95 protein-coding genes and 2 tRNA genes (2 of these 97 cut by a window edge) are annotated in these 115,343 nt (G+C 44.3%); 33 read left to right on the top strand and 64 right to left on the bottom strand.

Annotated elements, in window-relative coordinates:
- A protein-coding gene (locus tag EO132_RS03155) for a PorP/SprF family type IX secretion system membrane protein (protein ID WP_127136560.1) crosses the window boundary here: on the bottom strand, window positions 1–913 show its 5' portion. The gene continues 83 nt to the left of window position 1, outside the view; 913 of the gene's 996 nt are visible here — the first part of the coding sequence; the start codon lies at window positions 911–913; the stop codon falls past the left edge of the window.
- Between the two features lie 124 nt (window positions 914–1,037).
- Between EO132_RS03155 and EO132_RS03150 the strand changes: the two genes are divergently transcribed.
- From EO132_RS03150 to EO132_RS03135, 4 genes are all read left to right on the top strand, one after another.
- The gene (locus EO132_RS03150) at window positions 1,038–1,934 is read left to right on the top strand and encodes a NifU family protein (RefSeq protein ID WP_127136559.1); all 897 of its coding nucleotides are present in this window, start codon (window positions 1,038–1,040) and stop codon (window positions 1,932–1,934) included.
- 72 nt (window positions 1,935–2,006) lie between these two features.
- The gene (locus tag EO132_RS03145; protein WP_127136558.1) at window positions 2,007–2,207 is read left to right on the top strand and encodes a dodecin family protein; all 201 of its coding nucleotides are present in this window, start codon (window positions 2,007–2,009) and stop codon (window positions 2,205–2,207) included.
- A 69-nt stretch (window positions 2,208–2,276) separates the two neighbouring features.
- Window positions 2,277–4,376: a thioredoxin domain-containing protein gene (locus tag EO132_RS03140; RefSeq protein WP_127136557.1), complete on the top strand. Its 2,100-nt coding sequence runs from the start codon at window positions 2,277–2,279 to the stop codon at window positions 4,374–4,376.
- An 89-nt stretch (window positions 4,377–4,465) separates the two neighbouring features.
- Window positions 4,466–5,293 (top strand): mechanosensitive ion channel family protein, encoded by an 828-nt coding sequence (locus EO132_RS03135; RefSeq protein WP_127136556.1) that lies wholly within the window; start codon window positions 4,466–4,468, stop codon window positions 5,291–5,293.
- On the opposite strand, the gene tsaB is transcribed toward EO132_RS03135, so the two are convergent.
- The 27 genes from tsaB to ruvB form a co-directional block, all read right to left on the bottom strand.
- The gene (tsaB, locus tag EO132_RS03130; RefSeq protein ID WP_127136555.1) at window positions 5,290–5,970 is read right to left on the bottom strand and encodes a tRNA (adenosine(37)-N6)-threonylcarbamoyltransferase complex dimerization subunit type 1 TsaB; all 681 of its coding nucleotides are present in this window, start codon (window positions 5,968–5,970) and stop codon (window positions 5,290–5,292) included. The two genes, EO132_RS03135 and tsaB, sit on opposite strands and share 4 nt — an antisense overlap.
- Window positions 5,971–5,986: 16 nt before the next feature.
- On the bottom strand, window positions 5,987–7,336 hold the full coding sequence (locus EO132_RS03125) for a TolC family protein (protein ID WP_127136554.1): 1,350 nt from the start codon (window positions 7,334–7,336) through the stop codon (window positions 5,987–5,989).
- Window positions 7,337–7,359: 23 nt separating this feature from the next.
- On the bottom strand, window positions 7,360–8,496 hold the full coding sequence (locus EO132_RS03120; RefSeq protein ID WP_127136553.1) for an efflux RND transporter periplasmic adaptor subunit: 1,137 nt from the start codon (window positions 8,494–8,496) through the stop codon (window positions 7,360–7,362).
- Between the two features lie 23 nt (window positions 8,497–8,519).
- Window positions 8,520–9,782, bottom strand: a complete 1,263-nt coding sequence (locus tag EO132_RS03115) for an ABC transporter permease (protein ID WP_127136552.1) — start codon at window positions 9,780–9,782, stop codon at window positions 8,520–8,522.
- A gap of 1 nt (window position 9,783) precedes the next feature.
- On the bottom strand, window positions 9,784–11,013 hold the full coding sequence (locus tag EO132_RS03110) for an ABC transporter permease (protein ID WP_127136551.1): 1,230 nt from the start codon (window positions 11,011–11,013) through the stop codon (window positions 9,784–9,786).
- Window positions 11,006–11,707, bottom strand: coding sequence for an ABC transporter ATP-binding protein (locus tag EO132_RS03105; protein WP_127136550.1), 702 nt, complete (start codon window positions 11,705–11,707; stop codon window positions 11,006–11,008). The genes EO132_RS03110 and EO132_RS03105 overlap by 8 nt, the downstream gene beginning before the upstream one ends.
- Window positions 11,708–11,815: 108 nt before the next feature.
- Window positions 11,816–12,916 carry an efflux RND transporter periplasmic adaptor subunit gene (locus tag EO132_RS03100; protein ID WP_127136549.1) on the bottom strand — a complete coding sequence of 367 codons (1,101 nt, stop codon included), beginning with the start codon at window positions 12,914–12,916 and terminating at the stop codon, window positions 11,816–11,818.
- A 33-nt stretch (window positions 12,917–12,949) separates the two neighbouring features.
- Entirely contained in the window at window positions 12,950–14,206 is a 1,257-nt protein-coding gene (locus EO132_RS03095) for an ABC transporter permease (RefSeq protein ID WP_127136548.1), read from the bottom strand.
- Window positions 14,207–14,217: 11 nt separating this feature from the next.
- The gene (locus EO132_RS03090) at window positions 14,218–15,462 is read right to left on the bottom strand and encodes an ABC transporter permease (RefSeq protein ID WP_127136547.1); all 1,245 of its coding nucleotides are present in this window, start codon (window positions 15,460–15,462) and stop codon (window positions 14,218–14,220) included.
- Between the two features lie 96 nt (window positions 15,463–15,558).
- A complete protein-coding gene (locus EO132_RS03085) occupies window positions 15,559–15,771 on the bottom strand; it encodes a hypothetical protein (RefSeq protein WP_127136546.1) in 213 nt (70 codons plus the stop codon).
- Between the two features lie 6 nt (window positions 15,772–15,777).
- Window positions 15,778–16,314, bottom strand: a complete 537-nt coding sequence (locus tag EO132_RS03080; protein WP_127136545.1) for a DUF420 domain-containing protein — start codon at window positions 16,312–16,314, stop codon at window positions 15,778–15,780.
- Window positions 16,311–17,054, bottom strand: a complete 744-nt coding sequence (locus EO132_RS03075; RefSeq protein WP_127136544.1) for an SCO family protein — start codon at window positions 17,052–17,054, stop codon at window positions 16,311–16,313. Before EO132_RS03075 ends, EO132_RS03080 begins: the two co-directional genes overlap by 4 nt.
- Window positions 17,035–17,667, bottom strand: a complete 633-nt coding sequence (locus EO132_RS03070; protein ID WP_127136543.1) for a hypothetical protein — start codon at window positions 17,665–17,667, stop codon at window positions 17,035–17,037. The genes EO132_RS03075 and EO132_RS03070 overlap by 20 nt, the downstream gene beginning before the upstream one ends.
- 70 nt (window positions 17,668–17,737) lie before the next feature.
- A complete protein-coding gene (locus EO132_RS03065) occupies window positions 17,738–18,121 on the bottom strand; it encodes a cytochrome C oxidase subunit IV family protein (RefSeq protein ID WP_127136542.1) in 384 nt (127 codons plus the stop codon).
- A 15-nt stretch (window positions 18,122–18,136) separates the two neighbouring features.
- Window positions 18,137–19,111 (bottom strand): cytochrome c oxidase subunit 3, encoded by a 975-nt coding sequence (locus EO132_RS03060; protein ID WP_127136541.1) that lies wholly within the window; start codon window positions 19,109–19,111, stop codon window positions 18,137–18,139.
- Between the two features lie 92 nt (window positions 19,112–19,203).
- Window positions 19,204–19,785 (bottom strand): cytochrome c oxidase subunit 3, encoded by a 582-nt coding sequence (locus EO132_RS03055; protein ID WP_127136540.1) that lies wholly within the window; start codon window positions 19,783–19,785, stop codon window positions 19,204–19,206.
- A 2-nt stretch (window positions 19,786–19,787) separates the two neighbouring features.
- Window positions 19,788–20,690, bottom strand: coding sequence for a heme o synthase (gene cyoE / locus EO132_RS03050; protein ID WP_127136539.1), 903 nt, complete (start codon window positions 20,688–20,690; stop codon window positions 19,788–19,790).
- Between the two features lie 157 nt (window positions 20,691–20,847).
- Window positions 20,848–21,552: an energy transducer TonB gene (locus EO132_RS03045; protein WP_127136538.1), complete on the bottom strand. Its 705-nt coding sequence runs from the start codon at window positions 21,550–21,552 to the stop codon at window positions 20,848–20,850.
- Window positions 21,553–21,615: 63 nt separating this feature from the next.
- The gene (locus EO132_RS03040; protein WP_127136537.1) at window positions 21,616–22,023 is read right to left on the bottom strand and encodes a VanZ family protein; all 408 of its coding nucleotides are present in this window, start codon (window positions 22,021–22,023) and stop codon (window positions 21,616–21,618) included.
- Complete coding sequence (gene gcvH / locus EO132_RS03035; RefSeq protein ID WP_127136536.1) at window positions 22,016–22,396, bottom strand: glycine cleavage system protein GcvH; 381 nt, start codon at window positions 22,394–22,396, stop codon at window positions 22,016–22,018. Before gcvH ends, EO132_RS03040 begins: the two co-directional genes overlap by 8 nt.
- 103 nt (window positions 22,397–22,499) lie before the next feature.
- Window positions 22,500–29,603 (bottom strand): T9SS outer membrane translocon Sov/SprA, encoded by a 7,104-nt coding sequence (gene sov / locus EO132_RS03030; RefSeq protein WP_127136535.1) that lies wholly within the window; start codon window positions 29,601–29,603, stop codon window positions 22,500–22,502.
- A 5-nt stretch (window positions 29,604–29,608) separates the two neighbouring features.
- Entirely contained in the window at window positions 29,609–30,190 is a 582-nt protein-coding gene (gene ruvA / locus EO132_RS03025) for a Holliday junction branch migration protein RuvA (RefSeq protein WP_127136534.1), read from the bottom strand.
- Window positions 30,191–30,211: 21 nt separating this feature from the next.
- Window positions 30,212–32,509 carry an NADP-dependent malic enzyme gene (locus tag EO132_RS03020; RefSeq protein WP_127136533.1) on the bottom strand — a complete coding sequence of 766 codons (2,298 nt, stop codon included), beginning with the start codon at window positions 32,507–32,509 and terminating at the stop codon, window positions 30,212–30,214.
- A gap of 118 nt (window positions 32,510–32,627) precedes the next feature.
- Window positions 32,628–33,953 (bottom strand): MFS transporter, encoded by a 1,326-nt coding sequence (locus EO132_RS03015; protein ID WP_417935835.1) that lies wholly within the window; start codon window positions 33,951–33,953, stop codon window positions 32,628–32,630.
- Window positions 33,954–34,028: 75 nt separating this feature from the next.
- Window positions 34,029–34,949: a tRNA epoxyqueuosine(34) reductase QueG gene (gene queG, locus EO132_RS03010; protein ID WP_127136532.1), complete on the bottom strand. Its 921-nt coding sequence runs from the start codon at window positions 34,947–34,949 to the stop codon at window positions 34,029–34,031.
- Between the two features lie 50 nt (window positions 34,950–34,999).
- A complete protein-coding gene (locus tag EO132_RS03005; protein ID WP_235856364.1) occupies window positions 35,000–36,067 on the bottom strand; it encodes a c-type cytochrome in 1,068 nt (355 codons plus the stop codon).
- 136 nt (window positions 36,068–36,203) lie between these two features.
- Entirely contained in the window at window positions 36,204–37,226 is a 1,023-nt protein-coding gene (gene ruvB / locus EO132_RS03000) for a Holliday junction branch migration DNA helicase RuvB (protein WP_127136531.1), read from the bottom strand.
- 127 nt (window positions 37,227–37,353) lie between these two features.
- On the opposite strand from ruvB, the gene EO132_RS02995 reads away from it, so the two are divergent.
- Window positions 37,354–39,606: an acyl-CoA dehydrogenase family protein gene (locus EO132_RS02995; protein ID WP_127136530.1), complete on the top strand. Its 2,253-nt coding sequence runs from the start codon at window positions 37,354–37,356 to the stop codon at window positions 39,604–39,606.
- A gap of 3 nt (window positions 39,607–39,609) precedes the next feature.
- On the opposite strand, the gene EO132_RS02990 is transcribed toward EO132_RS02995, so the two are convergent.
- From EO132_RS02990 to EO132_RS02950, 9 genes are all read right to left on the bottom strand, one after another.
- Complete coding sequence (locus tag EO132_RS02990; protein WP_127136529.1) at window positions 39,610–40,434, bottom strand: GIN domain-containing protein; 825 nt, start codon at window positions 40,432–40,434, stop codon at window positions 39,610–39,612.
- Window positions 40,435–40,555: 121 nt separating this feature from the next.
- A complete protein-coding gene (locus EO132_RS02985) occupies window positions 40,556–42,379 on the bottom strand; it encodes a cytochrome c oxidase subunit I (RefSeq protein ID WP_127136528.1) in 1,824 nt (607 codons plus the stop codon).
- Window positions 42,380–42,416: 37 nt separating this feature from the next.
- Entirely contained in the window at window positions 42,417–43,523 is a 1,107-nt protein-coding gene (locus tag EO132_RS02980) for a cytochrome c oxidase subunit II (protein ID WP_127136527.1), read from the bottom strand.
- Between the two features lie 33 nt (window positions 43,524–43,556).
- The gene (locus EO132_RS02975) at window positions 43,557–44,894 is read right to left on the bottom strand and encodes a quinol:cytochrome C oxidoreductase (RefSeq protein ID WP_127136526.1); all 1,338 of its coding nucleotides are present in this window, start codon (window positions 44,892–44,894) and stop codon (window positions 43,557–43,559) included.
- Window positions 44,895–44,911: 17 nt separating this feature from the next.
- Window positions 44,912–45,481, bottom strand: a complete 570-nt coding sequence (locus tag EO132_RS02970) for a c-type cytochrome (protein ID WP_127136525.1) — start codon at window positions 45,479–45,481, stop codon at window positions 44,912–44,914.
- A 4-nt stretch (window positions 45,482–45,485) separates the two neighbouring features.
- Window positions 45,486–46,013, bottom strand: a complete 528-nt coding sequence (locus EO132_RS02965; protein WP_127136524.1) for a DUF3341 domain-containing protein — start codon at window positions 46,011–46,013, stop codon at window positions 45,486–45,488.
- Window positions 46,014–46,015: 2 nt separating this feature from the next.
- Window positions 46,016–47,767 (bottom strand): NrfD/PsrC family molybdoenzyme membrane anchor subunit, encoded by a 1,752-nt coding sequence (gene nrfD, locus EO132_RS02960; protein ID WP_127136523.1) that lies wholly within the window; start codon window positions 47,765–47,767, stop codon window positions 46,016–46,018.
- A gap of 33 nt (window positions 47,768–47,800) precedes the next feature.
- Entirely contained in the window at window positions 47,801–50,923 is a 3,123-nt protein-coding gene (locus EO132_RS02955) for a TAT-variant-translocated molybdopterin oxidoreductase (protein ID WP_127136522.1), read from the bottom strand.
- Window positions 50,924–50,955: 32 nt separating this feature from the next.
- On the bottom strand, window positions 50,956–52,326 hold the full coding sequence (locus EO132_RS02950; RefSeq protein ID WP_127136521.1) for a cytochrome c3 family protein: 1,371 nt from the start codon (window positions 52,324–52,326) through the stop codon (window positions 50,956–50,958).
- Window positions 52,327–52,561: 235 nt separating this feature from the next.
- On the opposite strand from EO132_RS02950, the gene EO132_RS02945 reads away from it, so the two are divergent.
- On the top strand, window positions 52,562–52,939 hold the full coding sequence (locus EO132_RS02945) for an SPOR domain-containing protein (protein ID WP_127136520.1): 378 nt from the start codon (window positions 52,562–52,564) through the stop codon (window positions 52,937–52,939).
- 49 nt (window positions 52,940–52,988) lie between these two features.
- Here EO132_RS02945 and infB read toward each other — a convergent pair whose 3' ends face one another.
- The 3 genes from infB to rimP are packed head-to-tail and all read right to left on the bottom strand — an operon-like array spanning window position 52,989 to window position 57,452.
- Window positions 52,989–55,703 carry a translation initiation factor IF-2 gene (gene infB, locus EO132_RS02940; RefSeq protein ID WP_127136519.1) on the bottom strand — a complete coding sequence of 905 codons (2,715 nt, stop codon included), beginning with the start codon at window positions 55,701–55,703 and terminating at the stop codon, window positions 52,989–52,991.
- Window positions 55,704–55,745: 42 nt separating this feature from the next.
- On the bottom strand, window positions 55,746–56,978 hold the full coding sequence (gene nusA, locus EO132_RS02935; RefSeq protein WP_127136518.1) for a transcription termination factor NusA: 1,233 nt from the start codon (window positions 56,976–56,978) through the stop codon (window positions 55,746–55,748).
- 12 nt (window positions 56,979–56,990) lie between these two features.
- Window positions 56,991–57,452, bottom strand: coding sequence for a ribosome assembly cofactor RimP (gene rimP / locus EO132_RS02930; RefSeq protein ID WP_127136517.1), 462 nt, complete (start codon window positions 57,450–57,452; stop codon window positions 56,991–56,993).
- Window positions 57,453–57,797: 345 nt separating this feature from the next.
- On the opposite strand from rimP, the gene EO132_RS02925 reads away from it, so the two are divergent.
- Entirely contained in the window at window positions 57,798–61,226 is a 3,429-nt protein-coding gene (locus tag EO132_RS02925) for a PA14 domain-containing protein (protein ID WP_127136516.1), read from the top strand.
- 6 nt (window positions 61,227–61,232) lie between these two features.
- Here EO132_RS02925 and EO132_RS02920 read toward each other — a convergent pair whose 3' ends face one another.
- Complete coding sequence (locus EO132_RS02920) at window positions 61,233–63,170, bottom strand: propionyl-CoA synthetase (protein ID WP_127136515.1); 1,938 nt, start codon at window positions 63,168–63,170, stop codon at window positions 61,233–61,235.
- A 244-nt stretch (window positions 63,171–63,414) separates the two neighbouring features.
- On the opposite strand from EO132_RS02920, the gene EO132_RS02915 reads away from it, so the two are divergent.
- The gene (locus EO132_RS02915) at window positions 63,415–64,512 is read left to right on the top strand and encodes an adenylate/guanylate cyclase domain-containing protein (protein ID WP_235856363.1); all 1,098 of its coding nucleotides are present in this window, start codon (window positions 63,415–63,417) and stop codon (window positions 64,510–64,512) included.
- 9 nt (window positions 64,513–64,521) lie between these two features.
- Here the strand turns inward: EO132_RS02915 and EO132_RS02910 are convergent, their stop codons facing one another.
- Window positions 64,522–66,033 carry a carboxylesterase/lipase family protein gene (locus tag EO132_RS02910; protein WP_127136514.1) on the bottom strand — a complete coding sequence of 504 codons (1,512 nt, stop codon included), beginning with the start codon at window positions 66,031–66,033 and terminating at the stop codon, window positions 64,522–64,524.
- 133 nt (window positions 66,034–66,166) lie between these two features.
- Between EO132_RS02910 and EO132_RS02905 the strand changes: the two genes are divergently transcribed.
- The gene (locus EO132_RS02905; protein WP_127136513.1) at window positions 66,167–66,769 is read left to right on the top strand and encodes a YkgJ family cysteine cluster protein; all 603 of its coding nucleotides are present in this window, start codon (window positions 66,167–66,169) and stop codon (window positions 66,767–66,769) included.
- A gap of 41 nt (window positions 66,770–66,810) precedes the next feature.
- Here EO132_RS02905 and EO132_RS02900 read toward each other — a convergent pair.
- A tRNA-Gln gene (locus tag EO132_RS02900) sits at window positions 66,811–66,882 on the bottom strand.
- Window positions 66,883–67,053: 171 nt separating this feature from the next.
- Here EO132_RS02900 and EO132_RS02895 point away from each other — a divergent pair.
- Window positions 67,054–70,389, top strand: coding sequence for a glycosyltransferase family 117 protein (locus tag EO132_RS02895; RefSeq protein WP_127136512.1), 3,336 nt, complete (start codon window positions 67,054–67,056; stop codon window positions 70,387–70,389).
- A 35-nt stretch (window positions 70,390–70,424) separates the two neighbouring features.
- Here EO132_RS02895 and EO132_RS02890 read toward each other — a convergent pair whose 3' ends face one another.
- The 3 genes from EO132_RS02890 to EO132_RS02880 form a co-directional block, all read right to left on the bottom strand.
- The gene (locus tag EO132_RS02890) at window positions 70,425–70,724 is read right to left on the bottom strand and encodes a thioredoxin family protein (RefSeq protein ID WP_100817192.1); all 300 of its coding nucleotides are present in this window, start codon (window positions 70,722–70,724) and stop codon (window positions 70,425–70,427) included.
- 84 nt (window positions 70,725–70,808) lie between these two features.
- Entirely contained in the window at window positions 70,809–72,041 is a 1,233-nt protein-coding gene (locus tag EO132_RS02885) for a metallophosphoesterase (RefSeq protein WP_127136511.1), read from the bottom strand.
- Between the two features lie 54 nt (window positions 72,042–72,095).
- Entirely contained in the window at window positions 72,096–72,815 is a 720-nt protein-coding gene (locus tag EO132_RS02880) for a copper homeostasis protein CutC (protein WP_127136510.1), read from the bottom strand.
- 40 nt (window positions 72,816–72,855) lie between these two features.
- On the opposite strand from EO132_RS02880, the gene EO132_RS02875 reads away from it, so the two are divergent.
- The 5 genes from EO132_RS02875 to EO132_RS02855 all read left to right on the top strand — a co-directional run bounded on the left by EO132_RS02875 (window position 72,856) and on the right by EO132_RS02855 (window position 78,760).
- Window positions 72,856–73,857, top strand: coding sequence for an isoaspartyl peptidase/L-asparaginase family protein (locus EO132_RS02875; protein WP_127136509.1), 1,002 nt, complete (start codon window positions 72,856–72,858; stop codon window positions 73,855–73,857).
- A 250-nt stretch (window positions 73,858–74,107) separates the two neighbouring features.
- On the top strand, window positions 74,108–76,942 hold the full coding sequence (gene polA / locus EO132_RS02870; protein ID WP_127136508.1) for a DNA polymerase I: 2,835 nt from the start codon (window positions 74,108–74,110) through the stop codon (window positions 76,940–76,942).
- A 29-nt stretch (window positions 76,943–76,971) separates the two neighbouring features.
- Window positions 76,972–77,508 (top strand): hypothetical protein, encoded by a 537-nt coding sequence (locus tag EO132_RS02865; protein WP_127136507.1) that lies wholly within the window; start codon window positions 76,972–76,974, stop codon window positions 77,506–77,508.
- 137 nt (window positions 77,509–77,645) lie between these two features.
- The gene (locus EO132_RS02860; protein WP_127136506.1) at window positions 77,646–78,464 is read left to right on the top strand and encodes an NIPSNAP family protein; all 819 of its coding nucleotides are present in this window, start codon (window positions 77,646–77,648) and stop codon (window positions 78,462–78,464) included.
- Window positions 78,465–78,472: 8 nt separating this feature from the next.
- Window positions 78,473–78,760, top strand: coding sequence for a thioredoxin domain-containing protein (locus tag EO132_RS02855; protein WP_127136505.1), 288 nt, complete (start codon window positions 78,473–78,475; stop codon window positions 78,758–78,760).
- Window positions 78,761–78,809: 49 nt separating this feature from the next.
- On the opposite strand, the gene EO132_RS02850 is transcribed toward EO132_RS02855, so the two are convergent.
- The gene (locus tag EO132_RS02850; RefSeq protein WP_127136504.1) at window positions 78,810–79,373 is read right to left on the bottom strand and encodes a hypothetical protein; all 564 of its coding nucleotides are present in this window, start codon (window positions 79,371–79,373) and stop codon (window positions 78,810–78,812) included.
- A 180-nt stretch (window positions 79,374–79,553) separates the two neighbouring features.
- Between EO132_RS02850 and EO132_RS02845 the strand changes: the two genes are divergently transcribed.
- Window positions 79,554–80,291: a sulfite exporter TauE/SafE family protein gene (locus EO132_RS02845; protein ID WP_127136503.1), complete on the top strand. Its 738-nt coding sequence runs from the start codon at window positions 79,554–79,556 to the stop codon at window positions 80,289–80,291.
- On the opposite strand, the gene EO132_RS02840 is transcribed toward EO132_RS02845, so the two are convergent.
- On the bottom strand, window positions 80,288–80,734 hold the full coding sequence (locus tag EO132_RS02840) for a MarR family winged helix-turn-helix transcriptional regulator (RefSeq protein ID WP_127136502.1): 447 nt from the start codon (window positions 80,732–80,734) through the stop codon (window positions 80,288–80,290). The genes EO132_RS02845 and EO132_RS02840 overlap by 4 nt on opposite strands.
- A gap of 172 nt (window positions 80,735–80,906) precedes the next feature.
- Between EO132_RS02840 and hppD the strand changes: the two genes are divergently transcribed.
- The 5 genes from hppD to EO132_RS02815 all read left to right on the top strand — a co-directional run bounded on the left by hppD (window position 80,907) and on the right by EO132_RS02815 (window position 86,654).
- Entirely contained in the window at window positions 80,907–82,040 is a 1,134-nt protein-coding gene (gene hppD, locus EO132_RS02835) for a 4-hydroxyphenylpyruvate dioxygenase (protein WP_127136501.1), read from the top strand.
- Window positions 82,041–82,122: 82 nt separating this feature from the next.
- Complete coding sequence (locus EO132_RS02830; RefSeq protein WP_127136500.1) at window positions 82,123–83,280, top strand: homogentisate 1,2-dioxygenase; 1,158 nt, start codon at window positions 82,123–82,125, stop codon at window positions 83,278–83,280.
- Window positions 83,281–83,358: 78 nt separating this feature from the next.
- Complete coding sequence (fahA, locus tag EO132_RS02825; protein ID WP_127136499.1) at window positions 83,359–84,582, top strand: fumarylacetoacetase; 1,224 nt, start codon at window positions 83,359–83,361, stop codon at window positions 84,580–84,582.
- Between the two features lie 98 nt (window positions 84,583–84,680).
- Window positions 84,681–85,550: a flavin reductase family protein gene (locus EO132_RS02820; protein ID WP_127136498.1), complete on the top strand. Its 870-nt coding sequence runs from the start codon at window positions 84,681–84,683 to the stop codon at window positions 85,548–85,550.
- A 6-nt stretch (window positions 85,551–85,556) separates the two neighbouring features.
- Window positions 85,557–86,654: a pyridoxal phosphate-dependent aminotransferase gene (locus tag EO132_RS02815; RefSeq protein WP_127136497.1), complete on the top strand. Its 1,098-nt coding sequence runs from the start codon at window positions 85,557–85,559 to the stop codon at window positions 86,652–86,654.
- An 18-nt stretch (window positions 86,655–86,672) separates the two neighbouring features.
- Here EO132_RS02815 and EO132_RS02810 read toward each other — a convergent pair whose 3' ends face one another.
- A complete protein-coding gene (locus EO132_RS02810) occupies window positions 86,673–87,158 on the bottom strand; it encodes a lipocalin family protein (protein WP_127136496.1) in 486 nt (161 codons plus the stop codon).
- Window positions 87,159–87,230: 72 nt separating this feature from the next.
- A complete protein-coding gene (locus EO132_RS02805) occupies window positions 87,231–89,882 on the bottom strand; it encodes a DUF5916 domain-containing protein (RefSeq protein ID WP_127136495.1) in 2,652 nt (883 codons plus the stop codon).
- Between the two features lie 247 nt (window positions 89,883–90,129).
- On the opposite strand from EO132_RS02805, the gene rplM reads away from it, so the two are divergent.
- The 10 genes from rplM to EO132_RS02755 all read left to right on the top strand — a co-directional run bounded on the left by rplM (window position 90,130) and on the right by EO132_RS02755 (window position 100,763).
- Window positions 90,130–90,585, top strand: a complete 456-nt coding sequence (gene rplM, locus EO132_RS02800; protein ID WP_127136494.1) for a 50S ribosomal protein L13 — start codon at window positions 90,130–90,132, stop codon at window positions 90,583–90,585.
- Window positions 90,585–90,971, top strand: a complete 387-nt coding sequence (gene rpsI / locus EO132_RS02795) for a 30S ribosomal protein S9 (protein ID WP_127136493.1) — start codon at window positions 90,585–90,587, stop codon at window positions 90,969–90,971. The genes rplM and rpsI overlap by 1 nt, the downstream gene beginning before the upstream one ends.
- 230 nt (window positions 90,972–91,201) lie before the next feature.
- Window positions 91,202–92,317, top strand: a complete 1,116-nt coding sequence (gene rpsB / locus EO132_RS02790; protein ID WP_127136492.1) for a 30S ribosomal protein S2 — start codon at window positions 91,202–91,204, stop codon at window positions 92,315–92,317.
- 81 nt (window positions 92,318–92,398) lie between these two features.
- Window positions 92,399–93,223, top strand: a complete 825-nt coding sequence (gene tsf, locus EO132_RS02785; RefSeq protein ID WP_127136491.1) for a translation elongation factor Ts — start codon at window positions 92,399–92,401, stop codon at window positions 93,221–93,223.
- Between the two features lie 131 nt (window positions 93,224–93,354).
- Window positions 93,355–94,062, top strand: coding sequence for a UMP kinase (pyrH, locus tag EO132_RS02780; RefSeq protein ID WP_127136490.1), 708 nt, complete (start codon window positions 93,355–93,357; stop codon window positions 94,060–94,062).
- Between the two features lie 43 nt (window positions 94,063–94,105).
- Complete coding sequence (frr, locus tag EO132_RS02775; protein ID WP_127136489.1) at window positions 94,106–94,660, top strand: ribosome recycling factor; 555 nt, start codon at window positions 94,106–94,108, stop codon at window positions 94,658–94,660.
- 75 nt (window positions 94,661–94,735) lie between these two features.
- Window positions 94,736–97,138 carry an efflux RND transporter permease subunit gene (locus EO132_RS02770; RefSeq protein ID WP_127136488.1) on the top strand — a complete coding sequence of 801 codons (2,403 nt, stop codon included), beginning with the start codon at window positions 94,736–94,738 and terminating at the stop codon, window positions 97,136–97,138.
- A 90-nt stretch (window positions 97,139–97,228) separates the two neighbouring features.
- Window positions 97,229–98,662 (top strand): asparagine--tRNA ligase, encoded by a 1,434-nt coding sequence (asnS, locus tag EO132_RS02765; RefSeq protein ID WP_127136487.1) that lies wholly within the window; start codon window positions 97,229–97,231, stop codon window positions 98,660–98,662.
- Window positions 98,663–98,703: 41 nt separating this feature from the next.
- On the top strand, window positions 98,704–100,161 hold the full coding sequence (gene rpoN / locus EO132_RS02760; RefSeq protein WP_127136486.1) for an RNA polymerase factor sigma-54: 1,458 nt from the start codon (window positions 98,704–98,706) through the stop codon (window positions 100,159–100,161).
- Window positions 100,161–100,763, top strand: a complete 603-nt coding sequence (locus EO132_RS02755; protein WP_127136485.1) for a hypothetical protein — start codon at window positions 100,161–100,163, stop codon at window positions 100,761–100,763. The genes rpoN and EO132_RS02755 overlap by 1 nt, the downstream gene beginning before the upstream one ends.
- Here EO132_RS02755 and EO132_RS02750 read toward each other — a convergent pair.
- The 8 genes from EO132_RS02750 to EO132_RS02715 form a co-directional block, all read right to left on the bottom strand.
- Window positions 100,758–101,456 (bottom strand): porin family protein, encoded by a 699-nt coding sequence (locus EO132_RS02750; RefSeq protein ID WP_127136484.1) that lies wholly within the window; start codon window positions 101,454–101,456, stop codon window positions 100,758–100,760. The genes EO132_RS02755 and EO132_RS02750 overlap by 6 nt on opposite strands.
- A gap of 71 nt (window positions 101,457–101,527) precedes the next feature.
- Entirely contained in the window at window positions 101,528–102,010 is a 483-nt protein-coding gene (locus EO132_RS02745) for an ExbD/TolR family protein (RefSeq protein WP_127136483.1), read from the bottom strand.
- Window positions 102,011–102,021: 11 nt separating this feature from the next.
- Window positions 102,022–102,630, bottom strand: a complete 609-nt coding sequence (locus EO132_RS02740; RefSeq protein ID WP_127136482.1) for an ExbD/TolR family protein — start codon at window positions 102,628–102,630, stop codon at window positions 102,022–102,024.
- 12 nt (window positions 102,631–102,642) lie between these two features.
- On the bottom strand, window positions 102,643–103,080 hold the full coding sequence (locus EO132_RS02735) for a hypothetical protein (RefSeq protein WP_127136481.1): 438 nt from the start codon (window positions 103,078–103,080) through the stop codon (window positions 102,643–102,645).
- 26 nt (window positions 103,081–103,106) lie between these two features.
- The gene (locus tag EO132_RS02730) at window positions 103,107–103,835 is read right to left on the bottom strand and encodes a MotA/TolQ/ExbB proton channel family protein (protein WP_119607592.1); all 729 of its coding nucleotides are present in this window, start codon (window positions 103,833–103,835) and stop codon (window positions 103,107–103,109) included.
- Window positions 103,836–103,912: 77 nt separating this feature from the next.
- Window positions 103,913–104,000, bottom strand: a tRNA-Ser gene (locus EO132_RS02725).
- A 66-nt stretch (window positions 104,001–104,066) separates the two neighbouring features.
- Window positions 104,067–105,098, bottom strand: coding sequence for an asparaginase (locus EO132_RS02720; RefSeq protein WP_127136480.1), 1,032 nt, complete (start codon window positions 105,096–105,098; stop codon window positions 104,067–104,069).
- Between the two features lie 3 nt (window positions 105,099–105,101).
- A complete protein-coding gene (locus tag EO132_RS02715) occupies window positions 105,102–105,869 on the bottom strand; it encodes a TatD family hydrolase (RefSeq protein WP_127136479.1) in 768 nt (255 codons plus the stop codon).
- 88 nt (window positions 105,870–105,957) lie between these two features.
- Here EO132_RS02715 and EO132_RS02710 point away from each other — a divergent pair, with 88 nt between their 5' ends.
- Window positions 105,958–106,398, top strand: coding sequence for a retropepsin-like aspartic protease family protein (locus tag EO132_RS02710; RefSeq protein ID WP_127136478.1), 441 nt, complete (start codon window positions 105,958–105,960; stop codon window positions 106,396–106,398).
- A gap of 53 nt (window positions 106,399–106,451) precedes the next feature.
- On the opposite strand, the gene odhB is transcribed toward EO132_RS02710, so the two are convergent.
- Window positions 106,452–107,672, bottom strand: coding sequence for a 2-oxoglutarate dehydrogenase complex dihydrolipoyllysine-residue succinyltransferase (gene odhB / locus EO132_RS02705; protein WP_127136477.1), 1,221 nt, complete (start codon window positions 107,670–107,672; stop codon window positions 106,452–106,454).
- 23 nt (window positions 107,673–107,695) lie between these two features.
- On the bottom strand, window positions 107,696–110,494 hold the full coding sequence (locus tag EO132_RS02700) for a 2-oxoglutarate dehydrogenase E1 component (protein ID WP_127136476.1): 2,799 nt from the start codon (window positions 110,492–110,494) through the stop codon (window positions 107,696–107,698).
- A 209-nt stretch (window positions 110,495–110,703) separates the two neighbouring features.
- On the opposite strand from EO132_RS02700, the gene EO132_RS02695 reads away from it, so the two are divergent.
- Window positions 110,704–111,804: an acyltransferase family protein gene (locus EO132_RS02695; RefSeq protein ID WP_127136475.1), complete on the top strand. Its 1,101-nt coding sequence runs from the start codon at window positions 110,704–110,706 to the stop codon at window positions 111,802–111,804.
- Between the two features lie 7 nt (window positions 111,805–111,811).
- Here the strand turns inward: EO132_RS02695 and EO132_RS02690 are convergent, their stop codons facing one another.
- The 4 genes from EO132_RS02690 to EO132_RS02675 all read right to left on the bottom strand — a co-directional run.
- Window positions 111,812–112,168, bottom strand: coding sequence for a hypothetical protein (locus EO132_RS02690; protein WP_127136474.1), 357 nt, complete (start codon window positions 112,166–112,168; stop codon window positions 111,812–111,814).
- A gap of 31 nt (window positions 112,169–112,199) precedes the next feature.
- The gene (locus tag EO132_RS02685; RefSeq protein ID WP_127136473.1) at window positions 112,200–113,474 is read right to left on the bottom strand and encodes a metal-dependent hydrolase family protein; all 1,275 of its coding nucleotides are present in this window, start codon (window positions 113,472–113,474) and stop codon (window positions 112,200–112,202) included.
- A gap of 136 nt (window positions 113,475–113,610) precedes the next feature.
- Window positions 113,611–114,627, bottom strand: coding sequence for a UDP-glucose 4-epimerase GalE (gene galE, locus EO132_RS02680; protein WP_127136472.1), 1,017 nt, complete (start codon window positions 114,625–114,627; stop codon window positions 113,611–113,613).
- A gap of 2 nt (window positions 114,628–114,629) precedes the next feature.
- A protein-coding gene (locus tag EO132_RS02675; RefSeq protein ID WP_127136471.1) for a DegT/DnrJ/EryC1/StrS family aminotransferase crosses the window boundary here: on the bottom strand, window positions 114,630–115,343 show its 3' portion. It continues 441 nt past the right edge of the window; the window shows 714 of its 1,155 coding nt (coding positions 442–1,155); its start codon lies beyond the right edge, outside the window; the stop codon is at window positions 114,630–114,632.

Below are 115,343 nucleotides of genomic sequence, written 5' to 3'. Positions count from 1 at the left end.
GGAACCCACCGTTATCAAAACGGATATCCCCGGATTGATAGGAATAGTTGTAGGAGAACATGAACCGGTTCACATTGACCCCGATAATCGGTGTAAACAGTTGTAAGCGCTGTTCGCCAAATGTTCCATTGGTCTGAAACTGTGCCCCATCAAAACTACGACGGTAGGACAGTCCGGCCCACACGGTACCAAAACTCACATCCCGATACACCTTGGCATTCAAATCGACGGTCTTTTCTTTGGTAAAATCGGTCATCTGGAACAAAATGGATGGTTCAATCCGCGTAGTTCTTCCAAAAACATAACCAACAGAGAACAAATAACGTCGCAGATTATCAAATTCCGCTGCGGTGTATAAATCGCGACCGCTTCCCAAAACGTTCAAAACCGCGGCATGGGCATAAAACTCGAATAGATTATAGGAAACCCCCAGATCCATATTAAAATAGCTGGCCGTGTTCTTTACACCCGTTACTACCGGGTCGGGGATTACCGACACAAACTCGCTTTCGTCCAAACTACTCAGTATAACACCTGCACTCAAACCAAAAGAAAGCTGGTTCAAAGTCCTGAAATCGCCCCCCATCTGCAGATGATGGGCATAGGTGGCCTTAAATCCGGTTTGTGAATGGTAACCATTGGAATCGTTGAAAAGGATGCCTCCGATACCACTGCGCTCGCCCACCCTGGAATTGATGTTCAATGTCTGCAAACTCGGTGCTTCATCCACGTTGAACCATTGTTTTCTTGCCGTCAGACGAATCTTGGTCCCATCTGCAATACCTGCCATGGATGGATAGACCAAATAATAATTGTCCGCCAAGTAATCAAAATACACGGGAATTCCTTCCTGTGCCTTGGCCATGGACCCAAAAAACAGGGCTATGAAAATCGAGGTTAAAATTCGTCTCATGTGACGGTCGGGGCTAATGGTTGTTCAATACAATAAAACACTAACATAACGGAATGCACCACACATTATTATAATATTTTGCTGCACATCTTAACTATTGGTATTTTTGCATCAAAGATTCAAGATGAAAGAGTACAATATTACGGTTGTTGCCACCAACAACCCCAAGATAATCAAAATGGAGGCCAACCATTTTTTGGTAAAGGGCAACTACGAGTACAAAAACATAGACGAGGCCAAAAATTCTCCCTTGGCACAACAGCTTTTCCACCTTCCATTTGTCAAGACCGTTTACATATCCAGTAATTTTGTGGCTTTGGAACGTTATGACATCGTGGAATGGGATGATGTTAAGGACGAGGTGGCACAACAACTGGTGGAATACCTCAACGCGGGCGAGCCCGTAGTGAACGAGGAAGATGTGAAAAAGAAACAGCCCATTACCGTTTACGCGGAGGTTACCCCCAACCCAGCGGTAATGAAATTTGTTTCCAACAAAAAAATTGTTCCCAGCACCTACGAGTTCAAGAACATTGATGAGGCAAAAGAGTCTCCATTGGCCATGGAACTCTTCCATCTTCCATTTGTGAAAGAGGTATTTATGGATGAAAACTATGTTTCCGTCACTAAATACGACGTCTCGGATTGGGAAGAAATCAACATGCAATTGCGTGAATTCATCAGGGATTATCTGGCCGATGGTAAAGATGTTGTGACCGCGGAGGCCATCCAAAAAAGCAAGGAAACCGTAGAGCAAAAGAAAGTAGGCACCGATTACGATGACACATCGCTTCAGATCATCGACATTTTGGAAGAATATGTGAAACCAGCCGTTGCAGGTGATGGGGGAAACATTCTTTTCCAATCGTATGAAGAGGAGAGCGGTACGGTGAGCGTGATCTTGCAAGGAGCCTGTAGCGGTTGCCCGTCATCCACTTTTACCCTGAAAAATGGTATCGAGACCATGCTGAAGAACATGATGGGTGAAAAAATCAAGGAAGTAGTGGCCTTGAACGGGTAATTAACTCCATTTTACTGCCATATTCCCATCAAAATTTGTTACATTGAAGGGAATCAAAAAAATACATTGACCATGGCAGTTTTAAAAGTTATTGAAGTATTGGCGAATTCCAGCAAAAGCTGGGAAGATGCAACCAACAAAGCGTTGGAGCAAGCCTCAAAATCCGTTAAAAACATTCGTTCCATCTATATCAACGAGCAAAGTGCTACGGTAAAAGATGGAAAAATTGACGATTACAGGGTAAATGTGAAGATTACCTTTGAGGTTCAATAATACAAAGTCAAGAATAGAAAATGCGTCCGCAAACGGACGCATTTTTTTATGCGCAAGAATGCTCAATTGATGAAAAAAACAGTTTTCTTCATATTAATCACGATCGCAGCCCTCAGTTGCAAACAAAAATCAGACGAAGTGACCCATAAACACACCAATGCCCTTATCCATGAGACCAGTCCCTACCTATTGCAACATGCCCACAACCCCGTAAATTGGGAGGCTTGGAGCCCTGAAGTGTTGGAAAAGGCCCAAAAAGAGGACAAACTTTTGCTCATCAGTATTGGTTACGCGGCCTGCCACTGGTGCCATGTGATGGAAAAGGAATGTTTCGAGGATGAGCAAGTGGCCGAAATAATGAACGAACACTTCATCAATATTAAAATAGACCGAGAAGAACGCCCCGATGTGGACCAAATCTATATGGATGCCATTCAAATGATCTCAGGTCAGGGCGGTTGGCCCTTGAACATAGTAGCCTTGCCCGACGGAAGACCGTTTTGGGGAGCTACCTACGTACCCAAGGACAATTGGATAAAGTCACTGGAACAACTGGCCGAACTATATCAAAAGGACAAACCGAGAATTACCCAATATGCCAGCGATTTGGCCAATGGGCTCCAAGCCATCAATCTTGTGGAAAACGACAAGGACAGCGAGCTCTATTCTCTGGAGCAATTGGACTCGGCCGTGCAACATTGGACCCAATACTTTGATACTTATTTGGGCGGACATAAACGTGCCCCTAAGTTCATGATGCCCAACAATTGGGGTTTTCTATTGCATTACGCCACCGCTGTGGATAAGCCTGAAATCATGGAGTTTGTGGACACCACGCTCACTCGAATGGCGTACGGAGGTGTGTATGACCATGTGGGCGGTGGTTTTTCCCGATATGCCGTGGATGTGAAATGGCACGTGCCCCACTTTGAAAAAATGTTGTACGACAATGGTCAGTTGACCAGTTTATATGCCAAAGCCTATGCGGTGACCAAAAATAATCTATATAAAGATGTGGTTACCGAAACCATCGCCTTTGTGCAAGAAGAGCTTTTGGATGAAAGTGGTGGATTCCATTCCTCTTTGGATGCGGACAGTCTGGATGAAAACGAAAAACTCGAGGAGGGCGCATATTACGTTTGGACCAAAGAAGAACTTACCCGATTATTGAAAGATGATTTTGGGTTGTTCCAAGCATATTTCAACATTGACTCCTACGGACATTGGGAAGAGGAAAACTATGTGCTCATCCGGGATAAATCAGATGAAGAAATAGCGGAAAAGTTCCAAATGACGGTTCCCGAGCTGAGAGCCAAAATCAACGAAAACCTTGTCTTGCTCAAAAAGGAACGGAACAAACGCTCAAGACCGCGTTTGGATGATAAAATCCTGACATCATGGAACGGGTTGATGCTCAAGGGACTCGTGGATGCCTATCGATATGTGGGCAACGAAGATTATCTGGACCTTGCTTTGAAAAATGCCGCTTTCATTGAACGTGAAATGATCAAAGAGGATGGTTCGCTTTATCGTAACCACAAGGAGGGCAAAAGCAGTATCAATGCCTTTTTGGATGACTATGCCACGGTTATCGACGCTTACTTTTCACTCTACGAGGTCACTTTTGATGAAAAATGGCTTGATTTGGCCAAAAGTCTCTTGGATTATTCCAAAGCTCATTTTTTTGATGGGGCATCCGAAATGTTCTTTTACACTTCAGATGAAGACCAATCCCTGATTCGAAGAACCATAGAGGTCGATGACAATGTGATCTCCTCTTCCAATTCCATGATGGCCATCAATCTGTATAAATTTCATAAGCTTTACCCCGATGAGATTTATGGAACCCTATCCACTCAAATGCTCAAAAACGTTCAAAAGGATTTTGACCGAAGGGCACAGGGTTTTTCCAATTGGCTGCACTTGGTATTGTTCCAAAACCAAAACTTTTATGAAATAGCCGTACTTGGAGAAGATTACCAACTCATGGGACAACAAATCAGCAAGGAATATGTGCCAAACAGTGTTTTGGTCGGCTCCCCAAAGGACAGCTCTCTTGAACTACTGAAAAACAGAACGGTACCTGAAAAAACCTTGGCCTATGTCTGTATCGAGGGTGCTTGCAAACTCCCTGTGACCAGTACAGAAAAGGCTTTGGAGCAATTGTGAAGGGCGTTAACATTAACATTTGTTTAAAAACCTTTTCTTTTATTTAACCCGAATATTAACTACGTTGCTATTTAAACTAAAAAACCATTATGGAAGAACTAGAAAATTATCAAGATTACATAGACCAAGCTGTTGAATGGGCCATTAGCATAGTGCCAGGTCTCATCACAGCCATTGTTATATTTTTTGTCGGTCTTTGGGTCATTACCTTCATCAATAAAATGGTACGTCGCTTTTTCAAGAAAAAGGACTACGACGAGACCCTGGAATCCTTTCTGCAAAGTTTTATCAGCATTACCCTAAAGGCGTTATTGTTTGTTTTGGTAATCACACAGTTGGGGGTCAAGACCTCATCTTTGGTGGCCATCGTGGGTGCCGCAGGTCTTGCCATTGGTCTTGCATTGCAGGGATCGTTGGCGAATTTCGCCGGAGGGGTCCTCATTTTGATATTCAAGCCTTTTAAGGTCGGGGACTGGATTTCTGCCCAAGGGGTAGACGGATCGGTAAAGGAAATCTCCATTTTCAACACCAAGCTGAGCACTTTCGGCAACCAGATTGCCATTATTCCCAATGGACAATTATCCAACGGTAACATTGTCAACTATAACATGGAAAACACCCGTAGGGATAAAATCGACGTAGGCATCGGATATGGCTCGAACATTAAGGAGGCCAAGGAAATTCTTTTGCAGATATGTGCGGACAATCCGAACATCAATACCGAGCCTGCCCCCGAGGTATACGTAGGTGCCTTGGCGGATAGTTCTGTAAACTTGACATTGCGTTTCTGGGCCAATAACGATGTCTTCTGGCCAGCACACTTCTACGTACTTGAACAGACCAAATTACGCTTTGATGCTGCGGGAATCGAGATTCCTTTCCCACAAAGGGTTATGCACAAGGCTTTGGAAGATTAGTTTTTCTTCTTTTTCTGCTGAAGGACAAAATCCTTGAGGTAATAAGGCTCAAAGTAAGCCACATCCTCAAATTGACCGGTTTCGTATTTCTGCAATGCGATTGAGGCCATGTCCTTTGCAGAAGGGACCACAGATTCATTGAAAACAAAATTGGGGTGTTGCAAGACACCCCTACATTTTTCTGCTCCACTCCCCACCAGATATACGGTATTGCCGGAAACATATTCCGTAAAAGAATCCTCATCGATGACCTCGGCACGGGTCTCACGAGCTTCTTTATATGCAGCATCGTATACACAGGAATACACCTCCATCCGTCTGGCATCCAGCACGGGGATCACCAATTCATCGGCCTTTACTTCTACCTGATGTGCCATACTTTGTAAAGTGGGCACTGAAATCAAAGGAATGTCCAAAGAAAAGCAGAGTCCCTTGGCGGCAGACACCCCTATTCGCAGTCCCGTGTACGAACCTGGTCCCTTGCTTATAGCAATGGCATCAAGGTCCGGAAATGACAAAGAAGCCTCTTTCAAGGCTTCTTTTATGAATACGTGCAATTGCTCTGAGTGCGAATAGCTCGCTGCATTGTTCTCTTTCAGGGCAACGATTTCGCCATCCTTTGAAATGCTCACGGAGCAATTGGTGGTCGCGGTTTCTAAATGTAGTATTATGGCCATAGCGGCCACAAAGATACTAGTTTAATGAAATGGGTATACCAAAGTAGAACTCCAATATTTTCAATCGGAAGATATAATCGTACTTGGTACGGATCACATCAGCTTGGGCATTCTCTACCCTGGCCTGTGCCTGACTATATTCGAAGGCGTTCATTAAACCAACATCGTAACGTTCTTTGGCGTAATCATAGGCCAATGTTCTTGCTTCCAACGTTTTTTCTGCGGCCGCGTAGGCCTTCTCAAACGTGTTCACGTTTACATAGGCTTGCTGTATGGTGCTTTCAAGATCCAATTTATCCTGTTCCAATTGCAATTTTGCCTTATCCAAACTGATTTTGGACCGCATCACGTTGTTACGGGTGCTCCATCCGTTGAAAATCGGAATGTTCAACTGTGCACCGTAACTGATACCATCAAAAATCCACAACTGATCGGTAAGCCCGGGAGTGTAAACACCCCCGTTCCCATCAGGAATCTGGGTTACATCGGAATACCTTGTCCCATATTGGAAAAAGGCGGACAATGTGGGCAAGTAAGCCCCTTTTGCAATTTTAAGGTCCTGTTCTGCCAATTCCACATTGGATTCAGAGAATTTGATATCGTTCCTAAAGCCCAAAGCCTTATCAAAAATCACTTTGGGAGAGTTGCTAAGAATATCCGAAGGTGGAATATCGAATTCCTCTTCCGCTATATCAAAGTTCTCATAATCGGTAATCTGAAGCAATTGGGCAAGACTCACTTTGGATATCAACACATTGCTTTCCCCATTGATGATCTGTTGCTCCTGATTGGCGGCCGTGGCCTCAATCTCCAAAAGGTCTCCCCTCGGAACCACCCCGGATTCCACCAATTCCTTGGTTCTTTTCAAATCTTGTTCGGTAACGGCATATTGCGCCCTGAAAGTCTTTAGCTGTTCTTTATTGGAAACCACTTGCAAATAGGCGTTGGCCACGTTCAAACGGATATCATCCTTTAGATTTTCCAGTCGGTATTGATTCGCTATCGCGTTCATTTTGGCCCGGTGTACCTGGTTGATGTTTCGTAATCCATCAAAAAGGGTAATGCTGGACGTAGCACTGATATTCACGTTGTTTGCCGTACTGTTGGTGGGCAAGTTGTTTGTTGGGTTAATGGAGAAACCGGTGTTACTCGATGCCGAAGTATTTCCGTTCAAGCTTGGAAGCAAGTTGCCGATTGCGTCGGATTTATCGATTTTGGCATTCTCCAGATCCAGTTCAAATTGTTCTACGGTCAAGTTGTTTTCCACTGCGTATTCCACACATTCCCTTAGCGTCCATTTTTTATTCTGCGCCAAGGAAGTGCCCACTGCCAGGAGCAGTAGCATTATGGTTATCTTATACTTCATTTTTCTATTTTGATTGATGATGATTACTCTGTCTCGGTTTCTTCCTCACCTTTCTTAACAGGTTCGGTTTTATTCCAATGTTTTACTTTATCCTCCTTGGTAAGCCCGGATAGGACTTCCACATTTACCCCATCGGAAATACCTGTTTCAATATCCCTTCTTTCAAACTTTTGTTCTTCAACCGAACCTACGGCAACTTCCACATAGGGTTCGTCGGTCTCCCTGTCAAACTGCAATACAGCTTCTGGAATCACAAGGATACTATCCTTTTTTTCCAAAACAATGGAAGCATTGGCACTATAACCTGCACGTATAAACACATCATCCTTTTCCTCTACATCACCTTCAATCTTGAATTGCACCGCACCTGTTTCCTCAATACCCTTTGGGGCAATGAACTTAAGTTTAGCGTCCAATTCCACATCCTCCACTGCACCTAAGCTTATTTTCAATGGAGTTCCCACTTTGAGTTTTCCAACCTCTCCTTCATCTACCTTTCCTTCGAAAATCATTTTGCCCAAATCTGCAATTGAAGCAATGGTGGTACCATCATTGAAATTATTACTTTGAATGACCTGGTCTCCTTCCTCAACAGGGATCTCAAGTACAGTTCCATCCACTGTGGCCCTGATATTGGTGTTGGCACTTGAAGAACCACCGGCTGAACCTTTTCTAATGATTTGGTAATCGGCCTGAGCATTTTTCAATTCCTGTAATGCTTGCTCATAGGTCAACTTCAAATTGTTGAAATCTTGATTGGAAATCACTCCTTTGTCGAACAAGGTCTTGTTTCTATCATATTCCAATTTGGCATTGTTCAACGCTAACTCGGCGTTTCTCACCCTACCACTAGCTTGATTCAAAGACTGCTCGTTTGGAACCACCTTAATTACGGCAATAAGGTCGCCGGCCTTGACCTTGGCTCCTTCCTCCAAATAAATCTTTTCAATAATTCCTGAAATTTGAGGTTTTATTTCAATTTCATCTTCCGGAACAACCTTACCTGTGGCCACCGTTTTCTTTTCAATACTGGAAATGAACGGTTGACTGGTATCGTATGTAATAGCGGATTTGCTATTCGATTTCATAAAGAAAATAGCGGCCCAAAGTGCACCTAGCACTAATACTCCTATTAAAATATATTTTACGATTTTGTTCATTTTGGTGTTTGTTATAATGATTGTTATTCTTCTCTTAATGCATCTATTGGTTTTATACTAACGGCGCGTTGCGCTGGAATCAATCCGATCAGTGTTCCAAGGACCACCATGATCAACAGTGCTCCTAACACATAGGGAATAGGAACTGTGGGATTGGTATACGGAAAATCCAAATCCTTGGTAAGGCTATTTATGATGGATAACACACCTGCTCCTAAAATTATTCCCATAATGCCTGCAATCATGGTAAGGAAAACCGATTCCAAGATGATTTGGGAACGTACCTCCCTTGGAGTTGCCCCAAGTGCCCTTCTCACACCTAATTCCTTGGTTCGTTCTTTTACGGATATCAACAAGATATTTCCAATACCGATTACTCCTGCCAATATGGTTGCAATACCTACGACCAAACTTAAAAAGGTCATTCCCTTGGCAAAGCCTGAAACCCTTGTGAACATCTCTCCCAAATTAAAGGAACCAAACGCTCTTTCATCCTCTGGATTTACCCTATGGATATTTTTCAAAAGTGCCTTAACATCTTTCTCTACCTGAACCACATCCACATCGTCGTAAGCTGCAATACAGAAATAATCTACGTTGTCCCCTGTATTGTATAGTTTTCTAAAGGTTGTAAAGGGTATGAAAATAGCCGCATCGCTGTCAAAACTTACGCCTTGGGAAAGCTTGTGCACCCCAACCACTTGAAAATAGACGTCCCCTATCCTGATATATTGCCCTATAGGGTCTTCATCCTTGTCAAACAACTCTTGAACGTTTCTTTCTCCAATGACGCAAACCTTTCTGGCTTTGGCGATATCCTCGTCATTAATGAACCGACCACCGTCAAATATTTTCTTTGTTGCGATTTTAGTATACACGGGATAATCCCCATTTACTGGATATGACCCGGATTTTTGCCCTCTTACCGTAAAAACAGGGTCCGTTCCAAAATTCCCCAAAGTGATTCTAGGAGCAATATTATTGATTTCTGGTATTCTGTTCTCCAATTTGGCAACGTCTCCCAATTTCAACTGCATCGGACGACCTGTCTTAAACCCTTCATACGGCATACTTGTACTCTGGCCCCAGACGAACATACTGTTCATGGAAACGCTTTCAAAAACCTTTTCAAAACCATTGTCCATTCCCTTGGCGGCTCCAGATAAGGCTATATAAATGAAGATTCCCCACAACACCCCCACAATGGTAATAATGGTACGTGTCTTATTCTTTCCGATTGAACCGAATATTTCCTGCCAAGTATTTCTATCGAAAATAAATCTCATATCATTCGTCTCTTAATGCTACAATTGGTTTAATTCTAGCTGCTCTTCTAGCAGGTATGTATCCGGCTAATCCACCAAAGAAGATTAAAACTAAAGTTGCGAATACTGCGGTTCCCGTATTAATGAAAGGATTGGTAATGAAATAATCCTCGAGTGTATCCCCCAGGGAACTTAACATGGCCACACCTATGACCATCCCAACCACACCTGAAACCGTAGTGATAAACACAGATTCCAAAAGAATGGTTCCTATAACAGACCTAGGGGTAGCTCCCAATGCTTTTCGGATTCCGATTTCCTTGGTACGCTCTTTTACAACAAACACCATGATATTACTGATTCCAATAATACCCGCTATGATGGTTCCAAAAGCCACAAATCCGACAATAATCTGTAAAACGCCTGCAAATTGTTGATTTTGCTTTAACTGATCCGCTACATTTCGAATAAAGAAGCCACGCTGATCATCTGGGGCAATAAACTTCTTGTCCCTTAGAAAATCTCCAAGTTTTTTCTCGAAAGCCATGGCCCCACTGTATCCTATCTCGGGCTTAAACCCGATTACGATTTGGTTTATCTTATCCGTATTCTTTTCAATTAACTGTCTAGTAGTGTAGGGAATATAAATCCTTCTTTCTTCATCATCACCGGCATCATCCTGAAATACCCCGATAACCTTAAAGGCACTCCCCGTAACATCAATGTACTTACCTATGGCATTCTCATTTTTGAACAAATCTTTTTCCACCAACCTACCTATTACTGCATATTTCACCTTGTTCTCGATATCTTCCTGATTGAGATACCTTCCCTTCATAATAATGGTCTTTTCGGCAAACTGGTAGGATTCGCTTACACCCCTGGTTGTATAATTGTTGGATTCATTTTTGTACTTGACCATTCCACTGCGATCGACCCTGGGAGAGATGTATTCCACAAATAATGGAAAAGATTCCTCGATATCGGCCAAATCGGAATTATCGAATTCTATTTGCCTGTTGGATTTATACCCTTTGTATGGCTTGGAAGTCCTGCCTGGAAACACAAAGAATGTATTGGTGGCATCATCCTCAAAAAACTCATTAAAAGTGTTTATGAGTCCATTTCCAAAACCATACAGGACAACAAATATCAAGATACCCAAAGCTACAGTAAAACCAGAAAGGAAAGTCCTTAGCTTGTTCTTCTGAATGGTCTCGAATATCTCTTTCCAGCTGTCCCTATTAAACATATTGAGCGGCTCTAACTTGTTCTACTTTCTTGTCTTCTACGATAATACCATCCTTTAGATGCACAATTCGCTTGCACATGTGTGCAATATCCTCCTCATGCGTTACCACTAAGATGGTATTCCCATCATCGTTGATTTTCTGGATAAGGTCCATTACCTCATAGGAAGTTTTACTGTCCAAGGCCCCTGTCGGCTCATCCGCCAAAAGCACTTTGGGCTCTGCAGCCATGGCTCGGGCTATGGCCACCCTTTGCTTCTGTCCACCGGAAAGTTCACTGGGCAAGTGATCGGCCCATGGTTTCAATCCCACCCGCTCCAAATATTTCAATGCCTTCTCTTGGCGTTCTTTTCTGGGTACTTTTTGGTAATATAAGGGCAGCGCTACATTTTCTGCGGCACTCTTGTAATTGATAAGGTTAAAGGACTGAAAGATGAACCCCAAGAACTTGTTCCTATATTGGGCAGCTTTGGTTTCGCTCAAATTCTTGATTGGCACACCATCAAGTGTATAAGTCCCCTGATCAAGTTCATCCAACATTCCCAAAATGTTCAATAAAGTGGATTTTCCCGATCCTGAAGACCCCATAATGGCCACAAGCTCTCCTTCTTCTACTTTAAAATTTATACCCTTTAAAACATGAAGGGAGTTGCTCCCCATTTTATAGGATTTATGAAGATCTTTGATTTCTATCATGATTGATGATGTTAGCTATCTTACTTTTACTTCTGCTAGTAAGACATATATGTTGTTAAAATGTTACAAGATTTTTTACTTTTTTTTCAGAAGAGTGGTTTTTGCACACTATTCCTCAGCCAGTGCATTCCACACCTTGACTTTGTCAGTGGCCGCTATGCCTGACTTTACCTCAACAAAAATGCCATCACTCACTCCAAGTACCACTGGCTTTCTTTCAAACTGCTGATCAGCGGTTTCCACCTCGACAAATGGGTTTTTCGTATCATCATCAAACTGCACCAATGCCTCCTTAACTGCCAAAACGCTATCGGCCCTTGCCAAGATAATGGACGCATTGGCACTAAGCCCAGCCCTTATAAAAACAGTATCCTTCTTTTTTAAAGTTCCTTTGATCTCAAATTGGATGGCACCGTTTTCTTCTTTTCCCTTAGGTGCAATATAATCCAAAACAGCATCAAAAACATGGTTTTCTATGGCACCAACGGTAATCTCCAATGGCAAATCTTCTTTGATCTTTCCAACTTCGGACTCATCCACCTTTCCCTCAAAGATCATTTTATCGACATCGGCAATGGCAGCAATGGTGGTTCCTTCATTAAAGGTGTTGCTCTCAATAACCTGATTGCCCACCTCTACGGGTACCTCGAGAACCATTCCGCTGACCGTGGCCTTGATCATGGTATTGGCCGAACTGCTCAATCCGCTCGTGGTTCCTGTTTTCACGATATCGTATCGTTTATTGGCAGCCGCATAGGCTTGCTTTGCTTGATCGTACGATACCTGTGCCCGTTCCAAATCTGTTTTTGGGATGACTCCTTTACCATAAAGGGTAGACTGGCGCTCGTAGTTTCTTTTTTGATCGTCCAGCGTGATCTTAGCTTCATCGATGGCATTGCGCGCATCGTTAAGTGCAGATAAATTTGGAACGACTTTGATCTTGGCCAAAAGGTCGCCTGATTTTACGTAATCGCCTCCTTCCACATAAATCTCTTCGATGACACCCGAAATATTGGGCTTGATCAAGACTTCTTCCAAAGGAAGAATACTCCCCGTGGCCACAGCTTTTTTTACAATGGTCTGTTTGGAAGGTGTCTCCGTTTGATACACTACGGGATCCTCAGCATTTTTTTGATACAAGTAATACATGGAGCCACCGAACACTATTACGATGAGCAACAAGATGACAATGGTTACCGATTTTTTCATTTTAATTTCTGTTAATTGATTGATTCTATTCTATTATTCTGTTCGCAATGCTTCGATGGGCCTTACCCGTATGGCACTCTGGGCCGGAATAAAACCTGCCAATAGTCCCGAGACCATCAAAATGACCAAGGCGCCTGTAACCACGCCAACGCTTACACTTGGACTCATGAACATATCCACGGGCCCAACACTATCCAGCAAGGAGTTAATGCCAAAAATGACCAAAGACCCAAATATGATACCGACCATACCCGATATCAAGGTCAGGAAAATGGACTCCATCAAAATTTGCTTTTTTATGGACCATGGCTGTTCCCCCAGTGCCCTTCGTATACCGATTTCCTTTGTGCGCTCCTTTACCACAATGAGCATAATATTGCTCACTCCGATTATACCGGAAAGCAATACCATTATTCCCACGATATAGGCGACCGCCTTTAACGCCCCGAAAAGACTCTCGACACGATTGTATTGTTCGTAGAGATCAAAATAACCAACCGCACGGGTGTCTTCCGGATGTACTTTATGGCGCTTTTTCATTACATCCACGATCTTATCCTTGAGTTGGGAAATAGAACTTCCGTCGTTGGCGGTAATGGCCATCCACCCCACATCCTCGCCTCGGTTAAAGGCCTGGGAGAAAGAGGTAAAGGGAACGAATATTTCTTTTTGACCTTCTTCCCCACCTCCGCTATTGTTCTTTTTATACGTTCCGATGACCATAAAGTTCACTCCTTGAATTTTGATATAGGTTCCCAAGGCGTCTTCGCCTTTATCGTATAGGTCGTTTTTTACCCCTTGACCGATAATGGCCACTTTTCTTTTTTCCTTGATGTCGTTATAGTTCAGGAACCGTCCGGCCGTGACAGCCATGGGATCTTGGTTGATGATTTCGGGATAATCGCCATATACATTGTACGCCCCGGTACGGATTCCGCGTACTACGTTATTGTTACCACCAAAACCGCCCAGTTGGTTCCGAGGGGAAATAAACCTTAGGTTGGGCACATTATCACGCAAAGCCGCTACATCATCTATCTTGAATTCAAAACTTCTTCCCTTTGGCAGACCTTGATAACCTTTGGTGGTTGATCTTGTCCACATGAACATCGTATTGGTCGCTATATTCCCAAAATCCTGTTTGATGCCATTCTCCAATCCTTTCCCGGCAGCCAGTAGAACGATCAAGATAAAGATGCCCCAACATACCCCGAAGGCCGTAAAGACGGTACGCCACACATTGGTAGTGAGTACCTCGATAATTTCCCGCCATCTATCCTTATTGAACATATCAGCTTTGTTTATTCGTCCCTCAGGGATTCAATTACTTTAACTTTTGCTGCTCGATAGGCAGGCACAAAACCTGCCAAGGTTCCTGCCACGATCAAAACAATTACCGTGGAAAAGGCCACGTTGAAGTTCACGGATGGATTCATAATATAATCCACCTCAATATTGGGACCTACAATCTCCAAAAGGGCCATACTGAAGATCAGCCCTCCGAAACCTGAAATTGCCGTAACGAAAATGGCCTCGTGAAGAATCATGGCTATAATGGACCATGGTTTTGCCCCAAGGGCCTTTCGTATCCCTATCTCGCGGGTTCGCTCCTTGACGACGATCATCATAATATTGCTTACGCCAACCACTCCTGCGATAATGGTACATACGCCTACAAACCAGAAAAACAGTTTAATGTTATTGGTCAGGCCGTAGTAGCGTTTGGCTTCTTCCATGGCACTCCAAACCTCGATGGCCCCGGTATCATCTGGAGCAATGGTATGGGTCTGTTGCAAAAACTGTCGTACCCCATCTTTAAAGTCAACAGCTTGAGCAACGGCTTCATCAAAATTGTCAACCGGAGGTAAGGTAAAGGACATATTATTGACCCTGTTCCCGCCATTGAAGGTTCGTTGGGCCGTGGTTATCGGGATATAGATACGCTCTTCCTCGCGGTCCTCCATTTCTTTGTACACCCCTATTATCTTGAAAGGTATGCCAGAAATATCTATGAACTCCCCAATCGGGGTTTCCACGTTACCGAAAACATCTTTTTTTATTTTGTTACCGATAATGGCCACCTTGCCATTGGACACCTCATCATTGTAATTGATGAACCTTCCCTCTACCATATCGGCATTTTCTATAAACTGAAAATCGGATGCTACGCCCTGCACCCCATAGATAAGCGCTTCCTTTCCATAGTTCACACTGATACCGCGCACGAAGATTCGGGATGAGCCATATTCAATATCTTCCTTGAACATTGCACTGGCCTTATCGTAGTTTTCGTTTACCAGCTGAATACGTCTTCCTGGATTGAGCCCTTTATATTCTTTTGAAGTAATCCCTGGCCAAACCCAAACACTTGTGGATGCGTCTTGCTTGAACTCGTTTTCGATACCATTGCGCATCCCTTGGCCAAAACCTAGCAGGATGACCAAAATAAAGATACCCGAGGCCACGGATAGCCCGGTCAGAAATGTCCGGAGTTTGTTCTTTCGTATGGTGTCAAATATTTCCTGCCACCGTTCCAAGTCGAACATAGGTTAGCGATTTTGATTGATGAATGACGCAAAAGCGTACATCAATAAGACTATGAAAAACGCTAAATGTTACAGTTTCAAGAACAAAAAGAAGAGTTAACCTCTCATTTTCCTATAAATGAAGTAAAATAGGCCCGCCACCAAGACGTAGGGCACGGCCATAAGGTAAACGATTCCGTTATTGATCGCCTCAGCGGTTTTGCCGTCCGATTCGCTTTCCACTACCGCACGGCACATGGCACATTGGGCTTCCAAGATGTTGGGAAAAACCAATACGATGAGCAAAATGATGAGCAGTCTTGTTTTCATGGAACATTAATATTGATAATAAGGGGAAATCATGATATACACCAAAACTCCTGTTATGGCCACGTACAACCATATAGGGAAAGTATACTTGGCCCAGTGCCTATGGCTTTCAAAATCATCGAGATAGACCTTTGAATAGGTAATCAATACCAAGGGTATCACGGAAATGGACAACACAATGTGCGTCATCAAAATAAAATAATAGACATATTTCATCGCTCCCTCACCGCCATAAACCGTGGTTTCGGAAGTCATGTGATAGGCCACGTACATTACCAGGAACAAAGCTGAAAGCACGATATTGGTGGTCATCAATCTTTGATGGGTCCGTTGCCTTCCATTTTTGATGGCGACCACTGCGGCAACCAACAAAATGGCCGTGACCGCATTTATCGTGGCATAAATAGGCGGTAGGAATGACAATGGTTCTACATTCGGAATTTTAATCCCAAACAAAAGGGCCACCACTATGGGTATTGCAAAGGAAATTATCCTTATCAATTTATTGAGCCGCTTTTCCTTTAAAGTAACTTCCTCGGTCATTCTGCCAAAAGTTTTTTAATGTCCTCTTTTAAAATGGTAATCTGTTGGGTCTCCCCATCCGAGTTTACCCCTTGTTCTTCGGTAATGGTCCCACGATAATAAATCAAGGGGTTACCAAATTCATCCTCACGTGAGCGAATATACCCATTTTTATCAACCAATGCGAACATGCCCGAATGTTCAAAGCCGCCAGGGGCATCATCTTCTTCACTCGCAAAAATGTAAAATCCTTGCTGTGCCAGTTCATAGATTTTCGCTTGGTCGCCTGTCATCAAATGCCAATCTATATCCGTAATTCCGTACTTATCCGCATACTCGGTCAATACCGAGGGGGTATCATATCTCGGGTTGATGGTAAATGATGCCACTCCAAAATCCGCATCGTTCTTAAAGGTTTCCTGAAGCTCCACTAGGTTTTTTGTCATTACCGGACAGATGGTGGGGCAAGTGGTAAAGAAAAAATCAACCACGTACACTTTTCCCAAGTAATCCTCATTGGTAACCAAGACACTGTCTTGATTATAGAATGAAAAGTCGGGCACTTTTCGCTTTTCCCCCTGATTGACCACAAAACCGACTTTTGCATCTTTGGAGCCATTGCTCATCCGGTCGTTTTCCACTACCGTGCCTCCTTTGACCCGTTTGGTAATTTCGTATACGGCAAAAATCCCAAAAATCAGGATGATTGCGGACACCCATATATAGGTGTGTTTCCTTTTGTTATTTGCTCCTGTCGGCATTGTTCTTTTTTAAGGCCAAACGATATTCTGCCAAGATAATCTTGACATCGTCCACCATTTTATTGTTCAATTCTGCTACGGAAGAGGTATCGAATCCATACTTGATGCCCTCATCCTCATCGTCGGTCCGGCCACGAAGGGCCAAGTCCTTATCGATTATGAAAACATTGGGCGTGGCCAGGTTTTCATCCAAGTCGACATTGGTTCTCAATGATTGAAAAAATGCTTTGATCTCCTTTTCGGAACCGAAAGCAAAGCGCCATTTGTCCACATCGGACAATTTCCCCAATTCAGTCTTCAGCTCCTCTACCTGCCCTTTGTTACCTTTGGGCACCACCATGATCATTTGAAAGTCGTTGAACTCGCCAAACCTTTTGTAGATCTTTTGATTCAGGTTAAAGGCATTCCCTTGCATCCGTTCCACATTGTTGCCTAAAAACCCCAAAACGGTAATCTTGTTTTGGAGCTGAACACTGGAATCCATTTCTGAGATATCAGCTACTTTTTCGGTAAGAATGGGCAATCGCCCAAAATTATTTACCCCGGAAGCGAAAAATAGATATACCACCACGGGAAGTATAAAAAGGGTTGCTAATACGATTTTCTTTTTCATAGTGTCTAAACCGTACAAAAATAAAAAAAGACGGTTGGAAAACCGTCTTTAAAATGTGTTAAATGCTTTCTTAGAAGTTCCAGGTTATGAACCCATCCTTGTAGACATTGTAAATGTAGTCCGCTTCGAAAAGCAAAATGAATATCAAATAGCAGATCAGGAATATCGGCGTCCATACGATCACCCTTCTCAAAGGGGTCTTTTCATCCCTAAGGTGCATAAAGTCCCATGCAATGTAATAGGCTTTTACCAAGGTTAGGATGATGAATATCCAGTTCAGCAATTTCATTCCCAAGAAGTGACTATGGGTAAGCGCTCTTGGCTTGACAATACCCAATGCAACTTCGATGGTTGTAACTATGGAAAGGAAAATAAGGACACCCCATATTTTCTGGGTATTTGATTTAAATTTTACCAGTCCTCTGAAAATCTCAAGTTTATGTTCGTGTGCCATTTATAATCAATGTTTTTATACCAAATAAAAGAATGTAAATACGAATACCCATACCAAGTCAACAAAGTGCCAGTACAGTCCAACTTTTTCTACCATTTCGTAATGGCCTCTACGCTGATAGGTTCCCAAAATCACATTAAAGAAAATGATGATATTGATGACCACACCCGAGAATACGTGGAATCCGTGGAATCCTGTGATGAAGAAAAAGAAGTCGGCAAACAATCTGTGCCCGTATTCGTTGTGGACAAGGTTGGCCCCTTCCACCACTTGATTGGCCTCTAAAATTTTGGCCAATGATTCTTTTCTATCCAAAAGGGTCTTTTCACCCTCTTCGTTCAACTGTTCGGTACGGATAAGGATATTCGGTGTTGCCTTGAAACCTTCAACGACTTCATTCAAGGAGTACGAGGTTTTGTAACCTTCTCCCTCAAACCAGATTCCTTCGCTCGCGACATGCTTCACTCTTTCTTCCGGTAGGGTTTCGGCAAAATCGGCCAATGCGGCCCTTTCGCCGGTCTCTGCATCCACAAACTGAAGGATTCTACCTGAATTGGTCTCCACCGCTCCGTAATCACCTTTTATAAACGTTGCCCACTCCCAAGCCTGTGAGCCAACGAAGATGGCACCACCGATAATGGTAAGGAACATATACAGGATAACCTTGCTTTGCTTCAATTTATGACCTGCGTCCACGGCCAATACCATGGTCACGGAAGACATAATCAAAATAAAGGTCATGAAGGCCACATAATACATGGGGTAATTCCCATGGAAAAAGGGCACGTGGGTAAATACCTCATCGGCAATGGGCCATAGTTCGATAAACTTAAATCTTGAGAAACCATAGGCTACCAAGAACCCGGAAAAGGTCAAGGCATCCGACATGATAAAAAACCACATCATCATTTTTCCATAGCTAGCGCCGAGGGGTCTGTTCCCGCCTCCCCAAACGCTGTCTTCTGTACCGGTACTTACCGTTGTATCCATATAAAAGGTCGTTTTATTAAAACTTTCACAAATTTACATTTTTTGACGTATTGTAAAAGACAAACTTGAGTGAAAACTGCTTCAAACAAATTTTATTTCACGAAATACATAAATAGAATGAGGTATACCCAAATAAAATCCAGAAAATGCCAGAAAGTGGCACCCAATTCCATCCCCAACATGTTCTCGGGGGTATATTTATTCCTGATTTGCCGCACCAACACCACTAAAAGTGATATCAATCCTGCCACTACGTGGGCAATATGCACGGCAGCAATCAAAAATACATAGGACATTTTTATATTGCTGGTGGGGCCCGTAAAATAATAGCCATTCTCCAACATTTGCGAGAATCCCACAAATTGCAATGATATAAATGTGATACCGAGCGCCAATGTGACAAGCAAAAATATGGTCCCGTTCTTTTGATTGTTCTTGGCCACGGCCTTTTTGGCGATAAGATAGGTTATACTGCTCAGGATAATCATTGCCGTACTGATGAAAAAAGCACTTGGCAGCTCTAAATCACTTACCCAATCCTCCCGTTTACTACTTACAATATAGGCACTGGTCCAACCGGCGAAGCCCATGATCAAACTCACAATACCGAACCAGAGCATCATTTTTTTTGCCCTTCTGTTCTTTTCCTCTGCTGTTCCTTGGGTTAAATCCATTTTTAGCTTATAAACTTATCTATTACGTACACTATTTGAATCAATGATATATAGGTAACACTGGCCAACATCAACTTACGTGCTGATGGGTTGTCCCTGTTTTCATATAATTTGAAGGCGAAAAACAACATGACCAATCCAGACAGCAATACAATCGCGGCCGCTGGAATGGAAAGGTGCAATCTCCCCGTGAAACCGAATACGGGAATTATGGAGATGACGATCATCCAGATGGTATAAAGGATAATCTGCAATGCAGTACCCTTGTCCTTTTTGCCCGTAGGCAGCATTTTGAATCCCGCTTGTTTATAATCTTCATCAAGCATCCAGCCCAGTGCCCAAAAGTGTGGGAACTGCCAAAAGAACTGAATCATGAACAATGTTCCGGGCTCGATGCCAAAATCATCCGTAGCAGCGACCCACCCCAGCATAAAGGGAATGGCCCCTGGAAACGCCCCCACAAAAACCGAAAGTGGCGATTTTGTTTTCAAAGGGGTATACACGCTGGTGTACAAAAAGATGGAAATAGCTCCGAACATCGCTGTTTTGGGGCTTAGGGCAAATAGTGCCAACACCCCCAAGACCGTCAAGACCACGGCAATGATCAAAGCGGTTCTCACGGACATTCTCCCTGATGGGATAGGCCTGTTTCGGGTACGCTTCATCAAAGCATCCAAATCCTTTTCTATGATCTGATTATATGCATTTGAGGCCCCGACCATACAATAGCCACCGAACATCAATAACAAAAGGGAAACAATATCGATCTGGTATGCGCCTAGAAAATACCCCGCGATGGAAGAGAAAACCACACTAACGGCCAGTTTGGCCTTGGTAATCTCCTTAAAATCGGAAAGTAGTAAGGAAAGGGTGTTATTTTTTACGGAACCTACGGCAGATTTCATCCACATCTTTATTGGCTGGCAAAGATAACGCCAGTGCATATCTTTTGCAACCAAAGCTAAAGTTTTATGATTCTTTGGGTTAAATCCACAAAAAAAGCCCTGACGTTTCCATCAGGGCTTTTTCCATTCCTGCCTCGACAGGAAACTATATTTGTTTTTACTGAAGCTTAAATGTAATTGGAATACTGAAAGGAACCTTTACTGGTCTTCCTCTTTGTTTTCCAGGAGTCATTTTAGGCAGTTTTTCTATAATACGCAGTGCCTCAGCTTCTAAATTTTTATCCGGTCCTCGCATTCTGATGTTTCCGATGCTACCATCTTTTTGGATAACGAAAATCACACTCACCCTACCTTGAACACCCATTTCCTGAGCGATTTCTGGGTAACGGAAGTTCTTACGGATGTGTTTCTGCATCATTTCCTGGAAACAAGCCTTCTTATCGCTAGCTCCTTCACAACCTGGGAATACTGGCACGTCCTCGATTACGGCGAAAGGCACTGAAATATCTTCTTCCACTTCTTCCACTACAACTTCCTCGATTTCGACTACCTCTTCCTCTTGGCTGGTTTCAGTAGACTCGATTACGGTCTCTTCCACTTCTTCTTCATCTTCTACAACCTCGATAACTTCGGGGGCAGCAGGTGGCGGTGGTGGCGGTGGAGTCTTGATTTGCTCGGTCATTGGCACTTCTTCGTCCAACTGATCTTCAACATTCATGGAAATGTCGTAATCATTGGCCTTATCATATTTTTTCCACTCCATGGCTCCGTAGACCAATGCCAAAACAGCAGCCAATCCTATAACGAAATATAGTGCGCTGTTTCTTCCTACATCTGCTTTCGGGTTCTTTTTTGGTTCCATCCTTTTTCTCCTTTTCTAAATTTAGTGTTTGCTAATTTAATTATTAATTGGTTAAATAAACAATTAAAATTTCCATTTTAACGGGTTTTTCTTAGAAAAAACCCACCGAATCAGTCCAATTCCTGCAAATGCTCCCAAGGTATTTGCCAAAACATCTCCAAACTCGGCCATTCTATCGGTTGTGATCGTGTATTGCAATACCTCAATAAGTATTCCATATAATATAGCGAAAAACAAGACAATAATCAAGGTTTTGCGTAATCCAAGGCTTCCCAAGGTCCTTTCCCGTAAGCTTAGACATCCTACAAAGGCGAACACCAAATAAAATATGAAATGGGTAATTTTATCGGCATACGGGATATTCAGCGTCCCCGTATCCAAATCCATGCTCGAGAAAGAAAATAAGCTGAGCATGGTAATGACCACTACCCAGCTTAGGAACAATAAGGTATATATGTTTTTCTTAAGCACCTATCAATGCCTTGTAGTCGTCGGCACTCATCAACTCCTCCACTTCGGAAGGTTCGCTTAGTTTTATTTTTACCATCCAGCCTTCTCCATAAGGGTCAGAATTCACTTTTTCGGGCTCATCCTCCAAAGCTTCATTGAATTCAATGATCTCACCGCTCAACGGCAAAAACAAATCAGAAACGGTCTTTACGGCTTCAACTGTTCCAAAAACCTCTTCTTTATCCAATGTTTCGTCCAAGGTTTCCACTTCAACGTAAACGATATCCCCTAGTTCGCTTTGGGCGAAATCCGTGATTCCCACAGTTGCGATATCTCCATCTATCTTGACCCACTCATGGTCCTTTGTGTACTTTAATTCTGATGGTATGTTCATTACTTTATGTTTGAATTAGTCGATGGGCAAATGTAACGGATTGCGGAAAGTTTTTCAAAGAAACTTTGCCCCAAAATGAAGGAAAAGCAAATTATGTTATTCATTAGTTCCCAAAGTTGTACCGCAATGTAAAGCCCGTATTGATGGTTGTCTGCGGAAAAGCAGTGGAAACAGCAAATTCAGAGAAGGAGTGATCATAGAAGAACATGGCGTTCAAACTCTTGCTCAACGCATAGTCCGCAGTGAACTTTATGGACATCAATCGTTGGCCCGATGTGATCTGATTGTTATCGATATCCAAATTTCGGATGATCGTGATGTTATCACGGAGTGATAGGTCTGCCTTCAAGTTCAGGTCCCCTTTCAAACGGGTTTTTTCGCCCCCGATATTGGTCACGAACTTCACATCCTTGAATCGATAACCCAGTCCCAAGGTATATTCGTTACCATTGATCTCAGTCAACAAATTATTGTCAAAACTCAGGGACAAGGTTCTACTGGTCCGTACCTCGGCCAAAAAACTAAAGGAGTTCTGCATTTCAAAGTCCACTCGCATCAACGGGCTGAACTCATCGGTCAAAACCACATTATTAATGAGGGTCTTGGGCAACAAATCCCCATTTTCCGGGTCATAGGTGGTATTCTGACGCTCCAAATTGGTCTGGAACGAGTTCACGCTATAAGCTGCGCGATACCCATGACTCAAGGAAAAACGCTTGAATTTCTTCTTGAACCACCTGTTTTTCATCAAACCCGTGTACTTCATGTTCCAGTTCGGGATGGGAATATCTCGGAAAGCATCCATGTTCACCCGATCCACATCCTGTCCCGTATAGGCAGCAAAGAATGCTGGAAGCAATACATCCTGCTGTGTTTTACCGTAACGTTCCGGAAAACCATCCTCATCCAATGTACCGGGACTCTCCCCCCTATCGGATACCAACCTGTTGGCAATGGTGATCCTGTTCTGTTTGAATTGCTCAAAGGTTTCGGAGTCGAACTCATCGCTCTTCTTGAACACCGTTCCTATCATCACCGTGGAGATGCTGAAGTTCCCCATCTCGTTGATCAATCCATCAAGACCATTGGCCCAATTCTCAGGGCTATAGCTTTCCTGCAACGAACTCATGTAATTTCTATCCGCACTCAAGTCAATGGTCAAATCCTGGGTAGGCTGAGCCGTGGCGGTAATGGTCAACTGCTTGTTCGTATTTTGCATGAACTGCCTACTGTACTCGGGATAATTCGTCAACCATCCATTACGCGCGGCCTCGAACCGCACATCCGCCTGACTTCCGAAGACAAAACCCAAAGTGGGACGTGTAGTTCCGATAAACCCTATGGATTGTGTGTACCCTGGCAGTACCGTTCCCCGGTTTTCACTGTAATTGACATTGACCCGTTTTACCATGGTCAAGATATCCACCATGGTATTGAAGCCCTTGCTGGTTTTTCGAGGTCCATTGGCATCTTCACCATCAGCAGGGTTGCCCGCTTTGTCCCTTCGTACAGCAGCTTGGTTTGCGGTCACTTTTCCATCACGCCTCTTAAGACCCAAAAAGTCATAAAAGCGCTGCATGCTCATGTTCGCCGTCAACGTATGGGTACTGGCATTTTGAACCGTGTTGATATCCACACCGGCCACCTGCCTCAATGCATCGCCACCCCGTTGCCAATCAAAATTACTGGTGTAGGAATATTGTGCATTTATAAAATTGAGGAAAGGTATTTTGCTGAACGGCAGTTCATAGTTCAACTGCATTTGCTGGGCATGCCTGTTTGGTTCTCCTATATCGAAAAAGCCATCCCAAAGGTCCAGGGCCTGGTTGATACCTGAATCCCGATCATCATCGACATTGAAATAGTTACGGACAATATTATTGTTGGAGGCGGTCAGGTTCAATCGCAACGATTTCGTGATGCTGTAATTGAGTGCATACTGCCAGTTGAACAAATAGTTTCGTTGTTGCAACAAGGGCAATTCCAAAGCATCCACCCCTGGTTCCAATACATCCCTGTACCGCTGTTGATTAAAGGAACGATTGTAATTGGCATTTACCGAAAAGCTTGTGGGAAGGGCATTGAAATTCAAATCCTTCAGCCACTGCCAATATTTGCTTGTGAGCATGGAGTCCTTTTTGGCAAAGGGTGCTACGGGTGCCGGCCTAAAATTGTGATTGTACACAAATCCAGTGGAAACATTCTGATCACGAAGTTCGGCCACCTCAAAATCCCTATGGTCGGTTTCGTTGTAGGAATAATTGAAGGTAAAGTTTTCCACATCGAAGAAATTCTCTTCAGCTTCCTCCCCCCTATTTTTCCTTACTCCTATCAAGTTGATACTGGTTCGCTTGGTGTAATCCTCCGCCTGTTCCTTTATGGTTTCTGCCTCCTCAGGAGTTGCAGCAGCGGCAATCCTATCATCCAACCGTAGGTCATCGTACACGGGGTCGAACTCCGGAGTGATCAGGGTTTCGGAAATCCCATAGTTGAACGGTAATTGCAGGTTCCATTTTTTGGGGAACAACTGCCCTACGTTCACATTGGTCACCACATCGTATGAGATGGCATCTTCCAAAGCGCGCTCTGTGGGTTTTTGGTCAATGGAACCAAAACCAGATGTGCTTCTACTTCCCGTTGCCGTAACATTGGCGAAGTCGGCCACATTGGCATCCAAGGCTGCAGTCGCGGCCCAACCACCGTTGTTTTCAAGGCCCGCCAATCGAAGTTCATTGAACCACACTTCGCCTCGGGCTGGAATATCATCAATGTTTTTGATACCCACCATCATACCGCGAATACTTCCCAAAGACGGGTTACCCCTGATTCCTATACGGACCCTGCCCAAGGTTCGGGGAGCAAACTCATCCACAAGTACGGCTTCGCCATCCACAATTTCATAGTAGTTGATCTCATCCAAGGTCTGATTGGATATCCCTTTGGATTTTACCTTGTTCAAGTCACTCAATGCAACATCTATTTCGTTGACACTGGGCCAAATTTCTTCTGCGGATGAAGCTCCAAATGAAGTGAATTGAAGTGGTAGTTCTATCTGGTAGAAATTTTCGGAGAAATCGGTACCGATTCTCAAGAAACCGACCAAAGGCGTATCACTGTCCGAGTAATCGGTATTGAATATTTTCTCGGCATGCATGAACATTTTCAAACGTTTATACTGACGCACATCGATATTTACATTTTTGAACACCCCTCGGGCATCCTGGGACTCCAAGTTCTCCACCACAAAAGAGAGGGACTGCTCATTTTGACGAATGATCGTATTGTTGTTGTTGAGCTGTTCACGGACCACTCCGGGAGGCAACACATAGGGTATCGGCTGTCTTCCGTAGTTTTCCTCGATGTTCACAGTGTTCACATCGGTAACAGTGGCATCATCCGAAGGATCGTTGTCAAATCCAGGCTGCAGGGTATTGGTGTATGTCCTCCAATCACCACGTACCAAGTCGAGGGTCGCAAAACGAAGCACCACATCATCCGAGAACCCGGTAAGGTACATTCGCATAAAGCTGATGGACCTGAAATCCGAGATTCCCCCTACGGCATCGGTAAAATCGCTCAATGGAATCTTATACTGGATCCATCTACGGTTCAATTGCGTACCATTGGGCAAGGTCGGGGTCTGTCCTTCGCGGATATCGGTCACATATTGGTCATCAATAGTGGTGTTTGGTTTTATCTGAATACGGTACTCGTAGTAGCTGTTTACCGTGTTCATGGTCAAATCCCTGTCGATATCCTCCACATCGGGCAGCGTGGTCGAACCCCTATTGGTGTTCGTCACCGCCACTGGCGAGTTGCCCTGTGTATTGTTGAAATCAAAATAGCGTTCCAAAATACCGCCCTCGCGGTTCAGGTAATATTGATAGTTATCCAAAGCAGGGTCTTCTGCGGGACCATTATATATGGAAGCTTCCTGGGCATCATCGTAGCCATCCAAACCAACATCCTGGGCCGTCCTATTGGCCTCATCCGCATCAAAGGCATACACCAAAGATTGTGTGGAGGGCACTTGCCCCCAAACGGTTTCCCTTGGCACCTCGTTATTGGTACTTGCGGGCAATCCATTTTCGTATTGTTTCCTACCATCCTTTAGGATGTCCTCGGAAATATTACCCAGGTTGAATACAAGCTCACCTGCATTGCCATCGGCAGTTTCCCCATCAATATAGGGATCCAACACCCAAAACTGGACAAATTCCACATTGGACTGCTCAAAGTTGGTGCTGCTCAATGGTCGCATGATCCCACCCCATTTGGCAGCCGGTGTCTCGGATTCAAAACTTGGATTGGCATTGTACGGTCCCTTATCGTTCGGGTAGTACACAACATCGAGCGTGCTCTGCACCTGGGTCTGTCCCTGGGCAATATCCGTTTCGGTGAACACCTCGTCAATGAAGACCCTACGGGTCGAGTTGAGGGAAATATCGTTGTCCGACATCCCCGATGGTCTCTGATTGGTATAAAAAATAGGGTCGATGGTGTACCACGCCATTTTTGCACGCTCGTGGCCCACATCAATCCCTGTTCTATCATTTATGAATTCCACTGGCGGACTGGCCAAGGTCCATCCCAAGGAGGAACGAATATCGATCAACGCCTGTGCTCCTTCAAAATCATCCAAATAAGTAGTGGTTTCACCCCTAAAGTCCGCGTTTTTGGGCGAATTGGGTCGCAAGAACGCCACCTCGCCGCGCAAAGACAGGTTGGAAGGCACATCCGTATCAATGTTCGGCAACTTATTGGCCAGTCTTGTCAAGAATGGCATTTCGGTACTGAAATTTCCATTCAGTCCGAAAATGGTATTGTTGACGGGTTCAATCCCGTAATTCGATTTCTGTGTTAGGGGACGCTCGTTCAAATTGAGGAACGTACCGCCCAAAACAAACTTATCATTGAACTTGTGCTCTACATTGACTCCTGCAAAACGCCTGGTCTGTTGACCAAATACCGCATTGTTCTCCACTGAAATGTTGATGGGGGTATTCGATGCCTCCAGACTGGGGTCGAGCAATTGTACCGTACCCGCCTGATAGTTCACCGTATAGTCAATGCCTTCCTGCAACTGTCTTCCGCCCGCGGTCACGGTAACCGAACCCTGCGGCACATTGAAGGCCCCGATCGGAATACCGTTGTTGGATTGCGAAGTATACCGCCCTTTGATCTGGAATCGGTTCTTTTCCGCATTTTGCAATGATGCCGCCTTGGTCTTGGCGTACATGTTACGGAACACATATTTCCTCTGGTTCGGGTTATACCCTTGGTCATTTTCCACATCATAAGTACCGCCGCCCAACTTCTCAAAGAGATACTCCCCGAAGGGTTCCACCTTGGTAAAGATAATTCGCCCTGATTGCGAATCCACCGTTATTCCTTCAACGTAATCAAAAAATCCATCCCCGCCCGGCTGTACATCATTGTACATGTTGAGCTGATCCAGATTGAAGACACTCAGCAATATTTGATCTTGCAATCCTTCGGGCCATCCGGCATTGGGGTCAACCGGGGTAATATAGTTTCTTGGTGTGGGGTCGGAATAGAGAATGTTCAGTTTGAAATCCTCTTGACTCAATTGATAGGCCCCTGTGGAATAAATGTTCTTCATCATCAAATCCCAAATAGGGTCTACCACGTTGGTAATGTTGCTCTTAAGCAATTTCAAGACCAATGCATTGTTCTCTATCAAATTGGAATTCGGGGGTATCGTGGTGGCATCCACACCTCCATTGGCAAACTCCCCTACCTGATAAACTTCCCCATCATAGGTATACTGAAAAGCCACACCCAGCACCTCATCGTTGCTCAAACTCTGACTCAAGGAGATGTACCCCAATTGGGAATCGAACTCATAATCCCTTCCTTGAACCAACTTTCTGGCATTTTCCAAAATCGCATAATCAAATCCTTGATTCACGGTATATCCGGGCACATTGAACCCGGATTCCACCGTGGCGATGTCACGAATGGCCGGTGTCAGTGCCCCACTCCCGATTTGATTGGGGTCGTAGGCATTGGCGCCGTTCTGTGGAAGTCCGCTGGCAACGGCTTGGTTATTGAAAAATCCTGCTGGATCTCCATTGTTGACACCGATACGGGTATTATCGGAAATGGCCTCACCCAAATCCTGAATGGCCACAACATTTCTAACATTCGTTGTTTGCTGGTTTCTATTGGTCACCCAAACCTCCAAACGGGTAATCTGCACCCTACTTTGAATGAATGGGTAGAATTCCAATGCACGATCATAATTGTCACGGAAATAATGCGCTAGGAAAAAGTGCCTGTCCTCATCATAATCCAATGCCGTCAATGCAAATTCGTTGACCGTGCCGCCCCCTTGGGCGACCACTGTGTTGTTTTGTGACCGTTGTTCTGAAAAAACAGCCGTTACGGTAGTCCTACCAAACTGAAGTTGTGTTTTGACACCGAACAAACTCTGTGCGCCCGTAATCAAGGAACTATTGAGCGGCATGCTCACGTTACCCACTTCAATTTTCTGTATGATATCGTCCTCTGTCGGGGTATAATCCAATTTGACAAGGTTCTGGAAATCAAATGTGGCTTCCGTATCATATTGTGCGGATACCTGAAGCCGCTCTCCCACTTTTCCCAACAAGCTCAAACTGATTCGTTGATCGAAATCAAAGGAAAGGTTCGTTCTGTTCCTAGGGGATAGGGCCGGGTTGTCATTTTTCTGCCACAGCACACCCAAGTCCATGGCCACTGACCCTTGTGGAATCACTTCAATGGTGTTTCCCCCAAAAATGGTCTCAAAAAAGTTGCTGTTCACATAAAAATTGGGCAAAAGATTTCGCCGCGCTTCCTCACTACCCTCTTTTTTTCCTGCGTAGGCATCCCCTTTTTGTTTGAAATAGAGCTTCATCTGCTCCTTTTCCACCAAGTCGTAGTATTGTTCGGGAGTAAGGATGATAGGGTAGTTGACATCGAAGTCCCCTATGCTCTCCGTATAAACGTATGTATTGGTCTTGGGGTCGTAAGTGTATTTTGCAACAATGCTATCCGGATTCCCCATGATAAGGCGACCAAGATCCACTCCTGTTTTCACGGAATCCTGAGCCTGCTCATTGGTCTCCTGTGCCATTAGGTTGGATATGGACAGTAGACAAAAAACAAAGAAAATGTACTTAAAACGTATTGGTTTAAGTATTGGTTTTGCCCCTTTTTTCAAACTAGTTACAAATTTTTCAGCGCCTGTTTAATAATGTTCTCTACGCTTAACGAAGTGTCTTGGGAAAGTACCTTGTCGACCACCTTTTCAGATTGCTTTCTGGTAAAACCAAGAACCTCTAATGCAGATAACGCTTCTTCTTTATTTGTATTGTTTGATTTTTGTGAAACTTCGCCCATGTCGTGGACTTTTAAAATCTTGTCCTTTAAATCCAAGATTACACGCTGGGCCGTTTTGGCCCCAATCCCTTTCACAGACTGGATTGTGGGCACATCGCCATTGGCTATGGCATCCCTGACATCGGATGGGGACAATGAGGACAACATGGTTCGTGCAGTACTCGCCCCGACCCCTGAGACCGATATCAACAATCGGAACACTTCGCGCTCCGCCCGCTCGGCGAAACCGAACAAGGTATGAGAATCTTCCTTTACCAATAAATCGGTATAGACAAAGATGTTTTCTTCATCTGTGAGCAAGGAAAAAGTATGTAGGGAAATATTCAGGAAATACCCCACCCCATTGCATTCCACTATGGCGTAGGTTGGATTTTTTTCTACTAGTTTTCCTCGTAAGTGGGTAATCATAAAAAATCTATTTGACCGGGATCACTCCCCTTGCATTTTAGCTTTTCTTCGCTTCTCACGCTCTTGGGCATCGATAACGGCAACGGCGGCCATATTGACCATTTCGTCCACGCTGGCCCCGAGTTGCAAAATATGCGCCGCTCTGGTAAGCCCCACCATGATCGGTCCGATGGAATCGGCATTGTTGAGGCCTTTCAACAATTTGTAGGTAATGTTCGCGGATTCCAGGTTGGGAAAAACCAAGGTGTTGACCTTTTTCCCTGATATCTTGGAAAACGGGAAGTTATTGCTGCTCATCTCCGGGTCGAGTGCAAAGTCGGTCTGGATTTCTCCATCGACCACCAAATCAGGGTTCCTTTCATGTAGAATTTTCACGGCTTCCCTTACTTTTTGGGCATTCGGATGGTTCGATGAACCAAAATTCGCGTAGGAGAGCAATGCCATAACGGGATTGAAACCAAAGGTTTTGGCCACATTGGCCGTCATTTGTGCAATCTCGGCCAGTTCTTCCGCATTGGGATCGATATTGATGGAGGTATCGGCCAAAAAGAGCGGTCCTCTATCTGTGATCATAATGTTTACAGTGCTGGCATTTTGCACATTTTTGGCCCTTCCCAGCACCTCAAAAACGGGTCGCAGTACCTTGGGGTAGGCTCTGGAGTATCCAGAAATCATTCCATCGGCATCTCCTTCCTTGAGCATCATGGCTCCAAAATAATTCCGCTTGCCCATATTGACACGAGCACTGTACTTGGTCTCGCCCTTTCGCTTCCTCAGTTCCCAAAGTTTCAAGGCATACTTGGTACGCATTTCACTGAACTCATCGGAACGTGGATCGATGATCGGCACTTCTGCGTCAAACTCGAGCTCCTTTTTCAAGTGCTCTATGATTTCCTTGTTTCCCAGCAGGATCGGCATTGCGATGCCTTCTTCATGAACGATCTGAGCGGCCTTCATCACATCGAGCAATTCAGCTTCGGCAAAAACAATTCGTTTTGGATTTACCTTGGCCCTGTTATGTAGCAATCGAACCACTTTGTTGTCATTGCCGGATCTTTGATAGAGTTCTTCCTCGTACTTCTCCCAATTTTGAATTGGCAGTCTAGCCACTCCACTATCCATGGCCGCTTTGGCAACAGCCGGTGGAATCTTGGCGATCAACCGGGGATCGAAGGGTTTGGGGATGATATAGTCCTTTCCAAAGGCCAACCTTGTGGCATCGTAGGCAATGTTCACTTGTTCCGGAACGGGCTCACGAGTCAAATCGGCCAGGGCCCTTACGGCGGCCATCTTCATTTCTTCATTGATTTTTGTGGCACGCACATCCAAAGCCCCCCTGAAGATAAACGGGAAACCAAGTACATTGTTCACTTGGTTCGGATGGTCGGAACGACCAGTGGCCATGATGATGTCCTTCCTGGTCTTGCAGGCCAAATCGTATTCTATCTCTGGATTTGGATTGGCCATGGCGAACACAATGGGGTTCTCGGCCATGGAATTCAGCATTTCAGGGGAAACAATGTCGGCGATGGAGAGTCCGATGAACACATCTGAATCCTTCATGGCTTCCTCCAAAGTGTCGATTTTCCTATCGGTGGCAAACTCTTTTTTTTGAGAAGTAAGGTTGTCCCTGTCGCTTCGGATGACCCCCTTGCTATCCAACATTACGATATTCTTTGCGGATGCACCAAAGGCTTTGTAGAGTTTTGTACACGAAACAGCCGCTGCGCCTGCCCCGCTTACCACGATTTTTACATCTTCAATCTTTTTTTCGGCAATTTCAAGGGCGTTCAGCAAAGCTGCGGCGGAAATTATCGCCGTACCGTGCTGATCATCATGCATTACGGGGATATCGAGTTCTTCCTTCAACCTCCGTTCGATCTCAAAGGCTTCAGGAGCTTTGATATCCTCCAAATTGATTCCCCCGAAGGTCGGGGCAATGGCCTTGACCGTCTCAACGAACTTATCCACATCAGTGGCATCCAGTTCAATATCGATTCCATCGATATCAGAAAAAATCTTGAAAAGCAGACTCTTCCCTTCCATTACGGGCTTTGAGGCCTCGGGACCGATATTTCCCAAGCCCAATACCGCTGTACCGTTGGAAATTACCGCTACTATATTTCCTTTTGCGGTGTATTTGTATACATCGTCCTTGTTCTTTTCAATCTCCAAACAAGGTTCGGCAACCCCTGGGGAATAGGCCAAGGCCAAGTCCCTTTGGGTGGAATACGGTTTTGTGGGTACGATCTTTATTTTACCTGGTTGCGGCTTTGCGTGGTATAGAAGTGCTTCTCGTCTTTGCTTTTCCTTGCTCATATTATCAAAAATGAATTGGTAAAGTTAGGACATTCATTGGTTTTATCTTAAAATCCCAAGCATCAATTTGAAGGCCTGTATGGAAGCAAAAGGTCTGTGATATGCAATGTTGTATGCTTTATGCATCCAACGGATACTCCTTTTTCGCTTTGGAAACGTTCAAACGCATGGCCAAAACAGAGGCAATCACAAAAAAAACGGCTGCAAACAACATGGCATTGACCGAATTGCCACCAAGAAGGTTTTTAAAAATAGGGCCAAATGTAAGTGTTTCGATTCCCATGGGAATCACGATCATCATATTCAATATCCCCATGTAGACACCTCTTCGCTCTTGCGGGACCACTTTGGAAACCATGCTATAGGGAATCCCCATCATGGCCGCCCATCCTATTCCGAACAAGACCATAGGAAGCAGTACATAAAGCGGATCTTGAATATAAGGAACAGTGAATAAAGCCACCGCGGTACCCAATAAACTCAAAGCATATACTTTTTTTCCACCGAAACGCATGGTCAATGGCACCAAGACCAATGCGACCACAGCCGTGACCACATTGTATGCCCAATTCATTTTAGAGGCTTGTGCTGCAGCCTCCGAGGTGTCGTAGCCCAAGGAAACCCTGAACAAGGGAGTGATGTACTGCCAATACACAAAAAGGGCATACCATTGAAATAGGTATACTGCTGAGAGCTTCCACATAAATCTGGGCATTTCCTTAACGGCAAGGATGATTTCCACAAAAGGAACTTTTATGCGATCAGCGAAGGGAAGTGCTTTATGTTTGTTGATTTCTGCCAACTCTTCATCAGTAGGCGGAATTTCTGGGGTTTTCAACACAGACCATAAAATGGTGGCTATGGAAAGAAAGGATCCGATAAAAAAGGAATAATACAACCATTTAGGCACTGTCCCCTCAACTTCTTGACCACCACCAAACCAATCCTGAAACAAAAAGATGGATGCATTGGCCAAAAGAATACCGGCCCCCACAAAAAGACTTTGCATCTGGTACCCGATACTGAACTGTGATTCTGGCAATTTATCACCAACAAATGCACGGTAAGGCTCCATGGCCATGTTGTTGCCAACATCCAAAATCCACAATAAACCGACGGCGAACCATAAAGCTGGACTTAATGGAAAGAAAAACAGACACAGACTGCCCATTAGCGCACCTATGAGAAAAAAAGGCTTTCGCCTACCCCAACGAGGCGACCAGGTCTTATCGGAAACGGCCCCTATAATAGGTTGTACGATCAATCCGGTAACAGGACCTGCGATGTTCAAAATGGGAAGCATTTCTTCTGTAGCACCCAAAAAAAGAAATATTGGATTAATGGCGCTCTGCTGCAAACCAAAGCTATATTGAATCCCAAGGAACCCAACATTCATATTAAAAATCTGCCAAAAACTTAATTTGGGTTTTTTAATCTTAATCATGTTGTTTGTTTAGCTAGCATCCGAAATATACACTGAAAGGGTGTGAATATTTCAAGAACACGGCTCAATATAATGCTATTTCTTCAAAAAATTGACATTGCGCTGAAGACCTGATAGTTTGGTCCGTTTTACTGCTGATTTTTTGAACACCTTTTTGAATACATCCTCGGTAATCTCCTCCCAATCCTTTTTAGTGAACTCCAACAAGTCCGGATGAGGGTTAAAGAGGGGTTCGCTATGCGATTTTGAAAAACGGTTCCATGGGCACACATCTTGGCAAACATCACAGCCGAACATCCAATCATCGAGTTTGCCGTCAAATTCAGACGGGATCTCGTTCTTCAACTCAATGGTCAGGTAGGAAATACATTTACTGCCATCTACGACATAGGGTTGCACAATAGCATCAGTGGGACAGGCATCAATACAAGCGGTACAGGTACCACAATGATCGGTCACTGGTGTATCGTACTCCAGTTCCAAATCCACGATTAGTTCTGCAATAAAGTAAAAAGAACCTACCTGTTGGGTCAGCAGATTACTGTTCTTTCCTATCCAGCCCAGACCGCTTTTTGCCGCCCATGCCTTGTCCAAAACCGGGGCGGAATCCACAAAGGCCCTGCCGTGCACCTCGCCGATTTCTTCCTGAATAAAATGGAGCAAGCTTTTGAGTTTATCCTTTATCACAAAGTGATAATCCATGCCATAGGCATATTTCGAAATTTTATAGGATTCGGGGTTTTGTTCTTCGGAAGGAAAATAATTCAACAGGAGCGATATGACCGACTTGGAGCCTTCGACCAATTTTGTGGGATCCAAACGTTTATCGAAATGGTTTTCCATGTATTGCATTTCCCCATGCATGTTCTGGTTGAGCCATTTTTCTAATCGGGGCGCTTCCTCTTCCAAAAATTCCGCTCTGGATACCCCACATGACAAAAAACCGAGGCGCTTGGCTTCGGCTTTTATAAGTTCGGTATGTTTGTGTGCGCTCACGGAACGAAGATAACAATAGTTTTTCCCGATTATAAAGCGAAAAACCTACCCTATTTGGTTTTAACCAGGTCAAACTCATTCTTATAGTACTCCATTATAGGTTGAAAAGGTCCCAATTGATGTTGCTCTTCACTAAAATGATCTGAATATGGGCCATACGGGGTAGAAACAGGTTTTTTTACCAAATCAGGAAAATCAACTTCCCGATGGGGCTTTGTCGGTCTTAATTTTTGATTGATGTATCCTGCCACGTCGTAAGCCTCTTCATCTGTTAACTTCGGGCTATCAAATGTGGTACCGTAAGGCATGTTTCCCTTGATAAACTGTGCCGCCGTGATTACGCGGGTCATGCCCGCACCATTGTTGTATGAATCGTTCCCCCATAAGGGAGGGTACAGATAAGTACCGTCTTCTTGCGACTCTCCTTGTCCATCCGCACCATGACATTCCACACAGTTTCTTTGAAAAACAAGCTCACCATGCTCTAAATCCACCGCTCTATCTGGGATTTCAATGGACAAAAGACCTTGACCTTCAATTTTCCCATTGGATGGCGTAGCCCTCCCCAACCATTCCAAATAGGCCAACAACGATTTCATTTTACCACTATCTTCAGGCATCATCCTGCCATTCATGCTGCGTTCCATACAACCATTGATGCGCTCCTCTATGGTTCCCATTTTATCCTCTCGACCACGATATTGAGGAAATCGCTTGACCACACCTATCAATGGAGCCGCGTAAGGCTTTGTTCCGCCATTTAAATGACAACTGGCACAGGCCAGATTATTACCTGCGTATATATTTATAGCATCGGTTTGCCTTGGTCCTAGATGTAATGGAGTATTTCTGAAAATTTCGAAACCTTCTTTTATGCGTTCGTTTTTCTTTGAAAAAGACAGGTTGTACACATTGTAATCCAAATAATAGACATCATCGGGCAGGGACACATATTCTTTAGAACCAAATCCGCCGAATCCGACCAGCACCACGGCAAAAGCCAATCCAAGCATCAAAACAATGCAAATACCCAGTTGCAAGCACAGTTTTCTTATCTGCTTGGCGATTGCACTATATGAATCGGTGTTCTGCACTTTGGATGTTCTCAGGTCTCCCATGATTCATTTTAGATCATGCAAAGCGATTATGAATATAGTAAGACAGGGGTTCTCCTTGATTTCCACTACATCATTTAGTTTAATCAAACAAGCAAGTAAATTACGAAAAGATTTAAAATTGGGAACCGGAATGTCATTAAAACAATCCGCCTTGGGTACCGCCTTTTACCCTGCCCAAATGTTTGTACGCAAGTTCAGTGACTTCCCGGCCCCGGGGAGTCCGCATTATAAAACCTTGCTGAATCAAAAAAGGTTCGTAAACTTCCTCAAGGGTTTCAGCACTTTCGGAGACTGCCGTTGCCAAAGTGGTAATACCAACGGGCCCTCCCTTGAATTTATCGATAATGGTGGTCAAGATTTTATTGTCCATTTCATCCAAACCATGGGCATCCACGTTCAAGGCCTTTAATCCAAACTGGGAAATTTCCAAGTCAATGTTTCCGTTCCCTTTGATTTGTGCAAAGTCCCTGACCCTACGCAAAAGGGCGTTACAGATTCTTGGGGTTCCCCTACTACGTCCCGCAATCTCTATCGCTGCATCATTGGTTATGGGTACACTCAAGATTTCCGCACTGCGTTCCACGATAGTGGACAAAAGCTCGGTGTTATAATATTCCAATCTGCTCTGGATACCAAAACGAGCCCTCATGGGAGCCGTCAGTAACCCAGATCGGGTAGTGGCCCCGATCAACGTAAACGGACTCAGGTTTATCTGTACGGTACGGGCATTGGGGCCCGTCTCGATCATGATGTCTATTTTATAATCCTCCATTGCGGAATACAGGTATTCCTCTACAATGGGACTCAACCTGTGGATCTCATCGATAAAGAGCACATCGCGTTCTTCCAAATTGGTCAACAGTCCCGCCAAATCACCGGGCTTGTCCAGTACAGGTCCGGAAGTTACCTTGATGCCCACGCCGAGCTCATTGGCCAGAATATGGGCCAAGGTGGTCTTACCAAGTCCAGGAGGACCATGAAAAAGAGTATGATCCAAGGCCTCTCCCCTAAGATTGGCCGCCTGCACAAAAACCTTTAGGTTTTCCAGTACTTGGGCCTGGCCGGTAAAGTCATCAAAAGTGACGGGCCTTAAGGCTCTTTCGATATCGAGCTCTTCCGAGGAAAAATTATCAGCTGTTGGATCTAAATTCTCGTTCATTCTTCAACAAATATAACTGAAAACCGCATCGACCTAAAACCTTATAGATAAAAATAGCACTTGCGATTGTTCTTAGCGGTCTAAACCTTATCTTAGAAAAGAGAACGTTTCACCAATTAAGTTAAATATGGTTGCTACAGACTATTCCGTAGGAATTCTACAATACATCCCTTTTTTTTACGTCATCTGGTCCGATGACCTATTATCAGCTTCTGAGATTTCAGTGGTACAAAAAGTCATAGCGCTCGATGCATCGCTTGACCAAGAAGAAAAAGGACAACTGCAAAGCTGGTTGGACAGGGATAATCCACCCCATGATGATGAAATAAAAAACTGGAAACAGACCATTGCCAATTCCCAAGTAAAATTAATCGAAAGCGAGACCTACCCACTAACTTCGCTCAGTCAACGATTGATTAGCGGGGATGATCTGAACGAGCAATTAAAGCATATTGAGGTCCATCTGGGCATACAGCCCAACCACTACAACCATTTGTTCGATGTGGAAGTGGTCCATGAAAAAACTTCGGATGAATACGATGCCCAAGTTCTGGACGACATCCTGAAAGGCGAACACACCAAGGTGGTCGATGAATTTCGAAGGTTTTTGGACAAGCCTGATTTTTCATGGGAGGTTTTAAGAGACAAAGCCGAGTTCCGAAATAGGATATTAAAACAAGTCCAGCTGTTGGGAGAGGCTGGTTACGGCGCCATGGCCTATCCACCTGAGTATGGCGGAACGGGAAACATGCCCGCTTATGCCTCTATTTTTGAACATCTGATGTTCGTAGACGGGAGCTTGGCCGTGAAGTTCGGGGTCCAGTTCGGCCTTTTTGGCGGTAGTATCCAAAAATTGGGCACAAAAAAACACCATGACCAGTATTTGACAGAAGCAGGGGAAACCAAATTACTGGGCTGTTTCGCTATGACGGAAACAGGACATGGTTCCAACGTTAGAGGCATCAAGACCACCGCTACCTACGAAAAAGCATCCGATTCCATCATTATACACACCCCTGGTAAAAACGACAATAAGGAATACATCGGTAACGCGCTGCATTCCAAAATAGCCACTGTTTTTGCCCAATTGATCGTTAATGGCAAAAATGAGGGCGTACATGCCATTTTAGTTCCACTAAGAAATGAAAAACACGAAACCTTAGAAGGCATCACTGTAGAGGACAATGGCTATAAACTGGGGCTGAACGGGGTTGACAACGGTAAAATCTGGTTCAACAATGTAAAGGTCCCCAGACAGAACCTACTGGACAAATATGGGGAGATACGGGATGATGGCACTTACTTTTCCTCCATAAAAAATCCGAACAAGCGATTCTTTACCATGTTGGGCACCTTGGTCGGCGGACGTATTTGTGTGGCACGTGGTGCACTTGGCGGAAGTAAGATGGCACTGTCAATTGCAGTTAAATATGCGCTCAATCGTAGGCAGTTCAATGATAATGTAAAGGTTCAAGAAGACCTGATCATGGACTACCCTACTCATCAGCTAAGACTTACGCCTGCGATTGCGGGGGCGTATGTCTATCATTTTACCTTAGAAGAGATGATGAAGCGTTACAGTGACGAATCACAACCTGATAAGAGGGAGGTAGAAACCCAAGTGGCAGGCCTAAAATCAATCATTACGTGGTTCGCCAACGAAACCATTCAAGAATGTCGTGAAGCATGTGGTGGTAAGGGTTATTTATTGGAGAACAGAATTGCGGACCTCAAAGGGGACGTGGATATTTTCACCACTTTTGAAGGAGACAATACGGTATTGTTGCAGCTTGCAGCCAAAGGCATTCTATCCGATTTTAGGGCGGAGTTCAACAGTGCTGGCTTCGCTTCGGTGCTAAAGCTTTTACAGACTCAGATTGCGGACAAACTCACTGCTATCAATCCCCTTTATTCAAACAAGGTTGATGCAGAACACCTGTATAATCCAAAGTTTCATAAGCACGCTTTTGATTATCGTACCAGAAGGCTTACATATACCTTGGCCATGCGCATACGCAACTATATCAAAAAAGGAATTCCTTCTTACCAGGCCTTTTTAAAGGTGCAGACCCATTTATTGGCTCTTGGAAAAGCGTACAGTGTGGAATTGGCCTACCATATTTTCTGTGAACATTATGAGCAGGTAACGGATCTCAAGTACAGGGCCTTGATGGAGAAGGTGGGTTGCCTTTACGCCCTTGATCAAATCAATTCGGATGCAAGATGGTATTTGGAGCAGGGCTATATTGGGAGTACAAAATCGAAGGCCATTCGTCAGCGGGTAGAGCGCCTATCCACGGAACTGCGACCACACATTGAGGTGTTGGTCGATGGTTTTGGCATTCCCGAACATTGTTTAACCGCGCCCATTGCCCAGTAAACGTTACTCTTGCTTTTTGATGAGTTGGGAGCTATCCAAAAACTCTTCAATGGTAATCTTCGGGGTTCCATAAAGGTAGATACTGGCATCTCCCGTTGAGTGAATGTTAATGTCGCCAAATGCATACACCCTTGCATTGGCATTCCCCGCCGCTTTTAATTCGCAAGAGCCTATTTGCATGGCCTCGCCCTTATATTTGGCGTAGTCGAGCAAACTGGCGCTCAACCTATCCGATGTGCCTTCCATGGCCAAAGAGGAATTTCCTTCCAAATCCAAAACACCAGCATTTATTTGCGCATACACATAGGCCTGTGCCCTTTTGTTGAGGTTAACGTTCAATGAATCGACCTCGACATGGAAATCTCCGCTGCTGGTATCTTCCAGATTAATATCCATGACCGCAGCATTTGCTTTGATATCCAACTTGGTATTGTTGAAGCCATCCACGAACAGCTCATTGGATTCAATCACATCTTGAGAAATTATTGCTCCGTTTTTAACCGTTATGGCTTTCAATTCAGTGTAGTTAACAGTTATGGTAAGTTCTTTTTTCCTGGTAATATTGTAATAGGAACTAATGACCAAGGTGCCTCCCTCCACCTCAAATTTTAGGACATCGATAAGGTTGTCATCGGCGGAAATGTGATACCCCGGCCCCAAGGCCTTGTTCAAATTGATTTCGAGGTCGTCGTTCAATATTATGGCATCAAATGGTGGAAGCTCCTCGCTTACTTGTGTCACAATTCGGCTGCCCTTGATCTTGGGTTTACGCTGGGCCATTGAGATTAGTGGAGCCAAGGCCAACAATAGGATAAGTAACTTTTTCATGACGGTTCTCTTTTGATGGGGAAATGCCTTTTAAAGATATACATTTCACTTCAAAATCCATTTCCATAAAAAAAGCCCATCCAAAAACGGACGGGCTCTTTCACTAATATAAATGTATTTTTTAATGGTTGAGTTCTTCTTCATTCTCTTGAAGCGGAACGTTTTGCGGAACAAAATCCTGTCCTGCAATGATGTACTCCCCATTTTCGTATGTTTTACTGTAATCGTATGCCCAACGGTAAACATGAGGAATCTCCCCAGGCCAGTTTCCATGGATATGCTCTTGAGGAGTTGTCCATTCCAGTGTATTGGAACCCCAAGGGTTCACAGGTCCTTTTTTACCGTAGAAGATACTTGAGATGAAGTTGTAAACGAATATCAACTGCGCCAAACCTGCAATGATAGCAAATACGGTCATCAATACCTGAACGTTCGTCAACTCATCGAACATTGGGAAGGCCGTGTTCTCATAGTAACGACGTGGCACCCCTGCCATTCCCACAAAGTGCATTGGGAAGAATACCCCATAGGCACAAACTGCGGTAATCCAGAAGTGGACATAACCCAAGTTCTTGTTCATCATGCGTCCTTGGAACATTTTTGGGAACCAATGGTAGATTCCTGCGAACATTCCATATAAGGCCGATATACCCATTACCAAGTGGAAGTGGGCCACAACGAAGTATGTATCGTGAACGTTGATATCCAAGGTACTATCACCCAAAATGATACCTGTCAAACCTCCTGTGATAAAGGTTGACACCAGGCCAATGGAGAACAACATCGCTGGGTTCAGCTGTAGGTTACCTTTCCAAAGTGTGGTGATATAGTTAAATGCTTTTACCGCTGATGGTATGGCGATCAAAAGGGTCGTAAACGTAAATACAGAGCCCAAGAACGGGTTCATACCGGATACGAACATGTGGTGTCCCCATACGATGGTGGATAGGAATGCAATCGCCAAGATAGAGGCGACCATTGCCCTATATCCAAAAATAGGTTTTCTAGCGTTGGTTGACATCACTTCGGAAGTAATACCCAATGCAGGTAACAATACGATGTATACCTCAGGGTGTCCCAAGAACCAGAACAAGTGCTCGTACAATACGGGCGAACCTCCTTGGTAGTGCAATACTTCTCCTTGGATAAAGATATCCGATAGGAAGAACGATGTACCAAAGCTTCTATCCATGATTAACAACAAAGCTGCTGACAACAATACCGGGAAAGATACCACACCGATAATCGCAGTCACAAAAAATGCCCAAATGGTCAAAGGAAGGCGGGTCATCGACATTCCTTTTGTCCTAAGGTTTATTACGGTCACAATGTAGTTCAACGATCCCAACAAAGAGGACGCGATGAATATGGCCATGGATACCAACCAAAGTGTCATACCCATACCTGAACCTGGTTGTGCCATTGGAAGTGCACTCAATGGTGGATAGATGGTCCAACCTGCTGCTGCAGGTCCAGCTTCCACGAACAAGGAAATGATCATGATCACGGATGAAACAAAGAACATCCAGTAAGATAGCATGTTCATGAACCCAGATGCCATATCCCGTGCACCGATCTGCAGTGGAATCAACAGGTTACTGAAGGTACCACTCAATCCCTGTGTCAATACAAAGAATACCATGAGCGTACCGTGAATGGTCACCAATGCCAAATAGATATCAGCGTCCATTACACCGTCTGGGGCCCATTTGCCCAATACAGCCTCAAAAATCCCGAAAGATTCGCCTGGCCATGCCAATTGCATTCTAAACAACAACGACATAGCAATACCAATGAATCCCATGATTAGACCGGTAATCAGATATTGCTTGGATATCATCTTATGGTCCTGACTGAAAATGTATTTCGTTACGAAGGTTTCCTTATGGTGATGTCCATGATCATCGTGGTGATCATCATGACTTACATGGGCTACTTCAGACATATTCCAATTAATTTTTTTCGTTATTCTTTTTTGTTAGTTATTCTACCGAAGCTGTTTCGTTCAATTCCACATCAGCAACTTCCGTTGTGTTGGAAGCTTGGGCTGTTTCATCGACCATCACGGTTTCTTTGAACGTTTTCTGCTCAGCAATCCATTTATTGTACTCTTCCTCGGTTTCCACTATAATCTTCATCTGCATGTTATAGTGTGATTTTCCGCATATTTTGTTGCACAACAATACGTAATCGAACTCCCATGGATCCTTGGCATTCTCTGCACGAATCGCATTGGTCCTTTTTACCTTATCAACGATATCAGGGTTCAAACGCATATCCTCCGTGGTCACGGTAGGCGTGAACGAAAATTGTGTGATCATTCCGGGAACACAGTTCATTTGAGCTCTAAAGTGGGGCATGTAAGCAGAGTGCAATACATCTTGAGACCTCATTTTAAAGTTCACTTTCCTACCTACGGGCAGGTGCAATTCCTTTACAATGATATCATCTTCGGCATTTGGATCGGATTCATCCAAACCTAGTACATTGGCATTGTTGATATCTATCAATCTAACATTGGCATTACCGAGCACGTTGTCATCCCCAGCATACCTGGCGGTCCAATTGAATTGTTGGGCGTAGAGTTCCACGACCAATGGGTCATCATCCTCGTTCACGTCCATGATGTTTGTCCAGGTGTAGAGTCCCCAAAGAATCAAACCTGCCAACACGATCACGGGAATAATGGTCCAGATAAACTCCAATCTATCATTATCTGCGAAAAACAACGCTTTTCTTCCCTTTTGCCCCCTGTACTTGTAACCAAAGTAGTGCAATAGGGCCTGGGTCACGGTTTGCACAAAGAAGATGATCCCCATGGAAACCAACATCAATTGATCGTAATCCCCACCATGTTCGGATGCAGCCTCTGGCAAAAGCATTTTTGCGTACTTGGCAAAGCTGAAAATAGTGATCCCATAAATAAAAATGAGGAAGGCGAACAAAAGGTAACCATTGTTCTTGTTATCGGAATCGTTCGCAATCTCAGCGCGTTCTGTTTTAGTTTGCGATAGTTCAAAAATCTTGGTCATTTGCCAAATCGCAATCGCAACTAATACTAAAACAGCTAATGTTAATAATGCAGTCATCGTTTATCTATCTAAGACTTAAATCGTAATCTATTAATAATGAAAATGTCTACTCTCCTCAATGAACGGGTTTCGCTTGGGCTGTAAGGGCGCCTTTGTCAAAGCCGTGAACACCCAGTACACAAACAAACCTCCGAAGAACAAAATACCACCAATCTCTGGCAATCCAATGAACCATTGGTCACCAACCGTTGCAGGCATTATCATATTAAATATATCCAAATAGTGGCCAAATAGCACCACAATACCGGTCATGATAACAAACCAGTTGATTCTTTTGTAATCACTGTTCATAAGCACCAACAATGGGAATACAAAGTTCAAGGCCAACATACCGAAGAAAGGCAGTTTGTAATCCTGGAACCTTGCCACATAGTAGGTTACCTCTTCAGGAATATCCGCGTACCAAATCAGCATGAACTGGGAGAACCAAAGGTAGGTCCAGAAAATACTGATACCGAACATGAACTTGGCCAAATCGTGGATGTGGCTGTCATTCACTTGCTCTAAATATCCTTTTGATTTCAGGTAAACCGTTACCATGGCGATCACAGTGATACCAGATACGAACATGCTGGCAAATACATACCATCCGAACAACGTACTGAACCAGTGTGGATCCACACTCATGATCCAGTCCCAGGACATCATGGACTCAGTAACCAAATAGAATACCAAGAAACCTGCCGACCATCTAAAGTTCTTTACAAAGTTGCTGTTATCATCAGACTCATCCTGAGCCAAGGACAATTTTCTCGAATATTGACGGTAGAAAATCCATCCACCCAAGAATATGGCAGCTCTTATCAAAAAGAAAGTTGGGTTCAAGTATCCTGCTTTTCCTTGCAACAATTCATCGTGGGCCACAACTTCCGGGTCCATCCACACAAACATGTGGTTCATGTGCAGTGCGGAAAGCAATAAGATCACAAATACAATGATTCCACCGGGAACCAAGTATGCGGTAATACCCTCCATGACCCTAAAAAGCAATGGGGACCACCCTGCTTGCGCAGCGCGCTGTATGGCATAAAAGGCCAAAACGCCCAATGCTATCATAAAGAAAAAGAATGCTGCTACGTAAAGTGCGGACCAAGGACGGTTCTGCAATTGTTGCAACAAATGCTCATCGTGGGAAGAGTCGTGCTCTTCACCGTGTGCTTCGGCTGCTCCGTGACCTTGCTCTTCTCCATGGCTTTCGGCTGCTTCTTCTGCATGCCCTCCTCCATGACCATCGTCATGCACTGCTACCATGGCCTTGGCTTCTTCCACAGTTGATGGGGCAGACATAAAACCAATTACAAGGAATATGAATCCAAGCCCCATGGCTATGAAAGATCCTAGTCTAAGTTTGTTTGAAAAGGTATACATAGTTTCTTCTTATCCTATTATTTTGTTAGGTCTTCCTTTAACTTCATCACGTATTCGGACACTTGCCACATTTCTTTTTCATTAGCGAACTGTGAGGCATAAGAGCCCATGGAGTTCAATCCGTAATAAATAGTGTGGTACGTAGTCCCTACAGTAATATTTCTAGCTGGATCATCGTAGCTGGGAACACCCAATATTTTTTCTCTTTTCACAAGATTTCCTTGTCCATCTCCTTTTGGTCCATGGCAAACGGCACAGTAAATCGCATAAAGCTCTGCTCCTTTGACCATGTTTTCTTCCTGGTTCAAGGAATCCAATGGACTTGTGTTCAATCTTGCTAGTTCCTTACCTTCCGGAGTGTTTTCAAACTCATAGGGCATGTATCCTCGGGAGATGGTACCCGCCGGTGGTACAAGCGCCTCGGTCCCTTCTGGGAACAAGCCGTTGTCAACACCTTGATAGGCCTCATATCCTACAGGTTCGTACATGTTTGGCATGAATTGGTAGTTTGGACTGTTCTTGTCCGCGCAAGATGCTGCGAACAACACAAGAACCAAAACAACACTTATTTTACCTAATTGCTTCATATTATTAAGACTCCTTTTCTGTAACTTTTACTTCCACCGCTCCTGTTTCCCACAACAAGTCGGCAAGTTCATTTTCGTTGTCGTGCAGACCGATTTCCATTAAAAAGTGGTCATCGGTAGTACGTTTATCGGGATTTTCCGCTTTTTTGAACGGCCACATTCTACTTCTAAGGTAAAAAGTAATCACCATCAAGTGAGCTGCGAAGAAAACCGTAAGCTCGAACATAATCGGAACAAAAGCCGGCATGTTCTCCAAGTAACTGAAACTTGGTTTACCACCGATATCCTGCGGCCAATCCTCGATCATGATAAAGTTCATCATGACTATGGCAACCGTCAATCCCAAACATCCGTAAAGGAAAGAGGTTATAGCTATTCGGGTATCTGCCAATCCCATTGCCTTGTCCAGACCGTGGACAGGGAACGGAGTGTACACTTCCTCTATATGATGGTGCTCTGCCCTAACCTTTTTTACGGCATGCATCAACACATCGTCATCGTTGTAAAGTGCTTGTATAACTTTTGATGCCATGATTATTTTTTATCGTTTAACAACTTTGCCTGACCCGCCCAATCATCGCGCTGTGCACGTCCTGGGAACCTTCCGGTAATTGAGTCCAACAAATCATACTCCTTTTCGGTCATTCTAGCGACCTGGGCATAGGTAAATATGCCTATTTCGTTCAAGGTACGTTCCATCTCCGGACCTACACCTTTTATCTTTTTGAGATCGTCCGGGGTCTCCGTGGCTGCGTCGAAGGTACCAATGGTGCCTAGCAGCTCGGATACGCCAACTTTATCGCCGACGGTCGGTTTGGGCTCTCCCATCAACACGTCGTCCGTTATCGGCTCATCGTAGCTTACCACTTTGTTCACACCTTGTGGCATTTCATACAAAGGCTTTCCTGCATCCCTTAATTTCTTGTATTTCTCTCCTGATGCTTTCAAGATGGATTTTACCTCGGCCTGCGCGATTACAGGGAACGTTCTAGAGTACAACAGGAACAACACGAAGAAGAATCCTATGGTCCCGACAAAGATTCCGATATCCACGAAGGTCGGGGAGAACATCGTCCAAGAGGATGGCAAGTAATCCCTGTGCAAGGAGGTAACGATAATCACGAAACGCTCAAACCACATCCCTATGTTCACCACAATGGAGATAAAGAAGGAGAACATGATACTGGTACGCAATTTTTTGAACCACATGAACTGTGGCGAGAATACGTTACAGGTCATCATGGACCAGTAAGCCCACCAGTAAGGTCCGGTAGCCCTGTTCAAGAAAGCATACTGCTCATACTCCACTCCGGAATACCATGCAATGAACAACTCCGTGATATAGGCACATCCCACGATGGAACCCGTAATCATGATTACGATATTCATCAATTCAATGTGCTGTACTGTGATATACGCCTCAAGGCTGCACACCTTACGCATAATGATCAAAAGTGTGTTTACCATGGCAAATCCAGAGAAAATCGCACCCGCAACGAAGTACGGAGGGAAGATGGTGGTGTGCCATCCTGGAATTACCGAAGTGGCAAAGTCAAAAGATACAATCGTGTGTACGGAAAGTACCAAAGGCGTGGCCAAACCAGCCAATACCAAGGAAACTTCCTCAAAACGTTGCCAATCCTTTGCACGACCTGTCCAACCAAAGCTCAACAGGCTGTATATTTTCTTTTGGAACGGTTTTACCGCTCTATCACGAATCATGGCAAAGTCAGGTAACAAACCTGTCCACCAGAATACCAATGATACGGAAAGATACGTTGAAATCGCAAATACGTCCCAGAGCAAGGGCGAGTTGAAGTTTACCCAAAGCGAACCGAATTGGTTAGGGATGGGAAGTACCCAGTATCCCAACCATGGACGACCCATGTGGATAATAGGGAACAAACCTGCCTGAACAACCGAGAAAATGGTCATCGCCTCTGCAGAACGGTTGATCGCCATTCTCCATTTTTGACGGAAAAGCAAGAGTACAGCTGAAATCAGTGTACCTGCGTGACCAATACCTACCCACCATACAAAGTTGGTAATATCCCAGGCCCAGTTAACGGTTCGGTTAAGTCCCCAAACCCCAATACCCGTGGAAACGGTATAAATGATACATCCTAAACCCCAGAGGAATGCCACTAATGCGATGGAAAATACAATCCACCATTGTTTATTGGCCTTTCCCTCAACCGGACGGGCAATGTCCACTGATACATCGTGGTATCCTTTGTCTCCGACCACTAAGGGCTTTCGAATAGGTGCTTCGTAATGCGACGCCATAATTTATCTTCTAGTTACTTCTATTTTTATTGATTAAGCCTCGTTGGTGTTTCTAACTTTCACATGGTAGAACACATTTGGTTTGGTTCCCACATGCTCCAACAAATGGTACATTCTGTCATCTTCCTTCAACTCCGCCACCTTACTGTCATGGTCATTGATATCCCCGAACACCATAGCTCCACTGCTACAAGCCGCAGAACATGCCGTCTGGAACTCGCCATCTTTGATGACTCTTCCATCTCTCTTGGCATCCAGAATGGTCTTTTGGGTCATTTGGATACACATGGAGCATTTCTCCATAACACCTCTTGAACGTACATTCACATCTGGATTGATCACCATTTTACCCAAATCGTTGTTCATGTTAAAGTCAAACTCGTCGTTGTTGTTGTACAAGAACCAGTTGAACCTACGAACCTTATACGGACAGTTGTTGGCACAATATCTTGTACCCACACAACGGTTGTATGCCATATGGTTTTGACCTTGTCTACCGTGGGATGTCGCAGCAACTGGACACACAGTCTCACAAGGTGCATGGTTACAATGCTGACACATTACAGGCTGGAATGCCACTTGCGGGTTGGCAGACGGGTCTTCCATCTCCCTGAATCCGCCTAGGGAACCTTTATCTCCCCAAAGGCCTTCCATTTCTTCCTTCCTCTCATTATCAGCTTCAAAAGTTTCCTCGGAAGAATAATATCTGTCTATTCGCAACCAGTGCATATCCCTGGAACGACGCATTTCGCGTTTTCCAACAACAGGAACATTGTTCTCTGCATGACATGCTATAACACAAGCACCACAACCGGTACATGCGTTCAAATCGATGGACAAGTTAAAGTGATGCCCAACGCTTCTATCAAATTCTTCCCAAAGATCCGCATCTGGAGAAGTCACAGGAATTTCCTGATGGTTCAAGGTAACGTGCGGCATTGGGTTCCACTCTGCGTGGTCTTTGGTATTGAAGATTTCCAAGGTGGTTTCCTTGATGATATCCCCTCTACCCATCAATGTTTTATGGGATTGAATACAAGCGAACTCATGCTCGCCGCCTGCTTTTTCAACAGTTACGGACTGCACATCGGAGAAGTTGCCATACAAAGTATAGGCATTTACCCCAGTAGCCATCTCTTCTTGCATTCCTGCTTTCTTACCATAACCGAAAGATAGACCAACAGTACCTACCGCCTGACCTGGCTGAATGATTACCGGAACATTTTCCAACACTTTACCATCCACGGTCAATTTCACGTAACTACCATTGACACCACCATCGGCCTCAATGCTGTTTTCAAGCCCCCAAGACTCTGCATCCGCTTTGGAAACGGTTACATAGTTATCCCAAGACACCCTGGAAATCGGGTCGGGGAACTCCTGCAACCAAGGGTTGTTCGCTTGACGACCATCCCCCATTCCAACTTTGGAATAGAACACCAATTCAGTACCTGGGCTAGTTGCATTCACCAAAGAACGGATTGCAGAAGCAATCGGCACTATCTCGGGCTGTTCTACTTCAGCATCTGCCTGAACAGACTCAGCTTCAACATCCTCCATTACCATTACTGGCGCTGCGAACACACCATCTTGCAAGGCCTTGTTCCAAGAACCGCCCTGAAGAATATTCGTGTTCCAAGTTTCTTTGATGTATTCGTAATATGTTTTCTCAATGCCCATCCATGTCAAAAGGGCTGTTTGAAACTGTTTCGTATCAAACAACTCCCGAATGGCGGGTTGCATCAAGCTGTATTCTCCTTTTTTGAATTCGGCATCACCCCAAGATTCCAAGTAATGTGAGGCTGCAGCCACATAAGTGGACGCTTGAGCCGTCTCATCATTAATAAATGCGAAATCAACGGATACATCCACCTGCCCAAGCCCCGAAAGGAACTCGTCAGCATTCGGCAATGTATAGGCTGGGTTAACACCATCCATAATCAAAGCCCCAACACGACCTGCATTCATGTCAGCAATCAATTTGCTCACTTTGGCAGCATCGCCCTGACGCACATATTTTGGTTTTTCTGGATCAAAAGCCTCACTTGCCAACAATTTGTTGATGGCCAGTACGACAGTTTGCGCATTTTCATCATTCAGACCACTTACAACAACTGCTTTGCTGCCTGCTTTTTTGATTTCGGCCGCAACCTTATCAACAGCTTCATCCACATCGGAAGTACCTCCACCAACATTGCTGCCATTCAACTTGCCGTACAATTTGGCAAGGGCAATCTTTTGTTGCGTAGGGGTCATCGGGTATCGCTTGTCGGCATTGGCACCTGTCAAGGACATATTGGACTCCAACTGTACGTGCCTGGACATTTTCCCATTTTTGGGAACACGGCCCTTGGCATAACCTGTATCGTATCCGCCACCTTGCCAATCACCAAGAAAATCTGCTCCGAAAGAAACAATCAAACCTGCTTTCTCAAAATCATAATCGGCCAAGGCGCGCTCACCATAGGCTTTATCATACGCATTCAAAGCAGCATCTTCGGAAATGGCATCGTAAACCACGTGGTTCACATTGTCTCCGTAAGCCGCTTTAAATTCAGCTATCAATTTTGTGGTCGATGGACTGGCATAAGTCTGGGTCAACAGCACTACTTGCTTATTGGAACCTTTCAACGCATTCAACTTCGCCTTCACGGTAGCATCCAACACTTTCCACTCCACAGGCTCTCCTTTGGCCATAGGCCCTTGGACCCTTTTGCTGTCATACAAAGTCAACACAGACGCCTGCACTCTTGCATTGGCTCCGCCATTAACTTTGGCATCGGTATTATTTTCAATTTTGATAGGCCTTCCTTCCCGGGTCTTTACCAAGATACTGGCAAAATCAAAACCATCGGCAATCGTGGTTGCATAGTAATTGGCAACACCGGGAACGATATTGTCCGGCTGAACCACATATGGGATGGATTTGTGAACCGGGCCTTCGCACGCTGCAACTGTAGCTGCTGCCGTACTGAAACCTACATATTTCAGGAAATCCCTACGGGATGTGTTTGAGGCGGACAAATTTTCCTTGTCGCCCAAAAATTCATCAACGGGAATCTCTTCGGTAAACTCGTTGTTTCTTAGCGCCTCAACAATGGAATCGTTCGGATTCAACTCCGCTTCACTTTTCCAATATTTTTTGTTTGATGCCATACGATATATCTGAGATTATCTTCTTTTAATTCTTAATAGTGACACTTTCCACATTCCAGACCACCCATCATAGCAGCGGTCAACTCCTCAACACCATACTTTTTGGACAACTCCTCGTGGATTGCCTCATAATAGGCATTGCCCTGTACCTTGACATTGGTCTCCCTGTGACAGTTGATACACCATCCCATGGTCAAAGGAGCGAATTGCTCCACAACTTCCATTTCCTCAATCGGACCGTGACAAGTTTGACACTCAACACCGGCAACTGAAACGTGCTGGGAGTGATTGAAATAAGCAAAGTCAGGCAATTGATGGATTCTCACCCACTCCACCGGCTGTGTCTCGCCCGTGTAGCTCTGGTTTTCTTCATCCCATCCCACTGCCTTGTATAGTTTTTTGATCTCTCCAGTATAGAACTCATTGGTATGCCCTGCGGCCAAATCCTCTGCAGATGGTCCTTCTGGATTACCTGTGTATTCGTAGATTGACTTGTGACAGTTCATACACACGTTCAAGGAAGGAATCCCTGAAGTCTTGGACACCCTTGCAGAAGAGTGACAGTACTTACAGTCCACGTTGTTATCACCAGCATGGATCTTGTGCGAGAAGTGAATGGGCTGGACCGGAGCATACCCCTGATCAACACCGACCTGCATCAAATATCCATAAGCGAAATAAGCACTACCCAACAACAAGAAGACCACTGTTACCAAGACCAAGAACTGGTTCTGGACAAAAGCCTTCCAAATGGGCAAACGCTTTTCTTTTTCTTTTTCGAGCACCACCCCATTGGCTTCGGCTATTCTGCGCAAGGTCTTGTTCACCAAGATCAACATGATAACCAAAAGACCGAACACCAAGGCCAAGGCCCCAAGGATCATCTCATTTGAGATACCCGAAGTGGAACCTCCCGAACCTTCGCCACCAGCAGGCGTTGCAGCAGCTGTTTGGGCAGGCGCTTTTGGAGGAGCGGCCGTATATGCCAAAATATCATCGATATCCTCATTGGACAATGTCGGGAAAGGCGTCATCGCAGCCTGATTGTACTCGGCGTAAATTTTGTTTGCATAGGCATCCCCGGAAGCAATTACCCCAGGACTGTTTTTCACCCATGCATAAATCCACTCCTTATCCAACCCCTCGTCTTCAGCCAATCTTGTCTCCACATTGGCCAAGGCCGGACCAGTCATCTTCCTGTCCAAGGAGTGACATGCGGCACAGTTCTGATTAAAGAGTTGCTTTCCTTTTACTGGGTCTCCCCCTGTTGCATCAGCAGTTTCTTCCGTAGCTACATCAGCGGCAGCTTCGGTTTCTTCCTGTGCATAAAAAGATGATGAGAATAATAGGAGAGTTAAACCTAAAACTTTAGAAAATAGATGGCGGTATAAAACCTTTTTCATATTCGTGAAATTTCTATCGAAATCTTTGGCATGATTCTTTCTATTGAGTATTAGAGCAATAGCTTTTTACCCTACCAAGAATGGCAACAAAAGTAAGACATACAGTCATTTTTTGAAATCTTAAGGTATTCATAACACATAATTTATAAAGATTCTAAATAACTTGCGCTCGACTTGCTTAACCTTTAATAATCTACATTTGCAGTAAGCATAAATCATACAACACGTAAATATCATGAAAACGGCTGTATTTAGCACCATTTTAATTGCTTTGACAACTCAAGTTTTTGCACAGGACGGACAGGTAACGATTCAACAAGATCCAAAAATCAACGAGTTGGTTAAATTGTACGCCAAAGTGAACGCAAACACTGGGTTTTATCAAATTCAGGTCGGTTTTGGCAACTACGCCAGAGCCCAAGATCTATTGAGCCAAGTAGAGATTGATTTCCCCGATTGGTATTCCAAAATAGAGTTTGAATCGCCCACCTACCGTGTTAGGCTTGGAAGGTTCAAAACCAAATTGGAGGCCGAAAGAAAGTACTTGGAAGTCCGAAAAAAATATCCCGACGCCATGCTCCTGAAACCGGAGGAAAAAGAAAATAAATCATAAAAAAATCCCGCCTTTTGCGCGGGATTTTTTATTCCTGATTAATATCATTTTACAGTTTTTTCTTCACTGCAACTTCTTGGAAGGCTTCCACAATATCCCCTTCCTTGATATCATTGTAGTTCTTGATCTGCAATCCACAATCATATCCTTTGGATACTTCCTTCACATCATCCTTAAATCGCTTCAAGGAAGCCAACTCCCCAGTATAGATCACGACACCGTCCCTAATCAAACGAATACGTGAATTTCTGAAGATTTTTCCGCTGGTCACCATACAACCTGCAATTGTTCCGACTTTGGAAATCTTGAAGGTCTCCCTGATCTCTGCGTTTCCGGTAACTTCCTCCTTCATCTCTGGGGACAACATACCTTCCATCGCATCTTTTAGATCGTTGATGGCATCATAGATAATGGAGTACGTCCTGATATCGATTTCCTCCTTATCAGCGATTGACCTGGCGTTGCCCATAGGACGTACATTAAACCCGATGATAATGGCATCGGATGCACTTGCCAACAAGACATCGGACTCGGTAATCGCACCAACACCTTTATGTATGATATTGACCTGAATCTCATCAGTGGATAGTTTTTGGAACGAGTCGGTCAAGGCTTCCACGGAACCGTCCACATCACCTTTAAGGATGATATTCAGCTCTTGGAAGTCGCCCAATGCAATTCTTCGTCCAATTTCGTCCAGTGTAATATGACGTTGCGTTCTCACGGATTGCTCACGTTGCAATTGCGAACGTTTTGCGGCTATCTGTTTTGCTTCACGCTCGTCTTCCAGCACATGGAACCTATCACCTGCCTGTGGCGCTCCATCCAATCCCAAAATAGAGATTGGCGTGGATGGCCCAGCACTTTCAATATTGTTACCTCGCTCATCTTGCATGGCTTTTACTTTACCACTGCAAGTTCCCGCAAGCACATAATCTCCTATCTTCAAAGTACCGGCCTGCACCAAAATAGTGGCCACATACCCTCTACCTTTATCCAAGAATGCCTCGACAACGGTTCCTGTTGCCAATCTATCCGGATTCGCTTTAAGCTCCAATAGTTCAGCTTCCAACAACACCTTCTCCAACAATTCCTGAACGCCTTGTCCGGTTTTGGCGGAAATATCATGGGACTGCACTTTACCACCCCAATCCTCAACCAATAAATTCATACTGGCCAGACCTTCTTTGATCTTATCAGGGTTGGCTGTCGGCTTATCAACTTTGTTGATGGCGAAGACAATAGGCACCCCTGCTGCTTGCGCGTGACTGATGGCCTCTTTTGTTTGGGGCATGATATCATCGTCCGCCGCAATTACAATAATCGCTATATCCGTTACTTGGGCACCACGGGCTCTCATCGCGGTAAACGCTTCGTGACCCGGTGTATCCAAGAATGTGATTTTTTGTCCGTCTTCAAGTGAAACCCCGTAGGCTCCAATGTGCTGGGTAATCCCACCACTCTCACCGGCAATTACGTTCTCTTGGCGAACATAGTCCAACAAGGATGTTTTACCGTGGTCTACGTGACCCATTACCGTAACGATTGGTGCGCGTGGCTCCAAATCTTCCGGGGTATCCTCGACCTCTTCTATGGTCTCCTCGATTTCTGCGGTAACAAATTCCACTTCGTAACCAAATTCATCGGCAACAATGGAAAGGGTCTCGGCGTCAAGACGCTGGTTCATGGTCACCATGATACCTAGGGACATACAAGCAGAAATAATCTGCGTAGTGGAAACATTCATCATGGTGGCAAGCTCGTTTACTGTAACGAACTCGGTCACTTTCAGGATTTTACTGTCCAACTCTTGTTGTTCAAGATCTTTCTCCGTTTGCTGACGGTGCTGATCCCTTTTCTCCCTACGATATTTGGCCCCACGGCCTTTACTGGATTTACCTTGAAGTTTTTCAAGGGTCTCCCTTACCTGTTTTTGTACTTCTTCCTCGGTAGGCTCCACTTTAGGCGCGGATGAACGCTGTCCTTTTCCTCTGGAACCTCCCCTATTATTTCGACCACCACCTGATTGTGGGCCGTTTTTAACAATTCTTCTACGACGCTTCTTGCGCTCTCCTCCATCGGACGAACCTCCTTTGTTGGAACTTTTGTTGTCCTCTTTTTTCTTCTTCGGCTTCTTGAATTGGGAAAGGTCGATTTTATCCCCTGTAATTTTAGGACCGGAAAGTTTTTGGTACTTGGTTTTTATGGTACCTGACTCGGCATCTTCCGAGCCTTCCTTGCTCTCAGTGGTTTCCTCCTTGGCCTCTACTACCTCCTCTTTCTTTTCCGTCTTTTCCTTTTCAGGAGCCTTTGGCTTCTCCTCTTCTTGGGCTTTTTTCGGTTCGGCCTTCGGAGCTTCTTCTTTCTTCGGCTCTTCTTCCTTGGGTTCTTCGGATTTTTTGTCCAAATTGATTTTACCCACGGTTTTTGGACCGGAAAGCTCTGCCTTGGCTTTTACCACCTGTTGTTCAGACTCTTTCTTCTCTTTGGCCAGCCTACGCTCTTCTTGCTCTTTCTCCATTCGGATTCGGATAGCCTCCTTTTCCTTGCGCTTTTCCTCACCAACTTCCTTGGAAGCGACCTTTTTGCTCTTATCCGTTTGGAACTCATCCAACAGAACTTGATACACTTCATTGGATATTTTAGTGGTAGGACGCGCCTCTACCTCATGCCCCTCTGAGGCCAGGTAATCGACTGCCCTATCCAGTGAAATGTTCAATTCTCTGAGAACTTTGTTAAGTCGTATTGTTGGATTTTCTGCCATAAATAATTTTACTTGCCCTAAATTTTCGCTGCTAATATAAGCCTAATCTTCAAATTCTTCCTTGAGGATGCGAACGACCTCTTGGATTGTTTCTTCTTCCAGATCGGTTCGTTTTACCAAATCCTTCACATCTTGTTCCAAAACGCTGCGTGCGGTATCCAATCCAATCTTCTTGAATTCTTCGATTACCCAGCTTTCGATTTCATCGGAAAACTCGGTCAATTCCACATCTTCTTCAACGCCTTCACGGAACACATCTATTTCGTAACCAGTCAATTGACCGGCCAATCGAATATTATGCCCACCTCTACCGATGGCCTTGGAAACCTCCTCTGGCTTTAGGTATACTTGAGCTGTTTTTTTCTCATCGTTCAATTTAACGGATGTTACCCTTGCAGGACTCAACGCACGGGTCACCATTAATTGTGGATTGTTCGTCCAGTTGATCACATCGATATTTTCGTTGCCCAACTCGCGAACGATGCCATGAATTCTTGAACCCTTCATACCCACACAGGCACCTACGGGATCGATTCTATCATCATAGGAATCCACAGCCACTTTCGCCTTTTCCCCAGGAATACGAACTGCTTTTTTGATAGTGATCAAACCATCGAACACTTCTGGGATTTCCTGGAAGAACAATTGCTCCAAGAATTTTGGCGATGTTCTTGACATGATGATGGCAGGCTTGTTTCCTTTAAGCTCCACACTTTCAATAATCCCACGAACGTTATCCCCTTTCCTGAAAAAGTCAGATGGAATCTGCTTGTCCTTTGGAAGGATGATTTCATTTCCTTCATCATCCAGCAAAATTACGGCACGGTGCCTAATGTGATGCACTTCCGCCGTATATATTTCACCTTCCAAGTCCTTAAATTGCTTGTAGATGGTCGTATTATCGTGCTCATGGATTTTTGAAATCAGGTTTTGGCGCAGTGCCAAAATGGCCCTTCTACCCAAATCGATCAACTTTACCTCTTCCGAAACATCTTCCCCAACTTCAAAATCGGGCTCGATTTTCCTAGCTTCGGACAAAGAAATCTCTTCGTTTGGTTCCTCTACCTCACCATCTTCCACAACAATACGGTTTCTCCATATTTCCAAATCCCCTTTATCGGGGTTGATAATGATATCAAAATTGTCGTCAGAACCAAATTTTTTCTTTAGCGCACTTCGGAATACTTCTTCCAAAATCGCCATAAGGGTAACCCTATCAATAAACTTATCGTCCTTAAACTCCGAAAAGGATTCGATGAGCGCTAGGTTTTCCATTTTCTACTACAATTAAAATTTTAATTTAACTTTTGCCTCTAGAATGTCAGAAAAGGCTATTTCCTGCTTTTTCTGTACTGTAACTTTTCCTTTACCCACGGGCTTGGGCTCTCTGGCCTTCCACTCCAAGGTAATACTATCTGTCGAGGTTGACACCAGTGTACCCTCCAATTGCTCGGAGCCGGTCTTAACCTGTAATTTTCTTCCAATATTTTTATTGTACTGACGCGGCAATTGCAATGGCGAAGTGGCACCCGCGGACGTGACTTCCAAGGAAAAATCCTCTTCTTCACGATCGAGATTGTGCTCTATGGCCCTGCTTATGTCCATACAATCCTGCAAACTAATCCCTTGATCGCCGTCCAAAACCACTTTGATGCTATTGTCGCCTCCCATTTTAAAATCGACCAAGAACAAGGAAGGGTTTTCTTCCAATGCCTTACTGAGCAACAACTCCACTTTATCCTTCAACATAAATGAGAAATCAGTAATAAAAGAGGGGACTCAAGGTCCCCTCATGAATACTTTTATATCCGTTCAGTTTTGCAAATATACAACAAATATTATCGCATGTGCAACCCCTTACCGCACAAAAATCGGGGTTCCCCATCTATTTGTCAATGAATTACCCCAGAATGAAACTCTTTTAAAGCTGGTTTGATTCCGCAATGCCGATTCCACAAAACCTCAGCAAAACAATATCAAAAACAACATTCCCCACATATTTATGGGGTTAACACCCGTTTTGTCCCCATTCACAACAAATATTTTGAGTAGGCCAATACCCAAGTAATTTTGCAAAACAATCGACTAAAGTATATGGGCACAACCTCTTTCTTCAAAAAGAAGATGAACCATTTCCCCAATGGATGGATGCTGCTATTGGCATTTTTCCTTTTAGGAACCTTTCTATCTTTCTCCCAAACCACAATTTGGAGCGAGAATTTCAATGGTTATTCCAACGGAACTGAAAATGGAACGGCAACAGGCCCCTCCTCAACAGGGTGGACAACCACTCTCTCGGGAAAGGTTTGGGTACAAGGGAACCGTATCGAAGCCAATAATCTGGGAACAGAAGGAATCTGGCAAACCGATGCCATCAACATATACGGATACGATGCTGTCAATTTCAGTTTGGATGTGGCCACCATGTCGGCCACCAATCAATTTGAGGCCGGTTCAGATTATCTCAAAGGGGAATACCGTATAGACGGAGGCCCTTGGATTGAGTTTGAAAATGCATCGGGAGATTCCAATCCCTCCGATCCACTGAACTCATCATACACAGTGAATTTGGCGACAACAGGTTCCACCCTGGAAATCAAAATAAGCTTTGATAATTCGGCAGGTAACGAATACTATTACATTGACAACGTTTTGGTGGAAGGTACATTGGGCCTATGCAACGGCGAGGTGGATTTTGAGTTTTATGACAGTTCGCCTTCCGGCAGTACCGTGGACAATATCCCAACCACCGGCTATCTTGGGTCTGGCACTTACACCAGTTTTGATGTGGATGCCCTCCAAAACCAAGAGGACCCTGGGGATGCCGATAATTTCAGTGTTCGATATTCAGGATACATCCAAATTGACACACAAGGATCATATACCTTTTACACGACATCGGACGATGGCTCAAAATTATATATTGATGGCACCCAAGTGGTCAACAACGACGGGGCCCATAGCTCCCGAGAGCGAAATGGGAACATCACTCTTACCACTGGACTGCACCAGATCACGGTACTGTTTTTTGAAAACGGGGGCGGGGAAAACCTATCGGTTGCCTACCAAGGCCCTTCCATATCCAAACGGAACATTCCTTTTACCAAATTATACTCCACTTGTAGCGTTGGAGCTCCCGATATTGATGGAGACGGTATTGATGACATTACGGACATAGATGACGATAACGATGGCATATTGGACGTGGACGAATGTGGAGGGGCCTCTGGGAATTTTGTGCAAACCGCCACCGATCTTGCTTTTTTCAGGACACCCTCCAATGCCGAAGGCAGTCCAGGAACTTCTTATGCTTACAATTCCACCTCAACTTATGAAGGGCAATCAAACTTATTGCTACAGTTTGCCACTCCAATTCCAGACGGAACTACGGTAAGTGTATTTTTGGGTACTGATCCCGCAGTATCCAGCACGAGCTATAACATTGAACGTACTGATTCATCTGGGTCATTGGGCACTTGGCTAGCTTCTACAAACAACATAACTCCCGGTTCCATTCGTGAATTCACCTTTACCGTCAGTGGAGGTAGCTTACAGTACATTAAAGTATTGGCATATAACGTTGGATCACGGGTATATGGTGCCAGTTATGGAGGCTCCGAGGATTGCACAACCGTTGATACCGACGGAGACGGCATACCCAACCACCAAGATTTGGATAGCGACGGCGATGGCATACCTGACAATATAGAGGCCCAAACATCCTTGGGCTATACTGCACCTTCCGGGGTTGATTCCAATAACAATGGACTTGATGACGCCTACGAGGGTGGAGGTCTATCCCCAATAGACACGGATGGGGATGGAACTCCCGACTTTATGGATACCGACAGTGACAACGACGGGACTCCCGACACGACCGAAGCGACCCTTACCCTTTCCGGTTCCGATAGTGACGGGGATGGTTTGGACAACAATATGGACACTTCTTCAGATTACGGTGACCCAGGAGGAACCATAGACAACCCTCTGAACACCAACGGTGGCTCTTTAATGCTCCCGGATTCGGATGGGGACGTGGCATCGGGCGGAGACCTCGATTTCAGGGATGACACCATTGATGACAATGACCCACCTTCCATAACAGCCACCGGCGATCAGGTTTTTTGTCCAGGAGATACAATTTCGGTTGTTGAAGATGTTGAGATCACGGATGCCGATAGCAGTACTTTGGATGCCGTTTACATCCAGGTCACTTCCAATTATGATGTATCCGGAGATGTACTGAGCTTAACCGGAACACACTCCAATATTACCGCTAGTTGGGACACTTCCGAAGGACGATTGTTATTGGAAGGCCCTGCAACACTGGCTGAATTCGAGGCAGCCATAAGCGATGTTGTCTTTCAGACCACGGCCACAGTGAACGCAGGCGATACACGGACGTTTTCCATAGTGATGAACGAGGCCAATTATTTGGAATCAACCGGACACTATTATGAATACGTTCCTTCGTTGGGCATTACTTGGACCGCTGCCCGAGATGCAGCGGCCCTACGGACATTTTACGGACTACAAGGATATTTGGCCACCATTTCCATTCAGGATGAATCGGACCTGCTGGGATCACAAGCTCCCGGCGCAGGTTGGATAGGAGCCAGTGATGCCGCTACCGAAGGGGATTGGTACTGGGTAACCGGTCCTGAGGCCGGCACCTTATTCTGGAGAGGAAACGCAGGGGGGACCGCATTTGGCTACGAATTTTGGAATTCCGGCGAGCCCAATCAATCCGGGGATGAGGATTATGCGCACATTACAGCTCCTGGTGTTGGACTGTCCGGCTCATGGAACGACCTTTCCAATACCGGGGCAGCCAGTGGCGATTATCAACCCAAAGGATATTTAGTGGAGTATGGTGGTATGCCCAGCGACCCACCATATCCCGATTTGGCAGCAACGACAACAATTACAGTAGAGACAACTGCTCCTACCGCAAGTGCACCTTCGCCCATTTCAGTGAATTGTACTGCTGATATCCCAACACCGGATGTAACCGTAATAACGGACGAAGCTGACAACTGCGACCCAAATCCAACAGTAACTTTTGTGAGTGATGTAAGCGATGGTGGAAGCAACCCGGAGATCATAACCAGAACTTATAGAGTAACCGATGAAGCAGGCAACACCTTGGATGTGGAACAAACAATCACGGTAACACCCTTTACGATATCCTCACAACCCGCAGACCAAACCGTGGTGGTTGGAAACAATGGGGCATTTGCTGTTACCGCATCGAATGTAGACACCTATCAATGGCAAGTAAGCATGGATGGGGGCAGCAATTTTGCCGATATTTCCGATGGCGCTGAATACACTGGAACGCAAACAGCAAATCTTACGATCACTTCGCCAGATACGGCGAAAAATGGATACATCTATCGCGTTCTGGTTTCGAACAGCGCATCAAGTTGTGGACCTTTGACTTCGGATGAAGCCAACCTTACCGTGAAATCGGGACGGGTCATTACCAACAGGGGTGTAACCTATCGAGTGAACAAAAATTAACAATCATCAATCAACAGGTTGGTTTGGTTTGGTTCGTTTTTCAAAAGAACCTACCATTTGCTCTTTGAACAACTCCTGTATTTCCGATTGTATTTCAGGATCATCTATGGTTGACGGAACGGTAAACTCCTTTCCATCAGCAATGGCTCGAATCACTTTACGCAATATTTTTCCAGATCGTGTCTTTGGCAATCGCTCTGCGACCAGCACCTTTTTTAGGGAGGCAACCGGACCGATTTCCTTTCGAACATCACTTACCACTTCCGATTGTAATTGAAAACTCTCAATGGTGGCCCCGGACTTCAATACGGTTATCGCCAACGGAATCTGACCTTTTAGGTCATCGGCTATTCCAACCACGCAACATTCAGCCACATCGGGGTGCTTGGCGACCACTTCCTCCATCTCGGCCGTTGATAAGCGATGACCTGCCACATTGATGATATCATCCACCCTACCTGTAATGAACACATACCCTTCTTCATCAATATAACCTCCGTCGCCAGAAAAATAATAGCCATCAAACTTAGTGAGGTATCCCTTGATGAATCTTTCTGTATCCCCCCAAAGATTGGGCAATGTACCTGGAGGCAATGGTAATTTTACGGCAACGTAGCCTTCTTCCCCCGCACGGGACGGGGTGCCATCTTCCCGTAATATTTGCACATCGTAACCGCAAACGGGTTTTGTTGCGGAACCGGGTTTTACTTCGAACTGCTCTTCAAAGCCCATCATGTTGGCGACAATGGGCCAACCGGTCTCCGTCTGCCACCAATGATCGATTACGGGCACATTCAATTTTTCGCCCGCCCAGTTCAAAGTGGAAACATCGCAACGCTCTCCGGCCAAGAACAGGTATCTGAGTCCGCTCATATCGAATTGCTTCACAAAAGCACCTTCCGGATCTTCCTTCTTAATGGCCCTAATGGCCGTTGGTGCCGTGAACATTACTTTCACTTCGTGGTCACTGATCACACGCCAAAATGTGGATGCATCCGGAGTGCGAACAGGTTTTCCCTCAAACAAAACCGTGGTACAACCATAAATCATTGGCGCGTACACAATATAGCTATGTCCTACCACCCAACCTACATCACTAGCGGCCCAAAATACCTCGCGAGGGTTGACACCATAAATATGTTTCATACTGTAGTGCATGGCAACGGCATGGCCCCCATTGTCCCGAATGATTCCCTTGGGTTTTCCTGTGGTCCCTGAGGTGTAAAGAATATAGAGCGGATCAGTGGCATCCACTTCGATACATCTTACAGGGTCGGCTATTTTCATCAAAGTAGCGTAGTCGATATCGTTCTCGCCATCGGGGCGTGCAGCTCCGAGCCGTCTGTTGTACACAATGACGTTTTCGGGCGCATGGGTCGCCATTTTGATGGCTTCGTCCACCATGGGTTTATAAGGAATGATTCGGTCCACCTCGATACCCGATGTTGCGGTAATGATCAATTTGGGCTTTGCATCATCAATACGAATGGACAGCTCGTGCGGGGCAAAACCACCAAACACTACCGAATGCACGGCCCCCAATCGTGCACAGGCCAGCATGGAAACAACCGCTTGGGGAATCATGGGCATATAGATAATGACCGTATCCCCTTTTTCTACCCCCAACCGCTTCATGCCCCCAGCCAGTCGGCTTACTCTTTCCCGGAGCTCCAAATACGTAAACTTCTCAATCGTTTGCGTAACAGGTGAATCGTAAATGAGTGCAATGTCGTTGCCCCGCCCATTTTCAATATGGGCATCAAGCGCCAAATATGAGGTGTTGAGTTTTCCACCTTTGAACCAATGGTAAAATCCGTTTTCGTCCCTGGTCAGTGCTCTTTGTGGCTTTTGGAACCAATTGATATGGGTTGCCTGCTCCATCCAGAAGTTTTCGGGATCTTTGATGGAGCGATTGAATTCCTGTGCATAGTTGATCTTCGCCATCCTAATGTAGTTTGAATAGTTTATGTGCGCTTTTTTGATTGTAATCCCCATGAAATATCAATTTTCAAAAGTCTGAAAATGAAACCATTGAAAGTACAACACGTCTAAAGTAGTAATTTATCGACCTGACCTATTGAATAATTTCGCTAAATTGATATATCTAAACAACCTTTGCTCAATCCTGAGATAAGGTTTTGACAATACAGGCATTCGATTAAAACCAAATTCACGCTACCTTTACCACATGACCCTTTTTTCAAACCCTAGATTTCGATATCAGGTGAAGCGCATTTTGCCTTTTGGGATTATTTGGCTGGTGCTGAGCTGGTTTATCCTTTTTATAGAATCCATGGCCACTGGGTATGAAAATCAACGGCCCGATACCGATATTACAGTAACCTGGAGTATTTTTTTGTTTGCCTCACTCGCTGTTTTTTTAGTGGGATTGGTCATAGGTGCGGTGGAGGTACTATGGTTGGGCAGGCTTTTTAAATACAAGGCATTTTGGCAAAAAATCCTATATAAAATGGGTTTTTATCTTATGTTCATGCTTGTCATCAACTTGATTACCTTTCCCATTGCAGCAAGCATTGAGCTCCAGTCCTCCCTCATTGATGCGCAGGTATGGGACAAATTTTCCAATTATATTGTCAGTCCCACATTTTTGAGCACTATGGTATCCTTGGCCTTTAGCATATTCGTTTCACTATTATATTCGGATATCAGCGAGCATCTGGGCCACAATGTTTTGCTCAACTTTTTTTCAGGAAAATACCATCAACCCAAGGAAGAATCACGTGTTTTCATGTTCTTGGACATGAAGTCCTCCACCTCGTTCGCCGAACAATTGGGCCATAAAACATACTTTCGATTTTTGAGCGACTATTACAATCAATTGTCAAACGCCATTATTCAGAACAAAGGGGAAGTCTACCAGTATGTCGGGGACGAAATTGTGGTTACTTGGGAAAAAGCCGATGGCCTGGAGCGCCATAATTGCATTCGTTGTTTTTACGATATGAAGCAAAGCTTACGAAAGAAATCCTCCTATTTTGAAGAAACCTATGGCGTAGTGCCTTCATTCAGGGCCGCCATACATACTGGACCAGTGACCACTGGGGAAATCGGGGCCTTGAAAAAGGAAATCTTTTTTACCGGGGACGTTTTGAATGTTACCGCCCGCATCCAGAAACTATGTAAGCCTTTGCAACAGGAAATCATCATTTCCGAAGCATTGGCGGAACAATTGGCACCCAAAGGCCTACAACTTGAACCTTTGGGAGACATGGAACTTGAGGGCAGAAAAAAACCGGTGGAACTGTTCGCTCCCCAATTGGATTAAACCAACATCTCAATCTTGCGACAGAAACTGGAATTCCTGCGAATATTCACTGTTCATTTCGATGGCATCGGTTTCAAAGGTCAATAGTCTACCTCCTTCATTATTATAACTATCCCAAATTGGCAAGCCTTTTCCATTGGGATTTCCTGTCTTGGCAAAATTTACCCAATAGGCCGACATTTGATCCTCCAATACACGTTCTTGGGATTTCCATGGTCTTTTCCATTGATCGAGCGTGTGCAAGGCAAACGGAACTTCGGAAGTGTGGAATGCCCCATAGTTTGGAAAACCGGGTTTATCCGTAGGCACATGCGTAAATTCGTATAGCCAAACGGGTTTGTCCGTATATTTGGCCAGTAAATATGATGGTAGACCGGCAAAGCTCAATAGGTTCATTTTTTGTTGGGATTCAAGGGCCTCTTCATCGGTTTTGGCCGGGAACATTTTTAAAAATTCATCTGCTTCTGCACCAAAACGTTCTTTGGCCATCGACTTGAAACTTTCCGCGGTCACTTTTCCTGTTGGCAAAAGATTGGAATCTCCGGTTACCCAACCCGTCATTACCTTCACTTGATTATGGTCCCCAGCTTTAAAGTGTCCGAATAAATCCTTCGGTAAAAAATAATCATCAAGCACTACCCCAAATCTCCCTACTTCTTGGTTGTTGCTCAACTCTTGCAATTTTACTGCTGTCATCTTTCTCAATTCGTCAATGGAAGATGCATTAGCCGATTTCATGAACTTGATTCCTTGCTGTTCGGCCGCATCCAAATCTTGCATCAAACGGCCTCCCAAAATACCGCCACTCTGACAAATGGCCTTATCAAAATAACCACTCGCCAAAGGCGAGGCAATTTGAGCATTTACACTGAAAGAGCCTGCGGACTGGCCCGCTATGGTAACATTGTTTGGGTCGCCACCAAAAGCGGCTATGTTTTCCTTGACCCATTTTAAACCTTGCAATTGATCCATAAATCCGTAGTTGCCAGATGCATTATGTCCCGACTCTTCACTCAATTCTGGATGCGCCATAAAACCGAGTACGCCGACCCTATAATTCAGACTCACAAAAACAACCCCTTGCTCTGCCATTTGAAGGCCATCGTAAATATCGCAATTGGCACTGCCGGAGCTCAATCCCCCACCGTAAATCCAAACAAAAACCGGTAGTTTCTCATTCTTTTTTTGAGCGGGCGTCCATACATTCAGGTACAGGCAATCTTCGCTCAAGGGTTCAGGTTTGGCAATAAATTCCTCGGTCCAGCACAAAAAGGGTTCCGGTGTATTTTGAATAGGACTCGGACCAAATGTTTTACACGCTTTGACCCCGTTCCAATCTGTAACAGGTTGCGGTGCTTTCCACCTCAACTCCCCAACAGGAGGTTGCGCGAAGGGTATACCTTTGAATATTTGTATCCCGCCTTCGGTGTAGCCCTCCACTTTTCCATTATGGGTTTCCACAATAGTCTGTCCATGGCCCAATGAGGCTGTTAGAAGAAAAAAGAACATCAATTTTTTCATGGGGTTGTCGTATTGTTCAGTTGTTTTTTAAAGTGCTTGATAGCCGAAAAGATACTGCTTTTTAAAATCTTTAGCTCATCCGTCAAATATTATGGAAACATATTGAAATAAGATATACTTTCGATGCCGAAAAATGACACTAGATCAAAAAGTCCGATTGGTTGAATCGTTATTCGATCAATTGGAGCAGGAAACCCAACAATTTCAGGATAAATCTGGACTCGGTTGTGTTTCCGGTTGTGGAAAATGTTGCTCCTACCCCAACATTGATGCCTCCCCTTTGGAATTTTTACCATGGGCCTTTCAGGTATTTTTATCAGGCAAGGCCGAAGAAGCACTGGAAGCTTTACAAAGTCATCCGAACCAAACGTGTTTTTTGCTTACACCAGTCTCCATTTTAAGTAAGGGCCACTGTGGTAGTTATAAGCATAGAGGTTTGATTTGTAGGCTATTCGGCTATGCTGCAAGTAAGGACAAGTATGGAAATTTGAGGTTGGCCACCTGCAAAATCATAAAAGAGGGGCAGGCCAACCATTATCATATAACATCAGAAGCCATTTCCAAAGGAATGTACGTCCCGATATTCACGGATTATTACATGCAACTGAATCAAATTGATTATCAGATGGGATCAAAAACAATGCCGATTAACAGAGCCCTGAAAATGGCCTTGGAGGAAGTGTTGCAATATTACACTTATAGGCCCGTGCCCAGTACGGACAGAAAAATCGGGTAAAAAACAAGCCCCTTAAATCCGATGATTTAAGGGGCTTTTTGTTGACCCACTAGGACTCGAACCTAGAACGACTGGACCAAAACCAGCTGTGTTGCCAATTACACCATGGGTCAGTGCCGTATTTGAGCGTGCAAATTTAAAACAAACTTTGGTTTCAACAAATATTTTTGACAAGAATACACGCTAATTTTCTTTTCTAGGGGTGTTAAAGGTTTTCCAAAAAGGGCTAGGCTTCTGTTCTATATTTACTAAATTCGCCACAATTCGGTTAACAACCAACTCTTATGTTTGCAAAAGACTTCAAAAAATGGGATACCATCCTTGGGTGGGTTTCCTTCGCCATCGCGTTTATAGTTTATGCCCTGACCGTTGAACCCACAGGAAGTTTTTGGGACGCAGGGGAATATATTTCCACCTCCGCCAAGTTGCAAGTTGGGCACCCACCAGGGGCCCCGCTCTTACAAATGATCGGTGCCTTCTTTGCCATGTTCGCCTTTGGCGACGAGACCAAGATAGCGCTCATGGTCAATGCAGTATCCATCGTATCCAGTGCATTTGCCGTTTTGTTCACCTTTTGGACCATTACCAATTTGGTTGGAAAAATGGTTTCCAAAAAGGGAGATTTCAGCAATAACAAAGCCATCGCCATTTTGGGCAGTGGATTGGTCGGCGCGCTGGCCTTCACATTTTCAGATAGTTTTTGGTTCAATGCCGTGGAAACGGAAGTATATGCCATGGCCAGTTTGATTATGGCCCTGCTACTGTGGTTGGGATTGAAATGGACCGACAATCTCGGCGACCCCAGGGGACATCGTTGGCTCATGCTCATCTGTTTTGTGATCGGGCTTACCTTCGGGATACAGTTCATGGGCTTTTTGGCCATTCCATCCATAGGATTGCTCTACTATTTCAAAAAATATAAAACCACCACCGTAAAAAACTTTTTGTTGGCCAACATTGCAGTTGTGGCGGTACTGATTCTGGTGTATAAGTTTTCATTGACCTACGTATTGGAATTGTTCGGTTGGAGCGAAGTCTTCTTCATCAACGAAATCGGACTTCCGTTCAACTCTGGGTCCATCATCATGGGGCTTCTTTTTGTTGCCGCTTTCTACTTTGGACTTAAGTATACCCGAAAGCACAATTACTACAATGCCAATATTGTGGTGCTCTGCCTCATGTTCCTGATTTTAGGATTCTCTTCTTGGTTGATGCTTCCCATCAGGGCCAATGCAAAAACCGTGGTCAACGAAAACAACCCAGCTGATGCAAGGGCCTTGCTGGCCTACTATAACAGGGAACAATATCCCGGTGTGGACAGTCCTGTTTATGGCGCCTATTATTCGGACACCTTCGCTCCTGCAGGGGAGGACAGGGACGATAGCCCCAAGTATGAAAAAGACTTGGAACTTGGCAAATACGTCATCGTGAACCATTACAAAGGTGCCATGCCCGGGCCCAACGAAAAGCATGTCGGCTTTTTACCAAGGATGTGGAGCGATCAGCATGCGGAAAACTATATGCGCTATTTCGGCGCGTTGGATTTCAGGATAAAATCCGAATATATCTCCAACAACGACCTCCGGGAAGCCGTGAATCAATTTAAAACAGCCTATTCCCAAGGAGAGCTCGACACCGAACAATACATCCGTTTTCTTCGGGAATTCGGTCAGTATATAGAAGTGCAACCGCCAACATTAGGGCAAAACTTGGAATACCTGTTCGATTTTCAGTTCAGTTACATGTACATGCGTTACTTCATGTGGAATTTCGTCGGAAAGCAAAACGATATGCAAGGCAGGTACGATGAAAATGGAAACTGGCTCAGTGGTATCAATTTTATTGATGGTATCAGATTGGGAAGTCAGGAAAACCTGCCCAGCGATTGGAAAAACAACAAGGGACGGAACACCTATTTCTTCCTCCCGCTACTGCTGGGCATCTTGGGGATTGTCTTCCAGATATCGAAAAACCCAAAACATTTCTGGGTGCTCTTCGTGTTCTTTATGTTCACGGGACTGGCCATACAGTTCTACACCAACCCCTATATCTTCCAGCCTAGGGAACGGGATTATTCCTTGGTGGGATCCTTCTATGTCTTCTGTATTTGGATAGGCATCGGGGTATACGGACTGTTCGAAGAATTCAAAAAATTGATTTCGGCCAAAATTGCCGCCCCAGCGATAACAACATTATGCCTATTGGCCGTGCCTTTATTGATGGCCTTCCAGAACTGGGACGACCACGATAGGTCCGACCGATATACAGCACCATCAACGGCAAAATCCTATCTGGATTCATGCCAGGAAGATGCCGGTGCCATATTGTTCACCATCGGGGACAACGATACCTTCCCGATTTGGTATGCGCAGGAAATTGAAAAATACAGAACCGATGTTCGTGTGGTGAACACCAGTCTTTTTGCTACGGATTGGTACATCGACCAAATGAAGCGCAAAGCCTACGAGAGCGACCCCATTCCATCACAGCTGACACACGACAAGTACAGTTACGGGACAAGGGATGCCATTTATTACCAAGGCATCACGGATAACCGATGGAACATCAAAGACTTCATCAATTGGGTGGGAAGTGACAAGCCACAGACCAAATTCAGGCATATCCTGACCAATCAAGGAGCCGATTTGAGCCAATATTCGGAAAGCACATTGGATATCGTGTACTACCCGACCAATAAGATAAGGATTCCCGTCAACAAACAAAATGTACTGGAAAGTGGATTGGTCAAAGAAAAGGATTCCGCTTTGATCGTGGATTATATCGACATTGATCTACCGACAGGGGCACTCCCCAAAAACAGGATATTGATGTTGGACCTTATCGCCAACAATGATTGGAAGCGACCCATTTATTTTTCCGGAGGTAGTTTTGACAATGCCGAATACATTTGGATGAAGGATTATCTTCAGCTTGATGGGTTGGTGTACAAGTTGGTGCCCATTAAAACGGAAAATAGAAATTCCTTTGAAATGGGACGAATCGATTCCGATCTGATGTACGACATCGTCAAGGATTGGGACTGGGGCAATTCAGGAAGTGACGAGATCTATCACGACCCACAAACCCGTTCACAAGGACTCTCGTTCAGGAGCAATTTGGCACGCCTGATGGAAACCTTGATAGCCGAGGACAAAATTGACAAGGCCAAAGACGTTATCAACATAAGCATGGAAAACATGCCCGTGGAGCACTATTATTTCTATGCCTTTGTGGAACCCTTTGTTGATGGATACTACAAAGTAGGGGAAACAGAGAAGGCGCGTGAACTGTTCGGTAAATTGAAGAAGGTATATCAAGAGCATTTGGAATACTACGCCAATATACCTTTGGATGAGCAGTATGATAAAATCGACGACATCCTATCCGATATGCAGGCCTACCGAAGAAACATAGACATCCTTATCGAAAACGGTGATAAAGAGCTCGCCGAATCCGAGACGATCATCTTCAATGAATATATAGATATGTTCTCTCAGTTCGTGGACGATGAAGAGGACGTAATGGACGAACCCATTCCAATAGACCCTGACATGAACGGTTCGGTTCCATTGGATGCACCCGACACCATTCCAGAAAGTATCATTCCAGAAGAGGAATAACATAAAAAAAGCGAGGCAGAAAACCTCGCTTTTTTTTATTGAATGTATTCGTTTAAGATGCCGATGAGCGTATTGGCGTCCTGCTCTCCGCTTTGGCGCCAGACCATCTCACCTTTTTTATAGATCATCAAAGTGGGCAGCCCCTTGATGCGGAGTGCCTGCGAAAGTTCCTTGTTCTTGTCCACATCGATTTTTATGACCTTTCCCTTATCCCCAAGGGCAGCGGCCACATCACTCAAAACAGGATGCATGGAAGTGGATTGTTCGTTCCATTCCGCATAAAAATCTAACAATACTGGGACTTGTAAATCAATAAGTTCTCCGAATTTGGACATGTATTCTAAGGTTTACAGTCAAAAATAAGAAAAAAGTTGAATGTTTTAACAGGCCTTCAACGCTTTAAGTCATACAAGGAAAACTTAGGCCAGTCCCTTCTTTTTAAGGGTTATCACGGAAATCTCGGGCCAAATACCGAAACGGCCCGGGTAACCGATAAATCCAAAGCCCCTGTTCACGTTGATGAACTGCTCCATTTCCTTATAAATACCCGCCCAATATTTGTAGCGCCATTTTACGGGACTCCATTTGACCCAACCTGGGATTTCAACCCCAAATTGCATCCCGTGGGTGTGTCCGCTCAAGGTCAAATGGAAATGGTAATCGTCATGGATGACAACGTCTTCCCAATGAGAGGGATCGTGGCTCAGCAATATTTTAAAATCATCTTGGGAAACGCCCTCTTTGGCCTTTTGTAGATCACCGGCTTTTTTAAATCCGCCCCGGCCCCAGTTCTCCACCCCGACCAAAGCGATTTTCTCACCATCCTTTTCCAAAAAACGGTTGGAGTTCAACAATAGGTCAAAGCCCATTTCCTTTTGCATGGTCTTTAAATCCTCGAGGTTCTGCTCCTTTTCTTCTTCGGTATCCCACACCGCATAATCCCCATAATCGTGGTTGCCCAAAATAGAGAACACCCCATCCTTGGCATCCAAACGGGAGAAAACCTCTTTCCATGGCTCCAACTCGTCCGAACGGTTGTTCACAATATCACCCGTAAAAAAAATCACATCACTTTGCTGCTCGTTGACCAGATTTACGCCATATTCCACTTTTTGGTAATCATCAAAACTACCACTGTGCACATCGGATATCTGTGTGATTTGATAATTATGGAAAGCATCCGGGAGATCATCGAACTCCAGTTCGTATTTCAAAACCTGATAGTTGTATTTTCCTCGGTACATTCCATACAACAAAGCTCCAAAAGGCAGGGCTGCCAAACCCAGGGCAATACCACTGATGAACTTCCTACGGGAAGGGAAATAACCCGCATCCGTATCGGAAACACCGACAATCTTATTATATCCGTAGCCCAATACACGAACCACATCTTCCAACAAAAGGAAGAAGCCCAAGACCAGTGCCAATAAAAAGAAAGCGGCAAAAATAGTTCCTGCTATGGCGGCAGTGCCCTTGAACCCGTCGCCTGGATCATAGGTCATTACTTTGATGGTCAGAAAAATCAAGGCACCCAAAAACAACACAATGTAGGCCCATTGCATCAACGGACTCTTAAACAGTGTACGGAATGCTTGAAAGCCATAAGCGGCCAGCACCACATATAGGATTGCCAAAATGATAAATCGGGACATACAATTTTTTTACAAAATTAGCGCTAATATGCTATTTAGCAGTGGTTTTTAGTATTATTTAACGGCTCGAACAACCGAAGTCAGTGTTTCCAAATTGGAAACTGCTACCTCATCTTCCACCAAATGTTTTGCGGAGTTCATACTGATTTTTCCTTCAATGTCCACTCTGTTTCCGAAGGAAGTACCCGAACAATGAATGGCTCGCAGGCCAATTTCCTCGAATTTTGATGCGTTTTTGGGCGACACCCCTCCCCCTGCCATGATGGTCATGGATGTTTCCTGCTGCCAAGCACCTAATTTTTCGATACCCGTTTCAGCCGATGGTTCTCCGCCAGAGGTCAAAACAGTCTGCACCCCCATTCCTTCCAGCTGTTTGATGGTCTCCATGGGCTCAGCTACCCAGTCAACTGCACGGTGAAAAGTAAAATGCATCGGCTTGGCCAATTCCACCAAAGCGTTTGTTCTTTCCACATCCACTGTAAAATCATCCATCAAAATTCCAGAAACAACACCATGAACCCCCAAGGCCCTGCAGGCCAAAATATCTGCTTTCATCACTTCAAATTCGTCATCCGAATACGTAAAATGACCACCTCTTGGGCGTATCAGAACATGGACAGGAATGGTCAGTTCTTTTTTGACCAATTGAATCAATCCTGCGGACGGTGTAATTCCGCCTACACCGAGCTCTGAACAAAGTTCAATCCTATCCGCTCCGGCCCTTTCGGCGTTCTTGGCCGATTCCAAGGAATTTGCACATACTTCTACCAGCATATTGTATATTTATAACCCCTAAAATTAAACATACCAACTCATGGAACGACGTAAATTCCTTAAAAATTCCAGTCTGTCCGCCGCAGGACTTGTTTCGGCCTCCACATTGGTCGCCTGTAAAACGGAACCAAAACCGGATGTAGCCCCTGCTGCAACAATTCCAACGCCAAACCCTGTAAAACCGATCGTGGTCTGTACTTGGAACTTTTTCAATGCTTCCGAAAAGGCTTGGGAGGTGCTAAAATCGGGAGGTAACGCATTGGATGCCGTAGAACAGGGCGTTAGGGTCGAGGAAGCCGACGAAACCAACGAAACCGTGGGGAAAGGTGGTCGTCCGGATCGTGATGGCAACGTGACCTTGGATGCCTGTATTATGGACAAGGATGGCAATTGTGGTTCCGTGGTATGCATGCAAAATATTGTGCATCCGGTTTCCGTGGCCCGAAAGGTAATGGAGGAAACGCCACATATCATTTTAGCGGGCAAGGGCGCCGAAAAGTTTGCGTACGAACAAGGTTTTGAAAAGGAAGACCTATTCACAAAGAGTACACGAAAACAATATAAAGAGTGGTTGGAAACCTCGAAATACGAGACCACCATCAACATAGAAAACCACGATACCATTGGTATGCTTGCCATTGATGACAACGGGGATATTGCAGGTGCTTGCACAACAAGCGGCATGGCCTACAAAGTAGCGGGGCGTGTTGGCGACTCCCCTATTATCGGTGCCGGACTGTTTATCGATAACGAAGTGGGCGGTGCCACGGCTACTGGGGTTGGCGAAGAGGTCATCCGTACGGTGGGCAGTTTTTTGATCGTGGAACTGATGCGTCAAGGTAAAAGCCCGCAGGAAGCCTGCGAGGAAGGTGTAAAACGTATCATGAAAAAAAACGAAGGCCGAAAAGATTTCCAAATCGGGTTCTTGGCCATCAACAAAAATGGGGAAACAGGCGGTTATTGTGTACACCCTGGGTTTACCTATCGTGAATATTCCGATAATGGGCACGAGAATCGAGAGGTGGTCAGTTTTTATGAGTAGATGTTGGAATTTAGACCGCTATGCCACTAGATACTAGACGACCGCTTCGCTTATAGATATAAGAACAAAGAAGTTTTGATAAACAGAAAGAAAATAATTGAAAAAGCACTTAAAATCAAAAGCACAAACAAATGAAAAGTCCAGGCTCTTGTCCCGATATTTTAAGTTCTTTTTTCTACTTTTAATCCCCCACCCTATTTTAGGCACCTCATATTGTTTATTGAACATTGATAATTGACAACTGAATAAAATGTCCGACCAAAAAAGACTCTTTCTTTTAGACGCCTACGCGCTTATTTTTCGTGGTTACTACGCACTGATCAAAAATCCAAGAATCAACTCCAAGGGCATGGACACTTCCGCCATCATGGGGTTTGTGAATTCCCTTTTTGATGTGATCAAACGCGAACAGCCCGACCATTTGGCCGTTGCTTTTGACAAAGGGGGCAGCGTGGAACGGACAGAAATGTTCGAAGACTATAAAGCGAACCGAGACGAAACACCTGATGCCATCCGAATCGCCGTTCCCTACATCCAACAGATTTTGGAAGCCATGAAAATTCCAATCGTGGAACTGGAAGGCTACGAGGCCGATGACCTTATCGGTACCGTGGCCAAACAGGCAGAAAAGGAAAACTACAAGGTATTTATGGTGACGCCCGACAAGGATTTTGGGCAACTGGTAAGCGAAAACATATTTATGTACCGCCCTGCCCGAATGGGGAATGGCATCGAAATTTGGGGCATCCCCGAAGTGCAAAAACGCTTTGGTGTAAAACGTCCTGAACAAGTCATAGACTATTTGGGCATGATGGGAGATGCCAGTGACAACATTCCCGGGTTGCCGGGGGTGGGCGACAAAACAGCCAAAAAATTCATTGATCAGTTCGACTCCATGGAGGGTCTTTTGGCCAACACCGACCAATTGAAGGGCAAAATGAAGGAGAAGGTGGAGGCAAACGCCGAGCTGGGCCGATTATCCCGTAAGTTGGCGGAAATCAAAACGGATTGCGATGTACAATTCCACGCGGAGGATTACGAAATGTGCCCGCCAGATGCGGAAAAAGTCCAAGAAATCTTCGAAGAACTCGAATTCCGAAGGCTAAAGGACCAATTCATCAAAATATTCACGGGCGAGGCAGAAGCCAGCACCCAAGTGACCAATACCAAAACAGCCAAGGAAGAGGCTAAAGTGGCCGGCAGCGGTCAATTCACTCTATTTGGTGGAGACCCGTCGGAAGCTGCTGCGACCATTAAGGATGTGAACAGCCGCATGACCATTGGCGATGTGCCCCACTTTTATCAGAATGTGAAAGACGGCATGGGCATGGAACTCTTTTTGGAACTGTTGATGAAGCAACCTTCGGTCTGTTTTGATACCGAGACCACTTCGCTCAATCCTTTGGAAGCGGAATTGGTGGGCATTGCCTTTAGTTGGTCTCCGGGCAAAGGGTTTTATGTACCCTTCCCAGACAATGAGAACGACGCCAAACCTTTGATTGAAAAACTGCGTCCGTTTTTTGAATCCGAGGACATTGAAAAAGTGGGGCAAAACCTCAAGTACGATATCAAGGTAATGCAAAACTACGGTGTGGAGGTCAAGGGCAAGTTGTTCGATACCATGTTGGCCCATTATCTTATCAATCCTGACATGAGGCACAACATGGACGTACTTGCAGAAACCTACCTCAACTATACGCCCATTTCCATTACCGAGCTTATTGGTAAAAAAGGCAAGAACCAGCTCAGTATGCGAGAGGTTCCTTTGGAAAAACAAACGGAATATGCAGTGGAAGATGCCGATGTTACGTTTCAGTTGGGATTAAAGTTCACACCAGAGTTGAAAGAGGCGCACACCGACAAGTTGTTTGATGATATTGAAATTCCTCTGGTTCGTGTGCTGGCAGACATGGAACTGGAAGGCATCAATCTCGACAAGGATTATCTGGGTGGGCTTTCGGAGCAGTTGGACAAGGACATCAAGGAACTGGAACAAAATATTTACAAAGAAGCAGGCGAAGAATTCAATATTGCATCCCCGAAACAGTTGGGCGACATCCTTTTTGGCAAACTAAAACTGGTTGATAAGCCGAAAAAGACCAAAACGGGTCAGTTTTCCACCTCGGAAGATGTGCTCTCTTATTTGGCGAAGGACCACGAGATCATCCAAAATGTGTTGGATTATCGTGGATTGGCCAAACTAAAAAGCACCTATGTGGATGCTTTGCCCAATGAGGTGCAGGAAAAAACAGGCCGTGTACACACCGATTACATGCAAACCGTAGCCGCTACGGGCCGTTTGAGCAGCAACAACCCGAACCTGCAAAATATCCCCATCCGTACCGAGCGAGGGCGACAAGTGCGAAAGGCCTTTATCCCACGGGATGAAAACTATGTACTATTGGCTGCGGATTACTCGCAGATAGAGTTACGTATTATTGCCGCGTTGAGCGAGGAGGACACCATGATCTCAGCCTTTAAAAACGGTGAGGATATTCACGCTTCCACAGCGTCAAAGGTATTTAATGTACCTATTGAAGAAGTGACCCGCGAACAACGTAGCAATGCCAAAACGGTCAACTTTGGGATTATTTACGGGGTGTCGGCCTTTGGGCTGAGCAACCAAACGGATTTGAGCCGTTCCGAGGCAAAAGAACTCATTGACACCTATTACAAGACCTATCCCAAACTGCGCAATTATATGAGCGAACAAGTGGATTTCGCACGCGAACATGGGTATGTGCAAACGGTCTTGGGTCGTCGTCGATATCTAAAAGACATCAATGCGGGCAATCAAGTGGTGCGCGGTGCTGCGGAACGCAACGCTGTGAACGCACCTATTCAAGGGAGTGCTGCGGATATCATTAAAATTGCGATGATCAACATCCATAAAAAGCTTTCCGAAGGAAAATATAAGACCAAAATGTTATTGCAGGTGCATGATGAATTGGTGTTCGATTGCTACAAACCCGAACTGGACGAGATGAAAGAACTCATTAAATCCGAAATGGAGCACGCCTACGAACTCTCCGTGCCGTTGGATGTAGAAGTTGGGATTGGTGAGAATTGGTTGGAGGCGCATTAAAATTAAAACTTGCTGAAATAATTTCTTGAATGAACCAATCACACGAACAATTGGAAAATGACCTCAAAGCAATTATCCAATCCGGACCAATAAGCGAACTCACCTTTTACCAAGTAAACCCTAACTTTTTTGAATTTGCCGACGAGGGTTATTGGATTATAGACGGGGGTTTGGAAATCAATTTCCCAGCTGGAGTGGTCTCAGCTGCGTTCAGTCCTGATTTGGAATCCTATGTCATCGAGAACAGACCCTTCTCTGAAATTTACACGCACAACAATCAGATAGCCTTACACAACGAGAACATTGCGGAGGTTGAAAAATGTTGCGGCCTAAACGTAATCAACGCTGAGTTCAAAAGTTTGGAATTTGAGTATATTGTAGACTATACCATGCGTACCGAAAAGGAACAGCGGTTTGTTCAATTGATTTTGGAATTGCAGAACAAATCCAAAATCCAGATTGCCTTTGTTGATTACAATTTAGAGGAGAATCGAGGCCCTAAAAATTTTTCCTTCAGCTTAATGAATGAAGTTTTGATTTCAACCAAAAAAATAATTGAAATATAAAGCTTTCAGGAACAAGCTTAAACTTTAAAGAACCATTGTTGGTTTTTGTCATTTAAAGGACACTATTTAAATCCGTATCTTGTAACGTCGTTTTTTAAATCGACTTCGATAACCCACATCAAAATCAACTGCACAACATGAAAATTATCAAACGAACTATGCTTTCGGTCGGACTGGCCATAGCGAGCTGTGGCAATCCGAACCCTGAAACAAAGGAAACTACTGAAACATCCGAAACTACAGAAGCCCAAAGGGAGTTTTACCAACTCAAAATCTACTCCATGAGCTCCGAAGAGCAAGTGGCCACGGTGGATGCATATCTCAAAAATGCATTTATGCCAGCCGTTAAAAAACAGGGTATCGACAAAGTCGGGGTGTTCAAATCAAGACCCTCCGAAACCGATACGGTCCAAAAAACCTTTGTTCTGCTACCCTTCGAGAGTTTAGAGCAATTCCAAGAACTGGACACCGAACTTTTAAAAGATTCAACATACACTGCGGCCGGCACCGCTTATATCGATGCGAATTATGACAACCCTCCATACGATCGCATCCAATCCATTTTATTGAAGGCTTTCCCCGATATGCCGCATATGGAAACTCCCGATTTGGACAGCCCAAGATCGGAACGGGTGTACGAACTGCGTAGCTACGAGTCTTCCACGGAAAAATATTATCGCAATAAAGTGGATATGTTCAATGCCGGTGGCGAAATCCCCCTATTTGACCGTTTGGACTTCCAAGCTGTTTTTTATGGCGAGGTAATTTCGGGCGCCAACATGCCCAACCTAATGTACATGACCACCCATGCCGATATGGATACCAGAAACGAGCACTGGGATGCTTTTGTAAACTCTCCTAAATGGAAAGAACTCATTGCCATGCCCAAATACGAGAACAATATGTCGCATATTGATATGTGGTTCCTCTATCCTACCGAGTATTCGGATTATTAAGTCCTTTTATGATTCAACTGATTTATTTTACGGGCAAGACCTGCGGGGTCTGCAAAGTCTTGAAACCAAAACTGCTCGAGGCAGTGCAGGAAAACTTTCCGAATGTGGACATTCGTGTTGTGGATGTGGAAGAAGAGGTGGAATTTACCGGACAATCCATGGTGTTCACACTACCCGTGGTCATCATCAAAATGGATGATAAGGAAATGTATCGCTTTGCCCGAAGCTTTTCGGTATATGAGGTTTTGGACAAGTTGAAACGATTGAGCGGAGAGCAACCTATTCCTAAAAATTAAAAAAGGCACCCAATCGGTGCCTTTTTCATTCCTTTTCATAGCATAATAATCAATTGCCAAAACTATTGGCCAATCGTGGTTTTTGACTTTTGCTCCCCATAAACAAATCCGTAAGCGGTTTAAAGTGTCGCTTCCACTGGTAGGGAGCAAAGTCAAACCACAATTTAACTTCGGGGGAATTACCTTCTTCCACCGTAAAACCATCCTCAATTTGGAAATCCAAACGGTTGAACGAGTTAGCGGATTCGGCCATCCCATCTTGGTAGACAAACTGGTTGCCCCATCCCGCCATATAAAAGCGCAATGCAGTGTATCTACCATCGGGCAAAGTAAGTACGCTCTTGGAACGTATAAAGTTACCAGAAGAAATACCCTTTAGGGTAACCGGGTTCTGACCAGGAAAATCTATAATAAAGTGTTCATTGCCATGCTCGTCCAAAGCGGAGAACTTGGTAATGTTCAGGGACATTTCGGAAACATGGAGTGATGTGGCAGCTTCATTTTTCAAAATAAGTTCGGCCCCTTTGTTCGGTGTGTCATACCAATCTGCCATTACACCAGGGGTGTAAGGAGCTGTTGACCATATCGTTGGATAAAAATTAGTCTTTTTCATAGCAATTGTATATCTAAAGTTATACGGGTACAAAGTTGCGGTAGTTTTCCTACCCTGACGTCTATTGGATTATCCACTTTATATGCTCTATTAACACCAAAAGTCTTTTTTAAGATTTTTTCAGGTTAAAATGACATAAAATCAACTTTAATATAACATACAGCAGTATCTTTCCAACGCATGAAAGTAAACTACATTTTTCTGTTATTGGCTTTGGTAGCGGAAATCATCGGGACCATTGGGGGCTTTGGCTCTTCGGTGTTTTTTGTTCCCCTGGGCAACTTTTATTTTGATTTCTACTCCGTGCTGGGCATGACGGCCATTTTTCACTTGTCCAGTAACGTGAGCAAAATTTTCCTTTTTAAAAAAGGGTTGGATAAAAAATTATTGATCTACATCGGGGTCCCCTCCGTACTCTTTGTGATTGTTGGTGGGTTTTTGTCCAAAATAGTCGATACCGGTGTGCTCGAAATCGTATTGGGCACCTTTCTGGTTGTTTTCAGTCTATTGTTTCTCATCAAAAGTGAAATCATTGTGCTTCCCAACAAAAAGAATTCCGTTATAGGTGGTGCCCTATCGGGGTTTTCCGCAGGACTTTTGGGTACGGGCGGTGCCATTCGCGGGCTTACCATGGCCGCCTTCAATTTGGAGAAAAGTGCTTTTATCGCCACCTCGGCCTTTATTGATTTTATGATTGATTTCTCGAGGACCTTTGTGTATTATGGCAATGGCTATATCGGGAAGCAAGAGCTGACCTATTTGCCCTTTTTGTTTGCGATTGGACTGGTCGGCACCTATTTGGGCAAAAGAATTCTGCATTACATCCCGCAGGAAAAATTCAGAAAAATCAGTTTGATTCTGATTCTCTTAATCGGTCTGGTTACCATAGCCAAATTGACTTTTGACCATTGGGGCTAGTTTTCCTCATAGTTCTCCCCGATTTTATCCAAGACCTTTAAAAAAGTTTCAAATTCCGATGCATCCACATCTTTCACGGCAAGTTTCCGTAAAGCCAGGGCACTGGGCAGGGTAATGTCGAGGATTTCCCTTCCTTTTGGAGTGAGTTCCAATTTAAAACGCTTTTGGTCACCATCAAACCGGGTCTTGGAGATCCAACCCTTACGCTCCAAACCACCGATTACACGGGAAGTGGTGGCACGGTTGCGAAAATTCTCGTTGACAATATCACGCTGACTGGCATTATCCCCTAATTGATGGATTTGATACAGGATGACCCATTGCTCAATGGTCGTATCCACACCGAGCTCATCAAACTTACGCAGGTAAGCCTTTTGAATTTTGCGGAGCACCAAATCCAAGTGGAACCCCATCCCCTGTATTTCATCTATACGGCTGAGCATGTTTTAAAGAATAGCCACAAAAATAGCGAATCAGATTTTTTCGGAGCGTCTCCATCTTATGCTGGTAAATTTTAACTCAAATTTCAGTCATCAAAATCGCAATGTTATCTCAAAATCACTATTTTTGTTGTTGATGCAACAAAATAAAACTGAACATAAAAATATTGAAACCATGGATACATCAACACTTCCAAAAAGAACAAATACTTCCGAAGATTTCATGCCCATCAACGGAACCGACTACGTGGAGTTATATGTGGGAAACTCCAAGCAAGCGGCACACTACTACAAATCCGCCTTTGGATTCCAGTCATATGCACAGGCCGGTTTGGAAACAGGGCTGCAAGACCGTGAAAGTTACGTAGTGGTTCAGGATAAAATCCGTTTGGTGCTGACCTCTCCCCTAAAAAGTGGAACCGAAATAGGCAAACACATCGACAAGCACGGTGATGGGGTAAAAGTCGTGGCCCTTTGGGTGGAGGACGCAACCCAGGCCTACAACAATGCGATGGAGCGTGGTGCTACATCCTATATGGAGCCACGGGTTGAAGAGGACAAAGACGGTAAAGTGGTTCGCGCAGGGATTTACACCTATGGGGAGACGGTCCATATTTTTGTGGAACGCAAAGATTATAATGGAACATTCCTTCCCGGATTTAAAAAATGGGAAACTCCGGATTACAATCCAGAGCCTACCGGTCTAAAATTTGTTGACCACATGGTAGGTAACGTAGGATGGAACAAGATGAACCATTGGGTAAAGTTCTACGAAGATGTTTTAGGTTTCAAGAACATCCTTTCTTTTGATGACAAGGATATTTCCACCGAATACACTGCTTTGATGAGCAAGGTAATGAGCAACGGAAACGGAAGAATCAAGTTCCCGATCAACGAGCCTGCCGAAGGTCAGAAGAAATCCCAGGTGGAAGAATACTTGGATTTTTATGAGGACGAAGGGGTACAACACATCGCTGTTGCCACAGACGACATTATCCAAACCGTTCGCGACCTTAGAAGCCGTGGCGTGGAATTCCTAAGAGTTCCAGCAACGTATTATGATGCCGTTACAGACCGTGTAGGGGAAATTGACGAAGATATTGCCCCATTGAAAGAATTGGGCATCTTGGTAGACCGTGATGACGAAGGGTATTTGTTGCAGATCTTTACCAAGCCTGTGGAACCAAGACCAACGATGTTCTTCGAAATTATCCAAAGAAAAGGCGCACAGTCATTTGGAAAAGGTAACTTTAAAGCATTGTTCGAAGCTATAGAGCGTGAGCAAGAGCTTCGTGGCACATTGCATTAATCATAGTTAAAAGTGATGAGTTATGGGTTATTGAATTTCTAGACTCATAACTCATAGCTTTAAACTCAAAACTGATAAAAAAATGCCCATTTATCATAAACTCGGAAAAATCCCGCAAAAACGGCATACCCAATTCGAGAAACCCAATGGCGGGCTCTATTATGAGCAGCTTTTTGGAACTATCGGTTTTGATGGGATGTCCTCGCTTTCCTATCATGTACATCGACCTACGCAGGTCAAAGAGATCGGCAAGGCTTTGGACGCAAGCCCCAAAATTGCGGTGGAAAAGAACATTACCAGTCGTAAGTTCATTGGTTTCGATGTAGCTCCCAAAGATGATTATTTGGAATCGCGCGAACCCCTTTTAGTGAACAACGATGTTCACGTAGGCTTGGCAGCACCAAGAAAATCTATCACGGACTATTTCTACAAAAATGCGGATGCGGACGAAATGCTCTTCATCCATAAAGGGTCCGGCACCCTGAAAACCTTTTTGGGAAACATTCCATTTGAATATGGGGATTACCTCATCATTCCACGTGGGATGATTTATCAAATTGAGTTTGATACGGAGGACAACCGTATTTTATATGCTGAGTCCTTCCACCCGATTTATACACCCAAACGCTATCGAAATTGGTTCGGGCAACTTTTGGAGCACTCCCCTTTCTGCGAGCGGGACTATAAACTGCCACAAGACCTTCAAACTTTTGATGAAAAAGGAGAATTTTTGATGCAGATCAAAAAGCAGGGCATGTTGCACCAATTGGTCTATGCCTCGCATCCTTTTGATGTTGTGGGATGGGATGGATACAACTATCCCTACGGATTTTCCATTCATAATTTTGAACCGATCACGGGACGCATACATCAACCGCCACCGGTGCATCAAACATTTGAGACAGCCGCTTTTGTGGTATGTTCGTTCTGCCCAAGATTGTACGATTACCATCCAAAATCCATTCCAGCACCTTACAATCATTCCAACATAGATTCGGATGAGGTGCTGTATTATGTGGATGGGGACTTTATGAGCCGTACAGGTATTGGTCCAGGCTATATTTCATTGCATCCAGCGGGTATCCCGCATGGGCCGCACCCCGGAACTTACGAGGCAAGTATCGGTAAAAAAGGTACCGAGGAATTGGCGGTGATGATAGACACCTTCAAACCTTTACAGGTCACGGAAAACGCCCTCAAAATTGATGATGGCAAGTATTATAAATCATGGCTGGAGTAAAATTGATAGTTTTAAACGTCATTTCGAAATGACATATTTAGATTCCCGTTTTCACGGGAATGACATATAAAACCATATATGATCTTAGAAATACCTGAAAACTCGGATTTTTCGATTCACAATATCCCTTTTGGGATATTTTCCACGCAGGACAGGAGCCCTCGTGCAGGAGTTGCCGTTGGGAAGCATATTTTGGATTTGGCCGCTGTGGCCGAATTGGATGTATTCGACTTCAACACGGCATTGTTGGAAAAGGACACCTTGAACGATTTTATTTCCCTGGGAAAAGAAATCACAACACGAGTTCGCAAAAAGATTCAGTATTGGTTGAAAGATGATGAATCTATTTTGGCCGGAAAGCCCGAACTCTTCGTGAAACAGTCCGAGGCTCAAATGCACATGCCCGTAGCGATTGGAGACTACACTGACTTTTATTCCAGCTTGGAACATGCTACCAATGTGGGCAAAATGTTCCGCGACCCAGAAAACGCCCTTTTACCCAACTGGAAGCATATTCCTGTGGGGTATCACGGTAGGGCAAGTTCCATTATTGTGAGCGGACAGTCCATCTATCGTCCTAAAGGACAAACCATGCCCAATGGTGCGGAGACACCTGTTTTTGGCCCAACGGAACGTTTGGATTTTGAACTGGAAATGGGATTTATCTGCGGAAAGGACACCCAGCTGGGCGAATCCGTTTCCACAAAAGACGCGGAAGATTATATTTTCGGTTTGGTCCTTTTCAATGATTGGTCTGCCAGGGATATCCAAAAATGGGAATATGTACCGTTAGGGCCATTTTTGGCAAAGAATTTTGCATCGTCCATTTCTCCCTGGGTGGTAACCTTGGAAGCTTTGGAGCCTTTCAAAACCAATGGACCCAAACAGGAACCCGAAGTATTGCCCTATCTGCAATTTGAAGGGGAAAAGAATTATGACATCAACTTGGAAGTGGGCATCCAACCGCAAGAAGGCGAAGAAACCACAGTTTGCTTCAGCAATTTCAAACATATGTATTGGAACATGGCCCAGCAATTGGCGCATCATACGGTAAACGGATGTAATATCAACATTGGGGATATGATCGCCTCTGGAACCATTTCCGGTACAAAAGAAAACAGCTTTGGCTCCATGCTGGAATTGTCCTGGGGAGGTTCCAATCCTATTCAACTCAAAGATTCAAGTGAACGAAAATTCATTGAAGATGGTGACACGGTAACTATGCGCGGTTATGCTCAAAATGGCGATATTAGAGTCGGATTTGGCGAAGTGACCACTAAAGTGTTACCCTGCAAAGAATGAATATTTTTTCAGATGTCACATTGAGCGCAGTCGAAATGTCATCTGAATTTTAACCATATCTCGACTGCGATCGATATGACAATACAAAATCAATCTTAATGATCAAGACCATAGACCCAACTACCATTCCACAACCCGAGCTTTACAGTATTCTATCGACCGCTGTGGCGCCAAGACCCATTTGCTTTGCCAGTACGGTGGATGCTGAAGGCAAAGTGAACCTAAGCCCTTATAGTTTCTTTAATGTGTTCAGCTCCAATCCTCCGGTAATGGTGTTTTCCCCAACACGAAGTGGAAGGGACAACTCATTAAAACATACCCATCAAAATGTGGTGGAAGTACCTGAGGTGGTCATCAATGTCGTAAACCATAAAATGGCGGAACAAATGTCACTCTCCAGCACAGCCTACGACAAAGGAGTAAATGAATTTGTAAAAGCAGGTTTTACCGAAGTGGCCAGCGTGAAAGTAAAACCTCCTCGTGTTGGCGAAGCTCCCGTATCGTTCGAATGCACTGTTTTGGAGGTGGTCGAGATTGCCCAAAGGCCTGGTGCCGGTAACTTGGTGATTGCGCAAGTGGATATGATCCATATCAACGATGAATACCTGACAGATGATGTATTGGACACCGAAAAATTGGACTTGGTGGGCCGTATGGGCGGCAATTGGTACATCCGTGCCATTAAAGAATCCTTGTTCGAGATTCCGAAACCCATCCGCTCCCATGGTATTGGCGTGGATGCTTTGCCCAAAGGAATTCGTGAGAGTGATATCCTTACAGGAAACAATCTGGGCCGATTGGGGAATTTAGAACAATTGCCCTCAAAAGATGATATTGAAGTGATTGTTGAGACAGAAGGAATACAAGATAAATCCAAGACCGAACTGCACACCTTGGCCAAAAAGCTATTGGAAGATGGTAATACCGAAAAGGCGATGGCCCTATTGTTATATGGGGAAAGTCTATAAAAGAATATGAAAAAAAACATCACATCCATTTTCAAACCTCATTTAGTACCAAAAGAGGTGTATAAGGGCGGAAAAAACATTCCCCCGACCGACAAAAAAATATATAAGCTTTCCTCCAACGAAAATCCTTTGGGTGCATCGCCCAAGGCCGTTGCTGCGATGAAGGCTGCTTTGGACAAGATTGACATCTATCCTGACCAGACCGATATTCGTTTGCGAGAGGCGCTGGTCCATGATTTTGATGGTCAGTTGAGCGCCGACCAGTTTTTATGTGGCAATAGTGGTTCGGAGGTTATTGACATGTTGCTACGGGCTTTTATCAACGAAGGGGACGAAGTGATTTTTTCCAACCCCTGTTTCCTGCCCTACTCCGTTTTTTCGAGATGGTATGGTGCCCATCAAGTGGATATTCCTCTCTTGGCTCCCAACTACGATTTGGATGTGGAAGGTATCTTGAACGCCATCACAGAGAAGACCAAGATAATTTTCTTGACGAGTCCCAATAACCCAACAGGAACATACATTCCAAAATCCGTAATGGACGATTTTATCGCCCGTGTTCCCAAAAACATTGTGGTAGTGTTCGATGAGGTCTACCGCCATTTTGCTGATGCCGAGGATTATGTTACGGCATTGCCTTATGTACTGGAAGGGCATAACGTTATCGGGCTCAACAGTTTTTCCAAAACCTATGGTTTGGCAGGACAACGTATCGGATACGGCTACACTACGGCCACCATAGCCAACTATGTACGCTTGATTCACAAACCTTTTTTATTGCCATTGACTTCCATTGAGGCTGCCATTGGCGCTTTGAACGACACTACATTCATTGCCAAAACCGTAAAAACGGTTTTGGAAGGCAGAAAATATATTGCTAAGGCATTTGATGAATTGGGCATAAAATATTGGCCGAGCCAAGCCAACTTTTTTATCATCGACCCTCCATTCCCGGAAATGGAATTCACGGATAAAATGATGGAACAAGGTATTATGGTACGACCTGTTTCTCAATTTGGAGCTCCTGGCAAGGTTAGAATCAGCATAGGTGATAAAGAGGCGAATGAAGCACTCATTAAGGCATTACAACGAATAACGCCCTAATGAGTGATTTTGTTTTGACTATCTCCTGACAAGAACTAGGGTAGCTTCGCCATCAACGTCCTCCACATCAACAATCTGCACGGGGCCTACAAAAGTAACTGTGTCTCCAGAAATACTAAATGTAGATTCCCCTGTTTTCCCATCTTCGGCATCAGTGGCGGTCAATTTATTACCATCAACGCTGTAAGTTCCAGATGCAGTAACGGGGCCACCGCACGTTATTGTAAACTCCGTTTCGGTAGCTTCAAAATTGATTTCGGTAGTTGCGGATGAATATTCTCCTTCAGCGGTAAAGGTTACCGTACCTGCAAAACATTCTATTTCATCCAGCAAATTATCAGATGAGGTTCCGTCACCATCCCAATCAACCGATTCTCCAAAATTTAATTCCACAATATCCCAAGTACCCACTATGGAGGCATTTACAGGGCCATCTCCATCATCGGAGGAGCAAGAGGAAATTAGAACGGCTACAAGTAAAAGTGTAAAAAGATTCTTTTTCATGAGGTTTGTTTTAAACGTTATTGTCTAAACGAACAACTCACAGACGTAGTATTTTTACTACCTTTTATTTTTTCATAGCACAAACCGATAGGTGGCCTTCAACAAAAAGATGTTCTGTGGCTTTTGGCCAAAGATATTGTCTCCCAAACTTGGAAGTAATCCTTCGGTAGGATTCCCGTCCCTTGATACATCCTGCGACCATACCAAGAATATTTCGGAGCCTGGTATATATTCCCAGCGAACCACCAAATTGGAACGGAACTGCACAAAGGAAAAATCAGGGTTATCAAAGGTAAAATCGGTTACACCGTCCAAATCTTCATCAATTGCATAGGTACCATCGGATAAGACCGTCTGTTCTGCTGAGTACTGCACAAACCTATCTTCAAATGTTTTGGCAATTGGATCCGTGATGTGCTTGAAATTGGAATAGCGTCCTCGGGAAATAAACGGCTGTCCCCAATACTGAATCGTCAGGTTGGGGTTGATGGTGTAGTTCAAGCGAAATGACATGCTCAAGGTTCGTTGATTGATTTCCCCGTTCAGGTAACGCGGAGACCCATTGACATCATCAAAATTATCAATGAACTGCAATTTATCATGATTGATGTCCAACGATGGAAATGCGGAAATACGCAGGGCATTGATGGGCTGATAAACAAAGCCCCCTTCCATATAATAGTTCTTGATGGAATTGTCCAAGGCCTTTCTCCCATTATGGAAAAAAGAGAATCGAAGCTTTTTCCTGTTGTCGGTATTGATGCTGTTCCAAAAACTCATCCAAGGGGATTGCCGCAACCTTGGCCCTCCACGTAAAGCAAAGTTGGAATACTCGATAGGCGCAAAATTGAACCCGATATTGCTTCGGTAGTTATTTTTCCAATTTTGCCAGCTATTGGTATTGAATTGCAGATAGTTGTGGTTGCCCTGAAAATCCCACGCCGTCCAATGGTTGTAGTTGATGCCCACACGTCTGAACGTGCTGTCGGGTTTTAGGGTTTGGTACCCGATCCAAGTGTAGTGTCGAACATCATCGGCCTGACGCTGAAAACCAATATCATTGAGTTCCAACTCGGGCGAACGCCATGTGGCCCCCGATTCAAACTTCCAATGGCCATTGCCCACCTTCCCGATTTGGACATTCCCTCCGGTCCCGGTCAATGATGTTCTTGTGGTATCCACGGCAACATGATCGGCCCCCACCCTATCGAATAGGTGTGTGATGGATTGTTGTGTGTTGGTAATGGCCTCCTCACTCCCACGAACATGGCTCATGGTAAGATTACCCCCAAGATACCAATCACGATTGGCCCATTGGTGCTTGAAATCCAAGCCGCCCGTATACGCTGCATCGTGCAAAAAATTGAGTTGCTCAGGAATTTGCTCACGGTTGGTCGCCGTGAAAATCCCACCGATATAGGAGTTTCTTTGATTGAAATCCTTTTGCAACCTTCCCACAAAATAATTGGTAAGGGGCTCCACCATTTCCTTTCGGGTATCCCCATTACCGTTCAATATGGTAGCGGTTCGCTTGGCCGTCACACTTTCGAGTACCCCTATGGCCCATCCATCCTTGGTCTTTCCGCTGAATTTTGCGGCACCTATGATCGGGGTGTTATCCGGTTGGTCCACAAACTCTCCATCCGAAGTGTCCGGATACCCTTGCGGACTCCTACCGATTCTTCTCGAATAGAATATATTGTCGGAACCAAAGGTATTTCCCGCCTCGGATTGCGAGACCCTGAAATCGAAAATGTTCTTGTTCTCCACAAAAAACGGGCGTCGCTCTTGAAAGAATATCTGGAAACCGTCCAATGCTATGGCCGAAGGATCGGCGTCCACCTGGCCAAAATCCGGGTTGACGGTCAAATCCAGGGTAAGGTCATTGGTAATACCGATTTTGGCATCCAGTCCCACGGTAATATTGTTTTCACTCCCATCCCTGAATGGATTGCCCTCTTCCGCCTCATAGGTCTCGGTCTTGGCCACGGTATAGGGCTGAATCTCCAATTGTCTCTGCGGCTGGATGTTCTTTAGTCCATGCAACTCGCCGAACTCACTTACCCAACCGGGTTGGTCCACTGGTTTGCGCTGCCAAAGCGAACGTTCCTCATTCCTAAAGAAACGCCTGGTGGATTGCAGGCCCCAGACCTGCTCTTCGGCACTACCGAATTTCAATTGACTCAGCGGAATACGAAGCTCCGCCGTCCATCCTTCCTCATCTATATTGGTCTTGGCATACCAAATGGGGTTCCAGCTTTCGTCCCAATTGTTCCCATTGTTGGAAATAAACTCATCCCCTTTCACGCCCGCAGCTGTAATGGTAAAAGAAAAAGCGGTACGCTTATCAAAATAACTATCGATATTGAACTCCACCCAATCCCCTTCAAAACCATCCCTCCGGGACAATCTTTTCACAATTCTATCAGGTTCGGTATCATAACAACGTACACCTATATATAGGTTCTTGCTATCATATAGTATCTTGAATCTGGTTTGATGTGAAGGCGGAGTGTTTTCGTCGGGCTGCGATTCAATATAATCATTTCCCCACTCCACAAGGCCCCAAGCCTCGTCCTCCAAAATACCGTTAATGGTAGGGGCGGCATAATCGCCCAAGGCTTGTGTGGTATATTTCTTTTTGATGATGACTTCGGTAGAATCTTGTGCTTGGGCGGAATAAATAAGGAATAAGGTCAGGAAAACCAGTGCTGCGTTTCTCACTTGATCGTTTTTTGATTGGATTGATGTGGTAAAGACCCATGAAAATGTGAGGAGTTACAGTTGTGGATTTTTTTAATCTTTTTTTAACACTTGAGACACTATCTTACGCTCGCTTTTCAGACCCAAAGATTGATTTCGAAAAAAGTGAAAAAATATTCCCGACCAACCGTTTGTAATTCAATCTAATAATTGTACATTTGCAGCCCGTTAATCGGGATAGGTTATTTAATTCAATAATATTCGAGAAGTGGACACATTAAGTTATAAAACTATTTCCGCCAATAAATCTACTGTTGACAAGCAATGGTTATTGGTTGATGCTGAAGGACAGACCTTAGGAAGATTGGCGTCTAAAGTAGCCAAAATACTTAGAGGGAAACACAAGACCAACTTTACCCCTCATGTTGATTGTGGAGACAATGTTATTGTCATCAATGCAGAAAAGATCAATATGTCCGGCAACAAGTGGGATGATAAGGAATACCAAAGATATACTGGATATCCAGGTGGACAACGTTCCGCTTCCGCTAAAGAAGTATTGGAGAAATACCCTGAGCGCATCATCGAAAGCTCTGTAAAAGGAATGCTTCCAAAAAACAAACTTGGAGCTGACCTATTCAGAAACCTTAAGGTATATGCAGGTGCTGAACACGGACAAGAAGCACAAAAACCAAAAGCAATAAACTTAAACGACTACAAATAATGGAAGTGGTTCATAAGATAGGTAGAAGAAAAACAGCTGTGGCCAGAGTTTATGTTTCCGAAGGATCTGGAAACATCACAGTGAACAAAAGAGATCTCAACGATTATTTTACCACTGGTACATTGCAGTACAAAGTGAGACAACCTTTCACTTTGACTGAGACCGATGGTACATACGACGTAAAAGTAAATGTTTACGGAGGTGGTATCACAGGTCAGGCAGAAGCCGTTCGTTTGGCTTTGTCCAGAGCAATGTGCGAAATCGATATTGAGAACAGAGGAATTCTTAAGCCAGAAGGCCTGTTGACAAGGGACCCAAGAATGGTGGAAAGAAAGAAATTCGGTCAGAAGAAAGCCCGTAAGAAATTCCAATTCTCCAAACGTTAATATATGCTGGATGCCTTTGGCATTCAATTATAGATAAGTTCATTGAAAACCCTGAAACTATGCCATATATTTTCAGGGTTATATTTTTAACCAAGTTGTCGTTGTTCCAAAAGGGATGAACAAATCAACTTTTTGGAAACTAGTTTAGCATCTAAATGGGCTGGGCGAACAAATTTTTGTGACCACCAGTGCATTGCTACTTACAACGGAACGTAAACTAAGTACAAAAAATGGCAAGTAAAATTGAAGTAAAAGACTTACTGGAAGCAGGTGTGCATTTCGGACACCTTACCCGAAAGTGGAACCCGAACATGGCTCCTTACATCTACATGGAGCGTAATGGGATTCACGTGATCAATCTCTACAAAACGGTTGCAAAACTTGATGAGGCCAATGAAGCCCTTAAAAAGATTGCCGCCTCAGGAAGAAAAATCCTTTTTGTAGCCACAAAAAAACAAGCAAAGGACATTGTAGCGGACAAAGTATCCAAAGTAAACATGCCCTACATCACTGAAAGATGGCCAGGGGGTATGTTGACCAACTTTGTGACCATTCGTAAAGCTGTTAAGAAAATGGCAGCTATCGACCGCATGAAAAAAGACGGTACGTTCAACACACTTTCCAAAAAAGAAAGATTGCAAGTGGACCGTTTGCGCGCCAAGTTGGAGAAAAACTTGGGTTCCATCGCCGACATGACCCGTTTGCCAGGTGCCCTATTCATTGTGGACACCATGCGTGAGCACATCGCCGTAAAAGAAGCCCAAAAATTGAACATTCCAATTTTCGCCATGGTCGATACCAATTCCGACCCACGCGATGTTGATTATGCCATCCCATCCAATGACGATGCCGGTAAATCCATCGAAGCTATCTTGGAATCCGTGACAAGTGCTGTTGCTGAAGGCTTGGAAGAGCGTAAGAGCGAGAAAAACAACGGAAAGGACAAAGAAGAAGGCAAAGCTTCCAAGAAAGATGAAGCTCCTAAGGAGAAAAAAGCAGAAGCTGCTCCTAAAAAAGAGGAAAAAGCTGAGGAAGAAAAACCAGCCAAAAAAGCTGAGGAAGCTCCAAAAAAAGAAGCTAAAGAAGATGCGAAGCCAGAAGACCTTACCAAAATTGAAGGTATAGGACCAAAAACCGCTGAAGCTTTGGTAGCCAATGGAGTTAAGACCTACGCAGAGCTAGCAGACATGGATGCTGACAAAATCAAGGAAATCTTGACCGAGGCCAGCTCAACTTTGGCTCACTTGGACCCAACTTCTTGGCCAAAACAAGCCAAAATGGCTGCCGATGGCAAATGGGACGAACTTAAGGAATGGCAAGACAACGTAAAAGGTGGAGTTGAATAAACCCCACTGATTTAACATTGTCCTAAACAAAAACACTTTGATAGTGTTTTACTTTACATAAAATTTAAAAAGAAAAACAAAATGGCAAAGATTACTGCCGCAGAGGTAAATAAATTAAGAAAGGCTACTGGAGCTGGAATGATGGATTGCAAAAAAGCTTTGGTAGAAGCAGAGGGCGATTTTGACCAAGCAGTTGAAATCCTTAGAAAAAAAGGACAAAAAGTTGCTGCAAAAAGAGCCGACAGAGAATCATCAGAGGGTGCAGCCATTGCAAAAGTAAACGGAGACAGCACACAAGGTGTGGTTATCTCTTTGAACTGCGAAACCGACTTTGTCGCCAAGAACGATAGCTTTGTAAAACTAGCAAACGACTTGGCCGATCTGGCACTTGGATTCGATAGCAAAGATGATTTCTTGGCAGCTTCCTTTGATGGAATGACCGTTGCCGATAAATTGACAGAGCAAACCGGGGTTATCGGTGAGAAAATCGAAATCGGAAGCTTTGAGAAATTGAACGCTCCGTTCGTAGGTTCCTACATTCACGCCGGTAACAAAATCGCTACCTTGGTAGGTTTGTCCGCCAACGTGGACGGTGCTGCTGAAGCTGCAAAAGATGTAGCCATGCAAGCTGCCGCCATGAATCCCGTGGCCTTGAACGAGGATGGTGTTGATCAATCCATTATCGACAAGGAAATCGAGATCGCGAAAGACCAATTGCGTCAAGAAGGTAAGCCAGAGGAAATGTTGGACAAAATTGCCCAAGGTAAATTGAAGCGTTTCTTCAAAGATAACACCTTGGTAAACCAAGCTTTCATCAAAGACAGCAAACAAAGTGTTGCACAATACGTTAAATCCGTGGATTCCAGCTTGGAAGTCACTGGCTTCAACAGAGTGGCACTTGGTTAATCACCATAACGATACTTTTAAAAAACCGCCTCCAAAAAGAGGCGGTTTTTTTATGCCTTGACCAATCGTGAAATTCTTCATTTCCCGTAAATAATTTTGATTATTTTTGTCCGGACTTCAAGAAACTCTCAATGCATTACAAAAGAATTTTATTAAAGTTAAGTGGAGAAGCCCTCATGGGCCAGCAACAATACGGTATTGATGCCAAGCGATTGGACGAGTACGCCGAGGAGATAAAATCCGTAATGGAAAAGGGCGTTGAAGTTGCCATCGTTATTGGAGGAGGCAACATTTTCAGGGGCCTTGCGGGCGCCAGTCAAGGAATGGACCGAGTACAAGGAGACCATATGGGCATGTTGGCCACCGTAATCAATGGTTTGGCATTACAGAGCGCCCTTGAACTCAAAGGAGTGCAAACCCGGTTACAATCAGCCATTAAAATCAATGAAGTAGCGGAACCTTTCATCAGAAGAAGGGCCATTCGTCATTTGGAAAAAGGAAGAGTGGTCATTTTTGGCGGTGGAACAGGAAACCCCTACTTCACTACGGATTCTGCCGCAGTATTGAGAGCCATCGAAATTAAGGCAGATGTAATTTTAAAGGGAACACGTGTGGACGGTATTTACACATCCGACCCCGAGAAAGATAAGAATGCCACCAAATTCGACTCCATTTCCTTCAATGAAGTACTTTCCAAAGGACTTAAGGTAATGGACACAACAGCATTTACATTGAGCCAAGAGAACGAATTGCCCATTGTTGTTTTCGATATGAACACAAAAGGAAACTTAATGAAACTAGTTTCAGGGGAAAACATAGGAACAGTCGTCAACGTCTAAGTGAGACATAAACTTTGATTTCAATTTTATAAATTTGAAAGTTATGAGCGAAGAAGTAAAATTTATTCTTGATAGTACAAAAGAAAGTATGGATGCAAGTATTGATCACTTGCAAAAAGCGTTGACCAAAATCAGGGCGGGCAAGGCCAGCCCCATGATGCTATCCACCGTAATGGTTGAGTACTATGGTTCACAAACCCCACTGGCCCAAGTATCCAACATCAATACGCCCGATGCAAGGACCATATCCGTACAGCCATGGGAAAAAGGCATGTTGACCGAGATAGAAACGGCCATTATGAATGCCAATTTGGGCTTCAACCCTATGAACAATGGCGAAATGGTGATCATCAATGTACCTCCATTGACAGAGGAAAGAAGATTGCAACTCGCCAAGCAGGCCAAATCCGAGGCCGAAGACGCCAAAGTAAGTATTCGCAGCGCCAGACAAGACGCCAATAAGGAGCTGAAAGCGTTGGATATTTCGGAAGATCTATTGAGCAATGCAGAAGTTGATGTCCAAGAACTGACCAATACCTACGGCGATAAAGTGGATGCCATCCTATCTGCGAAAGAGGCCGAGATCATGAAGGTGTAAAACTTGGATTTTGTCCCGCAGCTTTTCTAGGAACACAACATATCATTTTCTACCTTTGCGCCCAACAAAAACCACATGGTAGCAAAGCTTACTAAAGGATTTTGGCCCAAGGTCGCAAGAATCATACTCCGCAATAGAATCCTTATTCTTTTAGCGGTTGCTGGTTTTACCGTTTTTTTGGCTCTACAATGGAAAAACATGCAGTTTTCCAATACCGAAGCCAATATTCTGCCCAACGACCATCCCGCCAGCATACAATACAATGCCTTTACCAAAATTTTTGGTGAAGAAGGGAATGCCATAGTTTTGGCCATTAGGGATTCCGCTTTGTTCACCCCTAAAAATTTCAACAGATGGAACACCTTGAGCAAACAGCTCGATGCTTTTCCTGAAGTTGATTATGTGATTTCCTTGGAGAACCTCAAAGAGCTCATCAAGGATAGCGAAACCCAGACCTTCTCGATGGAGCCGTTGATATCGTCCGCTCCGCAAACCAAGCAAGAAATTGATTCCCTTACCAATCATCTGTTCAAGGAGCTTCCTTTTTACGATAATCTGGTATACAATCCCAAGAGCGGCACCATTCAAACCGTGGTCTATCTCGATAAGGACATCATGAACACGGAGGTAAGAAATCAGTTTATCCTGAACGACCTGGGGGAACTTGTGAACGATTTTGAGGAGGAAACCAAAATGGATGTCCATGTTTCGGGCATGCCCTACATCAGGACATGGAACACCAAATCGATCATTGATGAGATCGGCCTTTTTATCGTGGGTGCATTGCTTGTCACTTCCCTGATCTTTTTCTTTTTCTTTAGAAGTTTTAGAGCCACGTTCATCTCTATGTGCGTAGTGATTATCGGGGTCATGTGGGCCTTTGGCATACTTGGACTTTTAAAATATGAGATTACCATTCTCACGGCATTGATTCCACCTTTGATCATTGTGATCGGTATTCCGAACTGTATTTTCTTGATCAATAAATATCAGCAAGAGGTCAAGAAACACGGAAACCAAGCATTGTCCCTACAACGGGTCATCTCAAAAATCGGCAATGCCACTTTGATGACCAACATCACCACGGCATCTGGTTTTGCCACTTTCATCATTCTGGATAGTGATCTATTGAAAGAATTTGGTATTGTGGCCTCCATAAACATCATAGGGATCTTCATCCTCTCCCTTTTGATCATCCCCATTGTCTATAGCTTTATGCCGCTTCCCAAAACGAAGCACTTAAAGCACTTGAACAAAAAGTGGATGGACATTTTCGTGAACTGGATGGAGAACATGGTTCGCAACCACAGGATAGCCGTCTACATTACCACTGTGGCCGTTTTGGTGTTGAGCATTATTGGGATCTACCAGATGCGAATTACAGGAAGTCGGATTGAGGACCTGCCCAAAAAGAGTCATTTTTACAAGGATATCCAATTTTTTGAAGCGGAGTTTGATGGTATAATGCCCATGGAAATCGTGGTGGACACCAAGCGTAAAAATGGAGTGACCAAACCCGCCACCTTGAAGCGTATGGAACGCTTGGGCACTGTGATCGACGAAATACCCGAACTATCGAGACCCATTTCCATTGTTGACTTGGTCAAATATTCCAAACAGGCCTTTTACAACGGAATTCCAAAATACTACCAACTGCCCACCAGTCAAGAGAACACCTTCATCATGAACGCGGTTCAAAAATCATCGACCGAAGGAACCAACGAACTATTGCAGAGCTTTGTGGACAGTACGGGCCAAATCGCTCGTTTGACCACCTACATGCGCGATGTGAAAATCGACCGTATGGAGGAAATTGAAAAAGACGTGCAACAGGCCATCACAAAAGAATTCCCAGCAGAGCGTTACAATGTTTTCATGACAGGAAAGGCATTACTTTTCCTAAAAGGAACAAAGTACTTGGTCAAAAATCTGTTACTGTCACTGGCCTTGGCCATTGGATTGATCTCTTTGTTCATGGCATATTTGTTCCGATCCTATAAAATGGTCATCATATCACTGGTCCCTAACCTTTTGCCATTGGTAATCACCGCTGGGGTCATGGGCTTCTTGGGCGTTCCCATAAAACCTTCGACCATTTTGGTCTTTAGTATTGCTTTCGGAATATCGGTGGATGACACCATCCACTTTTTGGCCAAATACCGGCAAGAATTGGCCACACATCGCTGGCACATCAAACGGTCCGTATATGCGGCCTTGCGAGAAACAGGGGTAAGTATGTTCTATACCTCCATCGTCCTGTTTTTCGGCTTCTCCGTTTTTATCATTTCTGATTTCGGTGGAACAAAAGCTTTAGGGGGATTGGTATCGGCCACCTTGTTGTTCGCCATGCTGTCCAATTTGATATTGTTGCCTTCCTTGTTGCTCTCTTTGGAAAGAAGCATTGCCAACAAACAGGTGCTCAAAAAACCTCAAATTGACATTCTACCACAGGACGAGGACAACCCTAAGGACAAATAGTCTTCAAAGCGGCCATAAATTAGGCCATTCCATTGCCATCGTTTTTTATCAAAAACCTATCTTTACCAACTAAATTACGATAGTTTTAGAATGATGTCTTATTCCATAAAAGAATTGCTAGAAAAGCAACCCGTAGGAGATTCCGTTGAAGTAAATGGATGGGTAAAAACATTTAGAAGCAACCGATTTATCGCATTGAACGACGGTTCCACCATAAATAACATACAATGTGTCGTAGATTTTGAAAAATTGGACGAAGCATTGCTCAAACAGATTTCCAGTGGGGCAGCACTAAAAGTTACCGGGACTTTGGAAGAAAGTCAAGGTCGGGGCCAAAGTGTAGAAATAAAGGCCACCGATATATTTGTGCATGGAACCGCTGACCCAGAAACCTACCCTATTCAACCTAAAAAACACTCTTTGGAGTTTTTAAGGGAGAAAGCGCACCTTAGAGTAAGGACCAATACCTTTTCTGCGGTAATGCGCGTGAGGTCGGTACTGTCGTTTGCCGTACACAGTTATTTCCAGCAAAATGGGTTTTATTACATGCACGCACCCATTATCACAGGTTCTGATGCCGAAGGGGCCGGAGAAATGTTCCGTGTAACCACCTTGGATGAAAAAAATCCGCCCTTGACCGACGCTGGAGAAGTGGATTACTCCGAAGACTTTTTTGGAAAAGAGACCAACTTGACCGTATCCGGGCAGCTGGAAGCCGAGACCTACGCCATGGGATTGGGAAAAGTATACACCTTTGGCCCTACCTTTAGAGCTGAAAACTCGAACACTTCCCGCCATTTGGCGGAATTCTGGATGATCGAGCCAGAAATGGCCTTCTACGATCTGGACATGAACATGGATTTGGCAGAGGATTTCATCAAATATATTATTCAGTACGTATTGGACCATTGTCAAGATGATCTTGAATTTTTGGAAAAACGTTTGTTGGATGAAGAAAAGACCAAACCTCAGAACGAACGTTCTGAAATGGCCTTGATTGAAAAATTAAAGTTTGTTGTCGACAATAACTTCAAACGAGTATCCTACACGGAGGCTATAGACATATTGAAGAACAGCAAGCCGAACAAAAAGAAGAAGTTCCAGTTCCCGATCGATGAATGGGGAGCGGACCTACAGAGTGAGCACGAGCGTTTCTTGGTGGAGAAACATTTCAAATGCCCCGTGATCCTTTTTGACTACCCGGCCAACATCAAGGCATTTTACATGAGACTGAATGAGGACGGTAAAACCGTACGCGCCATGGACGTGCTTTTCCCTGGCATCGGAGAAATAGTCGGTGGTTCCCAAAGGGAAGAGCGTTTGGATGTACTGGAACAGAAAATCAAGGAACTGGATATCGATGCCAAAGAACTATGGTGGTACCTCGACCTTAGAAAATTCGGCACTGCAGTGCACAGTGGTTTTGGGCTAGGTTTTGAACGTATGGTTCAATTTACCACGGGAATGGGCAACATCAGGGATGTAATCCCCTACCCCAGAACACCGCAGAATGCCGAGTTTTAATTTGATTTTATTATTTTAAAGATGATAAATCATCAATCCGTATGCTGAAACAACATCTACAGTTTAAGCTTTCCCAAAAACTGTCCCCACAGCAGATTCAGCTCATGAAGTTGATTCAACTGCCCACACAGGCCTTTGAACAGCGATTGAAGCAAGAGTTGGAGGAAAATCCTGCATTGGAGAGCGGCAAAGAGGAAACAGATGCTTTGGATGATATATATGAGGACACCTACGACGATTCAGCGGACAACGAGAATATCGATACGGATGAAATCAACATTGACGACTACCTGAGTGATGATGAAATACCCGATTATCGAACCCAGGCAAATAATTATAGCGCCGACGATGATGACAAAAGGGTCCCTTACGCCGCAGGAACCTCCTTCAACCAATATTTGATCAACCAACTGAACACAGAGTATCTGGATGACCAAGAATGGGCCATTGCCGAGTTCTTGGTGGGCAGTGTGGACGAGAGTGGTTATATACGCAGACCACTTCCCGATATTATGGACGACCTTGCCTTTACCCAGAACATTTATGTAGAGGAGGAAAAGATTGAAGAAGTACTTAAAACGGTTCAAGAATTGGACCCTCCAGGGGTAGCTGCACGATCTCTGGACGAATGCCTGATCATTCAATTGAAGCGCAAGGAGCAAAAGCCCTCGGTGGAACTGGCCATCAATATTTTGGAAAGATCCTTCGATCACTTTACCAAAAAACACTATTCCAAACTCACCCAAAAACACCATGTTTCCGAGGAAGAGCTCAAAGAGGCCATTTCGGAAATAGAAAAGCTCAATCCAAAGCCAGGCGGTTCGTATTCCGGAAACACCCGGATGATAGAGCATATCGTACCCGATTTTTCAATCAAGATCGTGGACGGCGATCTGGAACTTACCCTTAATGGCAGGAACGCCCCGGAACTACATGTTTCCAAAGATTACAGCAATATGCTGGAGGGATACAAAAATGCCAAGGAAAAGTCCAAATCCCAAAAGGACACGGTCATGTTCATCAAACAGAAGTTGGATGCCGCTAAATGGTTCATTGATGCCATTCGACAGCGCCAACAGACCTTGTTCATTACCATGAGCACTATCATGGAATACCAAAAGGAATATTTCATGACTGGGGACGAGCGAAAGCTTCGCCCTATGATCCTAAAGGATATCGCCGATAAAATCGACATGGATGTCTCCACGGTATCACGGGTAGCCAACAGCAAGTACGTGGACACGCCCTATGGCACCAAGCTCATCAAGGATTTCTTTTCCGAATCGATGAAGAACGAACAAGGCGAAGACGTATCCACTAGGGAAATCAAAAAGATATTGGAGACCGTTATCCGGGACGAGGACAAGAAAAAACCGCTTACCGATGCCAAATTGGCAAAAATGCTCAAAGAAAAAGGGTATCCCATAGCCCGACGAACCGTGGCCAAGTACCGGGAACAACTGGATATCCCCGTGGCAAGACTACGAAAAGAGATTTGATGCGCCACGTATACAACATTATCTCCTATATTTTCCATCCATTGTTCATACCGATCGGGGGCACGGCAATGTTTTTTATGGTGGCACCCTATAGCACCTTGGAGACACAAAGTGGGAATATCCTCCCCATTTTTATCCTTACGGTCATCATTCCCATTATCTTTTTTCTGATACTGAAAAACCTTGGGATAATCAACTCGATATTCCTACCAACGATTCAAGAACGTAAATACCCGCTTTATATCAGCTGTATCATCTTTTTGATGATATTGTACAAAGTGATTCCCAATAACTACGTACACGAGCTCTTTTACTATTTTACAGGCCTTTTAACAGCTACAAGTGCGACACTGATCTTACTGTTCTTTAAGTTCAAGACCAGCATGCATCTTTTGGGGATGGGGAGCATTTTGACATTCATGGTGGCATTGAGCATCCATTTTGAGATCAACATTACCATTGCCATAAGTTTGTTTACCCTCTTTACGGGCTTGGTGGCCACCTCGAGATTGTACCTACGGGCCCATACCAAGAACGAATTATTGATAGGCTTCCTATTGGGGTGCTGCTCGCAATTGATTATTCTGAAATACTGGCTATAGAATATAAAAAACAAGTCCAATCCGAAGGACTTTCAAGTCAATGGACTCCCCTGCCAAGCTTGCTTCATCCTTAAGCAAAGGGTTTAACCCATAATAGGCACGGATGTTCCACGTATTGAAACCGAAACTCAGCATCAGTCCATATTGGAACTTCTGGATATCATCATTGGAAAAGGAATCATTACCACTGTTGGTAACCAATTTTGACCTACCCGAAAACACATAGCCCACCTTTGCGCCTGCATAAATTCTCCAGAACCTATATTCACTGGGAGTGGATGTCCGCAATCTGATTTCAAAAGGGACTTCAATGGTATGTGTGGCCAGCTTACTCCGGTTAAAGTCGACGTCATCGATAATATCGTATGAGATTTCATTAGCTGCTTGGGAGGCCACCATATTGGAATAATAGGAATTTATGCCATACCCCAACCCAAGACCAATACCAAAATTTCTTTGACGATTCAATGGAATATCCTTGATGAAGCCAGCCTGAAGATTATAGGAAAGGTTACGTTGGTCAACGGCATCCGGCCCATCAAACAAGATATTGTAACCAACCCCGATATAGAACTGATCCTCCAGGTAGCGATTGTCGATCACTTTTAGGCTATCCACTTCTTCTTGCCCGAACAAAGCAATGGGAATCCCAAAAAATAGAGTGAAAATGGTATATAAAACGGTTCGAATCATGTGACAATTTAAAACAAAAAACGCCCCAAATTAAAAATTTGGAGCGTTTCCCACTAAATCTAAGCTATTGCCTACTGTAGATTGTTAAAAGCGTTTCCTTCATAAGTGGTATAATTCACTTTAAGGGCATTTACTTTTCTCAATTCTTGCTTAATATCGGTAATAAGACCCATGTTGGCCTCCTTATCGACTTTCAAAGCAGTAGTCAATACATTTTGAAGTTCTTGCGGTTTCTTTGCACGTTCTGCCAAAATAAATGAACCTACTTCGTCCACATTGGCAAATTTATCATTCAATTGGATTTTTGGTTCTGTACCAAAAACCTTTTGATATTCTTGGGTAGGTGTTCCTACATAAATGTAAATAACGCGATCCTTCTTTTCCAACTTCTTGATTTCCGAAGCGTTTGGAAGGGTATTGGCAACCATTAGAGAACTATCTTTCATTGTGGTCACTGTCATAAAGAAGAACAAGAGCATGAAAACGATATCCGGCAACGAAGCCGTTGACACCGCTGGCAAATCTCCTTCCTTCTTTTTGGTAAACTTAGCCATATAAATAGTTTTTAATTGGTTGATGTTTCTGCCTCTGAAAGCTTTTGTGGAAACATCTCTTGGATGCGTTTCACTTTGTCTTTCAAGTCATCCCTAACGTTGGAAGGAGTTTCCGGATTCAGGTAATCTGCTTCCATTTCTGTAAAATCCCTTCCGTACAAACGTTGAGCTTCACGGTTACGCAAGTCGTTGTATGCACCGACCAATTCATTTTGAACTGTGATATAGGTACTGTACTTGGTCTCCCTGTCGTTCTTCAATGAGATAATGGCCTTTACTGGGTTATCGGATGACGCAGGGTCCTTTCTACCTTTACAGTAATCACAACTTCCATCGGCTCCGTTTTCAAGAAACTTTGTAGCAGCTTCTCTCAAATCCTCGATTTCCATCAATTGATCTTCAACCAACAACTGACCATTTCTATTGATACTTACAGTAAAAATGTTTTTCTGCTTAATTATGGGCGGTTCCTCATTTGGCGGCTCAAACGGCGGTAGCATACGGTCCAGACCTGCATCTGTTTCTATGGTGGTGGTCACCAAGAAAAAGATAAGCAAGAGGAATGCAATATCCGCCATGGAGCCGGCATTTACTTCCGGTGCTCCTTTTCTTCTAGGCATAATTCAACTTTTTTACTTAACAAACATTCTTTTCAATCCTGGGAAAACCATTAGAACCACAGCTATTGCCGTTAGGATGAAGAATACATTCAATCCCATTCCAATGTTTTTCACAGTTCCTTCCGTGGTTTCAATGCCCCTTTCGGACATAGTTTCCACCACAGCCATGTTATCTGAAGAAATCCCGTACGATATGGCTACGATAATAGCCAACCCACCAATGGCGAAAAGGGCTTTCTTAATGCTACCTTTGGTAGTGAACAATTTTGCCAATCCAAAGACCAATGAAGTGATTACCGCAATAGCCAATAGGATGTACATGATGATGAACATAAAGTTCATCGCACCACTACTAATCGCATTTGGATCATCGGCAGACGGAAGGGAGAACCAAAGCACGGCTGCAACCAATCCGATGACGATGAGTAATATTTTTACTATTTTATTCATGATTCTCGATAGTTTTTAATTCGTAATTATTTCTTGTGGGCAGCCAACATGTCAATCAATGCAATTGAGCTGTCTTCCATGTCATTTACGATACTATCGATTTTAGCAATAATATAGTTGTAGAAAATCTGAAGGATAATCGCTGTAATCAAACCGAATACAGTTGTCAACAACGCCACCTGAATATCACCTGCAATCAAGGAAGCACTCAAGTTACCTACTGCTGCAATTTTCTGGAAGGCCGCGATCATACCGATTACCGTACCCATAAACCCTAGCATGGGAGCAATAGCGATAAACAAAGACAACCAAGAAACGTTTTTCTCCAATTGACCCATTTGCACACCACCGTAAGCCACAACAGCTTTTTCAGCAGACTCGATTCCTTCATCGACCCTATCCAAACCTTGGTAGTAGATGGAAGCAACAGGTCCTTTTGTGTTTCTACAAACTTCTTTGGCAGCTTCTACACCACCGGAAGCCAAAGCGTCCTCAACTTGTTGCTTCAACTTAGTGGAATTTGTAGTTGCCAAATTCAAATAAATAATTCTTTCGATGGCTACAGCCAATCCCAAAATCAAACAAAGCAATACAATTCCCATAAAGGCAGGACCCCCTTGGATAAATTGCTCTTTCAATACTTGGGTGAAACCTTTGCTGGCTTCAGCTTCTTCTTGCAACATTGCTGCAGATGCAGTTGTAGTTCCCATCACAAACATTCCGGCAGCAGCCAGAGTAAAGGATATTTTTTTCATTTTACTTAAACTTAAATTTAGTTAGTTAATAATATAAAGATATAAAAATTTTACAATTGAAAAATTAAAATACCTAGCAGAGAGGAAGGGATTCGAACCCTCGATACACTTTTGGTGTATACACACTTTCCAGGCGTGCGCCTTCGACCACTCGGCCACCTCTCTATTGTTCCATTTAGGCCGACCAATAAACAAAAAATTTATTAGTTATAGAAATTTGACGCGTTAATTTTACACCATCTCACCACGAAGTGGTGTCTCGAAAATCGTCTTGAACAATTTGTCGGGAACCCCTGTCCCCAAAAGGTACATCGCTTTCGTTATGGCCGCCTCCGTTGTAATATCCTTTCCGTTAACCAGTTGCATCTCCTTGAGTTTTTCACTGGTTTCGTAATGCCCCATAAAAACGCTTCCTCCCGAGCATTGTGTCACATTGATTATGTGCAATCCATTTTCCACGGCTTTTTTTATCGCATTCAAAAACCATTCGTCCATTGGAGCATTCCCTGCGCCGTAGGTTTCCAAGATCAATGCTTTCAAATCGGGAATTTCAAGGACCGATTGCAAGACATTTTGGTTGATTCCGGGGAACAACTTTAAAATCGCCACTCGATTGTCCATTTTCTTATGGACCCGTAGCGACTTGTTCTTGGTCACTTTTTTGATCAAGTAATTCTGGTGCACTTTTAAGTGTACACCCGATTCCACCAAAGGCGGATAGTTCAACGAATCAAAGGCTTCAAAATGTTCGGCATTTATTTTTGTGGTCCTGTTGGCACGATACAGTTTGTACTCAAAATACAATCCTACTTCCTGCAACACTGGCTTCCCCCTTTTCTGAAGCGCAGCGATCTCAATGGAGGTAATCAGGTTTTCCTTGGCATCGGTACGCAAATCCCCAATGGGCAATTGCGACCCAGTAAAGATGACTGGCTTCTCCAGGTTCTCGAGCATAAAGCTCAATGCGGATGCGGAGTAACTCATGGTATCACTGCCATGGAGCACCACAAAGCCATCATTGTCGTGGTAATGTTCTTCGATAATCGATGCGATGACCGACCAATAATGCGGGTTCATGTTGGAGGAATCAATGGGATCATCGAACGAGACACCCCTTAGGTTACAATCCAATTGTTTTAGCTCCGGGATATTTTTCACAAGTTCTTCAAAGTTGAAGGCCTTTAGCGCACCGGTTTTGTAATCCTTTACCATACCAATGGTCCCCCCGGTATAGATCAGCAATATGTTGGTCTTCTTTTTCATAGATCAGATTCCGAATACGTCTTTGGAGTTTTCCGTGGTGATGGCAGCGATCTTTTCTTCGGACATACCATATATGGACGATAGTTTCTCCAATACTTTTATGATATACGAGCTCTCGTTCCGTTTTCCGCGATAAGGCGTCGGCGCCAAATATGGGGAATCGGTTTCCAGAACAATATTTTTGAGGTCGATTTGATTTAAGAATTTATCGATTTTACCGTTTTTAAAGGTCGCCACTCCCCCAATACCCAACTTCATATTGTAGGATATGGCTTGATGCGCCTGCTCCAAAGTCCCTGTAAAACAATGAAAAATCCCAAAGAGGTCCTCCCCCTTTTCCTGTTCCAACACTTCGAACACCTCATCAAAGGCATCGCGACAATGTATCACAATGGGCAATTGATGCTTTTTTGCCAATCGAATCTGATAGGCGAAAGCCTCTTGCTGCTCCTTCAAAAAGGTCTTGTCCCAATAGAGGTCCACCCCTATTTCGCCCACAGCATAGAACTTTCTCTTGGACAACCACTCTTCCACATGGGCCATCTCTTCCTTGTAATTTTCTTTTACGTGCGTTGGGTGCAGCCCCATCATCAAAAACACATTGTCAGGATAGTTGGTCTCCAAATCCAACATGGATTGGGTATAGGTTGAATCGATTGCGGGAATAAAAAAGCGCTCCACCCCGGCATCCAGGGCACGTTGCACCATGTCTCTTCTATCCTCATCAAAAGCTTCGCTATATAAATGGGTATGGGTATCTGTAATAATCATATCGCAAAAATAGGCTTATCTTAGACGTCCCAAAACTTTGTTACTGATTATACACCCCTAAAGTCCCCTCAAGGGGACAATCCATAATATGGCATCACTCAAAAAATTCCTCAAGAACAAGGACTACATTAAAATACCTTTGGTATTTACCGAAACCAACCACTTTGAACTCGTGGCCAGCATCAATGGGGTCACTGGCAAGTTTATTTTGGACACGGGAGCCTCCAATACTTGTGTGGGGATGGATAAAATCGAGTTTTTTGAAATGGCCTCCGAAGCTACGGACATTAAGGCGGCTGGAGCGGGTGCCACGGAAATGGAAACGTTGATCTCCAACAAAAACAAAATACAGATCGGGGATTGGAAAAAGAAAAAGCAGAAAGTTGTGCTTTTTGACCTTACCCATGTGAACCAAGCTCTGGTCGCCCATAATGCCCTGCCTGTTGATGGGATTATCGGTGCCGATGTGCTTAAAAAGGGAAAGGCCGTAATCGACTATAATAAAAAATGCCTCTACTTAAAAAAGTAAAGGCATTTTTATCAGTTCGAGCGCAGTCGAGAACCTCTCGTCCACACAATATTTTAAAGTTCCAACGCTTTTTTCACGTTTCCGTCCATCAATAATTCTTCTGGACTTTCCAAGGCTTCTTTTACGGCGACCAAGAACCCTACGGATTCCTTACCATCAATAATTCTGTGGTCGTAAGACAATGCCACGTACATTACCGGCGCAATGGCAATGGCCCCATCCCTAACAATGGCACGTTCCACAATGTTGTGCATACCCAAGATGCCACTTTGTGGTGGGTTGATTATAGGGGTAGACAACATGGAACCGAACACACCTCCGTTGGTAATGGTAAAGGTACCACCTGTCATTTCATCCACAGTGATCTCACCTTCCCTAGCACGGATGGCCAAACGTTTTACTTCGGATTCTATTCCTCTAAAGGTCAAGTTTTCCGCATTCCTGATCACGGGGACCATCAAACCTTTAGGTCCTGAAACCGCAATACTGATATCACAGAATTCGTAGGTGATCATTTCCTTGCCATCGATCATGGAATTTACCGATGGATACATTTCCAATGCCCTGATCACCGCTTTGGTAAAGAAGGACATGAATCCAAGACTTACGCCATGCTTTTCTTTGAACTCTTCTTTGTATTGGCTACGCAATTCAAAAATAGCGGACATGTCCACTTCGTTGAAAGTGGTCAACATTGCAGTTTCGTTTTTGGCAGACACCAAACGTTCAGCTACTTTTCTACGCAGCATCGACAATTTGGAACGGCTCTCTCCACGATTACCACCTGTTGGGGTTCCCATGGAAGGTTTGGCCTTTACCGCATCATCCTTTGTGATACGTCCATCTCTTCCACTTCCAGAAACTGATGACGGATCAACTCCTTTTTCATCCAATATCTTTTTTGCCGCTGGAGATGGTGTACCTGAAGCATAGGTTTCCTTCTTAGGCTCCTCTTTCTTGGGCGCTTCCTTTTTAGGTTCTTCCTTCTTAGGCTCCTCCTTTTTCTCGGATGAGCCCGATGAACCTTCAGGTTTTTCCGCACTCGTATCGATAAGGCAAACCACCTCACCTACGGCTACAGCGTCCCCCACTTCAGCCTTAAGGGTAATAACCCCGCTCGCCTCAGCGGGAAGTTCCAATGTTGCCTTGTCCGAGTCCACCTCGGCTATGGCCTGGTCCTTCTCCACATAGTCTCCATCCTCAACCAACCAGTCGGCGATTTCTACTTCTGTAATGGATTCCCCTGGTGAGGGAACTTTCATTTCTAAAACCATCTTTATTGTAGTTTATACTTGTATTATCTTATTTGCATATTATCCTTACTCTTGTCAAAAACGTAGTCCAGTACTTGGGCATGACGTCTTTTTGAACGCACGGCACTACCTGCAGCAGGCGCCCCATAGAATCTACGGGATGCCACCCTGAATTGTTTGGCTTCATCCAAGTGCATCAACATGTGGCTCCAAGCCCCCATGTTTCTTGGTTCTTCCTGGGCCCAAACAATATCGTCGGCATTCTTGTATTTTTTGATGACGCTTCTCATCTCTTTTGCTGGCAATGGGAACAATTGTTCCACCCGTACCAAAGCCACATCATCCCTTTCCAATTCTTCTCTCTTGTCCAAAAGGTCATAGTAGAACTTACCGGTACAGAAAACCAATGTTTTTACCTTGGCGGCCTTTGCATCGGAATCATCTATTACCATTTGGAAACTTCCCTCGGCCATTTCCTCCTTGGTGGAATGCACTTTGGGGTGTCTCAACAAACTTTTAGGGGTAAATACCACCAAAGGTTTACGAAACTTGGCCTTCATTTGTCTACGGAAGAGGTGGAACAAGTTCGCCGGCGTGGTCACATCGGCCACGAACATATTGTCCTTGGCACACAGTTGCAAGTATCTTTCCATACGTGCTGATGAGTGTTCCGCTCCTTGACCCTCATATCCGTGGGGCAATAATAGCACCAATCCGTTCTGTAATTTCCATTTGTCCTCTGCAGAGGATAGGTATTGATCTATGATGATCTGTGCTCCGTTACTGAAATCCCCGAACTGGGCCTCCCAAATGGTCAAGGTCTTTGGACTCGCCATGGCATAACCATAATCAAATCCCATCACAGCGTATTCCGATAGCAGTGAGTTGTAGATATGGAACTTACCATTTTGGTTATCGCCCATTTCGTTCAACAGCACCACTTCTTCTTCGTGCATTTCCGTTTTGATGACCGCGTGCCTGTGCGAAAAGGTCCCCCTTTCCACATCTTGTCCGGTCATCCTAACATCATAACCTTCCTCGATCAACGATCCATAGGCCAAAAGTTCGCCCATGGCCCAATCGAGCTTGTTGTCCTCAAAATACATTTTATGGCGACCTTCCACCAATCGCACAAGTTTCCTCAAGAATTTCTTGTCCTCGGGAAGCTTGGTAATGCTCTGGGCCACCTGATCCAACTTTTTGAGGTCGTAGCCAGTGTCCATTGGCTTTAGCATCACCTCTTCGGTCACCTGCTCAAAGCCTTCCCATTCATCTTGCATGAAAGGGGTTATCCTGGTCTTCTCGATTTTGCGGGAATCCAAAAGATCCTCCTCAAGATCGTTCTTATATTTCTCCTCGAGTTCCTTTACGTAGTTTTCATCGATCACACCTTCGGCAATCAATTTCTCCGCGTAAATATCCCTTGGGTTTTTATGTTTTGATATGGATTTGTACAACAAAGGCTGGGTAAACTTAGGCTCATCCCCCTCGTTGTGCCCATACTTTCTATAGCCCAATAAATCCAAGAAAATATCACGCTTGTACCGCATCCTGTATTCCAACGCAAAAGTTGTGGCGTGTACCACGGCCTCCGCATCATCGGCATTGACGTGAAGTACCGGCGAAAGCGTCACTTTGCCCACATCGGTACAATAGGTCGAGGACCTTGCATCCAAATAGTTGGTGGTAAATCCAATCTGGTTGTTCACCACGATATGGATGGTTCCTCCTGTGGTATACCCGTCCAAACGTGCCATTTGAATGGTTTCGTAAACCACGCCTTGGGCAGCAAAAGCGGCATCACCATGAATCAAGATCGGCAGCACTTCGGATATTTCCTCACTATGATCGCGATCTTGCTTGGCACGAGAAATCCCTTCAACAATCGAGTTGACGGTCTCCAAATGCGATGGGTTCGGGGCAATGTTCATATTGATCATCTTCCCAGAATCCGTTTCACGCTTCGAGGTCCATCCCAAGTGATATTTCACATCCCCATCAAAGATGGTTTCCTCGTAATCCTTTCCATCGAACTCACTGAAGATGTCCTTTGGCGACTTCCCGAAAATATTGGTAAGCACGTTCAAGCGTCCCCGGTGGGCCATCCCCACTACAAATTGCTTTACGCCTTTGTCCGCAGCTTTTTCAATGATCACATCCAATGCCGGAATCAAGGATTCACCTCCTTCGAGCGAAAATCGTTTTTGACCCACATATTTAGTGTGCAAAAAACTCTCGAAAGAAACGGCCTCGTTCAATTTCCTGAGGATGTTCTTCTTCTCGTCCGGGGTATAGTTTGGGTGATTGTCGTTCTTGTTGAGCCAATCCTGGATCCATTGGATACGTTCCGGGGTGCGGATGTACATGTACTCCACCCCGATGGCATCACAATAGATGCTTTCCAAATGACGGATGATCTCCTTTAATGAGGCCGGGCCGATACCCAGTATCTTTCCTGCATCAAAAACAGTATCGAGATCGTCTTGGTTCAGTCCAAAATTATCGATGTCCAAAGTAGGGACATACTTTCTTCTCTCCCTTACTGGATTGGTTTCGGTGAAAAGGTGTCCTCTGGAGCGGTAACCGTCAATCAGGCGAATGACCTGAAACTCCTTTTGAAGGGCTTCGGGCATTTCCACTTTCCTTCCATTGGAAAGCACGACCATTCCGCTCTTATCGGATTCGATCCCCAAATCTTCGAGGGAACCTTCCAAACCAAAATCAAATCCTTGAAAAAAAGCCCTCCAACTGGGCTCTACATTATCGGGATTCGTTAGATATTTATCGTATTGCTCCGCAAAAAACGATGTGTGCGCAGCATTTAAAAATGAATATTTGTCCATTCTTTCTGTTTCTCCAAAACTTTATGGAAAATTTTGTCAAAAATACGGGTTTTAGCATTTATATGCTTGCATTCCCTTTAATTTCTTATTCAAATTTACAACTATATCACAGAATGAACACCAAAGCAATAAAAATGAAATTTTTAACTGAAATTAACAGAGGAAACTAAAAATAATTTAACTTGGGCGACCAGCTAAGCCAACTGAACATGTCCAAACTTAAAAACAGATACCTCTCCCTTGATGTTTTCAGGGGGTTGGATGTCGCTTTGATGATCATTGTCAACTCTCCCGGAAATGGCTCCACCTCATTTTCGCCATTGTTGCACGCAGATTGGAACGGTTTCACATTGACCGACCTTGTTTTCCCCACTTTCCTTTTCGTCGTGGGAAACTCGATGAGCTTTAGCATGAAAAAATATGAGAGCATGGGACAATCCGCCGTCTTCAAAAAGATATTGAAGCGCACCGCCATCATCTTTCTTTTGGGTTTTTTAATGTACTGGTATCCGTTTTTTGATGACGGCCAATTGAAACCGTTCTCAGAAACCCGGGTCTTTGGTGTCCTGCAGCGTATTGCGCTCTGTTATATGTTCGCCTCCATCATCCTTCATTTTGTGAAGACCAAAACGGCCATTTGGCTGAGTGCTGTCTTTTTAGTGGGCTACCATCTCATTTTAATCGGTTTTGGCGACCTTACCTTAACGGGCAATGCAGTCCTAAAACTGGACAAATGGCTCATTGGTGCCAACCACATGTACCACGGGGAAGGGATTGCCTTTGACCCCGAGGGGTTGTTGAGCACCCTTCCTGCGATTGTAAATGTGATCATTGGTTACTTGGCGGGCAGATTTATCCAGAACAATGGCCAAAACTTTGAAACGGTGGCCAAGTTGATGATGTTCGGTTTTGCTTTGGTCTTCGCGGGATTGGCATGGGACTTGATTCTGCCCATCAACAAGAAACTGTGGACAAGCTCCTTTGTGTTGCTTACCTGTGGCATAGACCTTTTTGCCATCGCTACGCTTATTTATATCCTGGACATGAAAAAAGCCAAAAGTTGGAGTTACTTTTTTGAGGTCTTTGGCAAAAACACCCTGTTCATTTACTTGTTGTCCGAACTGTTCATCATAACCCTATTTGCCATTGACGTCAATGGGGAATCGTTATACAGATGGATTGCCGACAACATATTTATATCGTGGTCCGGTGGATATGTAGGCTCCTTGTTGTTTGCCCTTTGGGTAATGCTCACTTGTTGGGTCGTGGGCTACTTTCTGGACAAAAAGGGTATTTACGTGAAGGTCTGACCAAAGGTCAACTGCTATATTTGGCTTTGTACCACACTTTTTGCCATTCCCTTTTCAACAATAAAAAGGATACCTCCGCCGAAATATCGACAACATCGGATGGAGCTATCTTTTTCACTTCGCTCTCCGAGATGTCCACGACGTACAACAAGTTGAGATATTCCGGAAACTTTTCCACTATTAAAAAGTAGATTTTCTCGTGTATGGTACTTTTAAGTTCTTCCGGGGAAATGTCCAAAGGGATGTTGATAGGCACATTGGCCAATTCAAAATCCTTTTTGAGTTGCACTAATAGGTTTTGATAGAGTTGCTCGCGCCGAACGCCTTCCAGCAACTCCAGACTGTCATTGTACTTGGGCAGCATACTCTATTTACGTACAAACCGGGGTTTGGGATTATTCCTCCTTAAAGATTTTACCTTCTTTCATTACAAAAGAAACGTTCTTCAAACTTTCCACATCCTTATCCGGATTTCCATCCACTGCAACAATGTCTGCAATAAATCCTTTTTTCAATTGTCCCAAGTCATCCATTCCCAGAAGGTTGGCATTGGTAATCGTTGCTGATTTAATAGCTTCCATAATAGGCATTCCAGCCTCAACCATGTACACAAATTCCCTTGCATTTTCACCATGCGGATAAACACCCGCATCTGTCCCAAATGCAATTGGCACGCCTTTTTTGTATGCTCTGGCAAACATCGATTGGATTTTCGGACCAATCTCTATCGCTTTTTTGGCTACTACTTCTGGATAATACCCAGGCTTAGTAGCCTTTTGTGCAACTTCCTTTCCTGCTGTGATCGTAGGTACCAAATAAGTATCGTGCTCAATCATCAAATCCATGGTTTCATCACTCATCAGTGTTCCATGTTCAATAGTTTTGATACCTCCCAATACAGCTCTTCGCATCCCCTCATCTCCGTGAGCGTGAGCCGCAGTCAAAAAATTGTAATCCTTCGCTGTAGAGGTAATGCTCTTTATCTCCTCTGTGGTAAACTGTGGATTTTGTCCGCTCTTGGCCACACTCAAAACTCCTCCCGTAGCAGTTATTTTGATAACATCAGCTCCATCTTTATAGCGTTGTCTCACGGCTTTTCTTGCATCATCAACAGAGTTTACCACGCCTTCTTTTGGCCCAGGATCCCCCATCAATGATTTTTTCATACCATTGGTTGGGTCGGCATGACCTCCCGTAGTTCCAATTGCTTTCCCTGCAGTAAAAATTCTAGGCCCCTCAACAGTCCCCTTGTTTATGGCATTCCTCAGGGAAATATTCACTCCGCTTCCTCCAAGATCACGAACCGTAGTGAATCCTGCCATTAGCGTTTTCTTTGCATAGACAGTCGAGTTAAAGGCTATATCTGCTTCATTCAGGGTAAAGGTTTGGATATAGGCTGCTGGATTGGATTCTGACTCAATATGTACGTGCATATCTATAAATCCCGGCATAACGGTCTTGTTTTTCAAATCGACCACAACATTTGCAGAACCACCATTTACATACCCATCTTCAATTGACTTAATGGATGTTCCGGAAACCACAATGGTTTTCTCTTTCAAAATTTTCCCGTTCTCCACATCCACGATGCGTCCGCAATGCAAATAGGTGTCTTGGGCAAACACTATGACCGTAAATAGGTAAATCAAGGAAGTAATTAGTTTTTTCATTGCCTTAGTTGATTATTGGTTAGCTAAACAACAAAAATAGCGATACTTCCTGTATTTCAATCGATTTGAAAAAATCAAGTGCAAAAAAGCCTGTCCATGGACAGGCTTTTCATGAATATACATTCACACTGTTCTATTAGCTCCTCACGATCTTCTCCCACTCCCAAGCCGATTTCATGGCATCATCAAGGGTCGATTTTGCCTTCCACCCCAAAACATCATTTGCTCTTTTGGTATCAGCATAGGCTTGGGTAATGTCCCCAGGCCTTCTATCCACTATTTTATAGTTCAATTTTTCCCCGGATACACGTTCAAAGCTTTGAATGACTTCCAACACCGAACTTCCTGTTCCCGTACCTAAATTGAACACTTCGTAATTGCTTTCGTTTTTATTTTCCAACAAACGCTTTAGCGCGGCCACATGCGCCTTGGCCAAATCGACCACATGGATGTAATCCCTGATACAGGTACCATCTTCCGTAGGGTAATCATCGCCGAACACGGACAATTGCTCACGAAGACCAATACCGGTTTGCGTGATGAACGGCACCAAATTCTGCGGCACTCCAATGGGCAATTCCCCTATTTTACCTGATGGATGTGCCCCAATGGGGTTAAAATATCGTAGTGATATTGCTTTCAACCCTGGGTTTACCTTACAGGTATCCCGAATGATTTCCTCACCGACCTGCTTGGTATTCCCATAGGGGGATTCTGCAGGTTTTACAGGAGCAGCTTCGGTAATCGGCATTTCATCTGCCTGACCATAAACGGTACAGGAACTACTGAAAATAAAACTGGCATTCCCTTTTTTCTTTAACTCCTGTAGTATGTACACCAATACACCAAGGTTGTTTTCGTAGTACAGCAATGGTTCTTCCACACTTTCCCCCACTGCCTTTGATGCAGCAAAATGAATGACCCCTGCAATATCATCATGCTTTTGAAAGAAATCCTGGACTTTTGGTTTATCGCGAAGGTCAAACTCTTCGAAAATTGGCCTTTTGCCTATTATGGCTTCGATACCATCCAAAACTTCAATGGATGAATTGGAAAGATTGTCCACAATGACCACTTCAAAGCCTTCATTTTGCAATTCAACTACGGTATGGGAACCGATAAAGCCCAAACCACCAGTCACTAATATTTTCATATTTATTTATTTACAAATTCAATGACCATGTTGGTAATGTATTCTATTTGCTCATCATCCAACTCGGTATGCATGGGAAGTGAAATCACTTCGTTCACCAATAGATTGGTCACAGGGAAATCATCCTCATTGTAACGCTCATCCGCATAGGCCTTCTGTTTGTGCAACGGAACCGGATAATACACACCGCAAGGAACGTTATTATCATTTAAATGTTGCACAAGACCATCTCGTGTGCCATTGGTTATTCTCAAAGTATATTGATGAAACACGTGGCAATCGCAAAGACTTTGCTCCGTATCGCAACCACAAGAAATTTTAGGCGCGATGATATGCTCTTGCCCTTTGAATGCCTTGGAGTATTTTGATGCGGCTTCCCAACGTTTTTGGTTGTAATGGTCCAACTTGGGCAATTTTGCCCGCAACACAGCGGCCTGAATGGAATCCAAACGCGAGTTGACACCGACCACATCGTGATAATACCGCTTGTGCATACCATGATTTACGATACCGCGAATGGTATGGGCCAAATCGTCATCATTGGTAAAAATGGCACCTCCGTCTCCATAACAGCCCAAGTTCTTGGACGGGAAGAACGATGTAGCGCCAACATGCCCGATGCTCCCAGCTTTTTGTTTGGAGCCATCTTTGGAGATATAGGATCCACCGATCGCTTGGGCATTGTCTTCAATGACATACAAATCATGCTTCTTGGC

Source organism: Flagellimonas oceanensis, from assembly GCF_003992595.1.
GTDB classification, from domain to species: Bacteria; Bacteroidota; Bacteroidia; order Flavobacteriales; family Flavobacteriaceae; genus Flagellimonas; species Flagellimonas oceanensis.
This window is presented reverse-complemented; position numbering and strand designations above follow the sequence as displayed.

Bases quoted from the DNA above. Each gene is read 5' to 3' on its own strand.
- EO132_RS03150 (WP_127136559.1), top strand. From the start codon at position 1,038: ATGAAAGAGTACAATATTACGGTTGTTGCCACCAACAACCCCAAGATA.
- EO132_RS03145 (WP_127136558.1), top strand. From the start codon at position 2,007: ATGGCAGTTTTAAAAGTTATTGAAGTATTGGCGAATTCCAGCAAAAGC.
- EO132_RS03140 (WP_127136557.1), top strand. From the start codon at position 2,277: ATGAAAAAAACAGTTTTCTTCATATTAATCACGATCGCAGCCCTCAGT.
- EO132_RS03135 (WP_127136556.1), top strand. From the start codon at position 4,466: ATGGAAGAACTAGAAAATTATCAAGATTACATAGACCAAGCTGTTGAA.
- tsaB (WP_127136555.1), bottom strand. From the start codon at position 5,970: ATGGCCATAATACTACATTTAGAAACCGCGACCACCAATTGCTCCGTG.
- EO132_RS03125 (WP_127136554.1), bottom strand. From the start codon at position 7,336: ATGAAGTATAAGATAACCATAATGCTACTGCTCCTGGCAGTGGGCACT.
- EO132_RS03120 (WP_127136553.1), bottom strand. From the start codon at position 8,496: ATGAACAAAATCGTAAAATATATTTTAATAGGAGTATTAGTGCTAGGT.
- EO132_RS03115 (WP_127136552.1), bottom strand. From the start codon at position 9,782: ATGAGATTTATTTTCGATAGAAATACTTGGCAGGAAATATTCGGTTCA.
- EO132_RS03110 (WP_127136551.1), bottom strand. From the start codon at position 11,013: ATGTTTAATAGGGACAGCTGGAAAGAGATATTCGAGACCATTCAGAAG.
- EO132_RS03105 (WP_127136550.1), bottom strand. From the start codon at position 11,707: ATGATAGAAATCAAAGATCTTCATAAATCCTATAAAATGGGGAGCAAC.
- EO132_RS03100 (WP_127136549.1), bottom strand. From the start codon at position 12,916: ATGAAAAAATCGGTAACCATTGTCATCTTGTTGCTCATCGTAATAGTG.
- EO132_RS03095 (WP_127136548.1), bottom strand. From the start codon at position 14,206: ATGTTCAATAAGGATAGATGGCGGGAAATTATCGAGGTACTCACTACC.
- EO132_RS03090 (WP_127136547.1), bottom strand. From the start codon at position 15,462: ATGTTCGACTTGGAACGGTGGCAGGAAATATTTGACACCATACGAAAG.
- EO132_RS03085 (WP_127136546.1), bottom strand. From the start codon at position 15,771: ATGAAAACAAGACTGCTCATCATTTTGCTCATCGTATTGGTTTTTCCC.
- EO132_RS03080 (WP_127136545.1), bottom strand. From the start codon at position 16,314: ATGACCGAGGAAGTTACTTTAAAGGAAAAGCGGCTCAATAAATTGATA.
- EO132_RS03075 (WP_127136544.1), bottom strand. From the start codon at position 17,054: ATGCCGACAGGAGCAAATAACAAAAGGAAACACACCTATATATGGGTG.
- EO132_RS03070 (WP_127136543.1), bottom strand. From the start codon at position 17,667: ATGAAAAAGAAAATCGTATTAGCAACCCTTTTTATACTTCCCGTGGTG.
- EO132_RS03065 (WP_127136542.1), bottom strand. From the start codon at position 18,121: ATGGCACACGAACATAAACTTGAGATTTTCAGAGGACTGGTAAAATTT.
- EO132_RS03060 (WP_127136541.1), bottom strand. From the start codon at position 19,111: ATGGATACAACGGTAAGTACCGGTACAGAAGACAGCGTTTGGGGAGGC.
- EO132_RS03055 (WP_127136540.1), bottom strand. From the start codon at position 19,785: ATGGATTTAACCCAAGGAACAGCAGAGGAAAAGAACAGAAGGGCAAAA.
- cyoE (WP_127136539.1), bottom strand. From the start codon at position 20,690: ATGAAATCTGCCGTAGGTTCCGTAAAAAATAACACCCTTTCCTTACTA.
- EO132_RS03045 (WP_127136538.1), bottom strand. From the start codon at position 21,552: ATGGAACCAAAAAAGAACCCGAAAGCAGATGTAGGAAGAAACAGCGCA.
- gcvH (WP_127136536.1), bottom strand. From the start codon at position 22,396: ATGAACATACCATCAGAATTAAAGTACACAAAGGACCATGAGTGGGTC.
- ruvA (WP_127136534.1), bottom strand. From the start codon at position 30,190: ATGATTACCCACTTACGAGGAAAACTAGTAGAAAAAAATCCAACCTAC.
- EO132_RS03020 (WP_127136533.1), bottom strand. From the start codon at position 32,509: ATGAGCAAGGAAAAGCAAAGACGAGAAGCACTTCTATACCACGCAAAG.
- EO132_RS03015 (WP_417935835.1), bottom strand. From the start codon at position 33,953: ATGATTAAGATTAAAAAACCCAAATTAAGTTTTTGGCAGATTTTTAAT.
- EO132_RS03005 (WP_235856364.1), bottom strand. From the start codon at position 36,067: ATGGGAGACCTGAGAACATCCAAAGTGCAGAACACCGATTCATATAGT.
- ruvB (WP_127136531.1), bottom strand. From the start codon at position 37,226: ATGAACGAGAATTTAGATCCAACAGCTGATAATTTTTCCTCGGAAGAG.
- EO132_RS02995 (WP_127136530.1), top strand. From the start codon at position 37,354: ATGGTTGCTACAGACTATTCCGTAGGAATTCTACAATACATCCCTTTT.
- EO132_RS02990 (WP_127136529.1), bottom strand. From the start codon at position 40,434: ATGAAAAAGTTACTTATCCTATTGTTGGCCTTGGCTCCACTAATCTCA.
- EO132_RS02985 (WP_127136528.1), bottom strand. From the start codon at position 42,379: ATGTCTGAAGTAGCCCATGTAAGTCATGATGATCACCACGATGATCAT.
- EO132_RS02980 (WP_127136527.1), bottom strand. From the start codon at position 43,523: ATGACTGCATTATTAACATTAGCTGTTTTAGTATTAGTTGCGATTGCG.
- EO132_RS02975 (WP_127136526.1), bottom strand. From the start codon at position 44,894: ATGTATACCTTTTCAAACAAACTTAGACTAGGATCTTTCATAGCCATG.
- EO132_RS02970 (WP_127136525.1), bottom strand. From the start codon at position 45,481: ATGAAGCAATTAGGTAAAATAAGTGTTGTTTTGGTTCTTGTGTTGTTC.
- EO132_RS02965 (WP_127136524.1), bottom strand. From the start codon at position 46,013: ATGGCATCAAAAGTTATACAAGCACTTTACAACGATGACGATGTGTTG.
- nrfD (WP_127136523.1), bottom strand. From the start codon at position 47,767: ATGGCGTCGCATTACGAAGCACCTATTCGAAAGCCCTTAGTGGTCGGA.
- EO132_RS02955 (WP_127136522.1), bottom strand. From the start codon at position 50,923: ATGGCATCAAACAAAAAATATTGGAAAAGTGAAGCGGAGTTGAATCCG.
- EO132_RS02950 (WP_127136521.1), bottom strand. From the start codon at position 52,326: ATGAAAAAGGTTTTATACCGCCATCTATTTTCTAAAGTTTTAGGTTTA.
- EO132_RS02945 (WP_127136520.1), top strand. From the start codon at position 52,562: ATGAAAACGGCTGTATTTAGCACCATTTTAATTGCTTTGACAACTCAA.
- infB (WP_127136519.1), bottom strand. From the start codon at position 55,703: ATGGCAGAAAATCCAACAATACGACTTAACAAAGTTCTCAGAGAATTG.
- nusA (WP_127136518.1), bottom strand. From the start codon at position 56,978: ATGGAAAACCTAGCGCTCATCGAATCCTTTTCGGAGTTTAAGGACGAT.
- rimP (WP_127136517.1), bottom strand. From the start codon at position 57,452: ATGTTGAAGGATAAAGTGGAGTTGTTGCTCAGTAAGGCATTGGAAGAA.
- EO132_RS02925 (WP_127136516.1), top strand. From the start codon at position 57,798: ATGGGCACAACCTCTTTCTTCAAAAAGAAGATGAACCATTTCCCCAAT.
- EO132_RS02920 (WP_127136515.1), bottom strand. From the start codon at position 63,170: ATGGCGAAGATCAACTATGCACAGGAATTCAATCGCTCCATCAAAGAT.
- EO132_RS02915 (WP_235856363.1), top strand. From the start codon at position 63,415: ATGACCCTTTTTTCAAACCCTAGATTTCGATATCAGGTGAAGCGCATT.
- EO132_RS02910 (WP_127136514.1), bottom strand. From the start codon at position 66,033: ATGAAAAAATTGATGTTCTTTTTTCTTCTAACAGCCTCATTGGGCCAT.
- EO132_RS02905 (WP_127136513.1), top strand. From the start codon at position 66,167: ATGACACTAGATCAAAAAGTCCGATTGGTTGAATCGTTATTCGATCAA.
- EO132_RS02895 (WP_127136512.1), top strand. From the start codon at position 67,054: ATGTTTGCAAAAGACTTCAAAAAATGGGATACCATCCTTGGGTGGGTT.
- EO132_RS02890 (WP_100817192.1), bottom strand. From the start codon at position 70,724: ATGTCCAAATTCGGAGAACTTATTGATTTACAAGTCCCAGTATTGTTA.
- EO132_RS02885 (WP_127136511.1), bottom strand. From the start codon at position 72,041: ATGTCCCGATTTATCATTTTGGCAATCCTATATGTGGTGCTGGCCGCT.
- EO132_RS02880 (WP_127136510.1), bottom strand. From the start codon at position 72,815: ATGCTGGTAGAAGTATGTGCAAATTCCTTGGAATCGGCCAAGAACGCC.
- EO132_RS02875 (WP_127136509.1), top strand. From the start codon at position 72,856: ATGGAACGACGTAAATTCCTTAAAAATTCCAGTCTGTCCGCCGCAGGA.
- polA (WP_127136508.1), top strand. From the start codon at position 74,108: ATGTCCGACCAAAAAAGACTCTTTCTTTTAGACGCCTACGCGCTTATT.
- EO132_RS02865 (WP_127136507.1), top strand. From the start codon at position 76,972: ATGAACCAATCACACGAACAATTGGAAAATGACCTCAAAGCAATTATC.
- EO132_RS02860 (WP_127136506.1), top strand. From the start codon at position 77,646: ATGAAAATTATCAAACGAACTATGCTTTCGGTCGGACTGGCCATAGCG.
- EO132_RS02855 (WP_127136505.1), top strand. From the start codon at position 78,473: ATGATTCAACTGATTTATTTTACGGGCAAGACCTGCGGGGTCTGCAAA.
- EO132_RS02850 (WP_127136504.1), bottom strand. From the start codon at position 79,373: ATGAAAAAGACTAATTTTTATCCAACGATATGGTCAACAGCTCCTTAC.
- EO132_RS02845 (WP_127136503.1), top strand. From the start codon at position 79,554: ATGAAAGTAAACTACATTTTTCTGTTATTGGCTTTGGTAGCGGAAATC.
- EO132_RS02840 (WP_127136502.1), bottom strand. From the start codon at position 80,734: ATGCTCAGCCGTATAGATGAAATACAGGGGATGGGGTTCCACTTGGAT.
- hppD (WP_127136501.1), top strand. From the start codon at position 80,907: ATGGATACATCAACACTTCCAAAAAGAACAAATACTTCCGAAGATTTC.
- EO132_RS02830 (WP_127136500.1), top strand. From the start codon at position 82,123: ATGCCCATTTATCATAAACTCGGAAAAATCCCGCAAAAACGGCATACC.
- fahA (WP_127136499.1), top strand. From the start codon at position 83,359: ATGATCTTAGAAATACCTGAAAACTCGGATTTTTCGATTCACAATATC.
- EO132_RS02820 (WP_127136498.1), top strand. From the start codon at position 84,681: ATGATCAAGACCATAGACCCAACTACCATTCCACAACCCGAGCTTTAC.
- EO132_RS02815 (WP_127136497.1), top strand. From the start codon at position 85,557: ATGAAAAAAAACATCACATCCATTTTCAAACCTCATTTAGTACCAAAA.
- EO132_RS02810 (WP_127136496.1), bottom strand. From the start codon at position 87,158: ATGAAAAAGAATCTTTTTACACTTTTACTTGTAGCCGTTCTAATTTCC.
- rpsI (WP_127136493.1), top strand. From the start codon at position 90,585: ATGGAAGTGGTTCATAAGATAGGTAGAAGAAAAACAGCTGTGGCCAGA.
- rpsB (WP_127136492.1), top strand. From the start codon at position 91,202: ATGGCAAGTAAAATTGAAGTAAAAGACTTACTGGAAGCAGGTGTGCAT.
- tsf (WP_127136491.1), top strand. From the start codon at position 92,399: ATGGCAAAGATTACTGCCGCAGAGGTAAATAAATTAAGAAAGGCTACT.
- pyrH (WP_127136490.1), top strand. From the start codon at position 93,355: ATGCATTACAAAAGAATTTTATTAAAGTTAAGTGGAGAAGCCCTCATG.
- frr (WP_127136489.1), top strand. From the start codon at position 94,106: ATGAGCGAAGAAGTAAAATTTATTCTTGATAGTACAAAAGAAAGTATG.
- EO132_RS02770 (WP_127136488.1), top strand. From the start codon at position 94,736: ATGGTAGCAAAGCTTACTAAAGGATTTTGGCCCAAGGTCGCAAGAATC.
- asnS (WP_127136487.1), top strand. From the start codon at position 97,229: ATGATGTCTTATTCCATAAAAGAATTGCTAGAAAAGCAACCCGTAGGA.
- rpoN (WP_127136486.1), top strand. From the start codon at position 98,704: ATGCTGAAACAACATCTACAGTTTAAGCTTTCCCAAAAACTGTCCCCA.
- EO132_RS02755 (WP_127136485.1), top strand. From the start codon at position 100,161: ATGCGCCACGTATACAACATTATCTCCTATATTTTCCATCCATTGTTC.
- EO132_RS02750 (WP_127136484.1), bottom strand. From the start codon at position 101,456: ATGATTCGAACCGTTTTATATACCATTTTCACTCTATTTTTTGGGATT.
- EO132_RS02745 (WP_127136483.1), bottom strand. From the start codon at position 102,010: ATGGCTAAGTTTACCAAAAAGAAGGAAGGAGATTTGCCAGCGGTGTCA.
- EO132_RS02740 (WP_127136482.1), bottom strand. From the start codon at position 102,630: ATGCCTAGAAGAAAAGGAGCACCGGAAGTAAATGCCGGCTCCATGGCG.
- EO132_RS02735 (WP_127136481.1), bottom strand. From the start codon at position 103,080: ATGAATAAAATAGTAAAAATATTACTCATCGTCATCGGATTGGTTGCA.
- EO132_RS02730 (WP_119607592.1), bottom strand. From the start codon at position 103,835: ATGAAAAAAATATCCTTTACTCTGGCTGCTGCCGGAATGTTTGTGATG.
- EO132_RS02720 (WP_127136480.1), bottom strand. From the start codon at position 105,098: ATGAAAAAGAAGACCAACATATTGCTGATCTATACCGGGGGGACCATT.
- EO132_RS02715 (WP_127136479.1), bottom strand. From the start codon at position 105,869: ATGATTATTACAGATACCCATACCCATTTATATAGCGAAGCTTTTGAT.
- EO132_RS02710 (WP_127136478.1), top strand. From the start codon at position 105,958: ATGGCATCACTCAAAAAATTCCTCAAGAACAAGGACTACATTAAAATA.
- odhB (WP_127136477.1), bottom strand. From the start codon at position 107,672: ATGGTTTTAGAAATGAAAGTTCCCTCACCAGGGGAATCCATTACAGAA.
- EO132_RS02700 (WP_127136476.1), bottom strand. From the start codon at position 110,494: ATGGACAAATATTCATTTTTAAATGCTGCGCACACATCGTTTTTTGCG.
- EO132_RS02695 (WP_127136475.1), top strand. From the start codon at position 110,704: ATGTCCAAACTTAAAAACAGATACCTCTCCCTTGATGTTTTCAGGGGG.
- EO132_RS02690 (WP_127136474.1), bottom strand. From the start codon at position 112,168: ATGCTGCCCAAGTACAATGACAGTCTGGAGTTGCTGGAAGGCGTTCGG.
- EO132_RS02685 (WP_127136473.1), bottom strand. From the start codon at position 113,474: ATGAAAAAACTAATTACTTCCTTGATTTACCTATTTACGGTCATAGTG.
- galE (WP_127136472.1), bottom strand. From the start codon at position 114,627: ATGAAAATATTAGTGACTGGTGGTTTGGGCTTTATCGGTTCCCATACC.